We start from the raw sequence: 115,343 nt of genomic DNA, 5'->3' as shown, positions 1-115,343 counted from the left end.
CTCAATAATGATCCAGACACCTGTCGCGATAAGGAGGACAGCCTCAAGAAAAGCCGAGAGATTTTCAACCTTCCCATGCCCATAGTTATGATTCGCATCTGCCGGGCGAGAAGCGATACGTACCGCAAAAAGCGTCATCAGAGCCGCAACAAGATCCAGCCCAGAATGCGCGGCCTCGGCCAGAATACCCAGGCTACCCGTAAACGAGCCCACAACGAGCTTGAAGACGGTCAATCCAATGGCCGCCCCCACCGACGAAAGCGCAACGATTGTCTTCTCCCGGTGCATTAACTGCTGTGATGTCTGTTTCTGTTGCATGGTCCTCTTCTCTTAGCTGATCCCTGGCTCATCGTTACCAGCTCATAATGATCATTTCATTTCCGGGTTCGTAGGCTCATGGTCAAACGCCTGGGACATTGTAGACGAAAATGCGCGTGCTGTCTACAATGCTTTCTATAAAATTTAATTTTTAGTGCAATAAAGATTGGATTTTAAATATGCATGCCCCACAAACAGCAGAGAAGCGCTCCCCTATTTTACGACCTAGGGAAGCGCTTCTCCTGTTGTTCGCTACAATACTTCTTTTTTAGAAGGCTCCAATACCGTTAGGCGTACCCAGGCCTGTCGGGCCATCGTAGCCGGTCTTGGCTGTGCAGAGATAAGAACCACTGCAACTGCCATTACTGCCGCTTGTGACATCGAACAGGCTGCTAGTATGACTGTAAGGATAGGAACCATAAGTGATACTGCCAGTATTACCAGCCAGAGCGTAGACAGAAGCGATGATGGGAGAAGAGACACTGGTTCCACCATAGACGACCCACCCGCTGGACTGATAAGAATTGTAGACCGAGACGCCAGTGTTGGGATCAGCAACAGCCGAGACGTCGGCAACAGTTCGGCGTGAGCAGCCGGTATCGGTCTGCCAGGAAGGCTTGGTGATATAACGACTACAACCACTACCAGCACCACTCCAGGCAGTCTCAGTCCAACCGCGCGTGTTACTGGCTCGTCTGAGCGACGTTCCACCGACAGCGGTTACATAGCGTGAGGAGGCAGGGAAGGAGACACCATAGCCACTATCGCCAGAGCTAGCAGTGACGGCGATACCAGGATGATTGTAGTAGGTTGACTCATAAGATGTTTCAGCGCTCGACTCACCACCGCCATAGCTATTGCTAATAGCGACGGCACCCAGGCTAGCGGCCCTGTTGACAGCCGTACCCAGGTTCGCATAAGAGGCGCTGGTCGCCTCTACCAGGATGATTTTACAGTTAGGACAGATGGCGCTCACCATATCTAAATCAAGCGCGATCTCACCAGCCCAGCCAGCATCAGCAGCCGGATAGCTAGTACCACCATTCTGATTAACCTTCTTAAAGCAACCATTAGCGGTGGTGCATGGAGGTAGGCCAAACTGGCTGCGATAGACAGCCAGATCAGACTCGGCGTTGGGATCGTCATACGCGTCAACGATAGCAACGGTGCGACCGCTACCAGCGCTGGAGGATGGAAGCTTGTACGCATTCTGCAAATCAGCGGGATTGAGCCCACCTGGGGTAGCCGCGAAGGGGGTAATGCCGCTGGCGTTTGTGGTCGTAACCTGAATCGCCAGACAGCGTGCGCTTCCAGGCGACACCTGACCACAGACCTGACGGAACTGTTTCTGCGCGATCTGCGCATGAGCGGGGGTAGTGCTAAACGTAGCTGCTACAAATAAGCCTACAAAGGTGGCTACGCAGAGGAGTCCCAGGAATCGTTTCATGGGTTTTCCTTTCTCCATGCTCTGCTGCTTGGCCTGACCCACTAGCCAGCCTCATCATGAAAGCTGAGCGAGCCGAACCTGGGGGATAGCTTCCTGCACTTCCCCTCAGATGTGAACATCAGAGCATAATTACCTACTGAAAACCGGAGCACAATAGCGCAAGTCACAAGAGTGCGCAGGTTTTCGTTCAAGACCTTTGTGAAACCATAAACTCGGATATTTGTATCTGTCACAGTGTTTGTAGCGAACACATTGCGGATTTAGGCAGATACTCTAGCGACAAGTATACATGCTTTGAATTACTCCAGACTTACATAAAAATTTTTCCTTAAATACATTCTTTCACGTGATAAAACCCATAAAGACACAGCAATAGCGAGGAAGATAATTAGCGCTTTTAAGGGTATAAACCATCCACGTATATGGCAAACAAAGAAGAGGTAAAAAAGAAATATGAGGGTCACCTTAGAGAAGACTGAGAAGCATAATGCAGCAAGAATCTTACATAAGACTAAAATACTTTTTCGCGCTATAAAATGGCGTGCCTGTATAGGGCAGCGTTGGCAATAAAGGTATTTGCAAGCGCTTCCATTATACAAGACGACAGCTTTCAAGCTATCCAGAGGCTCCAGAAGGCTTCCCAAGGGGGCTAAAAGATGTACGATTGAGATCTATTTTAGCACAGCTTTGGCTGAATCACCGTTCCTGATTGACAGGACGTCTTTCCCTGTGTAGAATGAGGTGAAATGCAAAAATGCGCCGTGCGTCAGGATGCAAATCCTATCAGGTAATACCCTCTTCTCAAGAAGGCACGACGGCCCTCGTTCGAGGGTACAGCGCCACTAGCATGTCTAGCACCACCGTGCTCAGATTTTCAGAGAGGTAGTATGGTCTTATGCGAAACCAACGCCGCTGCTCGCGGCTAGCGCAAAGCGCTCAGGTTTTCGGATAAGGAGTAAGTCTAAAAGAAAAGATAGACGCCTGTTTCACAGGCTATGTCTGCCTGACCTGTGGAAAGAACCATCCTCGCGCGCTTCCCGCCGGGGGAGCGTCTCGTTTTGTAGCCACCGTTCAGCGATTACGGGAAGAGTTTGTGGAAGAGAAGTATCTATGGAACAGCCAGCGACATTAACCATTATTCGAACGGACACGCATTACCGCTTTCGTCTTGACCTTCCCGACGGTCAATCGCCCGCGGGACAGGAGATCAGCGTCGATCTCACAATGGAGACGCGTGAACGGTTGCGCCGTATGTTACAAGCTGTCGCCCAATCCACACAAACAGCTGGACTGGCCGAAGGCAAACGCTCGACCAGCACCCTTCATGACGTACAACAGGTACTTGGGCGCTTCCTCTTTGATTCGCTACTACCCGCTTCCCTGCAAAAGGCATTGCGGGAACTTGATATACCACTCATCCTCAAGACCAATACGCCGGAACTCCCCTGGGAATTAATGTTTGACTCAAGCCAGAAGCCAGGTTGCTATCTATGCCAGACATTGAGCATTGGGCGTACTTCACATACTTACCAGGAGCGCGATCCTTTCCAGCCCGGCACCTTCGTCGAGCGCCAGGCTCGCAAGCTGGGCAAACGCGAGAACCAGCCGCTCTCAATCCTCTTCCTGGTCAATCCAACTGGAGAATATAACGGGGCGGAGGAGGAAATCGCAACTCTCTGTACCAGCCTGCCCGAAACGGTCGGGCGTATCATTCTCTATCGTCAGCAAGCCAATCAGCTAGAGCTGCGGATGCGCAGCTCGGCGGAGAATCCACTCATCCTCCACTATGCTGGTCCTCTACCACTTATCAGCGGACATGAGCCAGTCCTGGCCCTGGCGGGCAATTCGCGTCTGGACGCCGATACAATTGAGCATATCTCGCTCTCGCTCTCCAAGCGTCCGCTCATCTTCCTGAGCTATTATGAGGAGGAGCGACAAACACGCGTTGGCTCGAACCTGCGCGAACAGCAAGAGCGCGATGAGCATACAGAGCGCCTGGCAAACCGCTTTTTGGCGGCAGGAGCCGGGGCGGTGATCGCCATGCGCTGGCCCACCAATCCAATGCGCGCACGCGAATTCATGGAACTCTTCTATCAGGATATCGCCGATGGTGTGACGCTTGGAGAGGCCTTACGACGTACACGTCAGAATCTCGCACAGCAGCATACCAATGATACTACGTGGGCTTCGTTCCTGCTCTACGGCGATCCAACCCAACGCCTGGTAACGAGTTCTCCAACCATCAAGGATCGTCCCTCGGAACCTCAATATGAGGCCTTAGATGATAGTCAAATTATGTCTCCCATCCTCCCCTCAACGAACACGCCTGATCGTCGCTTCTTGCGTGCAGTTCTAGAGCTGGCGCTGAGTGAGGCTCGACGTATGCATAAAGACTATCTAGGAACGCCTCACCTGTTTATCGCTTTAACCAAACTCGATGGCGGCTGCACACAGGATGCCTTACGTAACCTGAACTTCTCCCCCAAACAGGTACGAGATGTAATCCGACTCGCGCTAGGCTCTGGCAAGGCAAGCATTGATACCCCTATCCTGCCCACACGCCGCTGTAAAGAGATTCTGCAAACAGCCGAGCGCAACGCGATTACCGCAGGCTCATCGCTGGTAGACGAGCGCGCCATCGCCCAGGCCGTCTTAAGTGAGGGAGATGGAGTAACGCACGAGCTGCTAACGAAGCTGGGAATCAATCCCAATCAGCTTGTAGAGCTCATAGTGCAGAGCGATGCCCATGCCTTGATCGAACTGGTTCCTTCAGCGGGAACCAACCCCGAGGCCGTGCCCGAGGAGATTCCTGGTGTCATGGGACCAGAAGGCTTAAAGGGCGGTGGCTCCATTCTAGAACGCCTGGGACGCGATCTGACGCGTCAGGCATCCACAAGCCAGCTTACCCCACTCATCGGGCGCGATAAAGAGATTCGCCTCCTCATGCAGACCTTGATGCTCAAAGACCGTAATAACCCAATCCTGATTGGCGATTCAGGTGTTGGCAAGACAACTATCGTATATGGATTGGCACAACGAATTATCGAGGAGCGCGTGCCCGCAGACCTCAAGGGCAAGCGCCTGATTGAGCTCTCAGCAAGTTCTCTGGTCGCCGGAACCAAATACCGAGGTGAATTTGAGGAGCGCCTTCTCAAGGTACTCGAAGAGGCTGAGAATAGTGGCAATATTATCCTCTTCATTGACGAGATGCACATGCTCATTGGCACAGGACGCGCCGCCGATGGCAGCATCGACGCGGCAGGCATCTTGAAACCAGCTCTGGCTGGTGGGCGGCTACGCTGTATCGGAGCCACCACACCGCAAGAATATCGCATGATAGAGAAGGACGCCGCCATGGAGCGCCGCCTGCGCCCCATCCTGGTCGAAGAGCCCACACCAGAGGATGCGCTGACCATTTTGAAAGGTATGCGCTCGCTCTACGAGGAGCATCACCATACCTCAATCACCGATGAGGCACTTCAGGCAGCTGTTCACCTCTCGGTCCAATACCTGCCCAACTTGCGCCTTCCAGATAAAGCTTGTAGCGTACTTGACGAGGCCTGTTCACAGGCACGAATCTTCTGGATGGAGCAAGAACAATTGAAAGCGGAAGGTGACCCCGACGGGCTGGACATGCTGGATGAGGATATTGACGCCACACCGGCTGGGCCTATTATTACCGCGCCCATGATCGCTGAGGTCATCTCTTACCGCACAGGCATTCCAGTACAGGCGCCAGGGCGAGAGGAGCGCGACCGCCTGCTGAGCCTGGATAGTCGGCTCAAGGAGCGGGTTATCGGACAGAATGAGGCCGTCAATCGTGTCACCCAGGCAATCCAGGTCGCGAGAGCTGGCCTCAAACCACGTAATCGTCCGGCTGGTGTCTTCCTCTTCCTGGGTCCAACTGGAGTTGGCAAAACAGAACTAGCGCGAGCGCTGGCTGCCGAGGTCTTCGGATCACCTGATCACCTGATCCGCGTAGACATGTCAGAGTATATGGAGAAGCACGCGGTCTCACGCATGATCGGCGCACCTCCCGGTTATGTAGGCTATGATCAGGAAGGCCAACTCACGGGCAAGCTTCGCCGCCGCCCGCACTGCGTCGTTCTGCTTGACGAGGTTGAGAAGGCCCATCCCGAGGTCTTTGATCTTTTCCTGCAAGTCTTCGACGCGGGACGCCTGACCGACGCCCAGGGGCATACCGTTGACGCGCAACATGCCATCTGGATTATGACCTCTAATGTCGGCACAGATATGCTCGGACGTTCGATGCCTAGCGGCTTCCGCGTCCACTCGCGCGAGAATAATGAGCAGATGCAACGCGAACAGCTAATGGAACGCCTGCGACAGACCTTCCGCCCGGAATTCCTGAATCGTATCGACGACGTAGTGATTTTCCATCCGCTCGACCGTGAACAGGCTCGCGCCATCACACAGCTCCAGATGACGGAACTAGCCTCGCGTCTGCTTGAGCAAGGCTTGATCCTGCACACCGATGAGAGCGCCATTGACCTGCTCTGTCGCGAGGGCTTCAGTCAGACTCAGGGGGCGCGTCCACTACGCCGTGTGATTGAGAAGCTCCTCACAGTTCCGCTCAGTCTCCGCATTCTGCTGGCAAATATCCCACAGAACTGCGAAGTTCATGTTCGTGCCCTCGACGATAAGCTTGATATTGAGATGCGCGACCCGGCACTCCATGTTGAAGAACCTGACTCCAGCAAGCTTGAGGTGGACGCAGGCCTGACTTCCTAAGTTAGAAGGAACGCGCAAAGTTGATGGACATGGTCACGTTGGTGACCATGTCCATCAACTTTGCGTCTTATATTTGCCCTGCGGCAGCAACCATAATGAGGTGTTTCTTAGAATCACCCGAGAAATGCCAGCGTACTTCACCATTGGAGCGGTTGAGGACGACCCCATTCTGAGGGAGAATCAGGCTATCGCCATATGCGATGATCTGTGGCACACCCAGCGCCCCCTGCTCCGGTACGACAGACCAGGACTGTGTACCATTGCGAGGATCAATGGCGAGCAGGACTTGCCCATTGGTTTGAGACGAGTACAAACCATAGATCATACCATCAACACTCGCTAATGCCTTCTCAGAGAAATCACTGGTCGGACCGTTAGTGCACCATGCCTTGTGACCATCACTGGCAGCATAACCACAGAAGGCTTCACCATTAAAGAGCGCGACCACACCTTGCGCAACAACTAGATCACTCGGAGCGTAGGCTGGCGCGGTGACGGACCAGAGTTGCTTGCCAGTTGCGGCATTGAGAGCCATTAGCAACTTCTCGTTTTTGTGCATACCTTTAGGATTATCCTTCAGAGAGTGCGCCGCCTGCACATACAATACATTATTAGCAACAATAGTACTCAGAGACATACTCTTCACATCATATGTCCAGAACGTGTACCCATTTTTCCCATCCAGAGCTTTAATGCTATTATCGCCATCCTTCACATAAGCGATACCATTACTCTCAGTGAGCAGAGCTGGCAGGTCCGCATCGTAGTGCCAGAGCACTTTGCCCGTCTTCGCATCGAGCGTGTAAAGATTTCCAGCCGAGTAGCCACTGGCATATACACGACCCTGATCGACAATGAGTCGTGGCATATTATCGCCCAGAATGATGCGCTGATCTGCGGAACCAAGGGCAGCCTTCCAGAGGAGCTTACCATCCTTTGCCCGAAAGGCGATAACCTGCTTGTTACTGGCAATATAGACCACGTGGTCTTGCACGACCAGGCCAATCTTGCTATTCAAGTCAACGTCCTTGCCAAAGGTATAGCTCCAGAGTTGCTTACCTGTTCGCGCATCTTGCGCGGTCGCGGTCCCCTCACCAGCATTTTTATTTAAATTTTTCATATCTATGGTGACCACGATATCGCTCGTTTGAGCTATAGCGCCTGTACTTCCCGCAGTGGCATTATGGAACGAGGTGAAAATGAAGAGTGCGCCTGCGATCAGCGTCACGACGACGAGGGCAGCGGCGATACCCTGAAGCGCGATAAGCCAGCGCTTTCGCGGCTTGCGTATTGAGGGGCGGGGTTGCCTGCGTGGTCCCTCCTGGGGTGCATCAGGTAATAATAAAATGGTTTGTTCATCCTGAATCATTCCAGGTTCCTCTTGTTGATAACCCTCTTGATGTGTCTCTATAATCAGGCGTTCGAGGCGAGCATCGCTCTCCGCTTCGTGCAAAATAGCGATAATCGTGTCAAAATCTCCACGCTCAAGCGCTGTACTATAGCGATAGAGCGTCTCTTCATAGGCCAGGCGTTGCCGCCGGTCCACTTCATACTCACGCATGATGCCCCCTTTCTTGTTCAATCTGGCTACGTGCGTACCAGGCAGCACGCACACGATTGAGCGCGCGATACAAGCGCACACGCGCGTTACCGGGTGAAACATTGAGCGCCAAAGCCAGGTGATTAGTATCCAGGTCCTGTAAGAAGGCCAGGCGGAGTACACGTCGATCTTCAGGCGAAGCCAGAGCCAGCAGTTCAGCAACCTGTTCCCTCGCCTCAACTTCATCTTCGGGACCAGGCTGGGTTGTCTGGCTGAGGTGGTCAAAGAAATCGCTCTCGCTCCCCGACTCCGCAACGGAGAGCAGGCTACCAACAGAAAGCTCGCGCTGACTCTGCCGATATAAGGCAGTACGACGCCGCTTGATTATATTGGCAGCAATACCGAGAAACCAGGCACGTGGCTGGCGAACCGTCACGAAGACTTCGACATGAGCCAGGGCTTCTAACGTCACCTCGTTCAGCACATCTACCGTTACTTCGTGTAGAGCCGCACCACGCCCCAGACCAGCCCTCAACACATATGAGCGCACAATCCCCTGAAGTGCTTCCATATTTTCCTGCAAGAACACGCGTAGGGCCTGGGTATACTCATCCATTGATTGCCGCATAGGCAGATCCTTCACTTAGCCGCGTAGTAGGCTGTATCACAATACATAACTCCATATTCTGATCAATGTACATCTGTAAGTATTGGATAGTCACACGAAGAGAGGGTTTTGTTACAGTAGGAAAAAGAAGAATAGCGAAAGTGCTGAAGACGCTAGAATGGACCGCTCCGACACTTTCTCTGCTAATCAATCTATGCAAAAACAGGCTATTGCCACTTATAGGTATACGCGGCGACATCCATTTTCTTCTTCATGCCACTGAGGGCCATGTAGCGCACCTGACCGAAGATCTGACGCTCGCGCCAGGGGCGATCATGCCTGCCCCCAATAGCCCAGCTAATACCTGTATAGCCATTTGCATCGCGTCCATCAAGCTCATATTTATCGTTGAGGTACACAGCCGTCTCAAATGCCTCTTCTGGCGAGGGCATCCATTCAAGAATCTTTTTGGCCCAGTACATACGCATGTAGCCGTGCATACGACCACTCACAACCATCTCGCGCTGGCTGGCATTCCAGAGTTCATCATGGGTCCGCGCCTGTTCCAGTTCTTCTCGACTATACTCCCATTCACGTGGGTCCTGGGCGTGCTTTTGAAGCGTCTTGCGAGCCCAATCGGGACAGCCAGCCAGTGAGTCGTAATGCTCATTAAACCAGGCAAAGTTAACAGCCAGTTCGCGGCGCACAATCAGCTCTTCCAGATAAGCCGCGCGTCCACCATCCAGATCGATATGAGCACTACCAGCACCAGATGCGACATAGCACTCAACCTCCCAGACGACACGCTGAATGGAGATTTGTCCAAAGTGGAGATACGCCGAAAGCTGGCTGGTCCCATCAAGCTCGGGAATATTTCGCTTCTCACTATAGCCTGACAACCGCTCATGGATAAAGCGCTCAAGACGCTGCATCCCCTCACGCTGCCCACCGCGAAAGACCCTGGAGGGCTGTACAGTACGGTCAATTTTGAGGTGCGAGAGCAGATGTGTTGGTCGCGCAGCCTCGCCCGGATTGCATGGCGGCTGCGCCAGAGGATACTCAGACTCAGCATCGCTCATGGGTTGTAAGTAGCGGGGCAGCAAGCGCTGAATCTTCGGGCGGATGGTATAGGCCCCCCACTCCTCCTTTGTCATATGCCGATGCGGGATCATGACATCGGCATCAACGCAGGCAAAGGGAACTGACAGATCGCGCTTCACTATCTGCCGCCAGACACGAGGAAGGCGTAGTTCGCATTCATCGCCTATGACAGCCGCCACTTTGATCCCACACGCCAGCTTAATAACCTCAGCAGGCGGATCTCCCTGGCGAATTACCAGCGGCGTTCCACGTTCCCCAAGCACATGGGCAGTTTCTTCAAGCCCCTCCAACATGAATTGATAGTGGCGTAGATTCGCTTCGGGATACTCTGTCAGAACGAACAGCGTCAGCACCGGCATATGAAGTTGATTTCCAAGCGTGATAGCAGCATCTAACGCCAGATTATCTCTCCCACGCTGAGCTCGCTGCATCCAGTAAAGCACACACGCTCCATCCTCAGTACACTCGCCAGAGCGATAGACTTCGACGCGCTCATCCCGCCCTAGCACCGTTTCAATCTTGGTCATACAACAACTCATCCTCTCACTTCCAGCTCAACATAGTTGGCAATTTGGCTTGTGACAGAAGACGTTACGACATGCTCATTCCAGGTCATCGACCTCAAGAAGTCCTACACACACGGGCATACAAAAATAGTCAGGCGACTGCTAAGCAGTCGCCTGACCTCTGGTGAAGGGGGGATCACGCAATAGTAAAACCCTGTTCGTCAGCGTTGATGAATAATGTCTGGGGTGATGAGACACTGACCAATGATATATGGTCTGGAGCAGGGCAACAACAAACCATCCTCACGGCGGCCTCGACAATGTGTGGGGACTAAGTCGCAACTCAGTGCCTTACATTGGAGACACACTTCCGTCGATGACTCGCGGCATAACTCAACAGAGCAAGGCTGGCACCCCATCAATCAGTGTTCATCACTGCCTACAGTATACACCCGCCTTCTTCCCCAACCCTTTGCTTGCTGTTCAGCTTCTTGTATCTCACCGTATCCAGCGCTACAAGCCACGTCAAATATATTCTTCTGTAAAATTTACGTTGTCAGGTACACGCTCTTGTGGCTATTCTTCTCTATTATCTTATGTAAGATTCGCTGAAGGATACATCAATTTACATCCCTAACCTATTAGCAGTTGCGAACACGCTCAAGCCATTGGAGAGATGCACAGCATGCTTTTTCTAGAAGGGAAGCAGTAGGCTTCAGGCCGCGTTTGTGATATGATAGGGACAGAGGCAAGATACTAAATTAGAGACATATACCCAATAACCAGGTTTAGCATAGAGACGTCATCAGGAGGTCCCCGAATCATGAAAGCCGTTAGAACCCATGTAGGCCGCTGCGATACCTGCGGTGAGCCAGCCGCATTCGCGCAACTGCTCTCAGGCGGTCGCCGCTTCCTCTACTGCGAGGAGCACGCCCCTCTACTTGTCAAGCGACAAGCCCTGGCTACGGACAAAGGTAAAGAAGAAACAAAAAAGTAGCCTGTATGTGGCTATAGTGCAAACTATAGAAGCTGGCATATCCTCATTTGCAGGTGCCTGGTACAAGCAAGCTATCATCCAGCCATGGGTAACTGGATCGCGAACGTCGATCCTTCACCCTCGATCCCCCGGCTCTCAATCCAGATCTTTCCACCCATGGCTTCAATCAAGCGCTTCGAAATATAGAGCCCTAGACCTGAGCCGCGCACTGGACTATTCACATCGACTTCCAGGCGGAAGAAGCGCTGAAAGATACGCTCCTGATCCTCTGGCGCGATACCTTTCCCCTGATCCTTCACACGTATCGTCACCATTGAAGCTGGCTCCTGCTGTGCTGAAGCAATAATCGCAAGTGGAGTTTGTGGCTTCGAGTATTTTAGGGCGTTAGCGCATATATTCATAAGCACCTGGCGCAAGCGCATAGGATCAGCACGCACAGAGAGATCTTCTGCCACCTCAACCTGTAGAGTACGCCTTTCCTTGGTCAGATTGGGCTCAATCATCAACACCACATTCTCAATAGTCTCTTTGAGCGAAACAGGCTTAAGCAGGGCCGCACGCACAGCAACATCACGCTCTAGACGGCTCGCATCCATAACGTTGGAGAGAAGCATCGCCAGTTCGTCGCAACCCCGACGTGCCTTCTCCAGAAAGTCACGTCGCTCATCTGACGGCAGGATATCATCATACTGTGACAGTAGCTCAATATAGCCCTGAACAGCGGTAAGAGGGGTACGCAGTTCATGAGAAGCCGTTCCCATAAACTGATCCTTCATCTGATCCAGTTCTTGCAAACGACGATGCGCGGTTCGCAATTGTTCATATAAGCGCGCGTTGGTAAAGGCCACCGCTGCCTGTTCACCGAAGTCCTGAGCATGAGGAAGGTCAAAGACAGAGAAGGCGCGCCAATCGTGTCTCGCAGTCTGCTCACGCACAAAGATCAACAGAGCGATAGGATCACCTTCAGACATCATCGGTGTCAAAATAGCTGAGCGCCCTCCACATTGCCACAGGGTTTCACGCAATGTAGGACCATGCCGCACGTTCCACGTATTATCACCCTCTATCAAAGAGCCAATCATATGCGTGGTCTCACTGCTAGAGAGCGGCTTTGTACCATTGAGCGTGAGCAATCTCGGCTGAAGGTCATAGAATGCCTGACCATCTGGCTCATCCAGACTAATAGCAGGCCAATGGATATAGCTCTCACGCTGATCCATATCCCTTGACCAATGCGTCAGAGGCTGCAAGTTTTCATCTTGCTCGTCTGGTAAATACAAGATAGTGTAATCAGCCTTAAGCGCGTGCCCACCCTCTTCGCAAATCAACTGACTCAACTCGACAGGCTCAATGGTGGCAGCATTCAGGCGGGTCGCGATGTTGGCAATGGCATGGGAGAAGGCTTCGCGTTCTCGTGACTCCTCATACAAATGTGCGTGTTCAAGCAAGGCAGCCAATTGCTCGGCATATAGGCGAAGCAGTGAGATATCGCTTGCGTTTAGCCCTTCCTGAGTATGACGCGCCACGCCCAGAGCCCCAATCTTTCTGCCATGGTATATCAAAGGAAAGAAGCTGATAATCGATCCCTGTTGCCGCTGCCACCAGAAATCGAACTCCGCGATTTCGCCAATGTGGCGCTTGCTCCAATTCAGTGTTGTCTCCTGCCCAGACAGACAGATGGCAGTCAATTCATTCGCGCCCCAGAAACGCCAGCTCTCCGCTTCTGTGGTACTAGACGCCACATTTACCAGAAGTGGTTGAGAGGTGCCCGCCGCCTGTTCCAGCAGAAAGAGCGTCGCGACATCATAGCCAAGCGTCGAAATAAGGGTACGAGTCGCCTGCACCCGCAGATGCTCACATTCAAGAATGTCGGCAAGCTGGTTAAGAAGGACTCCTAACAGATGTGTTTCGTGCTCCTGTTGTGCATACGCCTGGACAAATCGCAGATTTCGACGTAAGGTCAGAATCGCATGCACCAGACATAGTATCACAAGTAACACCACCAGAATTGCGAGAACCACAAATGTATGATCCCCTAAGACCAGCTCACGATATGTGGCTAGAGCAACGAAAAAAATGCCACACATATAGAGCAGCATGGTTATCGCTATATACCAGCGCCGCATCCGCACGCTTTGCGTGATCTGTAATTGTGTTCTGGCGCTTTGACTTTGCATACTAAACCTGCTTCAGCAATTACGATAGTGGTGTTATCTTTGTAGCAACTTTAAGAGATCCAGCTACACGATATCATAACCCCTTACACAATCGGTAGCAATAGTTGTCTAGTCAGGGAGGACTTAGCGTACAGGTATCTTGTAAGGTCAGGAGGAGATAAGTGGAGTTGACTGGTGACAAACTCCGCTCATCCCCTCCTGACCTTGCGATATCCCAGGAAACAAAAGGTTCAATGCTGGCGCTCTCTCACGAGGTCAAGGTACCAGTAAGGTTGGCGCTTGCGTAGCATAGGTTTAGCGCGCACAACATTTCCAGGAATGGAATCAAGCACGTTATAGGCCAGTTCGCCAGTTAGAGAGCCTGCCATATCGCCAGGAGCATAATCCAGAGTGTGAGTCGTACGACGCCCAGTACGCTGTTCGCGCGTGTCAATGGTCATCATCATCAAGCCAGGATCATCCTCATCGGCAACCACTTCGACATTGCTGGTTGGCGAGAACACACCACTCATACCATTAGCACCAACCCCAGCCCACGTCTGACTCCAATTGGTCAGGGCAAGATAGACATCATGTTCGGCGGCACGCACACTCCAAATCAAGTGATGCAGGCGCTCCTCCTCATCCAGCAAGAAGCTATAGGGTCCCTTGGCGGTTGGCGGCACTGTCATGGAAACCGGATTAGGGAAATCCAGGAAGGCAGGTGCGCATACCAGGTCAGTGCCCAGGCCAGCCAGAACACGCAAGGTCTCAGGGAAGAGTACATCATAGCCGGTCGCCAGCCCAATACGTCCACTGGGTGTGTCAAACGTACTTAGGCCGAGGTTTCCGGGCGAGGCCCAGAGCCGATCCCGACGCGTCAAGTGCAGTTTGCGATAAGTCCCATAAATACCTTGAGGATCGAGCAACAGCACAGTGTTATAGTACTGCCCCTGGTCATGCTCCGCTACACCGATAACCATGCTCAATTGGAGTTCATTGGCAAGCGCTACCAGTTCGTCCGTCTCCGGACCGGGAATGCTAATGGCATGCGCCCGCATATGTTCCGCGAAGGACTGATCAGGATTCTGGCTTGTGGACTGAAGCAAGACAGGTCCAGGGAGCGCCAGTTCTGGCAATACCAGAACATCTGGACTTGCTGGAGCATTATCGCGAATAGACATACGCACAAGGTTTTGTATGATCTGAAGCGGCGTTGTGGATTGGGAGGAGCCAAAACTTTGCAGGCTGAGCTGTAGAAAACCCACGCAGGAGAGTTGACCAGGCGGCAACTCGCCAAGCTCATACAGGCTGTGATAACGCAAAGGTTCCCAGAGATATTGATTATTGGTCAAAGAAACATAGGCACGCGGTCGCCGATCCGCCAAGCGATCCCCTTGGTAATTGTGAGAACTCCCCCAGCGCTTCTCCCGACTACGGGTCACATCTACTTCACCGTATAATACCCCGGTTCCGCCCTCTAACGCGGTCTGAATCGATCCATCTGGATTCACTAGGCAGCTACCGCCATGAAAGCGTATTCCACGCTCGACCCCCTCGCGATTCGCCGCCAGCACATAGATGCCATTCTCCAATGCCCGTGCCATCCACCAGTTGATTGGACTATGCTCAAGTGTCCAATTCGTCGGACATAGCACGATGTCCGCTCCTTGCAGGGCCGCGAGACGAGCCGCCTCGAAATAGGCATTATCTTCCCCAATCAGACCACCCAGACGACCGAGTGGTGTCTCCCACACCTGAATACCCTGATCTCCATCGCGCGCCCAACGCGGTTCATAGAGAGAAGAGTGCAACTTGCGATAGGTACCTACCAAACCCTCAGGCCCAAGGAGTGCCAGGCTGTTGTAATAAGCCTGCGTCTCTGGGTCAACCTCTGGCAAGCCCAGGGCGATATAGCATTGATAACGAGTTGCCAGCACTTGAAAGTGCTGTGTGGTTGGTCCCGGTATAGTCTCGACATATGGAGCTATTTCCGCGCGCGATGCCCAACAATGCCCAGTGGTGCCCATTTCCGGCAATACGATAATGCGCGCACCATGCTGAGCAGCCTCTTCAACGAGAGCAAGCAAATCGGCAATGTTTCTTTCTTTCTCGCCAAGCGACGGCGCATACTGAATAGCCGCGACGCGGTAATTTGTGGGGGGAGCAAAGCGAGTGCTCATTGTAGACTCCAGACTCCTGCAGATTGGTTGATAAGACTGGGATAAGCTTCCTGGGCATTCCTCGACCGTGAAGTGGCAACCTTGCAGCACATATGTGTTGTATTATAGCACTTCATCTTCTTGGGAGAGTACCATTTTCCCCCTCCCTTGACCACATAATGAGATGCCCATTGCTTGCTAGTATACTCTACCATTGCAGGCAAAGCGAGATGTCGAATACCTTGAGCGGCCTCTTGAGAAAATCGAGAGACAAAATGCTACCCCTCATGCTCACGGAAGTGTTTTTGCATCATTGAGGCCACCTCTTGCTCATGTGTACCAGAGGACTCGTTCAGCGCTTGAATGACAAGTCTCTGATCGTTCTGTGAGCGATTCTGACTCAGCTTGTATTTACCTTCCAGGCGCGTTATTGGCAGCGCGAAGCCAACCACCCCCTTCGCCATACGCTGAATCATCTCATCGTTCGCCCGAAACTGCCAACCTTCCCCATCTTCTCGTTCAAGCATGCCTGTCAGAGCCGCCAGATGCTGAAACAGCTCATCTGGAGTTAGGCGGCGCGTACTTCCATAAGCATGCACAACCGCGTAATTCCAGGTGGGTACACTCTTCTCAGGCATCTCATACCAGGAAGCCGAAATATAAGTATGTGGCCCTTGGAAAATAGCTAGGACCTCCTGAGGATCATCAAAGACCTTCCATTGTTGATTCCCCAGGGCCACATGGCCGAACAGAGTCCCATACTCACCAGCCTGGGGATCATACGTCAGCGGGATATGGCTCGCAACCAGGTCGCCATTCTGGCGTGCAACCAGGATCGCAAATGGGTAGTTCTGCATAAATGATTGAAGCGTCGCAAGATCATCTTCACGGTTATGTTTAGGAACGTACATGAAGCCCCCTTTGCTATGCTCTTCGCTCGCACATAGTTGGCGAGGAGAGAAGACAATATATATATTGAAAAATTTATGGGCACTGCGCTGGGACTAATTGCTCGCGCATAGTTGGCGAAACCTTTAAGCTTGAGTATAACGCAAAAGCAGCCAGTATCCAAGGGAAGCGCAGCCCAATAGAAGAGCATAAAACACTTTACAAGCAGGGAGTGGTATGGTAACATAACTCGCAACTATCGATAGATAAACCCATAGATGCTTAAGCAAGATATGTCTTCGTCGCTCACGGCACACAGAGAGGATGCATCAGCGGCTGAAAGTGCTCCTATCCGCGCATCGAAGATACCCCTTGCCAGCCTGTACTGAGCCAGTAAAGTGCACGCCTTAACCGCGTTATCAGTTAGCCAGAGCGCGTTCAACATAACGCGGAATTTGGGTGGAACCACGGAGAGCGTTATATGGCCTTTTCGTCCCGGTGAGGATGAAGGGGCTTTTTTTATTGCTGTAATAACGTATTTAGAGCGATGACTTCTCAGCGCTAAAGCGCTTCGCTGGCGACCTCCCTGGCCTCCTGAGCACCGAGGACCTGAGCTACTTGTAGATAGCTGGCGAAGATCTGAACAGTCATTTGCTATAAAGGTTTGCGAGAGGTCAAAAGGAGGCTTAATCATGTCGCTGGAACAGGAGCTAGAGGCATCGGTCAACTATACGCCAATTCAGCGTATGCGGCACTCAGCCGCGCACGTCATGGCGGAGGCCATTCAGGAGATCTTTCCCGACGCGCGCTTTGCGATAGGCCCTGCTATCGAAGATGGCTTTTACTATGATTTCGACCTGCCACGCGCGCTCACTCCCGAGGATCTACCAGAGATTGAGCAGCGCATGCACAACATTATCCAGGGTGATCATCCCTTCCAATACGAGCAATGGTCGCGTGAGAAGGCGCTGGAGTACTTCCGCGCGCGAGGGCAGGAGTACAAGGTTGAGATCATCGAAGGTCTACCCGACGCAGAGGTTGGCATCTACCAGCAGAACACCTTCCTTGACCTTTGTCGAGGACCACATGTGCGGAAGACAGGCGAGATCGGACCCATCAAGCTCATGCGTGTAGCTGGCGCTTACTGGCGTGGTGACGAGCATCGCCCCATGCTCCAGCGCATCTATGGCACAGCCTGGTTCACACAGGAGGAGCTAGAACAATACCTCTGGCGTCTAGAGGAGGCGCAAAAGCGCGACCATCGCAAGTTAGGGCGCGAACTGAAACTTTTCGTGATGAGCGACGACGTAGGAGCGGGCATTCCGATGTTCCTTCCTAATGGTGAAACACTGCGCCATGAGATGGAGACCTATGTGCGGCAGGCTCAGGAGAAGTATGGCTACCAGCATGTCTGGACGTCGCACCTGGGCAGGGTACGCCTGTACAAGACGTCGCGCCACTGGTTCACATATCGCGAAAACATGTTTCCGCTTATGCGCGATGAGCAGGATATATCCGAGGATGATGCCTACCTCCTCAAGCCCATGAACTGCCCACACCATATTATGCTCTACAAATCACAGATGCATAGCTATCGCGAGCTTCCCATCCGCTATGCTGAGTTCGCCACACTTTATCGCTATGAGAAGGCGGGAACACTCTCAGGGTTGACACGAGTGCGCAGCCTGACCCAGGATGACGCACATGTCTTCATGCGCCCGGACCAGGTGCAACAGGAGTTCGATAGCGCCATCAATTTGACACAGGAGGTCTTTGAGACCTATGGCCTGACAGACTACTGGGTCCGCCTCTCGCTGCGCGATCCCGAGAAGAGTGAGGAATATATTGGCAACGATGAGGTATGGGACGTCGCCGAAACCTCTCTGCGTAGCGCCTGCGAAACGCGGGGTCTGCGCTACGAAGAAGGAATTGGCGAGGCGGCCTTCTACGGACCCAAGGTCGACTTTATGGTACGCGACGCCCTGGGGCGCGAGTGGCAGTGTTCCACAATTCAACTCGACTTTAATCAGCCCGAGAACTTTGAGTTGGAATATATTGGCGAGGATGGGCAGCCCCATCGCCCAGTCATCATCCACCGCGCCGTCACGGGATCGACAGAGCGCTTTATGGCGATGCTGATAGAACACTTCGCGGGGGCCTTCCCAGTCTGGCTCGCACCTGTACAGGCAACAATCATCCCCATTGCGGATCGCCACCATGAGTACGCACATCGCGTCCTGGCAAAGCTCAAGGCTGCTGGTCTACGTGCCGAGATCGATATGCGTGGCGACCGGATGAACGCCAAGATACGCGACGCACAGCTACAGAAGATCCCATACATGCTGATTGTTGGTGATAAAGAGGCGGATGCCGAGACAGTCTCTGTGCGCCTGCGCACAAAGGTCGATCTCAAAGCCATCCCATTAGATGACTTCAGTACTCGCGTGGCTCGGATCGCTCACAGCAAGAGCCATGAACTTTGGGATGAGGCAAGCACGAAATAGTTAGAGAGAGGCACAGGGCGCGCCAGTCACGCGCCCTGTGCCCTTTATCTATATTGATAGCATCTCGGCAGCACTTTAACCCATTAGCTAAGGTACTGGTATGCTGGTAGGGTTAGAAACTCCACGAACTGCTCATCGGTTACGATCCTGGTCAGAATCTCGGCGGCGGACGCGAAACGACGCGCCTCGTACGGTCGCTCTCCGAGGGACGCTTTAAGCTTCGCCAGCTCCTCTACTAGCCAGCGCTGGTACAGGTCAGTCGTGACCTTGCGCCCATCGTCAAGAACCCCTCGCGAATGATGTATCCACTGCCAGAGTTGAGCTCGCGAGATCTCGACGGTGGCTGCATCCTCCATCAAATTATTAATCGGCACGCAGCCGATACCCCTCAGCCAGGAATCCAGGTATTGCAGGCTCACACTGATATTGTTACGTACACCAGCTTCCGTAATCGTGCCATCTGGCACTCTGAGCAGGTCAGCAGACGTCACCTGCACATCCTCGCGTTTACGCTCAATCTGGTTTGAACCCTTCATCACCGCATCAAATTCCGCTAACGCGATAGGCACCAGGCCCGGATGCGCGACCCAGGTTCCATCATGCCCATCGGTCGCCTCGCGCCTCTTATCGACACGTACTCGTTCCAAAGCCTCCTCATTAGCCTGAGTATCATACTTGATGGGAATCTGGGCCGCCATACCACCAATAGCGGGCGCGTTGCGGCGATGGCAGGTCGCGATGGTCAAGAGAGCGTATGAGCGCATAAAATGCGTAGTCATGGTTACCTGGGCTCGGTCAGGGAAAATAAAGGCGGGAATGTTACGAAACTTCTTGATCGCACTAAAGATATAGTCCCAGCGTCCACAGTTAAGACCAGCGGAGTGTTCACGTAATTCGTAGAGAATCTCGTCCATTTCAAAGCTCGCCAGGATAGTCTCAATCAGCACAGTCGCCTTAATCGTTCCCTCTGGAATACCCAGCGTGCGCTGAGCCAGCACAAAGATATCGTTCCAGAGACGCGCCTCCAGATGGCTCTCCAGCTTTGGTAGATAGAAGTAAGGTCCAGTACCACGCACGCTCAATTCATTGGCGTTGTGGTAGAGATACAAAGCAAAATCAAATATCCCGCCGGGTACTGGTTTGCCATCTACCAGAACATGTTTCTCATCCAGGTGCCAGCCGCGTGGTCTTACCAGCAGCGTCGCAGTACACTCATTGAGGCGATATTCCTTTCCTTCAGGGCTGGTATAGGTAATGGTTCGCCGAATGGCATCCCGCATATTGATCTGCCCTTGGATGGTCGCCTCCCATGTTGGCGCATGCGCATCCTCAAAGTCAGCCATAAAGACTCGCGCCCCAGAGTTCAGGGCATTAATGACCATCTTACGCTCGACCGGACCGGTAATCTCTACACGCCTATCCTGTAGATCATTGGGAAGAGGTGCGATTGTCCAGGTACCAGAGCGAATGGCCTGCGTTTCCGGCAGAAAGTCCGGCAGTTTTCCTGCATCAAGCTCAGCCTGCCGCTCGACGCGCTGACAGAGGAGTGCTTGTCGGCGCTCCTCAAAGGCACGAGAGAGCAAGGCGACAAAGCTTAGCGCGTCTGGCGTAAGAATCTCGGCAAATGGCGGGGTTATGAGAGCACGCACCTCAATGCCCTCCGCGTACGTCATGTCGTTATTATGAACCATCATACACACTCCTTCCCCATATAGCATAGAGGTGGCACGGTTGAAGAGATATCCTTAAACCGGACCACACTCTACACTATAACCGCTATATGCGAGGATATATTTTTCACACTAACAGGTATGCGGATTATGACCTCTCCAAAAACCTGAGCGCTACAGCAATGACATCAACAGAAGGGCCTTAGTGGAACTGTGCCTCTTCTGTAGAGCCTGTCAGCGCGGTTGTAGATGACATACCACCCGCAATCACCTGGGCAACCTCATCGAAGTAGCCAGTCCCCACCTCGCGCTGGTGTCTGGTCGCGCTATAGCCGTAGCGCTCAAGCCCAAACTCTGCCTGCTGCAAACGTGAGTAGGCAGCCATACCCTCCTCGCGATAGCCCCGCGCCAGCTCAAACATACTATAGTTCAGCGCATGGAAGCCTGCCAGCGTAATAAACTGGAAGGCATAGCCAAGCGCACCCAGACGCTGCTGGAAGTTCGCAATCTGCTCCTCACTAAGATGTTTGCGCCAGTTAAACGAAGGAGAACAATTATAGGCAAGCAGCTTGCCAGGGTACCGCTCATGGATTGCGGCGGCAAAGCGCTCAGCCTCCGCCAGATCCGGAGACGAGGTCTCGCACCAGATCAAATCACAATAGGGAGCATACGACAGTCCGCGCGCTATAGCCGTCTCAATGCCACTCTTGAGGCGGAAGAAACCCTCGGGAGTACGCTCGCCCGTCAGGAAAGGCCGGTCCACCTCATCAATATCCGAGGTAATCAGTTTCGCAGCGTTGGCATCGGTACGCGCGATTAGAACGGTTGGCACGCCCATTACATCAGTGGCAAAACGGGCCGCGATCAGGTTTTTCAGCGCGGACTGGGTTGGTATGAGGACCTTACCACCCAGATGTCCGCATTTCTTCTCCGAAGAAAGCTGATCCTCAAAGTGGACGCCCGCCGCCCCCGCCTCTATCATGCTCTTCATCAGTTCAAAGACATTCAGCGGGCCACCAAAACCCGCCTCGGCATCGGCGACGATGGGCGCATACCAATAGACATCGCCCGTGCCTTCAGAATGCTGAACCTGGTCCGCGCGCTGCAATGCCTGATTGATACGCCGAACAACATGTGGCACGCTATTGGCGGGATAGAGACTCTGATCCGGGTACATTTGCCCGGACAGGTTGGCATCGGCTGCAACCTGCCAACCGCTGAGATATATGGCCTTCAGTCCCGCCTTCACTTGCTGGACAGCCTGATTACCAGTCAACGCGCCAAGCGCAGGCACAAAAGTCTCAGTATGTAAGAGTTGCCAGAGGCGCTCCGCGCCCCGCTGTGCGAGTGTGTGCTCAATATGCAGAGAGCCACGTAGCCGTAAGACATCCTCAGCAGTATAGGGCCGCGTGACACCTTTCCAGCGGGCATCCCCTTGCCAGTATGCTTGCAAATCATTTACGCTCTTATAGTTATCCTGATTACTCATCATGACCTGCGCATCTCCTTTCCAGATAACAGGAAGATCAGGAGGTGGCGTCGTTGTCACCTCCTCTGTCGTGAGAAAGACCTCATCGTCTTCCATTGTTCTCTAGCAGAGTACCATGTAAACTCGTCCATCGTCTACGGTTTGACTTCGCAGATTCTGAAGCTATCCATAAGTAAAAGGTTATATCTCCAGAGTGAGATTCTGGCGTATCCTGTTTAATTAGTGTCTCTAGCACACCTTTTAGATAAGGTCAGTCTTATAAAATCGGAGAGGGTCTGCGCGAGCCGATAGCCCACACAGACCCTCTCCTGGATTATATGTCACTATGCGCCGTGGCAGCGCTTGAACTTCTTGCCACTACCACAAGGGCAGGGATCATTGCGTCCAACCTTAGCGAAGGCCGAGCGGTTGATATTATTCCCTCCCCCGGCTGCCGCACGTGCTCCAGCTTTGGCTGTAGCGCCCTTGCGATGTCCATTGGCGCGTGCGTGCTCCTCGCCATTCTCGCTCTTGCTCTGTCCACTAGCCTCAGCGATAGCACCAGCGTTGGTTTTTACATTGCGTGGAGCCTTGCGTGGGGGCTCAGGACGATTCATCTCTAGCCGTACATCGTTGCGGATGAACTTGAGCAGCGCATCAACCGTATGATGCTGGATCGCGGCCTTCAATTCATCAAACATACGGTATGACTCGTTCTTAAACTCGACCAGAGGATCACGCTGACCCAGGCTACGCAGGCCGATACCAGCGCGCATCACATCCAGCGCGTCGATATGGTCCATCCAGAGTTGATCAACGACCTGGAGCAAGCGTGAACGCTCAAAATCGCGCAGGGGATCGAATTGAGGAATGCCCAGATCTCGGGCCTGCTGCCGGAAATCCTCACCACGCGACTCATAATGATCTAAAACGAGTCGCGTCAGGTCGCTCTTGAGATGTTCGCGACGCACCGCATTGATATTCTCTGGCAGAATATCTTCAGGTATATTCACCCAGACTTCCAGCGTCTTGAAGAGCGTCTCTAGCTCCTCTTCATCCGAGATAACATTAGTTGGTATACAGGCGTTGACGACACGCGCGACCTCGTCCTCAATCATCTTGGAGATGCGCTCACGCATATCTCCGTGCTCAAGAATCGCCCGTCGATCACTGTAGATCACCGCACGCTGCTGCGCGATGACATCGTCATACTCGACCACGTTCTTACGGATATCGAAGTTATAGCCCTCAACACGGCTCTGCGCGCTCTCGATGAAACGCGAGAAGAGCTTACTTTCAAGCGGCATATCTCCCATACCTGCGCGTTCCATCAGACCCGAAACACGATCAGCGGCGAAACGGCGCATCAGTTCGTCGTCTAGCGCCAGGAAGAAGCGCGAGGAACCAGGATCCCCCTGACGACCGGAACGACCACGAAGCTGATTGTCGATACGGCGCGACTCATGGCGCTCGGTACCAACAATATGCAAGCCGCCGAGTTCGCGTACATACTCGCCATCCTTCTCACACTCAAGCTCTTTCTGGCGGAAGAGATCCTGCTTCTCAGCCTCTGTCATATTGGCGACATAATCCGCGATGGCTTCATCCTTTTCCACTCGCTCATCCTCATTACGTGAAGGCATATCGCGAATGAAGTCAACCTGTTCGGCATGCTTACGCAGGATGGAATCATAGAAGTCCTCTGGACTACCACCGAGCTTGATATCGGTGCCACGACCAGCCATATTGGTCGCAATAGTCACAGCCCTACTACTTCCAGCCTGCGCGACAATATGGGCTTCATGCTCATGATGTTTAGCGTTCAATACCTGGTGCGGAATGCCTTGTTTGTTTAACATATCGGCGAGCATCTCGGAGATCTCAACCGAAGTCGTACCTACAAGCACAGGCTGCTCACGCTCATGGCACTCTTTGATCTCTTCAACCACCGCGTTAAACTTCGCTTCTTGCGTGCGGTAAATCAAGTCCGCCATGTCATCACGAACCATCGGCTTATTAGTGGGAATGACAATGACATCAAGCTTGTAAATCTTATGAAACTCTTCGGCCTCAGTGAGCGCAGTACCAGTCATGCCACTCAATTTCTCATAGAGACGGAAGTAGTTCTGGAAGGTAATGGTTGCCAGCGTATGATTCTCACGCTGCACCTTGACACCTTCCTTGGCCTCAATAGCCTGGTGCAAGCCCTCGCTATAACGGCGACCCACCATCTGACGGCCAGTGAACTCGTCAACGATAATGACCTCGCCATCCTTGACGATATAATCCTTGTCGCGCTTGAAAATGATCTCGGCCTTGAGCGCATTCTCCATATAGCGTGTCAGGTCGAGATTCTCTTCGTCATAAATGTTGGTAACACCTGCTAGCTTCTCAATCTTCTCGATACCCGCCTCGGTCAGCAAGACAGTGCGAGTCTTCTCCTCAACTGTATAGTCAGTCTCGACTTTCAGGCGCGGCGCCCAGCGTGCGAACTGAGCATACATCTCGGTTGATTCCTGACCCTGGCCCGAAATAATGAGCGGGGTACGCGCCTCGTCAATTAAAATGTTATCCACCTCGTCAACGATAGCGAAATAGAGTTCGCGCTGCATCACCTGATCGAGCGAAGCGACCATATTATCGCGCAGGTAGTCAAAGCCAAATTCGTTATTCGTGCCATAGGTGATATCAGCCTGATAAGCCGCTCGTCGCTCAGGAGTATGAGGCTCAATCGCGTTGATTACCATACCCACAGTTAGACCCAGGAACTTATAGATCTGGCCCATCCATTCAGAGTCGCGGCGTGCAAGGTAATCATTCACCGTCACTACGTGTACGCCTTTACCAGTCAGGGCGTTGAGGTAGACAGGGCTAGTCGCGACCAATGTCTTACCCTCGCCTGTGCGCATCTCAGCAATCTTGCCCTGGTGCAGCACAACACCACCAATCAATTGCACATCATAGTGGCGCATCTTAATTGTGCGCCAACCAGCCTCGCGCACCACGGCAAAGGCTTCGGGCAGCAAATCATCTAGCGTTTTCCCATTGCGATAACGCTTTGCCATATCCGCAGTTAGCTCATCCATTTGTTCGGCGCGGGTCGCGACTAATTCAGGCTGAACCTCTTTGAGAATATTGCCCAGGAGCAGTTCCAGGCGCTCATCCGCACCATCCTCTGCATCGGCAGCCTTGCGCTTGGACTCCTCGAAATGCGGCCAGTGGGTGGTAAAGGCGCGCTTGAGGTCCTCTTCATCAAGATCTTTGAGAGCTGGTTCCACATCCGTCAATAACTTTAGGGTTGCCTTCTGCGGATCTTTAGCCTCATCGGGCCACTCCTGGCGCTCTTCAGCATGATCCATAGCCGCGCTGACGCGCAAGGGATTCAAGGCTGCAGAGAGCTTTTCATACGCCTGTTCGAAGCATTCGGAGAGAGTATCCTGCAAGCGGATCTTCAAAAGGTGCTCACCATCACGTTTATGCTCAAGCTTTTGCTGATACTCAGTCACCGCCTGGCGAAGCTGCTCTTCTGAAAGTTTGTCCGCCAGAGGCTCAACTTTCTTCAGCGCTTCACGCAGGAGAGAGACCAATTCGTCCTCAAGCACCTTGCCACCTTTGAGATAGAGCGAGAGTTGAGAGCGAAACTCGACTGTCTTCGCGGCCAGCTCCTCATCACTCAACTTCTTCAACTCTGGTTCCAGTGCGTTCATTTTATCGATAAGGGGCTGGATGAGCTTCAAGTCTCTTTTGTTTGGGTCACCCAGAATTTTTCCAAGTAATTGCATGATCAAACGTTCTCCTACTGCTCGGCTGTGGTGCGAAAGCCAAAGGGCGTAGATACGGGATACCCGCTATGGATGGTGTCAGGTCTTATGCGAAAACCAACCCTCATACGAGGGCACGGCGCCGCTGTCGCGGCTAGTACGCACTCAGGTTTTCGTACAAGGAGTAATAACGAAACCATGAAAAATACACGCCCATTATATCATGGATGGTTTTGTGAGCATACAGATTCAAGACACAACTAGAGTATAATCAAGAGCTAAATCGAAGAGGGCGGAGAGGAGCGGGTCATAGTGCCAGTATGCAACCGTTCATACATCTCATACATCTATTAGAACACTCACACGCTGCCAAACATTCCCTGCGCTCTCAACAGCCTTCAGTTTCTACATGTACGTATAATCGAGCGCGAGGTTAGAATATCGGGTGTACTGGCGAGAATGGATAAACATGCAAGTCTTTATCACAAATGCAAGAAACCATACCCAGCGAGATGATGTTGCAGGCTATATCGATGTCCGCAACCTGTATGACGGTCTATACTACAAATAAGGTCAACATATATGACTAAGGGCAAAGGAGACCGTTGGTATGACAGCAGCGATTATGCTGAACGTCATCTTTAGCAATTTCTGGACCTGGGCCTTCTGGATTATCCTGGGAGGGCTAGCAGGGCTGGTAACAGAGTTGTTTATGTCTGATAATAGCATTGGGTGCGCGGGCAACCTCTTTGTGGGTATCCTGGGAGGCATTCTCGGTGGCGCAGTTACAGCGATCCTGGGCGTGTTACCAGAGACCCTCTTCTATACCTTCCTTCCCGCTCTAGGTAGCGCCTTTATGCTACTGTTTGTGGCTCAATTCTTCGCTCAAGCGCACGATGGCTCCATTTAGCAGATAAATAGCTCACATGGATATCGCGCCACTTAATGAATATCGTCTGTGCAAGCACACAAATTGAGAAGGGAGCAGGGGCAAGGCACTTGTGAATGCCTTACCCCTGCTCCCTTCTTCATCTGCAAAATCGGCGGGATACCTTTTATAACCCCCTCTTATAGCGCCATAGCTTTACGCTGGCGACGCTTGAGCAGGTAGGCAGAGCCAAGGAGCAGAGTTGTCGCGACGAAGGAACCACCGAAAATGAAGATCACATTGCCCCATAATGCCGCCGTTGTATCCACAGTTTTTGGAACGACAGGTTCAGTGGCATGCTGACAACTCACCGGCCAGTAGCGAATATGACCACCATGATAGCTCCAGTACACGCGTGGGATCTCATAGTCGATCTCATCGCCACTCTCTTCGTCGTCAGGCCAGTACGAAGGAGACTCCACATCGGGCGTAGTCGGAGTTCCCTCAATGCTTGGCATAGGAGAGGGTGCGCGTGATGTAATAGACGGCACATCTTCATTATTGTCGTTGTCAGCGGTCGCCTCATCTCCTGTATCGCCAGAAGGAGTATAAGAGTCATTTGACGCCACGATGCTTGGAGATGCTGGAGCCTCTGGAGCCTCCGGAGTCGCAGGAGCAGAAGGCCGCGAAGGCTTCTGCACAACAGGCGCATTGGGCGGGCTTACTGGCTTCGCGGTTGGTGTGGCCTGGACTGGCGGATACTGTTGATCGCTACCATACTGCTGATCGCCACCGTACTGTCCCGGTGTATAGGAAGAATCGCTTCTATTAGCGACCTGACCTGGCGTATATGTGGGAGTCTCAGTAACATTATTCTGACCTGGCGTGTACGGCGTTCCGCTTCCAGATTGCCCTGGCGGTGTACCACTTCCAGGCTGAGTAGTTGGTGTATACGTGGGAGTTGTTCCACCTGTGTTGCCCGTTGGGCTTGGCGTATATGAGGGGGTTGTTCCACCTGTGTTACCCGGCGTATATGGAGGGATTGTACTGCCTCCTTGCTGGCTTGGTGGAGTATAGGTTTGTGTTCCCTGGCTTGGAAGCGCAACAACCGGAGGTACATTCGCCTGACTGTTAGAGCCATTCTGCGCGGAAGAGTTCGACGAAGATGAATCGCATGGTATCTGTGCTATAGTGGACGGTTCATCCGTAGGAATCGCTGTGATTGTTGGCGTCACCTTAGCCTGATTGTTGGCCTCATTCGTCGCCTTCGCTCTCTGTTCTTTTGCTTTTTCAGCCTGTCTCTGATCCGCATTAGCAGAATGTCCTGGATCATGCCCTCCCTGCGTCGGCCAAAAGTTCATGCTCACAATAATGCAAAGCATTGACATACAGACACACATAAACAGAAATGTGAGCGCAAACTTTACCCCCCTGCGCCTATTCTTTTGATTCCATAAAGCTAACACTGTATCGATCATACGGTCTCGTTACTCCTCTTCCATCTCAACGGCCCCTGATAACGTTCCTATCGCACTCCTTCGTCAAAATCTGAGTGTATTGCACTCGTTGGACTCGCATAAAGCCTTATGATATATCTACTACAGCTCTTTGCGGTCTTTAAAAGATGCTTTCGCGCGTTTCTCTACCTGTGGGCGCACTATAGTCGCCAGCGTTTCGGCATCTGGAAGGCGGGCCAGATCTTGCTCAAGGGAAGACATAGTATGTTTAAATGCACTTGAAGCGCTCTCGCCCTGCTCTTCTTGCCTGCGTTGCCACTGCTCCAGAATTCGCTCAAGGTACATTGCACATTCCAGAGGATAGCGCACAGCAAAGACTTCTGGCCGGGGCCAATGCTCCGCTGTAAAAGCGATAGCATCATACAAACGCGAAACGTGCAGTAATTGGGCATATGCCAGCACGATCTGACTCTTACGTCCCAGATAGAGCAGACGCTCGCTGGTTAACACCAACCTCCCCTGATCACTGGGAACATAGCGCTTAGTTGATGCGAAGGGTCTCTCCTGACCACAGAGCATAGCGTCAGTTATATAGTGAGCCTCTTCGCCAGGTAAGAGCGATATGGGTAGCGTAATAACTGGCAATTGCTTGGCATCCAGACGTTGAAATGTCTGGGTAATATCAAAGCCATATGCGTGGCGCACACGCTCAAGCTGACGGCGCTTTTGACGACGCTCACGCTGTTCCTGATAGCGTGACATCCAGCGAGGCACCTCGCCTACCTCAGCGACGGCTTGCATATCCAATGGGGGTTCAATGCTGTTTGGGTCAACTTCATCATCAGGGGAAAGCCAACCACTTTGGGTCAATGGGGGGAAGAAGATATGTATGGTGGCGAAGCGATATGCCCACCAGCACAGCCAGACTCTGGCGAGACACGCGCGCGTATGCACCTGTTCAGATGCGCAACGATGTGCGCCGCCTCTTCTATGTCAGGCATACCACGCAGTTTGATCTTTCTCTCGGCAAAGTGTAATTCAACGCGTGCCGATGGCACGCCAAAGAGGCGATGATAATGCGGTCTAACATTGGTCAAGCGTGCCAGGTCATAGACTCGCCCATTCACATCTACATGGTCAGCATAAAGCCTCACCACGTGCCCTAATCCGTATAAGCTCTCAGCCAGTGGCTCTGATGACATCTCACTCCTCCTCTCCACATTTCAGGGGATGCTTATGCATCCCCTAGATATTCATTATACAGAACGAGAGGAGTGATGTAGTGTAACGATCTTCTATGCATATAAACTTGCCAATATGCATTACAGGCGCACAGAAAGCAATATAGTTTATTGCGTTTATTTTCGGCTCCACCTGCTTAACAGGAGCTTCCACAATATACCGCGTAGCGCGGGTTGTACTTGCTTAACATTATTCACCTGAGAAACCTGGCCATCTGGATGATGCGGACCCCAACGATCCCGCACGAATAGCTCAGTGAGATGCCAGAGTGGTTTGAAGCGAGAAGGAGCATGCTGGCCCAACATATGGCTATACTCAAAGGGGGTCTGCCAGGGTTTTGGTTCAAATCCTAGCTTGCTCGCCAGTAGACAGAGACGCCAGTACGCACCAGCGATAAAAGTACTAGTCGCGTAGAGGCCACGCCACCAGTAGGTCATCAGGGCAACACCAAACACCAGTATCGCGATCAAGAGCACAGTCAGCGATGTCCCCAGAAGCAGACCATCGCTCACCCCTTTGCCCCCCTGCCCTATACCGGGCTGATTATGATCGGTCGGGGGTGTCACCTGAGTATGCGAAACCTGTGTACTTTTCGGTGTAGGTGTGCTGGTTGGCTGAGTGGCGGTTGGTTCCGCAGTTGGAGTTGAGCCTGGTCGAGGCTTCCCAGATGCTGGAGTCGTAAAACCGGGCGTAGGATCGAAGTTGACCCAGCCAATATTCGGGAAGTATGCCTGCACCCAGCTATGTGCGTCCTGCCCGTCCACAATCCACTGCTTACGCTGCTCATCATAGTGCCCACTACTAAACCCATTGGTCATACGCGTTGGAATATGTAACATACGGGCCATGACGACCATCGCGCTAGCATAGTATGTGCAATAACCCCGCTTCTGACTCAAGAGCCAGTCGACAACATTGGTATCGTTGGGAATGGGCGCATTGTAGACGGAATAGGTAAACTGTCCCTGGTCACTCAGGTGCATTTCCAGGCGCTTAAGCGCCGTATATGCATCCGTGGCATCTCCGATCCACTGCAATGCCTGCTCTTTCACATGAGGAGAGAAGCCTTCTGCCACATCCGTATATGCACCTTGAATAATGGGGTAGTTCGAATCGGCTTCCCATACTCCATCATTGCCATTATCTCTTGGGAGCGGCACTGATTGAAGCAAGCCTATAGACTGGGTTGGCAGCAATGATCTAACGGTATACGTTTCGCCTTTCGTCAGCGCATGCTGCTGAAGCCAGGTATTGGCAGTTGCATCATAGGAAACATAAACAGGTACATCAAAGCGAATAGGTTGTGCTGGTGCAAAGATATATGATCGAGGTCCTCCGGGTGGCTGAAGGATCGTTACGTTGGTTTCAATTTGTTCGCCAGCATTCTCAGCTTGCGGGGTATCTGGACTTAAAGGGGCTTTCGCGTCAAAGTACTCCGCTCCAGCCTGATCGATTGAGGTCGTCCAGGTGCGCCCATCAAACATGTTGAACGTAAAGCCTTCCAGATATTGGGGCTGCTTATTGGAACTAGTATAGGTTAACACCTCACCCGAAGGCAAGGTAACTGATCCAGTAATGGTGAGCTTATTATCAAAGAAGTTCGCCGCAGAACCATTAAAGAGGCTAGCAGGGTTATTCCAGGAGAAGCGACCGCTTATAGCATTATTCCAGCCATTGTCCAGGTAATCCCAGAAGACACGTCCATTCTCTGTCTGTCTAGCAAAGGGCAGAAACCAGCTTACACAAAGCGTACAAAGCGTAAAGAGGCAGGTCACCTGCATACAGCGCCATGCCAGCGTTCGCCTCCAGGTCCGGTCGGTATGCAAGCCATCGCGCATCCATTGTGTAATCTGTGCCGCCAGATAGACACGCGCGACCAGCAATAGCAATGCTCCCACCATCAAGCAAACTAAATATGCCGAGTCGCTCTTTACATAGTTCAAGTTCACTAGCAAGATGGCGCAATAGATCAGTACAACCAGCCAGGGGAGGCGCGCACGGTAGACTAACCAGCAACCAAAGTAGCTAAGAAAGAAGTTGAGAAAGCTCAAGTAAAAGAAGAAGAGGGCTTCTGCCAGGGATTGCGGTAAGCTCGCCATCGATCCCGTCAACACGCTACGCAGGCCCGTTAGAAGTTCCAGGACAGGTATATGATAGACAACACTACTTGTCAGAAAAAGCGCCAGCCAGTATCCCACCACACAAGCCCCCACATGCAACACCCCCTGAAACACACCTCGAATCTTCGCGACCAGCAGACCAATCAACAAGCCAGGTATCGGACTTAAGAAGAGCCAATCGCTCTGTGGAACCCAATGTGCGTCCTTAATGGATGTCACAACGCAGTACATCGCTATCGCCATGAGGAATAGTGGAGACCAGCCCTCCAACGGAGATAGGGGCAAGGCAGGGCGCGATGGCTTCGTGGGCCGTTGTGATGGATAACCAGCAGCAGGAGTGCTTGGATAGGCGTATGATGGCATAGCCGCGTTACTGCGCGCCTGATGCGCCTGGATAGACGAAAAGTCAGCCTGCATTGACGATGAGCGTTTAGGATCTATGACGCCTGGCCGCATCAATCCTCCCTGCTTACTTCTTTCTCCAAATATAGAGATATAATAATATTTAAAGTATACAATTTTTATGACGTGGTTGAAGCTATTTTACTAGCATATCAGGACTAAATAGTTGCCCCTGGTATAAAATTTATCGCCAAGAACAGCTCATTTATTACACATAACGATACAAGTAGGACCAATTTCTCTATAGATATGTGAGTCTTATGCCTGATGTCGCTTGCCAAAGAAAGCAAGTAATAGACTAGGAGCGAGCAACAGGCAAAACGCGCCAAAGGCAAAGGAGGCGGAGAGGTTTATACTCGATTGCAGCCAGCCCGCGATAGTTGGTCCAACACTAAAGCCAATGCTCCAGGTCACTGAATAGAAGCCCGCCAGCGTCGCGCGTTGCTTATCCGACACCTGCTCCATTGCGAAGGCCGCATAAACTGGCTCGATTAGAGTACGCATAAAAGAGCGCGCATATTCACCCACAATAGCTAGCGACAATGTCGGTGAGAAACCTATCAAGAGCATCAAAGGTGCGCTTAAATACTGTACAGAAGTTACCAAACGTAACTTGCTCCAACGTTTCACAAAAAGTGGCGCGGTCAGCGAGAAGACCCCACCTGCCAGCCCTGAGAATGTAAAGATGAGCCCTAATGTTCCTGGTAACAATTGGAAGCGCAGCACAAAGTAAAGCTGGATTAACGCGACAACCGCGCCTTCTCCCATAGTAAACACCAAATCGGGAAGTAATAATTTCAGGTAAAGCCACACGGGCCAGCGTTCCTTCTCTTCCAACTTTACAAGTGCCTCTGCCCCTAGCGGAGCTATGCTCTCCTCTCCAATGCTTCGCGTGTGCCTGGTTTCTTTCAGGAGCCAGAGTGGCAGGCCAAAGACAAAGGTAAAGAGTGCGGCAACAAAGACGCCCCAACGCAACGGCATGGTAGAGCCTGCGGAAACATGCATGATGCTCGCCACATATTCGGGTATTGCACCACCCAGGAGATTCCCCAGTGCTCCAATACCGAGCAGAAGAAAACTATTCATCGCCAGCACACCCACACGCTGCCCCTCTTTGGTATTCTCCGTCAATAGTGGCAAGTTCGTTACCCAGTACGCAGTCGAGACAAGCCCCTGAATCAGATTAACGGCGAGCAGAAGGGGTGCGGATGTTACTAACCCGCATAGAGCCAGGAAAAGCGGCGAAAGGAAAGCGGTAAGTAGTAACACAGGTTTACGCCCAATACGGTCCGCAAGCATCCCTATGGGTATTGCGCCCAGAAAGGCTCCTATTGCAGGCATAGCGCTAAAAACACCGATATAGTCTGGTTGGTAACCCAGACTATGCACATAATAGTTGAGCGTCAAGGCAGCAATGCTCAACTGAAAGCCCTTACCAGTTGTAAAAAGTAGTAAGAGCCAGACATTGCGTGGCAAAGAGGTGAATAATTTGAGAGTAGAGCGTACGGACCATGAAGTTTTGGCTTTCGTACTCGATTCAGAAGTGTCAGATACCAAAGGCATTGGAAATTCGCTCCTGACTAGATGGGCACATGCACATACCTTAACATATGCCATTGCACCAGGGCAACCGTCAAAGGGACAGGAACCGAGCAATCATGTCAAACAGCACCAATTACATCGATACTCGTCACAGAATCCTTTTTTCCATCGTGAGATAAAGTAGCAGGCAGAGATGAAAATGCCGAGATCATTTATTGCTATTCATAATGCTACGGGAACGCGTGCGCCTCGATGATTTAGCCTCCTGGCGCGCTCTACGGCACCTGAGCAATGCACCTTTAATCGAAGGAGGTTACCTCTATGCTCACATTCACCACTGTAGTACTTGGTGCGACGCTCAACGCTGGTGGCCTTATCGGCTGGATTGTTGTGGGCCTTATCGCAGGCTTCCTTGCCAGCCTGGTGATGCGAGGTAGTGGCTTTGGCATCATTGGCGATGTAGTTGTAGGACTGGTAGGAGCTTTAATTGGTGGTTTTCTCTCCAATCTGCTTCTCCCAGGAGCGAATTTCGGGATTGTTGGTAGCATTGTTGTCGCCTTCATTGGCGCATGCATCCTGATCGCGATTCTTCACGCGGTTGGTCCTCGTCGAACACGCTCAACACTTTAACATTATGAAAGAGAAGGGAGTGGGTGCCGTTGTAGCGACGCCCACTCCCTTCTCTTTCACGCCCTCAGATTCTCTCCTCTCAATTGTTAACATAGAGCATATAAAGCGCCTTCACAGGCCCTCACAACCTATGGCGCTCCGCGACGTATATTATGGCAGAGTATCAAGCGACAAGGTATCGACCCAACAGTTACACGCTGAGAGGAGCGTTCTTGATTTATGATTGCGATTTATCCTGGCAACTTCTCTGCCATCCTCCAACCGGGTGACATCATCGCCTGGCTTCTTGTTGGACTTATCGCTGGTTATGTCGCCAGTCTCCTTGTGCGGGGGCGCGGCTTCGGCTGCCTTGGTGATATTGTAGTTGGCCTTATTGGTTCGTTCATTGGTGGAGCGCTCGCCAATTACTTGCAACTAGGTGGTACATATCACTTCTGCGGTACCATCGTCATTTCGATCATTGGTGCAGTCATCCTGCTCACCATCGTTAAATTACTCTTCGGAGGTCGTTAAGTACACTCCCCTTATACTAAGGAAAACAGCTCGCGGGTAAGGAATACCTACCCGCGAGCCTATTTCTAGCCGATAGAAGGTACGGCAACTCCGGGAGTGGCACTAGTTAATGGAGCCTGACCAGTGTGTCGCTGTTCCGCGCGCAGCAGACTTACGCCAAGCTCTGGCTGCACCTTCAGAACAGACCCCAGTGTCTCCTTCTGACCCTCCGGCGTCGTCAAAGCCCACATAACTTCAGCCGCCCGGTGACGTGCGGGCAGGTTATTGGCTTGGCCTTGCTCCAGCAACCGCGCAGCAACCGCGCTGACAATTGGTGTCGCAAAAGAGGTTCCTGACCAATAAGCCCAGGCGTTGTTATTGGGAGCGGGGTAGTCAGGGGTCGGCGGGTTCTTCCCCTCGGTTGCGGGATAGCTTGTCGAGCTATACAGGCCGATCAAGGCATCAACATCGTCGCGCGCAATATCCTTGCGCGTAGGCATCCCGCCACCATAGGTCGCGATTCCATAGCGTTGTGCTGGCAGTTTGGGATAATTGCTATAGCACGCCGCCTCAGCCTCACGATCCACAGCACCAACCGCGAGTACTTCAGGGAAGGCCGCAGGATAACGTGGACCGATACGCCCAGGCATATCAGGTGTATGAGAATCATTACCCGCCGCCCCTACAATCACAGCGCCACAAGCCTCGACACGTTGAATAGCCCGGTGCAGAGGCGCGCGTAACGTCGCGAGATCATAGGCCATGCTCAAGGCATCACTCTGACTATAGCCACCATTGGATGTGTGCCAGTAGGCATATAGATTCTCATCTGAGGGAGTCATAACAAGGCTTAAATTAATAACCACTGGCTTGTCATAAAGATCCCCTGGCTGCCCTGTACGTGGATCAATGCGCGACATGCGCCCATGAATCCACTCCAGGGTGTTGATAAGTGTATAGCAATCTCCGCCCCCAAAATCATTGAGCACACGTACATATTCAATATCTGCATCGGGGGCTAGTTCACGGATAATACCAGTCACGAAAAGACCATGATCAGGCATACCAAAACCATACATTTTGCCATCCAGGTCGCGTCCGGTGATCATCTGGTCGTGAGCACCTTCCTGCAAGATGGTCGAGAGAGGCTGGTAGCGAAACTTGACGAAGGGTGATTGTTCACGATTCATCTGCTCGGAGACGGTTTGCAGCAGCATATTATTGCCACCAGCACGATTCGCGGCTTCGGTGATGAAATTGGTAACAGCATCAGGATTATCGGGCAACAGGGGCATAGTGTCTAGCACAAAGACAGTAACGCCCTTACCACTTTTAGCGGCCAGCGGAGTCCCCTCCAGATCAGGAAGAGAGAGAGGCCAGCTTCCCGACGCGCTCGCATCGCTATCATTAGCGGGGAGCGGCAGAGGCGGCAAAGCCGGACCACCATGAATAATACAGCCCCAAATATTAGGCGCGGCGGCTCCCATCCAATTCGGCGCTGCTGCTACCAGGGGAATACCCAGATTTTGCTGAATATGCAGCAAGTTGCGATTGATCAGGTTAACGACCTGCCGCGAATACGACCGATCATAGCCAGCAGCCAGCATATCCTGCATCGGGTAAGACATCTCAATGTCCTCAACGGTAAAGAAGCCAACAACCGTCATACCATGCCCATCGGGAGCTTCAAAGAGGCAATGACAACTCGTATTGGTCAGCCAACTGGTTAGAGGAATCTCCGGCTGGTCATGCTCTTCCTGCTCACCTCCTGGCGCAATATCGGGAATGTAAGGCTTGAGGCGGAACCCACGCACAAAAAGGTATTGATTGAGGTCTTCGATGCCGAGCGCTCCAGGAAGATCCTTGACCTGTGGGTCATCCAGGTGAAAGGTAAGCGTTACATGGGTCTCCATCCATAAAACCTTCGCAGCACTCCACCAGGGCTTCCCCATACTCATTGATCCGTCAGACATACTTTACCTCCGTGCAACTCTATACATAGAAACAAACGCGGTAGAAAGCACAGCAAAGCAGGTATCATGCTTTATTGTGTCAAACATTGCGGGATGGATCAGTATAAACCATACCTTTTTCACATTTTTGCTACGATAATACAGGCAAAATAGCTTTTATCCCTTTTCATCCCTCTATCTATAGAGACGTAACTGGCCCCCATTTTTGGGAAAGCAAAAATAGCTATGATTTATTAAGATAGTGCATGGAGTTATGTCTCACGGATTGGGGACAGCGTCAATAGGCCCTCAATCATAGTTACAGGGAGGGCATCTATTGAACCAACGAGCCGGAAGGCGGCCCAGAAGTAAGGGTGGCGATATAGTGAATCTGCGTGTTGGAGCATAGCCTGTTGTGCGAGACGCAATGCCTGGATCTTGCTCTCGCCTTGTAAAAGGTATTGATAGAAGATACCCATTAATTGATTGGTCGCACTATCTTCTACAGGCCATATACTCATGACCAAAGAGCGCGCACCAGCGGCAATGAAAGCCCTACCCAACCCAAGCTGCTCATCTCCACCACCACTAAGCGCTAAGCCTGTCTCACAGCCACTAAGCGTAACCAGTTCACACCCCTGAAGAGGCAGAGAGAAGGCATCAATGGCGTTCAAATAGCCGTCTGCCAGAACAATAGAGGAGAAGTTGGGCGCGTCCAGGCGACTGTGACCATGGGTCGCGAGATGAACCAGAGAGCACCCCTGGGCTCTGGTACGCAAACGTTCAATAGTTGCCTCTTCTTCCAGATAGCAATGGCTATGAAGCAGATCAGCTATAGTGCGCGCCTCCTGGAGTGCCGAGGGAAGGCTGCTATGACCGGAACAGCCCATGACCAGCGCCTCACCACCAAGAGGCATTCGCTCCAGGTCAACACCTCGCGGATCTAGCAGCAAGCTACTGGCAGGTAGATAATTGACGCGCAACCTCTCAATGAGGAATTGCGCTCCGTCATACAAGGCATGAAAGGGCACCTGATGCAGGATGCCATACGGAACAACCGTTACATGCCCCTCCGCCTCTGGCAGGTATTCAGCAATAGGCGCTATAAGCAAGCGATAGAGCCTTTTGAGCAATCCACGTGTTTGCTGATGGGGGGATGCTGGGCATCGGGCCAACCTCCGGGCTGGAGATGGGCATGCAACAGCAGTAGCGTCTGCTCAAGCTGAGCGATCTGCCCTGCCTGCTCATAGACATAAAGCTTCTCTCGCGTGAGCGCAAATATAATCAGGGAATCCTGGTGGATATAGTATGCCAGCAACGTTTGATTGTTCGATAATGCGTCACGTAAAGGGGCCACCTCGACCTTCGAGATAGGGGAACGTTCACGCTGCGAGCGCTCTTTAGGTAACCTGGCAACCGAAACGTCGGTACGTAAGAGGTGTAACCATTCAAAGAGCTCGGTAATCTTCGCCTCACAAAGCTTCAATTCAGCTTCAATTTGCTCGCGCTCAATCGGCTCCACCAGTTCCGCCTCTGGAGTGGAGAGCAGGGCGCTATAGCTATGATACTTCCCTTGCCAGAGCGTAAGCTCATACTCACGTTGTAACACTGAAGCACCCTTAGCCCGTCGTGCCTCCTCGAAGATTTTGGCTTGCTTACCGTCCTTCTGTTGCTCCCCATCCGAGGTACGTAAATACTGGCGAAGGGCGATGGAACGGGCGCGTTCCAGATAATGAAAGGCTAGTTCGGCATGACCCTGCTGTAGTTGTAGAGAAATCATGTCCTCATAGACCTCCCAGGCCGTACGCAAAAAGGTTGGCGAGAGGTCATAGACCAGATCATTTAAGACATGCTCGATATGCCCAATGGCACTATGTAGATATCTGATAGCTCTCTGCTTATCGCCTCGCGCCTGAGCCATACGTCCAAGCAGATGACGGCTGCGATATGCAATATCCTGAAGGTTATGCTGTTGGGCCATAACAATCAGAGGACGGCAGAGTTCTTCAGCGAGTTGCAAGCGTTGCTCCTGCTCCTCTCCAAGTCGCACCAGACCGATAAGAGCCTCCACCATCACAATACGCGCGCGCAAAGAGAGCGCCACAAGCCCCTGGTCTTCACAATAGTTCCTGATCTCCTGCGCCAGCGCATATCCACTCTCAAATAAGCCCTGCTTAATCAGGATCTCGGCCCGCCGCAGACGCGTCGTAGCAGTGAGATACGTAAAGGTATCACTCGCGAGCACATCTTCGGCTTCAGCCAGCACCTCCAGCGCCTCATTCAACTGCCCGGTGGACATCAAGATCATGGCATACTCGCGCAATGGTTCGACCTTATCGGCAGAGGCAGCTTCACCCGCGCTCTTCACCGTCTCGACCGCCTGTGCCGCAAGTTGACAGGCATCATTGACTCGATTTAACTTGCTGAAACAAAGGGCCATCTGCTGAAGCATTTCCGAGAGCATGAGTGGATGCTCAAAATTGTGCTGCCTGTACATATCGCGCGCATTATAGTAATGCCTGAGCGCCGAACCATAGTAGCCCTGAACATATTGATTGCTTGCCAGATTAAGCTCGCATTTCAGGACAGACCTCATATCACCCAGAGTCTCAAAACTGCGTTGCGCCTGCACCAAACGACGCGAAGACTCCTCAAAGCGACCAAGCAGTGCCAGGTTAGTCGCTTTGTTATTCTCAGCGATAGCAATAGAGTGCCGAATGAGGTTTGGGTCAGAATCTTTTAAGAGAGGATAGGTCTGGAGAACACGATCATAGAGTTCCAGCGCCTGCTGATAGCGACCTGCATATTTACAAATAACAGCAGTATTGATATCAAGCGCGCAAGACCAGTAGTAGGCTTCCAAACGTAGAAAGACTTCGCGGGCCCGGTCCGCCTCTTTTAAGGCTGCTTCTACATCTCCTAACCAGGCGCACGCGATGATCCAGACGATTCGACTTCGAGCCCAGTTGAGTTCATCCCCCAACGTTCGTAGCGTTTCGCCCCCCTCGTCTAAACACTTTAACGCGGCCTGATAGTAACCTCGGTTCACCAGGTTGCTTCCCCGCGAAAGCATACCAAGTGCGTACGAAGCAGGATGTTCTACATGTAGACCATAGAAGATTAGGAGATCAGCCAATTTGAGCGCTATAGAGGGCTGTGTATGGAGAAACTTTAGAGATTCCTCACGAAGCCATGGGCCTATAATTGCCGGATCGCCAAACTCGGCCTTATGTTCCCGTAGATAACGCTTCCCCTCTTCTAGATCCTGTTCCTGCAAATAATGCAGAAGCGACGCCGCGTTCGTTGGTTGCTGGATGACCCTTCTCCTTAATTCGAAAACCTGAGCACGCACTCACAACACCTGTCACGCAGGTTTTCGTATAAGACCTTAGTTCCGTTCGATTTTGAGCCCTTCAATAACCACTTCACTCTGAGGTAATTGCACAACCAGAGTGTAACTCCCAACAGGTACAGGCTTAAAAACAACATTCCCTAGATCATCTATATATGTCGATATAATCGGCTTTTGTCGCTCGCCCTGTGCAGGGATAGCCATCTTTTCGTCAGAATCGTCTTGCTGTTGCGCGCTGAATACGGGATAAAGTTGAGCCTCGATACCTTCTAATTCCTCTATACTCTCGTCAGGATTCACACAGGAAAAGAGCCCCAGCATCATCATATCACCATTGCTGGATCGCGAGAGGTGTAGCGATATATTCAACTCACCCGCGCGATACTGGCGAGGCCAAGGCGTATGCGGCACCTCTCCGCGTGTGACCAATTGTGGTTGCCAGGGAACCAAAGAGGCGATAATACGGCCTACGACCTTGTGCAACGAACCAGAGTGTTGTGCATCCCCAACGGGGAAAGGCTCAAAATCGCGTAGGGTCTGGCGAATCTCCCTCACCTCACCACTGCAAAGTGGGCATACATCCAGATGCTGGGTCACCGAGATGACTTCATCAGGTGAGAGGTAGCGCGCACAGTAAAGATTTAAGGTTGTGGCATCAGGACATTGGCTACGATATAAGTGCGCGAGAAGAAAAGCGTTTGTACGCTTATAACTCTCCAAGCGCTGCTGACATTCGGAGCATGTACGGAGATGATGCCCGGCCTCTGGACGTAAAGGTGTATTGTCCAACGCCAGGCGGAGCAACTCATCATCTCCAAGAGCCATAATATGCGAACAATCCTGCATCTTTAAGACCGCGCCACTTCCCGATTGTCGTAACATTGGGAGAAGCGCGTCTCCTTTCTTGCTTATAAATGGGTACATCCCCATAGTAGCAGAAGAGCATAAGGTAATGATACTTGGCTCTTACTGCCTGCCCTCTTAGTTTTCTCATTTGAATTGTAAACGATGCACAAAGCATTTTTCGTCCCCTACGTTTTCACTCCAATCTTGCGCTTTCCGCACATAGTGTAGCATAGGCTAAAGAGCACCGTCGGCCCCTTCAGAAAATAGAAAACTGAAAGGTCCGGGCGCTCCCTGGAGGTTTACTATTATGCAATGGCATACGAGTCTTCAGGCCCATGTCCAATACGACTTCCAAGAAGTCCCTTTCCAGGAAGTTGCCCCACACCAGGGGGCAAGAAATATGTCTACCACTAACTGAACTCACTAGCTAAAGCTCATGCGCCAGCGAATCTTGTCAGCATTGCGTAGAATACGCTCCATAATATTACGCTTTAAACGATAGATTTCATCCTCACTGCTAAACTCGCCTGGGCAATAGCGTACAATCTCACGTGGCTTGAGATTACAGTGAAAATGTAAGTATGCCACCCGACGTTCTTTTTCACCAGGAAGGATAGTCTGGATCACATCCCAGAGCTCGTTTTCGTGATAGCGATCCTCCACAAACGGCTCTTCATGCCCTCCCTGCGCATAATCAGGCAACGCTTCAACGCTGGAGCGCGAGAATGCCCGGAGCGTGTCCATGATCGCGCAGTTGAGACACAAATGTAAATAGCTGAGCGCACCACCCAGCGTTGAGAAGTATAATTTCTGGTCGCTGACCGCCTGCCAGAAACGCCGGAACGTATCATCTACATAGTTCTGCTCGTTTTCATGGCGTAATGCCGCTTCGCGATTAGGGTGACGACCAATCCAGAGCCGGATGCTTTCACTAAATAGACGCTGCAACATAGACCAGGCATGCTCATTCCGCTCCGCTATCGCACGCCTAAGGATCTCCAGGCAATACTGGTCGTTACTCGGCTCTTTACGCCGATACTTAGCCATCTCCTGAGTGCAGGACGCCACAAGCTCTGCCAGGGTCATTTCTCCAGGTGGTCTCTCCATCTGTATCCCCATCACTCTTTCCTACTTCCTCTTCAGCCTCTGCTGAAGTCGCTTTTGCTCACTCACAGCTTAATATATATGTTAGCAGACGTAAATTGCACAAATGTCTCAAAATCTCTAAGCGAATGTGTTTTTTCCTAGAAAATCGTTTGTTCTTAACTTTTAAAATTTTACCATTTATTATAAGCATTTTTACTGCGTGAGAGTCACAACACGAACATCCTTAGATTAGAGAATTGCTATGCAAAAGTCAAGGCATGTTGAGTTGCTTATTACTCTCAACCTATTAACTGTTCCCTATTCACCCGAGCAAATCCCACTAGCCTTAAGACAGCATTCAAGAGGCTCCATGCCTCAATGACCTCTTTCTTGTCACAGGGTGTAAAAACAGGTATACTGTACTTATAAGATTACCCATAAAGCTTATAATGTACAATGGTTTAGTTAACCGCTTGAGAGTGACCAGTCGCACAAAACGGCTGCAAATGACACATGAACAAATGTATTATGCTCGCCATCGATACTGATCTCTCTCCGACGACCCAACACGCCTTGATCTCCATTGGCGCGTTCCTGGAGCAGGTCGCCCCCTCTATTCGTGTGCTTCTCGTCAATGTCATTCCCATTACTCAAGTTGTGCCCGCTCAGCCTGGAATGTACATTGGTCAGATACTCCCCGGCGCAGCAACCGTAGCACAACGCGAACATGCTGAGGCAACCCTCTACAAGGCCCGTCTTATACTTGCACAGCAAGGTATACCCATGAGCAAAAGCGAGGGCATCGTTCGCGAGGGGCTACCCGCCGATGAGATTACTCGTACCGCGCGAGAATTCCAGGCCAGTTTCATTGTAGTTGGCCGCCATAACGACACCTTCAAGCAGAAGATCCGTCGCTTGCTGATTGGCAGCACATCACAACGTGTAATGCAGCTATCGACCTGTCCAGTCTATGTCGCAATGCTCCCTCCCCCGCCAAAGCCAGCGACCTGGTCAATTGGTATAAAACAGCCATCAAAGAGTATCTGGATGAACATCCCTCTTCATTAAGTGTCTTTACACCTGAGCAGGCCGCACAGCGCTTCGCTCCACCAAGCAAAAGCAGTATAGGCCGCAAAGAGACAGGAGCCGCTACGCGTGCTCTTGAAGAGCTAGCCGACAATGGCCTGCTCTGCCGCCATCAGGTGAAGGGTGAGCTACGCTACGTTAACGATTAACCCTTCACCTCTCTGTATTTTCTCTACCTCATTCTCACTACAATAATTGTTCAAGTGCCTCCACTGTTGTGACGGGGGCCTGGCATACAAAGTTCTGGCAGACATACGCCGTCGCTTGATTCCCTTTCATGGTTCTTTCAGCCAATAAAGGTACAATTCGCGTCGCCTCTTCGTCGTCGGGAAAACCACAGGCAAGTACACTATTGGGCAAGTAACGCGCATTGACCACATGCAGGAGCGCCCTCGTATCCGCTGCGTCTGTAGCTCCTGCCAAAGCAATCTCATTAGCAGTCGAGAGCGAGAAGTCGAGCGCGCTTAGTGCCTGGCCGAAGAACTGCGGATGCTGTACCATAACGTCAGCGATTGACTGCACATAGGACTCCGCCCGTTCACGATACGCATCGTCGCTACTCAAGGCAGTCAGGCGCAGGAGTACATCAGCAGCCACGCTATTGCCTGCTGGCGTAGCGTTATCCATAATATCCTTTGGTCTGCTAACCAGTTCTTCGTGGTCGCTGCCAGTATCGAAGAAGCCTCCCTGCTCCTGATCAGAGAAGAGCAGGAGCGCCTGATCCATCAGCGCGCGCGCTTCTGCGAACCAATGTGGGTCAAAGCTTGCCTGATAGAGCGCAAGCAGGCCATCAGCAAGGAAGGCATAATCCTCCAGATAGCCCTTAAGGCGTGCTCGCCCGTCCTTATAGGTGCGCAGCAGGCGTCCATCCTGGCGCATCGTGCTTAGCAGAAAGTTGGCGTTGTTGATGGCAAGCTGTAGATAGTCGCTTCTTTCCAGGTGGCGCGCAGCCTCCGCAAAACTGCGTAGCATCAAGCCATTCCAGGAGGTCAGAATCTTCTCGTCTCGCCCTGGCTTGATTCGCAGCTCACGCGCGGCAAAGAGTTGCTTCCTCCCTTGCGCAAGAATCTGCCGCACCTCGTCAACATTCAGGGTAAGTTCCGACGCCAGTTGCTGAAGATCGACATTAATGTGCAGGATGTTTTTGCCCTCAAAGTTTCCCCGCGCGGTTACGTCGTAGTAGCGCATGAAGATGGCGGCATCGGGTGCTGAAAGTAGCTTCTCAATTTCGGCTGGTTGCCAGAGGAAGAACTTTCCCTCCACACCCTCGCTATCCGCATCCTGCGTTGAGTAGAAGCCTCCTTCAGGCGAGGTCATCTCGCGCGCGACATAGTCCAGCGTCTCCTCGACGATACGTCGATACTCTGCCTTACCTGTAACCAGATACGCGGATAGGTAACAACGGCTTAACAAGGCATTATCATAGAGCATCTTCTCAAAGTGGGGGACTAACCATTCAGCATCGACCGAATAGCGGTGAAAGCCTCCACCAAGCTGATCGTAAATGCCGCCATGAGCCATATGCATAAGCGAACGTTCTACAATCTCTAACTCAATCAGATTCCCTGGTAGCTGGCCCATCTCCAGCTCGTCCTTGCTACGATGCTGATGCATACGGAGCAGAAACTCCAAAGCCATTGAATGCGGAAACTTAGGAGCTCCACCAAAGCCTCCGTGCTGCGCGTCGAAATCACTGGCGAGCGCCTGACTGGCGACCGCGAGCATAGATAACTCCGGCTTCCCTCGCGGGACATCGCTCCGCGAGCGCAAGGGTACGTTACCACGCTGACGTAAGAATTGAGCCAGTTCCTCAGCCTGTTCTTCTACCTTCTCACGCTCCTCAGCATAAAGCTGGGCCAGACTCAGCAGCACCCTCCGAAAGCCAGGCATAACATACTGCCCATGGCGGCGGTCATCAGGGGGAAAGTAAGTTCCGCCATAGAAGGGGCGACCATCAGGCATCAGAACGACTGTCATGGGCCATCCCCCCTGTTGCGTCATGGCCTGCACAGCTTGCATATAAATGTTATCAATGTCGGGCCGTTCTTCACGGTCGACCTTGATCGAGACAAAGTGCTGATTCATCAACGAGGCAATCTCTGGGTTCTCAAAGGATTCATGCTCCATGACATGACACCAGTGGCAGGCTGAATAACCCACGCTTAGTAGAATTGGCTTATCCTCCTGACGCGCCTTCTGGAGTGCTTCGTCACCCCAGGGATACCAGTCTACTGGATTATGCGCGTGTTGCAAGAGATATGGACTGGTCTCATGAATCAGGCGGTTGGTGTATGTATGTTCACCCTGACGGGCTTGCTCTTCAGGCATATGATATATCCTCTCCGCGTATCATAAACGCGCCTCTAGTAACATTTTGACTCTGGTATATAATCTTTCTCCCTGGTCATTGTACGACATCGGGAAGCCTCCTCGCCGTCCAACTATTAATAGGAAATCATACTTCAAGGCCAGTGGATTTTTCGCCAGACTGCATCTTCATTGCTGACTACTCAAGGCGGCAAAGGGAGGCTGATCCCGGAGGAGAATCACATAGCACTAAAAAAATCTTTTCTCGCTTGACGGCTCTTCTCTTTATCCTTTATAGTGAAGCAGCCAGCAGCTTGACACAATGACCCTATCTGGTCATAGAGTCAGCACGCAGAGGAGTAAAGCAACGCCTTGACGAATATCCATGACACATCAGGCAGCCTTCCAAGAAGAACCAGCAAACGAGAGGAACGCGCGCAGCGTATCCTCGATGCTGCATGCAAGCTTATGTTACGCTATGGATATACGAAAACTACCGTTGACGATATTGCACGCGAGGCTCAGGTCGCAAAGGGAACCATATACCTCCATTGGAAGACACGCGAAGAGCTCTTCATGACGCTCGCCATTCGCGAAGGACTAGAAGCAACGCTGGAGATGCTACAACTCATTGGGGATGATCAGTGTGGCGCACAACTCAGTCGGATGGTACGACATGGACTCACGGTCGTACTACGCCGTCCGCTTGCTCGCGCACTCTATCTGAACGATGCTGCTATGCTTGGCGAACTGCTTCGCCTACTTCCAGAGCACTCTAATGGCCTCCTGCAAGCCAAAAATACCGTCTGGCAACAGATGATCATGACTCTACGAGAGAAAAATCTGTTACGCACTGATACTAGCCCTGAACAACAACTACATATTTGCAGCTCAATTATCATAGGCTTCATTACCTGCAATAGTTATCTCCCAACAGAGATGCATAGGCCCCTTGAAGAGACGCTGGACTCGTTAGAATTAACTATTCAGCGCACTCTGGAACCCGAACAGCCCCCCAATCCTTTGATGCTAGCCGAAGTAAGGCAGACCATTCAACAACTGCATACGAGCTACCTACAGACAGCTCAGGCCTGGTTCCGTCAGGAAATCCAATGAGATTTGACTTCCCTCTCCATTCCAGGATCACTCATAATTGACGCACCATTTCCACAATCGTTCACAATGCATATGGATGAAGAGAGAAGCATCTTCAGGATAGAGTGCGACCTTAATATAGCCAGAAGGGCTTTTGTGTCGTACAATAAAACGAGGTGCAGGCGAAAGAACATTTTAAGCCATGCGACTTGCATCTCCCGCTAATCGGATAGCACTGAACTCTTCTAAAAGATTTATTGGCAGATGACAACACAAAAACCTTTCAGCGATACCATCATCGAGGCCACCACCTATCTCCGACATGCTGATCCCGTGCTGGCCCAAGCCATAGAGCGCGTTGGTCCCTGCACACTTATGCCAGACCCCAATATCTTCGAGGCTCTGGTCGACGCCATTATCTCACAACAAATCTCAATTCCCGCAGCTGACACCATCATGGGTCGCTTGCGTCGCCTTGTACCAGAGAATCGTATCGAACCTCATACCTTGCTTCCGCTCACACATGACGACCTGCGTGGAGTGGGACTCTCAAACGCCAAAGCGCACTATATCCAAAGCCTCCTGGAGCATATTACCAGCGGACAGCTTCATCTCGAAACACTCGATGCTTATGACGATGAGGAGATTATCCAGCAGCTATGCGCAGTCAAGGGCATTGGCAGGTGGAGTGCTGAGATGATTCTTGTGTTCTGCCTTGGGCGTCCCGATGTGCTACCTGTCGATGATCTTGGCTTTCAAGAAGCTGTTCGCCAGGTTTACGGCTTATCAGAACGACCCAAGCCGCGAGACTTACGCATGCGGGGCGAGTGTTGGCGTCCCTATCGCACATTCGCGACCTGGTACCTCTGGGCCTGGAAAGAGCGCCTGAATGGCAAGCATCGACCACGCACCAGAATAGTATCGCTTTAATCATGCAAAATTCATTGGAAACCTGGGCGGACGAACGGCTATCCCCTAAAGAGAGTATGCCTGGCGACGCCCTTGTTCTCATAAAACAAAAAGGCTTGTAGTATGCATACATCCGATACCCCCGAGAACTACTACGCCATACTAGGCGTGCCCATAGATGCAGATAATGATACTCTCAAGCGAGCGTATCGCCAGCTAGCGCGCCGCTATCATCCCGATCTAGCAGGCCCAGAGGGCGCGCTACAAATGAAGCGCATCAATCGCGCTTACTCTGTTCTTAATGATGCCGAGCAGCGCCACAAGTACGATACCATCATCGGTGGAGTGGTTGATTTACGGGGCACAACACGCCCTCGCGTGCGTCCACGGCGCTTTGAGCAACCAGTCGAGGAGGAATTCGAGGGGTTGAGTATCTTCAGTACGAAGGGTCCCTTCCGTACTGGTGTCTCTCTGCGTAGCAACGTTGGCGTCATATCCGCGCTCAATGGTCGTCAGACCAACACGCACGAATTACTCATCGTTGGTGGCTCCTTCGATGGAAAAGGCACGCTCTGGCAGATCGCCCACAATACTGTCAAAGGGCAGCCAATCTCGTTTGAGATTGACCCAGAAGCAACGGTAGAATCTCTGAGAGAACTCCGTCTCTCAGAAGCGGGTTCGCTCCTGGCAGGCTGGGGGCGTCTCTCGCTTCACGTCTGGGATACCCACTCAGGGCAACGGCTCTGGAGTTACCCCCTGGAACAGCGCGCGGTCTCCGCACCATATTCTATCGATATGGCCCTAAGCGTAGAAGCGGATGGCACGCGCCAGGCGCACATGGCTTTACCACTGTTGCCTACGGATATTAAAGCACCGCGCGCCTGGGGAGTACGCGGCACTGATATCCAGAGACAGAATTTAGGCAAAGGTCCGGAACTCAGCGCGCCGCCACTGCCATGCCTGGAGGAGAATATTGAGCAGCGAAGCTTCTGGGCCATTCGTCTACGTGCTCTCTCCTATGATGCACGTCGCCTGCTCACCCTTTCTTGTGCCCAGGTCGCAGGCAACTCACATCAGGTTGTCATCGCTCGTCGCTGGGACCTGACCACCCAAAACCGCTCAAAAGTACTAAGGCCACAAATTATCGATTCACTGGAAGTTGGCAACTGTGAAGAATGCGCGCCCCCCTACATTGCCAGCTTTGACGCACGCCTCGCCATCTTCACCTATCAGGGAAATAAACTCCGCATCTGCGATATAGCAAGTGGTACCTATAGTGAATTGCCAACAGGGGCTATGGGCAGTAGTGCGCGGCTCGCTATATCGCCCGATTGTCAGCTTCTGGCGGTCGCTCGCGAGGACAGCGAGATCAGCGAGGGAGTCATCGACATCTGGTCACTTGCAACTGGACAACTTGTGCAGAAGCTCTACCATCCCTGGCAGATTAGCGCCCTTAATTTTACTGACCACTACCTGCTCGTTGCCCTGACAGATGGAACTATCCACATATGGAATCAGTAGTTACTGTTGCTTTTGGACCAGCGATACGTTTTATAAAAGAGGTTGGACAAAATGTGACACCCATTGTGTAGGAGAAAAGAGGCCCTATAGTATGCAGCTTTCCGTAGTTGTACCCGTTTATAATGAGGAGAAAACAATATCGACAATGCTTACCAAACTGGCTGAGGTAGCAATCGATATGGAAGTAATTGTTGTTGATGATGCTTCAACTGATCGCACCTGGGATATTCTTCAGGAATTACGCCAGCAATCCCCTTTCGACACATTTCGCTATGTACGCCATGAGCACAACCAGGGCAAAGGCGTTGGTCTTCGTACCGGCTTTGGCCTTGTCACAGGTGAGATGGTAACGATTCAGGATGCGGATATGGAATATGACCCACAGGACCTCCCTGCTCTGTTACGCAAGTGGGAAGAGGGGAAAGCACAGGGGCTCACACATATCGCAGTCTATGGCTATCGAGATCTCTCACAGCAGAAGTTCACCACGCGCTGGGGAAATCGCTTCCTGACAGGCGTGACAAATCTCCTCTTTGGTAGCCATATCCATGATATGGAAACATGCTATAAGATGTTTCCAGGCTCCATTGCCAAAGCCTTACCAATGGAGGGGCGACGCTTCGAGATCGAGCCAGAGATCACCTCGTGCCTCCTACAGGCAGGATATACCATTCTCGAAGTACCGATTAGCTACTTCCCACGCCAGGATAAGAAGTTAGCACCCTGGAAAGATGGTTGGCCTGCTCTGGCAATGTTGTTGAATCGCCGCTTTGGCAAGCCATTCCAGGAGCCCAGCCCGGTCGTGCAGGAAGAATCAGTCACAGTCTAGGAACATTGTATCTCTCATATTATTTGTACACTCATGCGAGCACAATACATAACTAATTTCATGTTCTGCTCGCCCCAAGCCATCTTACCAGGGGCTTCTCAGCGTCGGAGGTGCTTCCCAGGATAGGGATGTAACATAGCATATAAGTCGACCAATCTGCTATGCTACATCCTTGTCCTCTACCACCACCATTGACGGTGAGAGGTCACAAACCAATACAACTTCATAGAGAGCAAAAGGACTTATCATGAAATGTACGCATTGCGCAGCCGAAGTGGCGGAGCGGACGGAGAGATGTGGTGTGTGTGGCGCGCAAGCCTCAGAGACGCACTCTACTTCAAGCCCTTTCTCATACCTCCCAGCGGGAACACCTGCCTGGCCGCTTACAATTCCCGCATATTCAACAGGGGCCAGCATAGCCGCATCCCATGCGGTCATCTCACCAACATCTATTCCAGCGAGCAAGACGCAACAAAACTGGCTGCTTCTTTCGCTCATACTGCTGCTTATACCTATAGTGGGGGCGAGCGCAACCTACGGTGCGCTGCGCTGGCGGAGCACCGCCAATCTATCTCCCCCTACGCTTCATCCAAGGGCTACGGCAAATAGCCAAGCAACACCAATCACCACCAGCCATAGCCCAGTGCTGACCACACCAACATCCTTTCAGACCGCAAGTGATACTACTATCAATATGGCCTTGCAATATCCCGCCAACTGGAAGGAAAGTACTCCAGATAAAAGCGATACTCAGTCTTCACTCACGATCTCCTCACCTGACCTTGGCATCCAATTTGCGGTACTCCGCTTCAGCGAAAGTGCCTCACCTGCCATTGGAAGTCCCAATGATCTCAATGAGCGGATCTTGAGCGAGCTAAACATTAACCAGAACGTGTTACAGATCCAACCTACTCAGACTATTAGCGCACAGCCTCAAATCGCGGGGCAGATATGGCAACAGAAAGAGGGGCTGGTCATTATGAGCAATGGGAGCAAGGTCCATGTCAACGCAATCACCGTGCGTTATAACAACGCCTACTACAATATCCAGATCTACACGCCCGAAGATATCTACCAGCAAGCCTTGAAGACCTACCTGCAACCAATGTTAGACTCGCTCCATTTCCTCTCATAAAGAGTTACAACACAAAAGAGAAGGGGCTCCGCCAAATGACGGAACCCCTTCTCCTATCTCAGGACCATGCTTCGCGTATGCTCAGCGTACTAGATCCTAGTACTCAGGCATCGCGGGAGCGGCAGCCTTCTCCTTCTCAGGAAGGTCAGTGATGAGGGCCTCGGTGGTCAGGATCATCGCCGCAATGCTGGTCGCGTTCTGCAGAGCAGTACGCGTTACCTTGGCAGGATCGATGATACCAGCCTCAACAAGATCGACATAGGAGTCATTCAGCACATTGTAGCCGATATGCTGGCTGTTCTTCTCTTTCTGAGCACGGCGGACACCCTCGACGACCACTGAACCATCCTTACCACCATTGGCGGCGAGCTGGCGCAGGGGCTCTTCCAGAGCGCGGCGCAGGATAGACGCACCAGTGGCAGCATCACCCTCAAGCTTCAGATTATCCAGAGCAGCAACGGCATTGACCAGAGCAACACCGCCACCAGGGACGATACCCTCTTCCACACCGGCGCGGGTCGCGGAGAGCGCGTCCTCCACGCGGGTCTGGCGGTACTTCAGCTCGACCTCGGTGCCAGCACCAACCTTAATAACCGCGACACCACCAGAGAGCTTCGCCAGACGCTCCTGGAGCTTTTCGCGGTCGTAATCGCTGGTGGTCTCACCAATCTGAGCCTTGATCTGACCGATGCGGGCTTGGATCTCAGCAGGCTCACCGCGACCCTCGATGATCGTGGTGTTGTCCTTGGAGGAAGTAACCATGCGAGCTGAACCCAGATCGTCCAGGGTGGCGCTATCGAGGCGGCGACCCACCTCTTCACTGATCACCTGACCACCAGTCAGCACAGCGATGTCTTGCAGCATCTCTTTGCGGCGGTCACCGAAACCAGGAGCCTTGACAGCCAGCACGTTGATAATGCCGCGCAGCTTGTTGACGATTAGAGTCGCCAGGGCCTCGCCGTCAACATCCTCAGCAATGATCACGATCTCGCGGCGACCCTGCTGCACAATCTGCTCGATCAGGGGAAGGATATCCTGAACCGCGCTGATTTTCTTGTCGGTGATGAGGATATAGGGATTCTCGATGTTAGCTTCCATCTTCTCGGTATTGGTCGCGAAGTAGTGTGAGAGATAGCCTTTATCGAACTGCATGCCTTCAACGAACTCGGTCTCAAAGTTGATGCCGCGTGACTCCTCAACGGTAATCACGCCATCTTTACCAACCTTGTCCATAACGTCGGCAATTAGCTCACCAATCTGCTCGTCCGCCGCCGAAATAGAGGCAATCTGAGCAATCTCTTTCTTGCCCTCAACAGGGATCGCGAGCTTGCGCAGGTACTCGACAATCGCCTCGGTACCCTTATCGATACCATACTTGAGCTGCATGGGGTTCGCGCCAGCGGCAAGGTTCTTCAAGCCCTCGGTCACAACGGCCTGAGCCAGAACGGTCGCGGTCGTGGTGCCATCACCAGCAACATCGTTTGTCTTAGTTGCGGCCTCTTTGAGCAACTGAGCACCCATGTTCTCCCATGGATCTTCCAGCTCAATCTCTTTGGCAACGGTGACGCCATCATGGGTGACCGAAGGAGCACCAAACTTCTTGTCTAGAGCAACGTTGCGACCCTTAGGGCCAAGGGTGGTCTTCACGGCGCTCGCCAGCGTATCAATGCCCCGCTTCAGAGCACGACGCGCCTCATCGTTAAATACAACCTGTTTTGCCATAGCTCTAATCCGTATCCTTTTCTATCTCAACCAATTTGCAGTCCAACACACTAGCCAATGATGGCGAGCACATCGCTCTCTTTCAGCACCAGGTACTCATCGCCATCCAGCTTGAACTCAGTACCGCCGTACTTGGCGAACAGAACGCGGTCGCCTTCTTTGATCTCGGTACCAGCGCGCTCCCCATTGTCGAGCAGGCGACCATTACCAACAGCGATGACGGTCCCTTCCTGGGGCTTCTCTTTGGCGGTGTCAGGAATAACGAGGCCGCTCTTGGTTACTTCTTCTTTTGCCGCAGGCTTTACGACCACGCGGTCACCAACAGGACGAATCTTAGCCACTTCTTTGTCTCCTTATTCTTATTCGAAAACCTGAGCGCGTCAGCACTAGCTGTGACAGCAGCGTTGGTTTTCATATCAACCCTTAAACAGAGGTCTATGAAGCCAGCACTTCTAGCCGTCTTCAACCTTCCGACCAGGATACCTGACTGAGTGATACTGTGAATAATCGCAGCTACACGGTCCACCAGCAACGCAACCAACACAACAAAAAGTTTTGCCGTCTACAACCACTGGAGGCCAGAGAATCTCAATGTCGCAATTTGCGCAGTACGCGACCACCGGATTCTGAGGTGTTGGCGTGCTCTTCTCGCCTAGAAGCTGTTCGCGCTCTGCTGACATGATCCTCTTCTTTCAGCATAACTACTCTCAACGAATTCTCTGCAAGCGAGTATGCCATACCTATTGTTAGAAGCGCATAGGAAAACTATTAGAGAAACGTTAGAATTCGTCACACTCCACCCAGCGAATATGGGTTTACACATTCTTCTTCTCAGGCAGTAGGGTAGTAACAGAGGAACGAAGTGGAATATGATACAATGTCAGGGCGCAAGCGCGCAGGGGATAATCCTCTATCTTAATTGTCGGTATGTTAACGCGGCCTCGCGGTACATGCCGGAGCAAGGGCAAATACAATGACGTATATCGCGACTATTCAAGCACAAAAGCAGACGTTTCGGGTCGAGGCGGGCGAGGGTGAGGAGTGCCAGTCAGTGCAATTGGACGAACAGACCTTCCCCATCGATTGGCGACGCATCGCGTCACTCACTGGGGACGCCAGCGTGCAGAGCGGTGCTGGCGGTCACTTTAGCCTGCTTATTGACGGCCATTCTTATGATATCTATGCGCGCAGAATAACAAAAGTAGACCAGAAGGATAGCGAGACCTATGAGATCTTTATTAAGGGTCAGCGCTTCGAGGTCAAAGTCGAGGACGAGCGCACACGCCTGCTCTCAGGATTGGTAAAGGGCGCAGCCAATAGTGGTATAGCCTCGGTGAACGCTCCCATGCCAGGGCTGGTGGTAAGCGTTTCCGTTGAACAGGGCGCGAGCGTACAGGCAGGAGAGACAGTGGTGATCCTTGAGGCTATGAAGATGGAGAACGATCTGACAGCTCCCATAACAGGCACTATACAGGAGATCCGCGTCCAGAAGGGCCAGGCCGTTGACCAGAACGAGGTCCTGGTTGTCATCGCAGGCGAACAGGAAGACTAACAATCGCAGAGAATACAAAGGAAGTGACCAGCAGGGGTGTCGCATCCTTAGCGATACCTCTGCTGGTCACTTCCAGTGGTGGGCAAAGTGGTGGGTTCAATTGTAAATGGAAAAAGTATTCTCTATAAATCCAGTTGCACGGTCTATTTGTACTCCCGGTTAACTGTCCTGAGACAGTATACATAGCATATCGCATAATACCAAGAAAAATGCCTATCAAATAGGTATTAATTAACCACCAGATAGCTATCAGTATGTCATACAAAACATTCGCCAACGCAGCCTGAACGATGGCTAACATCGCCGCCGCATAGCTTCTTCTTCAAGCGGAGCTTATGTCGCTCCATACCTGAGCGCACCAGGCATCATAGAGAAGGCGAATGGCTGACTTTTGCCAGAGCAGCCTGGTTTTAGGGCTGACATCTTATGGCTCCCTCTTGTATATCTGAGAACGAAAGACACAAAAGAGAGTGTAGAAGCTAACATTGAAAGAGCTCTGCACTATTTCTGCTAGTCCCGGAATAAATACAACGCGGTATGGTATAATGCCAAGTGGTATGCAATAAGGAGGTCTGCTATGGAGCAGCACGTGAGTCGAAGCGCGGAGGAGTGGCACGAAACAACTCGGCGCAAGGCACAAGCAAAGTCAACGGAGCGCAAGTCAAGCTTCGAGACCAGTTCAGACATACCTGTACATCCCCTCTATACTGAAGAAGACACGCAAGCACTCAACCTACAAGAACGGATAGGTTTCCCCGGCGAATTCCCCTACGCCCGTGGTATTCATCCTGGTATGTATCGCTCACGGCTCTGGACGATGCGCCAATACGCTGGATTTGGGACCGCTGAGGAATCAAACCAGCGCTATCGCTACCTCCTCTCGCAGGGCACCACCGGACTCTCGGTCGCCTTCGACCTTCCAACACAGATTGGCTACGACGCAGATCATTCCCTCTCCGAAGGTGAAGTTGGCAAGGTGGGGGTATCGATCTCCAGCCTGGAAGATATGGAGACGCTCCTCTCTGGTCTGCCATTAGAGAAAATCAGCACTTCGATGACAATCAACGCGACAGCCAGTATCCTGCTCGCGCTCTATATCGCGGTCGCGAAGAAACAGGGGGTCGACCCACGCAAAATCTCGGGTACTATTCAGAATGATGTGCTCAAAGAGTATATCGCGCGTGGAACCTATATCTATCCCCCCGACACTCGATGCGTATCATCACAGATATTTTTCAGTATTGTACTGAGAACGTTCCACGCTGGAACACCATCAGCATCAGTGGCTACCATATTCGAGAGGCCGGCTCGACGGCGGCTCAAGAAATCGCTTTTACCCTCTCTAATGCGATTAGCTATGTACAGGCCGCGCTGGACGCTGGTTTGAATGTTGACACCTTCGCGGGTCAGCTCTCGTTCTTCTTTAACTGTCATAACAACTTCTTTGAAGAGATCGCCAAATTCCGCGCGGCGCGGCGCATGTGGGCGCATATTATGCGCGAGCGCTTTCATGCTCTGGACCCACGTTCGCAAATGCTACGCTTCCACACTCAGACAGCAGGCTCGACGCTTACTGCTCAACAACCAGATAACAACGTGGTTCGTACAGCCTACCAGGCAATGGCTGCGGCACTCGGCGGTACACAATCCTTGCATACCAATTCAAAGGACGAAGCCCTTTCCTTGCCGACCCAGGAATCGGCGCTCCTCGCCCTACGTACCCAACAAATCCTGGCCTTTGAGACTGGCGTGACAGACACAGTTGATCCTCTGGCTGGATCATACTATGTCGAGTCTTTGACAGCTCAACTCGAAGAAAAAGCCTGGGACTATATCCATAAGATTGATGAATTAGGCGGCAGTGTGCGCGCCATCGAGCGAGGCTATATGCAGGCTGAGATCGAGCAAGCTGCTTATGATTATCAACTTGCCCTGGAGAAGGAAGAGACAATTGTGGTTGGCGTTAATCGCTTTACCCGGCAAGAGGAGACGCAAGCCGAACTTCTGCGCGTTGACCCTGAGATTGGGCGCCGCCAGGCAGCCAGGCTACAGGCACTACGCCTGCGACGCGATAACGAACTGGTGCAACAATGCTTGCAGGCACTTGAGCAGGGTGCGAAGGGAAGTGAGAATGTTATGCCACTCATTATCGCGGCGGTTGAGTCCTATGCTACACTAGGAGAGATCAGCAATTCGCTGCGCCACGTCTTCGGGGAGCAGCGCGAGTTTCGCAGTTTCGAGTAGCTTCGTAGTAAGACTATTGGAGACATCCAGGTTTTTACATGAACATCCATAACACAATTCAAAATATCAATCATGCGGAAGAGCAGCACCCGGAGGTTCTCGACGGGATTGATGCGGTCTCTTCCGCTTCCCATACCCAGCTCGTTGAAGATACGCAACGAGAACACGCCTATGCCCCCATCGGGGTATATGACTCGGGAGCTGGTGGGCTAACGATTCTCTCGGACTTGCGAGAGCTGTTACCACACGAAGACTTTGTGTACTTTGCCGATACCCGTCACTGCCCCTATGGCATGCGCAGTAAGCAGGATCTTACAGAGCTAGCGATACAAGCCAGCCGCTTCCTACTGGAATGCGGAGTCAAGTTGATCGTTGTAGCCTGTAACACCGCTTCTCAGGCTGCACTCGACGCATTGCGTGCTACCTTCCCAGAGGTACCCTTTGTAGGCGTGGTGCCAGCGGTCAAGCCTGCGGCTCGCCTGACACGCAAGAGGCGCATCGGAGTCGCCGCGACGAATAGCTCGGCTCAGGCTGAGTATTTACAACAACTCATCACAGACTTCGCCGAGGGAGTCGAAGTATATGCCCAGGGGTGTCCAGAGTTGGTCACACTTGTTGAGAGGGGAGAACTTACAGGACCGGAGGTTGAGGAGGTCCTGCGCAGCTCGCTTGCTCCACTCCTCCAGCACGATATTGATGTACTTGTCCTTGGCTGTACCCACTTCCCAGCCTTGAAATCCGCGATTCAACACGTAACTGGTCCCGATGTGCAAATCATCGATAGCGGTGCTGCTATTGCCCGTCGTACTCGCACCATTCTCGAACGAGATGGAATCCTCCATCCCACTAATCAAGAATGGGCCGAGCAGGGAACTCTACAAGTATGGTGTAGTGGAGATGCAGCGATATTCTCGACTACAGCCAACCAGGTGCTCGGTTATCCCGTCACCGCCTATCCAGCAACCTGATTTTGAAAGGCAGGAGCATGTCTAATACTCTTACCCCTGGCATTAACCCTACATCGTTACCACCAAAGACGCTACGCATTCGCATAGCACGCTATATATCAACTATTCTCTCGCCCATCACGGTCTCTATCCCAACAGCACTGCTGGTCGCTCTCTATCGCGCGCAAAACCAGCTCCAGGCCATTGGCTATACACTGCTTACGCTGCTTTTTGTGACCGTTGGTCCTATGCTATACATCCTGATCGGTGTCAAGCTTGGTAAATTTACCGATATGGATGTTAGCCAGCGCTCGCAGCGGTTCGGCCCCTTTATCGTCAGTCTCCTCTCTATTCTAGCGGTCTTTGTTCTGCTCGCATTTCTTCAGGGTCCACATACACTTCGAGCCGCACTCTTACTGACATTCTTCCTTGGTCTACTGATGATGCTGGTCACACTCTGGGGACACTGGAAAATCAGCATACACGCCTCATCACTGGCAGGAGCCGTCACGCTACTGACCGCACTCTATGGGCAGATCGTACTGCCGGCTTATACGTTGGTTGTGCTAGTTTGCTGGTCGCGCGTAGTGTTGCGTCGTCATACCCTGGGGCAGGTCATTGCTGGCTCACTTGTCACAATCCTGCTCTCCGCACTAACCCTGGCCCTATACGGTATTTAAGGCCAATATCTAGCGAGGACAAGCTTGAAAAACCAATAAAACAGGCATATTTGCGTCACCATATACGGAAAAGGTAGAATAGAGAAGGTTACCACTATTGATCATAGCCTCTCGAAAACCTGAGCATGAGTGGCGCTGGTTTTCGTCAGACCTTAGGCTACAGGGCCACAATGATGTGACCCCACGCAGAGGAGAAGTTGCATGAGTGAAAAGATTCCGGTTATTGTGGGCGCGGCAAGGACGCCAACTGGTAAGTTTCTTGGTCACCTTTCAGGCTTCAGCGCTCCCCACCTGGGAGCAATCGCGATAAAAGAGGCCGTCAAAAGAGCGGGCATCGATCCACACAGCCTCGACGAAGTTATTATGGGCAATGTTGTGAGTGCAGGCGAAGGGCAAGCGCCAGCTCGGCAAGCCATGTTAAAAGCCGGGCTCCCAGATGATCTGCCTGCCTTTACTGTTAATAAGGTGTGCGGCTCTGGACTCAAAGCAGTAATGCTGGCAGCGCAGGCCATACGAGCTGGAGATGAAACGGCCTTTGTAGCTGGCGGTATGGAGAGTATGAGCAACGCCCCATATCTACTCCCAAAGGCACGTACTGGCTACCGCATGGGAGATGGCAGGCTACTCGACGCGGTTGTACATGATGGCCTCTGGTGCGCCTTCGAGAATATCCACATGGGGAATGAGGCCGAAATCATCGCCGAAAAATTCAACGTCACACGCGATGAGCAAGATGCGCTGGCGCTACGTAGCCACCAGCGAGCAGCAGCAGCCACAGCAGAAGGACGTTTTAAAGATGAGATCGTTCCTGTTGAGGTACAACAGAAGAAAGAAACGATCCTTATTGATACCGACGAACCCATTCGCAGCGATACATCCCTAGAAGCATTAGGACGCCTGGCAACAGTTTTCCAGCCCGAAAACGGCACGGTAACTGCGGGAAACGCACCTGGGCTGAGTGATGGTGCTTCGGCGACAGTAGTTGTGGATCAGAGCTTCGCGCAGGCGCAGGGTCTTCCTATCCTGGCTCGCATCACAGGTTATGCCTCGGCAGCGATCACACCACGCTATATCTTCGCCGCCCCCACACGAGCGGTCCGGCGTCTATTGGAGCGTACCGGCATGCAATTGAGCGATTTTGACCTTATTGAGGTCAATGAAGCTTTCGCCGCGCAGGCGCTCGCCAATGGAAAAGAACTAGATTGGGATTGGGAGAAAGTGAATGTCAATGGCGGGGCCATCGCCCTTGGACATCCCATCGGCTCTAGTGGCTCACGCGTCCTCATCACTTTAATCCATGAGTTACGCCGACGCGGCGGTGGGCGAGGGCTGGCAACACTTTGCCTGGGCGGTGGCGGCGCAGTCGCGCTCTCAGTTGAGGTATAAGAGATTCAGACAAAAAGCCTTCATGCCGAGGCTTTTTGTCTGTTAGCAACAGTGCCGCATCAGTGAATTTGTATCCTTCCACCTCTGATTTGCGTGTTAGAGCCATTAGTCTTGTGAAGCGCAGATAAGTAGCTTACGGAAGGGATTATTATTCTAATGCAGCAAACATTTACCACGCAGCCAGGAAGGAGTTCCACGCTCAAGATGGCGGGACCCTATATTCTGGCATTTGGCGTGCTACAGATCTTGTTTGTCGTTGTTAGCGCGTTCGTTCCGGGTCCCCCCTGCTGTGGGGTATCCTCAACCTCGTTTTGTCAATCGCACTCTTCGCTTACGCAGGCTATCAAGTAGCCCGCGTGACTGGTAAGGCCGCGACCGGAACGATGGTTGGCTTCTGGACTGGCCTCTTCGGTGGCCTGATAGGCTTTGTTGCCTCGCTGATCCAGATCATCCTCTCGCCTAATGTGGTGCGTCAGGCCACGCAGATAATGATGCAACAGAATAGCACAACACAGAACCTCAGTCAGGGAACCGCTCAGGCTATTGTCTTCTGGACCATGGTATTCTTGATGGTTCTGGGCTGGGCCTTCGCGATTGGCCTGGGCAGCGCCTCGGGAGCCCTTGGCGGCGTATCTGGTCGAGGCAAAGTTCACCCTGTTAACGAGACGCCAACCTACGGAAGTACGCCCCCTGTCGAGACCACAAGCCCACCCATTGAAGAAACAAGCCACACCGAGAGCGTTCGCCCCGCCGGGGAGGCATCAACGCCTCCTGAGGCTCGCCCAACTGAGCCGGAAGTACGCCCGGTTAACGAGCCACCAAAGAACGAGCCTCAAGTGTAGGCAAACCGATAAGATGGAGGGTACACAGTGTGTTGCCGTGTACCCTTCTCCCTTTTTATGACGCGCGGCGCTGGCGAATGACAACCAGTAACACAGCTGTCAGGCTTCCAAGCACAAGCGCGAAAACAGTCCAACCATAGACAGTGCTATAAGATGAGTGCGTAATTCCCAGCCCAAAGAGCGGAAAGAGCACAATCATCGCCAGACTGAAAAGCCCCGTCTGAAATGAGAGCACAGTAGCGCGCTGAACCTCAGGACTACGCTGATTGACATAGGTGCTAATAGCTGGATAGAGAACAGCTATTGCGGCCTGAAAAAGCACAAGATAGCCAAACAGGCTCAGGTATATCTGAGGCAGCATCATTAAAAGCAGACCAACAACCTGAGCAAGCACCCCTAATGCGATAAGCCAGCGCTCCGGTACACGACGGATAAGAATTGGGGACAGAGCCGTGTAAAGGAACTGCGTCAGGCCACCTAGAGCTAAAATCAGGCCAATGGCGCTGAGCGTGAACCCCTGATCATGAAGCTGCAATTGCACAAAGAAGTAGATCGTGGTACCACAACTCTCCGTCAGACCGGAGATCAGGATTAAACCCAATAGCGCTGGCGAGCGCCAGACTGCCCGCCAACCTTCTCCCACATGCGCCAGGGCATTGACACGCTTTTCGGATTTCTGGGCTTCTATCCCTTCGGGCAGTAGACAGAGCGGGATGATAGAGAGCAGCGAGATGAGCGCACTACCAATAAAGGGAAGAGTCTGCATAATATCACCCAGGTAGCCGCCAAGCGTTGAGCCAAGCATCTCACTCACCAGGCTTATCATCAGTGTCCAGCTCATGAACTTGCTATATAGGCGAGCATGATTATCCGAATTGGCATAGCCAGTGATAGTCCAGAGCAGAGCATCATTTGCACCACCAAGGAACGCATAAGCGATGCCAGAGAGAGTAAAACTCAAGAGCATCATGGGCACCGAAGGGGTCAGAAAGAGCAGACTATCAACCGCCCCCAGCAGACAATACAAGATCAGGCTTTTGCGTCGTCCAAGCATATCAGCAAAGATGCCAGTTGGTACCTCAGCTACAAACTTTGCAATATGGAATGTCATCTCAAAGAGACCGAGCACAAAGGGGCTGTATCCACGCGAGGCCAGATAGATCATCCAGATGGCACTTGTCAGGAGCACGCGGGAGGTAGCAGTATAACCAAAGTAGGCCGCAAGCCAGCGTTTCCAGGGGCGGGCGATGTCTCCTGAGGCGGGCTGATTAGTCATAGATGGTTCAAGTAATGAGTCGTTCATAGTCGTCGGGTACTCCCTCGAATTGAATAGGCAAACTAAACAGAAGAGTAAGGTTTGAGAGAGAACCTGGCGGACAGGCCATGCGAGGAAAAGATGGCCGAATCACTTGCGGAACGCACACGCAATGAGCGATGGAACAAGGGAAAGAAACATAGCAAGGAGCAAGGCAAGGGAGCAATATAACGCCTCACAGGATAGAGCTATCCTACGGAGTTAGTAGCTCGGCACTAAAGCTTTCTACAAAAACCAGACCACTTACATAGCTAGCAAGCACAAGTTTTTGAGATGCCTACTTCTCGCCGCATAAGCGCTGCGCCAGGCTTATGCGGCCACCACATGGCCGAGACGGGGTGGATTGAGGTAATGATGTGCCATTCTTTCGGCGCTGGCGCGCGTCACGAAGTGGCGTATCTGTATAGTATTCATACTGTTGAGAATACCATGCAAAAAGGAGTCAGGTCAAGCCTTTCTTCACAGAAACGCTCAAAGCCTTTTAGGCGCTAGACAAGATGCTCTGTAGCCAGGCCTCCCAGCACATATAGAGACAGTCCCTACAGGAAAGTAGAAATCCTGGCAACATGCTGGTATGGTACAATAAAGGAGATGTGGACAGAAGAGCGTAGATCATTTACGCGCACATCCGCCTTTTTCGTGCCTGTACTCATAGAGGAGAGCTTGCAAAGATGCTTGAGCAGAAATCAAACGAGTTGGAATCGCCAGTAATACAGCAGGGAACGCTTTTTGATAAAGAAGAGCTAGAACGCCTCCAGACTCAGCGGACAGTCTGGGAGGAGACGATGGTCAAGAAGTCGCTGGAGCGCATTCCTGAACGCGAGAACTTGATCACGACGTCGGGTGTGCCCATTCAACGCTTGTATATGCCCTCCGACGTACAGGGAACCGATTATCAACGCGACATCAGTTACCCCGGAGTCTACCCCTACACACGCGGCGTACAGCCAACTATGTACCGCGCCAAGCCGTGGACAATGCGCATGTTCGCGGGCTTCGGTACCGCCGAGGACACCAATAAGCGCTTCAAGTATCTTTTGCAACAAGGGCAAACTGGCCTCTCTGTTGCCTTCGACATGGCAACGCTGTATGGCTATGACACTGACCATCCATCAGCGGCAGGTGAGTTTGGCAAGTGCGGCGTCGCGGTCTCCTCGCTGGCGGATATGGAGATTCTCTTTGATGGCCTGCCACTAGACCAGATTACCACTTCTATGACTATTAATAGCCCTGCCTCCGCAATCTGGGCCATGTATATTGCCAACGCGGAGAAGCGAGGCTTCCCAATGGCAAAACTAGGTGGAACGCTTCAGAACGATATACTCAAAGAATATAGCGCTCAAAAGGAATTTCTCTTCCCACCTGAACCATCGTTACGCCTAGTCGTAGATACCATTGAATTCGGCACACGCTACATGCCACGCTGGAATACTATCAGTATCAGTGGCTATCATATCCGCGAGGCGGGCGCTACAGCGATACAGGAGCTTGCCTTTACGCTCGCCGATGGGCTGGCATACGTTGATGCTGCTCTGCAACGCGGCTTGAACATTGACGATTTCGCACCCCGGCTCTCCTTCTTCTTCGATGTGCATAACGATTTCTTTGAGGAGATTGCCAAATTCCGCGCTGGTCGCCGCCTGTGGGCCCGCCTGATGAAGGAGCGCTACGGAGCGAAGGACCCGCGTTCGATGATGCTACGCTGCCATGCCCAGACGGCAGGCGTCTCATTAACAGCCCAGCAACCCGAGAATAACATCATGCGCACCACCATCCAGGCCCTGGCTGCTGTGCTGGGTGGCACAAACTCACTGCATACAAATTCACTGGATGAAGCGCTGGCCCTACCAACCGAGAACGCGGTCCTGCTCGCGCTACGCACTCAACAGATTATTGCCTCTGAGAGCGGAGTTACCAATACGGTTGATCCTCTGGGTGGCTCATACTTCATCGAAGAGCTAACGGATCGGACCGAGCGCGAAGCGCTGGCATACATCGAACGGATAGATGCTCTAGGTGGTGTGCTCCCCTGCATCCAGAATGGTTTCTTCCAGCGCGAGATTGCCGAGTCCGCCTATCGCTATCAACAAGAAATTGATCAGCACAAGCGCACGATAGTTGGCGTCAACGATTATGTCATCAAAGAAGATATCAAGGTGCCAACACTCTACGTAGACTACGAGGGAGAGAAGGCTCATGTGACCCGTCTTCAGCGTGTGCGCCGTGAACGCAACAACGCCGCAACAACCCGCGCACTGGAGCAGTTGAAGCGGGTAGCGGAGGGAACAGAAAATACCATGCCTGCCATCCTGGAGGCCGTAAAATCATACGCAACCCTGGGCGAGATCATGGACGTTTTCCGTAGTGTCTTTGGCGACTATATGGAACCTGCTGTCTTCTAACCTCTCTAATAGAGAGCATCCTAGCGAGATAAGGCAGATTGCCTGAGGCGCAAGACTTTGTACCTGATCGGCCCAGAGTGGTACAATGTCTTGCGCCCTTTCTATGCGCGCGAGTGAAACTGAGTACACCAGAACGGAAAGAGGGTACATGGGAGCAGCTAGCGGTGCTGGCGGTCGAGCTCTCGCGTTATATCTCAACTAAACTTTTGATATCTAGGCTTTTGACAACACATAGAAAGCTGTTTTCATGCAGAGAATGCAAGGGATCATCAAAAGGCAAGGCTTGACTGAAGAAGAATTGGAAGATATCGCGCAATTAGCGCGGCTCTGTCAGCGACACGATAGCACCCAGGTACGCATCGACATTGAAGAATTGCGCCGACATGGTGGATTGGTCTGTCAATGCCTACTCTACTATGATGATGGTGTCCTGATTGGATGCCTGACATTATTCGGGTTGGGGTTGGGAAAGCGCGAGATCACTGGGATGGTCCATCCAGACTATCGCCGACGCGGCATCTTCCGTCACCTCAGTCAGGTTGCCCAGGCCGAATGTGACAACCAGCATATAGAAGAAGTGCTTCTGATCACCGAAGAGGTCTCGAAAAGTGGAAAAGCTTTCGTGGCTTCAACTGGTGCCACCTTCCAATTCGCCGAGCATGAAATGGTCTTACGCCAACTGCAAACTGGAAATGCCTTTGATGAGCGCCTGCTGGTTGAGCCCGCCCGCGATGGAGATATCGAGCGCTACCTCCAGGTACTCGCTGAAAGTTTTGGTACTTCCATCGAGGCGAGGCGACCAATGGTGACGTTGTTCTGGCACAATCCGAAGTTTCGCTTCTACCTGGCAACTCTCGGCGAAGGAGAGGTTAGCTGTCGAGAGCCTGTAGGTTGCCTGCGAATGGAGATCAACGAGGCATTGCAGCGAGTTGGCATCTATAGTGTCGGCATCGTTCCAGCCTACCAGGGGCGCGGCTATGGGCGTCAAATGCTGGAGGAAGCAATACGCTCCATTCCAGAGCGCGACAAGAAGACAATCACCCTGGATGTAGAGACAGACAATCAGCCCGCCTTCCGTCTCTATAGCTCCTGTGGCTTTCAAATCAAGCATACATATGCTTACTATCGTCTAAACGGAACGCTAGCAGCTAGCCCATAAGCGCGGCACTACCGTAGAGAGCGGGCCTACCACTACACAATATGAATTACGAGGCAGGGATTTATAGTTATGCGCTGGTTAGAATTAACCGTCAAGTCTCATCCCGACGCGGTAGAGTCGGTAAGCGAGCTTTTGAGCCGATACACCACTGAAGGTGTGGTCATGGAGGATCCTATTGAACTGGTCGAAGAGGGGCAAGCATACAGAATTCGCCCAGGTGAACCAGTGCTAATCCACGCGTACACACCGATGGATGGCACTGAAGAAGAGGTTTGCCTGCGGGTACGTGAGGGTCTCTGGCACTTTCGTAGCATCGGCGCGCACTATGTCAGTGATTTACAAACACGCGCGGTCGCGGAGGAAGACTGGGCCAATGCCTGGAAAGAGTACTACCATGTAACTCTGATTGGTGAGCGTCTAGTCATTCGTCCATCGTGGCGTGAGTACACTCCCAAAGATGATGAAGTGGTGCTAACACTCGATCCAGGAATGGCCTTCGGCACAGGTCTCCATCCTACGACGCGCATGTGCCTGGAACAGATTGAGAAACGTGTTCGCCCAGGCATGCGAATTCTTGATGTCGGGACAGGCTCTGGAATCCTGGCAATAGCGGCAGGCAAGCTAGGCGCGGAGTCGATCTATGCCATTGATAATAGTAGCGTGGCAACGGAGAGCGCACGCGAAAATGCCGCTATGAACGATCTGGGGGAGCGCATACAGGTGGAACTGGGTGAACTGAGCATGGAAGAGGCAAAACGCCGAGAGGGCCAGTACGATCTGGTCATCGCAAACATCTTTGCGGAAGTCATTGGCTCTATCGCCCCCCAACTGGCAACAACCGTCGCGCCTGGTGGCTTGCTTGTCGTCAGTGGCATCATCAAGACACGCCGCCCTGTCGCGGAAGGACCTCTGCTAGCAGCAGGTCTGGAGCTGGTTGATGAATCTATTACATTGCAGGATGAGGAATCCCTAGCAACGAAAGATGAAGCACTTACATCTCCCTGGCTAGCACTCGTCTATCGTAAGCGTCCATAATCCTCTTACGCGAAACCCAACGCTACTGTCATGGCTAGCGCGAACGCCTGGTCCGAAACATTGAGTGCGCTACGCCCCATATGGAGACCAACGCTAGCCGACGTTCAAGAGCCGTTGGGTTTCGGTCCCAATGATAATGCGCTCTAGGGATCGAAAGGCATTAGCACGAATAATGAGGTTATATGCACCGTTTCTTTGTAGAAGGCCAGGTCGAACCTGGGCTGCTCAAACAGCAAGGCACAAGTATCTCACTACCAGATAATCTGGCACATCAGGTACGCGATGTCTTACGTCTGGCCCTGAATGAGCGCCTGGTGCTGCTAGATAATAGTGGCGAGGAAACCCACTGCGCTGTGCGCAAGAGCACACGCAGCGAAGTCATTGTGGAAATCTTAGAGCGTCTACGCGGCGTGAGCGAGTCGCCAGTCGAGATAACACTTTGCCAGGGCTTGCTCAAATCCGCACGCTTTGAATGGATTCTGGAGAAGGGTACCGAACTAGGAGTAACCACCTTCGCGCCAACAACCTGCCAGCGCTCTATGGCAGGACTCTCCGAGGCGGGTAACGCCAAGCAGAAACGCTGGCAACGCATCATTCAGGAAGCGGCTGAACAGTGTGGTCGCTCACGCATCCCCACATTACAACCTATTCGCCCACTTATGCACATGCTCGCTGATATTCCAGATGGCACCCTCGCTCTGATGCCCTGGGAAGAGGAGCGTAAGCAAACGTTGCGCACCACGCTTCGAGAGGCAATGACGAACTATGACGAAGCTCCAACTCACCACTTCAGAATTATGCTCTTCATCGGCCCCGAGGGTGGGTTAACGCAGGAAGAAATCATGATGGCACGGCGACAGGGAGCTACAATTGTCACGCTTGGCGAGCGCATCCTGCGCGCTGAGACCGCCGCCATCGCCTCAATTGCCAATATTATGTACGAGGTCGAAACCACACTCAAGGGAAAATCACTGAGCACCTCCTTGCATTGACCGGGATAAGAGCTTCGTGCTAAGATAGCTCAATACGTCTATCAATAACATCTAGCGATTCTTCTGCTAGTTTTTGCGAGCAAGTCAGTATGGAGCATGTAGTACCCGGCGCGCTTCGACGCCTGCGGGCCACCGATATCATCAGTATGGCGGGGTTGGCGGCGGCAACACGTGGGCAGGAGCATGCTCGCCTGGGTGCAGTCCAGACCCCCAGGCGTCACCTAGCACGCTTGAGCGGCCTCGTCAATCTCTCCACGCCCGTTGAGAACGAAGCAACCGAAGAGGAGAGCGAAGCACTTCCATCCATGCCAGACGACCATGGCTGCTACCAGATTACTGTCGAGCTACAGGGAGCCATGCGTTGGGAAAGCACCTGTACCTGCGGCGCCCCCGCGCTTCCGCTCTGTGAACATGGCGCGGCTCTCCTCTATGAATGGCTGGCTCATCCCGGAGCCTTCGTGACGCCCGACACAACACGGCAAGTTCCCTCGCGTGAAGAGCCTGCGGAGCAAGTGACTCTTTCTCCTAACGTGCGAAACACTACACATACCACCGCGCCTTCGAGCGAACCTATCCGCGCTGGCAATCCATCACGGGCCAATGTCATGCTTCAGACACAAGTCAGTGTAGGAAGCTTACAGGAGATTCTAGAGCAATTAAGCATCAGCGAATTACGCATTGTGGCACGCTCCCACGATATAGTCACAAACACTTTGAGTAAACCTCAGATTATAGAAGCCCTGCTTACATCCATCGCACGCCCTGAAGTAATACGGAAAAGCGCGGCAACGCTGGAAAAACAGCAGAGGCAATTGCTCGCGGCCCTATGCCTTACTGGCTCAACGATGACCGATGAAGAGCTTAGGGGGCTCTTTGAGCGCTTCGCGCTAGGACAGCCTGCGCACTATCAACGTATGCTAAGCGAGCTACAGGCTCGAGCCCTGCTCTTCCGCACTAGCCTAAACAGCACTTCGATCTCACGCACCATCCAGAACGGCGGGATGGTTGAGATTGGCTGGTTCGTGCCAGCCGAGGTTCGCAGCGCGCTCCGCGTGACAGTTCCCATTACACCCTACGAGCCTCCCCAGGAAGATCAGGCCGAATCCCCACGCATGCGCAGCATGGAGCCTGGACGCTTACTCTCTGAATTGCTGCTAGTTGCACGCTCACTGGATAACATGTCATTAGAGGGAGAGGGAGACTGGCTAGAGATTTCAGACGTGCTACAGGCAGAACTCTTTGGGGTGCCCGGCGCTTCTGTGTCAGATGGAGCATTCACAATTGGGGGGACAAGTGATGCTCCATCTGAGGAACTGATAGAACGTCTACAACAACATTTACCCCGCCAAAAAACCTTTCTACGTTTCGCACTGCGCCTGCTGCGTCTGGCGAAACTCCTATACCGCGATTCCACCGGAAAGCATATACGCATCCAGGCTCAAGTACCAAGCTATTTCCTGGATGATGGCTGTATTGAAAGGGCGCGCGAACTATTCGCACTCTGGCTCAAGCACTCCTCGCTTGACGAGCTACTCAGCCTGCGCGAGGTTGGCTCGCGCCTGCGCTGCCGAGCTACCTCACTCCAGCAGCCAATCTTACGACCCGGCGAGCTAGAAGGGGAGAACGAAGAGGCACGACGTACACTCCTGGCGCTACTAGCCCAGACCTCGCAGGGCCAATGGATCAATTTTGCCGCCTTCGCGCGCTTCGTCTATCGCCTCAATCCCCTCTTTCTTCAGGGGCGCCAGCGCTATTTCTCCTCACCGCACTGGTGGTTTGAACAGCGCGAGGGGCGACCGCTCAAGCCATTACATGCTGGCGACTGGCAGCATGTAGAGTATCACTATTTGGCGCAATGCATCCAGGGACCACTCTACTGGTGGGGTATCTGTGATATCATCACTGCACCTGACGGGAAATTGCTTGCGTTCCGCTTAACCCCACAGGCTAACTGGCTCCTCAAAGGAGACGCACCTTCCGCCGAAATAGAGCAGATTCGCCAGCGTCGGCTTGCGCATGTGCTGAAAGTCTCAGACTCGCAAGAGCTATTGGTTCCTGTACATCCCTCGGTCTGGCCCATTATTGAAACCCTGGAACGCTTTGCCGAGTCACAGGGAACAAGGCGCAATTCGCTTTGTTATCGTCTAACACCACGCGCGCTGAGCCAGGCCTTACGCCAGGGACATCGCGTCGAAGAACTTGTCACCCTCCTGCATCAGATCGCGCGACGCGAACCCAATCTGGCTGAGACCCTTAAAGAGGTTAGCACACGCATCGAGCGTATGCACGCGAGCTATGGGCGTACACGCTTCTATACCCACATACCTCTACTTGAGGTCGCCGACAATATGGTCTTGCGCGAAATCGAAGCCACCACCACCCTCAAAGAGCAGATCGTACGCGCCCTCAACCCCACCACATTTGTGCTGTCTTCAGAGGGAGTAGCACCACTTATTGATGATTTGAAGCGACGGGGCAACACTCCCCTCGTACATGAGGGGAACGCCGATGAAACAGAGTGATCTCGACCTGTTACGCACAATTCCTATCTACCATCTGCATACTATTGCCAGGATGAGACAGGTTACCTTAACCGGGGCCACACCTGGCATCAATACTAATGCTGATGCCTCCGAGTCAGCGGAACTAGACGAAATCGCACGCCAGCTTTTTGAGCCAGAGACACTTCACACACTCTTGCAGAACTTATCTGAGCATGAGCAGGCGATCATACAGGAATTACTCAACTGCGGCGGGAGAGCAAATAGCCGCGACTTGGCGCTCTATTTTAATAGCGCCGGACTAGTACCCAGTCGAGAGCAGGGGGATGAAATAGAACTCCATTTGGGCGAAGAAAGCAGAAGAGGTATCATCCATTATCCCCCAGCGCATCCACATGGTCTCTTTGAGCAAGCACTACGCGCACTGCTGACACAAGGCTTGCTCTTCTGGAACAAACCAGGAAATCTGGGAGAGCGAGATTATGCCAGTGGCACATATGATGGTATTGTCGTTGTTCCCCCAGGTGTACACGCCGCTGGAGAAATGCTCTGGCAAACGAACAACAACCCGGACGCTTCACAGCTAGAGAACGAAAATGAAGCAACCAGCTATGAAATAAGCGAGCAGGCTCGTCGCTTACAACGCCGCCTTTATCGCTATTGGTCAGCAGTCAGTGAGGCGCGAGATGGCCTGACTATACTCAATAATGGCTTCCTGTCACGCTCATCATGGCGCCTCATTATGGCGCGAATCGCCGAGGGGGTAGCTGAACATGGGCGACCAGAGAATGAGATCCCCAGTCTGCTTTTCCTGCGTTTGCTAGCACAAAAGCTTGGCATCCTGCACGCACATGATGGAGTGCTCCAAACAGGAGATGCTGATGCTTATTTCGCTCTTCCTCTGAGCGAGCGCGTCAAACGCTGTTATAATCTAGCGCTTGATGGGACGTTCTGGAACGAGATTGCCCATCTACCAGATATCAATGTGCGTCCAGGGCCTGGACCCATGACAAAGGCACAGCCTGAAATTGTACGCTCGCGACATGCGGTCGCGGAACTGGTGGCGCGCGAAAAGCCGGGCATATGGCACAGCCTGTCAGGCACTATCGCTCGTACACGCCTCTACGAGCCATATTTGCTCTTCCCACGCCAGCAGGCAGGTTCGCACATTGACCGCTACTCTAGCGAATGTAATATCTATGGTTGGGACTTTCGCCTCCAACGAGGCTGGCTCACGCATCGCGAAGGCTGGTACATGGTCGAAGGCGGTTTTGTTCGCACTGTGATCACCGGGCTCCTGAACTGGCTTGGCGTCGTCGAACTGGATATCAACCTGGACAGTGAAGATCCTCCTACATCCTTTCGCCTCACCCCATGCGGTCTCGCCCTTCTTAAAGAATACCCTCTACGGGAAGAAGAGCAACAGGGACGGCTGATCGTACAGCCAAACTTTGAGTTGGTGGCTCTAGAACCAGTCTCAGAAGCACTACTCGTAGCGCTGGACCGCTTCGCCGAGCGCGTCAAACTGGAATATATCGCGCAGTATCGCCTGACACGCGCCAGCGTAACCCAGGCGATCCAGCGAGGACTCTTCGTCGATGCGATCCTACGCACACTCGAACAGGCAACTCACAATGAACTACCACAAAATGTCCGCTATACATTGCTGGAATGGGAACGGCAAGCACGACGCATTGAGATCCATCGCGACACGACACTATTAGAAGTTGAAGAGCCTGGCATACTCGACGCCTTACTAGCAGACGAGCGAGGGCGGAATCTGTTTGGTCAACGCCTCTCGCCAACATTGGTAATAGTCGCCGCAGATCGCTTGCCAGAGGCGCAAGAGTTACTCTGGGAAAAGGACTACTTACCCGCTTTGAGTACCACCTCAACGTCACAAACTGAAGCGGAACCACAGTGGCGCTTACGTGAAGATGGCTTGCTTCAGCCACTCTATGGCGTGCTCAATTTCTACAGTGTCAGATTGGCCGAGCGCTTCTGCGAGCGCGACCAAGATACCGGATGGCTACGCTTGAGCGAGGCTTCCTTGAAACAGGCACGCGAACAGGGTTTAGCGCTCGAAGAAATCCTACGCCTATTGGAAAGCCATTGCATAGAGGGCATTCCCGGGTCCCTGCTCGCACGCCTCAAAATCTGGGGCGGAGGCTACGAAGGGCAACCCACAATTCGCGTTGAGCACGCGCCACTGCTGGCATTTTCAGAACCCATGCTACGCGATCTTGCCCAGGATACAGAGATTCAGGCCCTGCTAGGACCGGCAATCGCGGCAGAGCAACGCCTGGTGCATGTCGAAGAGAAGCATCTAGAACACCTGCTTCAACTCCTTCGCGAGCGTGGCTTTGAGATAGAATAGGACCAACCTCAACACGCGCAAGACGACGCTTACATCGGACTTCTCTGATCCAATAAAAAGACAGCCTCTCCCTGTTGACAAACCCATACGGGTATGTTATCTTATACGAGCAGTCGGGGAGTACTTGAAAGAGTAACGAAAGTCACGAAACAAATGCTTTCCAGGGACATGCGGGAGTGGCTCAGTGGTAGAGCGTCACCTTGCCAAGGTGAATGTCGCGGGTTCGAATCCCGTCTCCCGCTCTATTATTAAGGCGACGTAGCCAAGTGGTAAGGCACGGCTCTGCAAAAGCTGCACCAGCGGTTCGAGTCCGCTCGTCGCCTCCTGTTGAGACGTGATTTATTAGTCACGTCTTTTTCTTTTTCGCGGACTCCACAGCTATGCGAGAACAACGCACCTATTCCACTGACGCAATAATACTCAAGCATTCCGACCTTGGAGAGGCCGATCGTATCCTCACACTCCTGACCCCCTACCGAGGTAAATACCACGCTGTTGCCAAGGGGGCACGCCGCCCGGTTAGCCGCAAAGCGGGACATCTTGAGCTACTCTGCCATAGTCGGCTCCACCTTGCTCAAGGTCGCAACCTCGATATCATCACCCAGGCTCAAACCCATGAAGCCTTCCTGTCGCTGCGCCAGGGCAACGATACCTGGTATAGTACATGCGCCATCTATCTCGCCGAACTGGTGGACCGCTTTATCGAGGACGATACTCAGCATGAGGATGTTTATAATCTGCTCCTGAAAGCACTGCGCGAGCTAGATTCTGACGCGCACGAAGTACACAAGCAAGAAGCATCTGGCACCCCCCAACCAGGGCGCGACCGTAGCCTCTTGCTTCTACGCTACTTTGAAATCTATCTATTAGCATATGCTGGATATGAGCCCCTTCTCCGCACCTGCGCGCATTGTGACACGGAACTGGAGCCAGTCATCAACGGCTTCACTCCAACCCTGGGCGGCGCGCTGTGCCCCAATTGTTCGCACCTGTGGGCGCAGAAGATTTCCCCAAATGCCCTCAAGGTTTTGCGCCTCCTACAACGAACCGAGTGGGAGCATGTGCCACGCCTCCACCTCGATGCAAAAATCCACGCCGAAGCCGCCTCGGCTATGCATAGTTTGGTACGCTACCACCTTGAACGCGAGATCAAATCCTGGAGTTTCCTGGAAGCCCTCATCTCTCAGATGCCTACCAACCACTAACACCTAACCCAACGGTGGTCATCATGTACCAGAATAAGCAGGTCGCAGTCGCGTCACATCACCCTATCCAAAGGCCAAGTTGCTGCCAAACAGAGATATTGGGTACCGCTTTTTGGTCCACAAATAGCTATGCAATAGCTCTCACTTTATGTTATGTTGGAAGTGTGTTTCACTAACTATCCCTTGGGATTCGCTATTTATCTATCGAGAGTGTTGTATTTCGTTTATCGGCTCTAGGAGGTGACGCATGAGCGACGTAGCTCAACCAGCGAATGTCGACCATCATGCCCCGCGCAAACCGCTTACAAAGGGGGCTCGTTCCGTCTTCTGGATCATGTTTAGCATCAGCCTGCTCAACTATCTCGACCGCTACGTATTTAATGGCTCCGTAAACATTATCTCCCAAGAACTCAACTTCGATTTAAGCCAGACTGGCTTGGTCTCATCCGCGTTCCTGATTGTATACACGCTCTGCGCCATGCCTGTTGGCTACTGGGCGGATAAGGTGAAGCGCAAAAACGTCGTGGCCCTCTGCGTCGCCGTCTGGAGCATTGCCACTGCACTGACAGCGCTCGCCACGAACTTCACAACGCTCTTCCTGGCGCGTATGCTACTAGGGGTTGGCGAAGCCGGCTACTTCCCAGCCGGAACGGCCCTCCTGAGTGACTATTATAGCCGCTCCCAACGCTCACGTACTATGAGTAGCTGGAGCACTGCGCAACTCTTTGGCATCCTGATCGGACTGGGAATTGGTGGAGTCGTCGCGGGTCTCTTCTTTGGCGGTTGGAGGCTAGCCTTCGTCTTCACTGGTATCCCTGGACTAGCCCTGGCGTATCTCGTCTGGCGCGTGCGTGAGCCACGCCGCAACGAGGCCGATGAAGAGGAAATGGCCCTACAAGCCGGCCGTAGCGAGATCTTGCCAGAACCGCCGCAACCCTCTCCAGCCCTCACAGAACCAACGACAGAGAAGGCGCAAGATTGGCGCACCTCCCTTCTCCAGGGCACTCAAGATCTCTGGAAGTGCTGTTCCGTTCTGATGCGCATTCGTACGCTGGTAGTGTTGATTATCATGCAGATATTTGCCTTTTTCGTGCTTGGCGTCAACACCAATTTTCTCTCAATCTATCTGCAGCAGAAGGATACATTCCACTTCTCCTCTGGCCTAGCAGGCATCTATTCTGGTGGTATCATCGTCATCGCGGGTATTGGGGGAACACTGATAGGAGGCTATGCATCGGATATACTCAATCGCCGTCATGCGGGGGCCCGCGTCCTTGTCTGCGGCATTGGCTTTCTCCTCTGCATCCCTGCTTACTTCTTCGCCATCCTGGCCGATAGTGTCCCACTATTCACGGTCTTCTTCATCATCACCGCCTTTCTGCTCACCATCTATACTGGTCCAAGCACAGCTGCAATGCAAGATGTGGTCCCCGCGCGTTTACGCTCTACGGCCCTGGCTCTCTCACTCCTCATCGGGCATCTACTAGGTGACGCCTTCGCACCTACGCTTGTAGGTATACTCGCAACCAACTTCGACCCCACCGGCGGACAGCATTACCGTCAGAGCATGGCAGGCCATGAACTGGGAGCCGCGCTCCTCTATACCTGCATACCCGCATTGATCCTGGCGGGTCTGGTTGGCGTGCTGGGAGCGAAATGGATGGGTAGGGATATTCAGGCCGCACTAGACACAGACGAGCAAGACCGCCTGGCAACAGCTCAAGCGTAAATTGTGAAGCGAATTGCGTTAAAAAATAATTACTTGCTTGCTTTTAACGCAATTCGCTTCATCTCCATGACAAGTCCCTGCCTAATTGCCTATGAGTAGACAAGGGTCGCCTTTTCTCGGTATGATGGTAAAGTAGCTAAAGGAGTCACCCTACCATTATTCGCTATGTGTGGGAGGGATAGAGAGACAGCAGTGTGCTGGCATACAAGCTGGGAAAAGGAAGCAAATCAATGATCCACTTTTATGAGCTGGCACAGCTCGATGCTTCACAGCGTGCGCGCCTCCTTCGACGCGCCGAAGTAAAAATTGATGAATTGATCGAGTATGTGCGACCTATTGTCAACACAATCCGCGACCGGGGAGATGCGGCCCTGGTAGAATTTATGGAGCGCTTCGACCATGTACAGGTGTCACCCGAACGCCTGCGCGTGAGTCGCGAAGAGATCGAGCAGGCGCATGAGCGGCTAGATAAAGAGGTATACGCCGCCATCGAACATGCTGTCCGCAATGTACGAACCTTCCACCAGCATCAAATGCCACACGAGCAATGGTTTACCGAAGTAGCACCAGGAGTCATGGCTGGCGAAAAGATTACGCCCATCAGTAGTGTAGGGCTCTATGTGCCACGCGGCAAAGGAGCCTTCCCCTCAGTCATGTACATGCTGGCAACACCAGCCAGTATCGCGGGTGTCCCGCGCATCGTTGTCTGCACGCCACCAGGACCCGACGGCGAGGTTGATCCAGCATCCCTGGTTGCGGCGGACCTCTGTGGCGTGCATGAGATCTACCGTGTTGGTGGCGCACAGGCCATCGCCGCGCTCGCGTATGGCACCGAGAGCATAGCCCGTGTCCACAAAATTACTGGCCCTGGCAGCCCGTATGTCTCGGCAGCCAAGCGCCTGCTCTACGGCACAGTAGATGTTGGCCTGCCCGCAGGTTCAAGTGAAGCCATCATTCTCGCCGACGAGAGCGCGGACCCAGAACTGATCGCACGCGACCTGCTGATCGAGGCGGAGCATGGTCCCGACTCCTCAAGCCTGCTGGTCACCACCAGCCGCGAGCTAGCCAACATGGTCCAGGAGTTGCTCCCTCACAAGATCGCCACATTACCAGAGCCAAGGCGAACCTTCTGCTATACAGGCCTGGAGAGTGAAAAGGGCACAGGCGGCATTGTCCTGGCATCAAACATACAAGAGGCCATCGACTTCGTGAACGAGTATGCCCCCGAGCATATGGAAGTACAGGTGCGAGAACCGTTCGCAATCCTGCCTTCGCTACGCAACGCGGGTGAGATTCTTCTAGGAGCCTATGCGCCTATCAGCCTGGGCAACTACAGCCTGGGAACAAATGCAGTGCTGCCAACAGGTGGTTTCGCCCATACCTTCTCCTGCACCTCAGTTTTCGACTTCCTGAAACGCACAGGAATCGCCTACGTGACGGAGGAAGGCTACGCGGGACTGAGCGAGACAACACGTCGCCTGGCGGAGTTCGAGGGCTTCCCCTCGCACGCCCAATCCGTTACCAATCGGCCTGCCCGCACCTCACATAAATAAAGCCCTGAGATGAGGGCACTATGACACGCAATCCTTGCCAGATTGGGTATGTTCGCACGACCCAATCTGGCGAGCAAAAGCAATACCGCTTGAAAAATGTGAAATCCGCTACTGCTCACGAATGCTAAGATGTGTTATAATGCCCCCAATTGAGACTAAAATAAATGTAGCGTCACGTGCCCTACCTCACAGAGGGATCTAGAAGTTATTCTGTAAGAAGTCTAGAGAAACATGTAGTCATAGAGCGGTAACAGGTTATATGAATAATAGCTACCCATCAGATCAAAATCCCTTATCGTCAGTCAGCAATGCCCAATCGTCGCAGCCGGACTCGTCGCCATCGACCGAAGGGGGAGTGATAGGATCGCGCCGTCGCCTACCGGCAGGGACAGAGCTATCAGAGCGCCGTTACCGGATCGAGCGTCTGGTGGCATCCGGCGGTATGGGCGCAGTTTACCGCGCGATTGACACGCGCTTTAATCGCCCATGCGCCGTCAAGGAAATGCTTGATGAATTCCAGGACGAGAAAGACCGGACTCAGGCAGTCGAGTGGTTCTCGCGCGAGGCGACACTCCTGCTTGACCTGAACCACTCCTGCATCCCACGTGTGCGAGACTTCTTTGTAGAGTCTGGTCGCCACTATCTGGTCATGGACTTCATTGATGGCCGCACACTCTCGGAAGTACTAGATAAAGAAGGGCATGTTGTTGGCAATAACGGCGCGCGTGGCGTCACAGAGGCGCGAGCTCGCAACTGGGCTCAGCAGCTATGTAGCGTGCTAAACTATCTGCATATGCAATCACCACCCGTCATCTTCCGCGATCTTAAGCCCTCAAATGTCATGATTACGGGACGTGATGAGATTAAATTGATCGACTTCGGTATTGCTCGCAGTTTCCAGTCTCAGCGTCAATCGACGATCATCATGACACTTGGCTACGCGCCCCCGGAGCAGTTGCATGGTTCCCCAGAGCCACGTAGCGATATCTACTCGCTTGGCGCAACCTTGTATCGTGTCCTGACGGCCCATGATGCCGCGAACAACAAGCCATCCATATTCTCATTCCCACCATTGCGCCAATTACGCCCAGATATTACCCCTGCCTTTGAGGGAATTATCATGCGCTCCCTGGCATATGGACCAGATCAGCGCTGGCAGACCTGTCGAGCGATGGAAGACGCGATTCGCGCGCTCTCACCAGTCACCACCACCCCTCCCATGCGTCACGAACCCCCTTCCGGTGGTCCCAGCACAGGTGGGAACCAGAGCAGCTTAGCGGGTTCAAGCGTCAACCAGGGACCCCACTCTGGTCCAAGTGTCTCGCTCCCAGGTCAGGCTGGACTCGCGACACCGACTTCAGGCACAACTGGCCCGGCTGGCTCATATATTACCGCCGCGCTTGGACACCTGACGGCAGGCCGCATCGAGCCAGCCTATACAGCCGTCACTCAGGCATGTGCACTGGAAGATAATAATGCCCTGGTCCACAAGATCTTTGGGCAAGTGTTCGCTCGTCGCAGACCACCACAAATCGACTTCGCGCTCCAGGCATATAACCGTTCCCTGGGCCTCAATCCTAATGATGCTGAAACACACAAATTGATAGGTGATATCTGGCTCTACCTACGCCCACAACCTGCGCAAGCCATCTCCCCCTATCGGAAGTCCATCGAACTCAATGGGCAGGACCCTGAAACTCATTTCCGTCTAGGACAGTGCTACGAGAAGACTGGGCAATTAGAGCCGGCACTACGTGAATACGATGAAGCCTTCAAGCTCGCTCAGACAAGAAGGGAATCACCACAAATGGTAGCCTTCTTCGCACGAGCACTTGGAAATCTGGCAATGCACTTACGCCGCTATGAATTGGCTGAAGCCGCCTTAGTCCAGGTCCTGGTCTCTAATCCAGCCGATCACAACATACGTTTCCTGCTGGCCCAGGCATACGAAAATGAGAACAAGCTCAACGATGCCTGGCGCGAGTGCAGCTACGTTATGGGCCCATTAGGAACAAGTCCGGCAGTACAGCAGATGTACCAACGGTTACGCATGCGTTTAGGGAGATAAAAGGCCAATCTCCCTAAAGCTCTGCATTTTTGGCGTGAAGGGACAATGTCAATGTGTAGGCACAGGTTTCTCTCTCAAGGACATGGACGTATGCAGCGAGCAGCCCTACGAGGCTTGCTCGCTCTTGTGGTCTCGCTGCAACTGCTACTATTGTCTTCAATGGGAGCAGTTGCAGCCTCTAGGTCCAGCACAGCGCAGCAGGACCCAACCCAGCAGGTCGCCCGCGCAGGAGCCGCTATCGTACGTTTACTGGCAACATACGATATCGCCGAGGTTGGTACCCTCTCAACACCTTCTCATTCGCACCCCTCTGCCCCGCTGATTCCACAAGACACTCGCGAAGCACTTCCATATCAATGCAATGGCCTGGGTGTCATTATTGCTAGCTGGTCCAGAGACAAGGCAGGGAAAAGCTTTCCAGGCCTGGAAACAGAAACTCAAAATACCTGGGTTCTCACAGATAGCAATGTAGTCAGCAAGAATGGTCCAGGCTGTCAGCCTGCAAACGCCAACGCACGTTTGATCTCACTAAGTATTAGTTTTAGCACTATGTTCAATAGTAGCATTCCACCTCAGGAGGTATATAACAAATCTGATCCCCAGGCCAATGTCGCGCTCAATGCCTTCTGCCTGGACGCGACGGGCACCTGCACCGACAATAGCGCGGTCTTATTTTCCTTTAACTTTCCCAAAATCTTTCCCTATCTCGATCTGGCGCAGGTGGACCCTTCACAAACAACCATGGTTGGTCTGACCCAGAACGCGAACTCCACAGAAGTCCCCTCTACCAGTGACGCAAAAAATACAACACCCATAACGCAATATAACACGCCAAACGTGCTTTCAACCAATGCGTCACCTGAGCCCGGTACCCCGCTGGTCAACGCCAGTGGAGAACTAGTGACAATTCATACGACCACCGGTACACTCACAAGACAGGATCTCTCTGAGGGCCTTCAGCATGTTCCGCTCATCAGCGGAAAAAAGTTCCTAGATATCAATAAGAATACGCCAAACGATGTACATCTAAACTGGCTACAAGGTCTGGCTCTTTACTACCGACAGCCACCTGACTATAAACAGGCCGAAAGCTCATTCAAATTGGCGGTGAAAAATAATCAAGATTTTGATGGTGCTCACCAATTCGAGCGCAAGGCGAACGAGGCACAAAAATTGAAAGACAACGCTACCCCTACGCCAACAATTGGCTCTAATATTATGGATGGCTTCTCTATTCCCATTCTGCCACTGGTCATTGCCACACTGGTCATATTAATCATCCTACTCGTCCTGGTGAGCATTATCTTTGGGCGGAAACGCGCACAACGCAGGCGCACACATAAAATGCTTGAAGAAGCCGAGCAGAACGCAGCTATCGATGCCTCGCGCATCGCGCAGGAAGAGGCACGCAACGCACTACCACCTTCCCGCTTGGAGGAGTTGCCAACAATACCAGCATGGCACCCCGCCAACCAGGCAGCATCCGCTAGTTCTCACGCTCCAACAGAACCACAAGTAGCAAGCCATGAGGAGGCAAATGGAGCACTACCACCAGCCCTCATGGAAGAATTACCGACTATTCCCATACGCCAATCCAGTAATCAAGCTCCGCCTACAATAAGTACCAGTGTGCCAGCTCCAACAGCACCTCAGGCGAACGTGGCGCCTTCACAACCGCAGGCAGTAGCTTTAAGCTGCCCCAATTGCAACCATCCTGTTGCGAAAGGCGATAACTTCTGCTCGCATTGTCGTTGCCCCCTTTCACCTTCTGTCTCAGGGTTGCACCTACGCATCCCCTCCCAGTATCTCCAATCAGCGGCCCCTGCGGGCATGGCTCCTGCAAGCTCTCTGGCCGATGTTCCAACTGTGGAGATAAAGAAGAAGCAAGGCGAAAGCTCACAACCTGCCAGTGACACTTTTACAGAGAAGACAACGCCCCGCCCAAAGACTCACACATATATGCGCTATCTCGTTGGAACTCACACCGATCCAGGTATCAAGCGCAAATATAAACCTAATGAGGATAGTTTCTTCGCATCCCAGGGCACCTGTATGGTGCAGGGCGAGAAACTCCCATTCGGCCTCTTCGTGGTTGCGGACGGCATGGGGGGACACGCCGCTGGACGTGACGCGAGCCGCCTCGCGATTCAAACTATCGTCAACTTTATGCTCCCGACCCTGCAAGCAAGCAACGATCTTCCCCGCGAAGGTCTGGTTCGGCTGCTAGTAGATGGTGTACAGAGCGCGAATCAGGCTGTCCATCAACAGAATGTAGACAAGCACGCCGATATGGGCACAACAATGACAGCCGCACTTATCGTTAACGACATGGCCTACGTTAGTAATGTTGGTGATAGTCGCACCTATCTCTATCGCGAGAGCGAGGGAAAACTACGCAAAGTGACGAATGATCACTCGGTTGTCGCCAGCCTGGTTGAGGCAGGTATTATCCAACCTGATGATATCTACACTCACCCTAAACGCAACCAAATCTATCGCAGCCTGGGCGAAAAGGCTGCCATCGAAATAGATGCTTTCGAGGAACAGACACAAGAAGGAGATCGCTTCATGCTCTGCTCGGATGGTCTCTGGGACATGGTGCGCGATCCCCAAATCGAAAGCATTGTCAAGCGCATGGATAAGGATACACAAAGCGTCGCGGATGCACTCATCCAGGCAGCACTCAAGGGAGGCGGCGAGGATAACGTCAGTGTGATTGTTGCTGGTGTCAGTGTGGCACATAAAGACGCTACCCTCCCCGAATTCCAGGTTCTAGCTAAGCCTGATACAGTGCAACTACCCCAGCTCACCTGAAATTGTCGGCCCTTACTCGCTGTGCTATAATCAATGCAGCATCCTTGCCTCTGTCGGTTTCGGCAGAGGCTTGTATTGGGAGGAACGCTTGTGTCTCTTGGGTACTTATACGCGGGTATTTTGTTAGCGGCGGGCTTTGTCTTTGCTATTCTTGCAACCGTCGTTTCTAACTTACTCTCACCCCATAAAAAAACAAAAGAAAAAGCCCAGACCTATGAATCTGGTGAAGCACCTATCGGTTCAGCCTGGGTACAATATCCGCTTGGCTTCTACATTTTTGCCCTGCTTTTTGTCGCTTTTGACGTGGATATTGTCTTCCTCATTTCGTGGGCAGTCATTTTTAAGCATTTAGGTATCTTCGGTTTTGTCGAAATACTCTTCTTTATCTTAGTGCTCGCGCTTGGCCTGGTGTATGCCTGGCGTAAGGGAGTAACGCGATGGATCTAGTACCACGTTCTTTAAATATTCCCAGCGCGACAACTGGCTACCGTGACCAGAACGCGGCGCTGGCTCGCGACCTGGAGCCTCTGGCACAGATCACACATAAGCCCGTCAACACAACGACGCAAAAGGGTGATTATCTGGGCCTGGTCATTGAGAAAGAGAACCTGGTTGCCGTCTGCCGCTTCTTACGCGATCAGCTAGGATTTGATCTGCTCTCATGCATCTCAGGAGTCGACATGGTCGATCACCTGGAGACCATTTATCACCTTCGCTCCATTACACGTGCACAGTTGTTGCAACTCAAGGTGCGTCTGAATCGTGACACGCCAGAGGTCGATAGTGTGGTTTCTGTCTGGCCAACAGCTAATTGGCTTGAGCGCGAGACCTACGATATGTATGGCATTCGCTTCTCGGGGCACCCCGACCTACGCCGTATGCTGCTCGACGATGAATTTGAAGGCTACCCTCTGCTGAAGGACTTCAAGCAAACACCGTTGACCGCCAAACCGCGTGCGACAACCCAGGTAGACCCGAATATGGCTGTTTCGGGACAGTTCCAACAGCAGAATCTGGAAAAGGTGGTCCAGAAGAAGCTGGGTCAAGGTCAGCAGGAGCGCCTGCATCCAGGAACACCAACCTTTGGACACGCGTTCCAGGATTACCAGGAAGCGGGTGAAACTCAGGCAGATTCGGAATAAATTCTTCCGAAAAACTTGAGTGTGTGAGCGCTCGCCACGGCAGGACGCAGCCTTTCATATGAGGGCGCTGCGACGGGCAGCAACCCTGGTTCGGATAATACCTGAGAGAAGCCGCCCGCAAACATAGCATTTAAGGTGCGCGCTAGAACAAGGGTAAAGGCTATGCCAAAAGCCAGAACACATCAGACAACAATGGCACGCAGGAATACTGGTCGCCAGGCACAAAAACGTACAAGCAAAGCTAACCGCAATGCACAGGTATATGCATACCAGAAAGAGGGTGGGAGGAACGGGGAGGGTGCCACAACAACACCAGAAGCGACACAGAATAGGACGCGTATCAACGCCTCCGCGCACTCGGCAAGGAACAGCAATCCACAGGGTTTGATGATGCCTGTGCTTGTAGCTCTCGTCTGTTTTGGTATGGCTGTAGCATTGGCATTTTTCTCCACGGACCCCAATCGCTACCTGTTCAGTGGCCTTGCGATCCTAATGGGATGCATGTGGTCCTATATGGCCTGGGCTCGATTACGACGCCTACGAAGGTAAATTATTACAGATAGTAGTAGGGACTGGACACTACTTATCACCTATAGAAAACCTGAGCGCGCTCAGGTTGATACGAAAACTAATGTCACTCGCGTGGCGAGCGTAGACCCCCATTCGGGAGCACGGCGCGCTCAGGTTTTCGGACAAAGAGCTCGCGCTAGCCGCAACAGCGGCAAAGGTTTTCGCATAAGACCTGAATGAGGAAACCTCATGGCTACAAACCAAGAGATGAATACATCGACCATGGATACGAGCGAGGGTATTAAGTCCCAGGAAATGCTATTGAACCTGGGTCCGCAACACCCAAGCACGCACGGCGTCTTGCGCCTGGTCATGACCCTTGAAGGCGAAACAGTCATCGATTGCACGCCAATTATCGGCTATCTGCACCGGGGCATCGAGAAAATTCTCGAAAACCGCACCATCATGGCTGGTATCCGCTATATGGATAACACAGACTACCTGTCACCCATGATCAATGAGACGGCCTATGTAGGCGCGGTCGAGCAATTGATGAACCTTGAGGTGCCACGGCGCGCGCAATATATTCGCCTGATCACCAATGAGCTACAACGCATAGCCAGTCACTTGATCGCGATTGGCACCTATGGAATGGACCTGGGCGCGACTACACCGATCATCTGGACCTTCCGTGACCGCGAGAGCATTCTCTCACTGTTCGAAGCCCTAGGTGGCAGCCGCTTCAACGTCAACTATATGCGCGTTGGCGGAGTCCTGCATGATCTACCCAAGGGCTGGCTTCAGGAGTGTGAGGCATTCCTAGATCGGTTCGAGAAGAACTATGCGGAGCTTGATGCTCTGCTTACTGGCAACGAGATTGTGATGGCACGCACACAGGGCGTTGGCTATATCGATCCCCAGCAAGCCGTGGCTTATGGTCTGACTGGCCCCATGCTGCGCGCGAGCGGCATCAACTGGGACCTACGCGTGAATCGTCCCTACATGGCCTATCGCGAGATCGCGGTCAACCCACAGGTACGCCAGGAAGGCGACTGCTTCGCTCGCTACTTTGTACGCTTGAGCGAAATTAAAGAGAGCGTTCGCCTGGTGCGCGAAGCAATCGATAAGCTCCCCGGTGGTGCGATTAGCGTGCGCACACCGATTGCCCTGCGTCCACCACGCGGTGAGACCTACTTCGCGGTCGAGAGCAGTAAGGGTGAACTGGGTGTCTACCTGATTAGCGACGGCAGTGAGTACCCGTGGCGCGCCAAGCTGCGTGGGCCCTCGTTCGTCAACCTTCAAATTGTACCTGAGCTTTTGCGCGGTCATAAAATGAGCGATACAATCGCCATCCTGGGCAGCACAGATATCGTCCTGGGTGAGGTTGATCGCTAAATCTCCGAGCCATTCAATGTAAAGAATGGACCCGGAGCTATCAACTTCCGACGGTCAAGCAAACACAGCGAACTGACGAACGTATTCGCAATGTGTCTACCTCGTAGAAATGCGGTGGTGTTCGTCAGGTCGCGTTGGAGTCATCGATAATGTATACAGTCATTCTCGCGGATGGAGACTTGTGGGGGCAATTGCTCAGGGGCATTCTCTCCTGGGAGACCTTACAGTTTGTGGTCGCCTTCCTCTCCATATTTGGTTTCGTGCTCACAAGCGCGACACTACTGGTCCTTATTGAACGCAAGGTGATCGCCTGGGCGCAGGACCGCTTTGGTCCTTACCATACAGGCCCCTGGGGCCTACTTCAGAGCGTTGCTGACGTTGCGAAGCTCTTGCTCAAAGAAGACGTGCATACTGCCGAGAGCGATAAGTTGCTCTTCTGGATGGCACCTTCTGTCTTCCTCGCACCTATGATCGCAACTTTCGCGGTTATCCCGATCTCACCATACCTGAGCCTGCCCGGAACCGCCCTGGCAACTGGTATTATTTACTATGTCGCCATGAGCTCAATTGACGTGGTGGGTGTGGTTATGGCTGGTTGGAGCTCAAACAACAAATACGCCCTGATGGGTGGCCTGCGCGGTGCCGCTCAGATGATCTCATATGAGCTCCCCCTGGTACTTTCCCTGCTAGGCGTCGTCATTCTGACAAGCGTGCTGGCTGGCACACATGGCTATCCTGGCGTGCCAGGCATTGGTACCATCTCCCTACGCGAAGTACAGGATTTCCAGAGCGTCTGGGCGAAAACTGGTAACCCTGTACTAGACTTCATCTTTGAAGGCTTCACGCCCTGGGCCTGGTTTATTCTAGTGCAGCCACTCATGCTCATCATCTACTATACCTGCGGTCTCGCTGAAACCAACCGCCCACCCTTCGACCTGCCCGAAGCAGAGTCAGAGTTGGTCGCTGGTCATATGACCGAGTATAGCGGTATGCGCTGGGCCATGTTCTTCCTGGGTGAGTATGGCAATATGACGGTCGTCTCGGCCATTACTGCCTATATGTTCATGGGAGGCTACTCCGGTCCTGGTGTTGCCTACCTGACAGGATTAAACAACATCTGGTGGGGACTAGCTGGCAACATTCTGGCCCTGACCTACTTCGTGCTCAAAGTCTACCTGCTCTGCTTCGTCTTCATCTGGGTCCGCGCGACGTTGCCGCGCCTGCGTTCCGACCAGTTGATGCAATTTGCCTGGCTGATCCTGATCCCGGTGACACTGACCAACATAATCGTCACTGCTGGTCTGTACCTGATCTTCCAGAATCTGCCACCTCTGGTCTACCTGATTGTACTGGGAGCTATCAACTGGCTTTCAGTATGGGGCTTTATTAAACTGGTGGGTCGCGTGACGACCTCGACAACCCGCCGCGCTCAGGCTCCCGCGATTCGCGCTCAGCGGCGCGCGACCGCTCTGCCTGGTCTGAAACTGCGTGATGGAGTTCCTGCGCCCGCACCACAGCTTCCCGCTGGCGCTGGTAGCCAGAAATAATAATACTGAACCAGTAAAAAGCAGGCTCCCATAGATTGGATCTCGGGAGCCTGCTTTTTACTGGTTCGCTTACCAACTCTGGCCTGGCATACCTTGGCCTTGCTGCCAGGATTGAGCCTCTTGCCATTGATTTTGCTGCCCTGGCATGCCCATCTGTTGCCCCTCCTGCCACTGATTTTGCTGACCGGGCATATCCATTTGTTGTTCTCCCTGCCACTGCCCGGGCATACCCATCTGTTGTCCTTCCTGCCACTGCCCGGGCATACCCATCTGTTGTTCTCCCTGCCACTGATTCGACTGATCCTGGAAGCCCACTTGCGCCTCTTGCCAGGACGCCGGTGCTGGCAATGCTTGTTGACCTGGCATACCCATCTGTTGGCCTTCCTGCCAGGATGCGGGAGCTGGTAGTGCCTGCCATGATGGCTGCATGGACAGCGGCTGTTCCCCAATTTGGGCCTGCATAGACATCTGCGCACGAATCTCTTGAATAGGGAGTTGTTCTTGTATCCCTTGCCAGCGTTTCGACATCTTCCGCCAGCCAAATACTCCTACTAGCAAAACGATCAGATACACAACATTGACGGCCCCTATACTCTCGATAAACATGATGGTAATCTTATCTCGAAAGATAACGCCAACCGCAATATCCAAAATGACGAGCGCCGCCGCAAAGTTCGGCACCTCGCGCTGCATCTTCTCCAGTTCCGCCTCAAGATCTAGCAAATAGAGGTCTTTCGTACGCTTGAGACGCTTGGACCAACGTACCAGCGCGATAAGCGCTACTATAAGAAATAGCAGGCAGATAACACCTATGATCGCTAGATTGAGAATACTTGCAAACATGCTCGTAGCTCCTTCATCGCCCTGATTTCCTGGCCTTCCTTTCCCTCAACCCTCTCCCCTCTCCACGCATTTCAATTCTTCGATAATTTATAGCTTGAGAGGCAGAGAGAAATCAGGTACGCAACCAGCTTCGATACAAATAACACCTATTGCTCTCCTCATTCTCACACTATTTGAACGCAATAACGCTGATGGTCATGTTATAGATGACTGTTTTCCTATCGGCATCTAAGACATTGGTCCCATCGCACACTCCCTGCACACTTCCATACGCTAGCCTTTAGCAGCGCTTAAGCCTTGAGAAGTTGTATCATAGAGGGTATATATTTCAAGAAAGAAGGTTTCACTATGTCTAGTTATTGCGAGGTCGCGCGCGATAATAATTTCCATCAGGTCTATCACGATAGTGAATATGGTTTTCCTCTTACAACTGACGCGGCCCTCTTTGAGCGGCTCGCGCTTGAGATTAATCAGGCGGGACTCTCATGGCTAACTATTTTGAAGAAGAAAGAGCACTTTCATCGGGCTTTCGATGGCTTTGATCTTGATCGCGTCTCCGCCTATGGTACTCGGGAAGAAGAGCGCCTGCTCAACGACGCTGGCATCATTCGCAACAAGCTTAAGGTGCGCGCCGTGATCGAGAACGCACGCCGCCTCGTTGTGATACGTGAGCAACATGGCTCCTTCGTGGCATGGCTCGATGCCCATCACCCCCTCGACCGCGAACAGTGGCGCAAGCTTTTCAAGAAGACCTTTGTTTTTACTGGCGGCGAGATTGTCAATGAATTTCTGATGAGCACAGGTTACCTCTCGGGCGCACACAATGAATCCTGCCCCATTTACCACCAGATTAGCACCCTCAATCCTCCCTGGATGCGCGCACTTCCTACCCAGAAACCCTCTATGACTCCCAAGTGAGCATCTATTTCATTCCTCTTCTATTAAAGAAGTTCGGTTTGTGATATTCCTCATAGTGTTAGAAGCGAGAAGTCGTTATGCTCTAGTAAAATACTACAATACCACAAGGATGTTGTCTCGCGCGTACGCGCTTATCGCTGGAAAGGGCCAAAATACGATGTTCACTCCCAACGGCGAATTCCATATTGAAATACTCGTTGATGGTAAGCCACTTCCGCACTACTACCATCGCGACGAGGTGTTTATCGAAGGCACACAGGGGCGCTCATTTACGCTCAAAATTGGCAAGAAGGATTATCAACGGCGGGCCCTGGCAGTGATTAGTATTGATGGGCTCTCGATCAACGATGGCAAACCTGCTCACTCACACAGCCGTGGCTATGTGCTTGGCAAGGATATGTGGGAATATACCATTCCTGGCTGGCGGCTTGATAACGAGCAAGTTGCTGCTTTCTACTTCGCAGATCTGCCTCAATCCTATGCCTCTCAGATGGGGAAGCCACAGAACATTGGCGTGATCGGCGTAAAATTCTGGTATGAAGAAGCCCTGGAAGCCCTGAACGACTTAGAGTATGTTGAGTATGAACGCACGCCATCCTATCCACCATATACACCTCCCCCAGCACCAGGAGGTGCTCCCTCTATGCCTGATACCCTTGGTGGCGTCCCTCCTATGGCACCGAGTGCCCCATCTGCGCCCAGCAGCGCGCCCTACGCTGCCCCGAAACGGCGCATGGCTCCCCCCAGCGCTCCTGCTCCTCGCTCGCCAGGACTGGGTACTGGCTTCGGGAAGCGCATGGAACACCGTGTAACAAATGTCGATTTCACGCGCGATGAGTCGACATTACAGACACTCGTTCTGCGTTATGACAACGCGGAGAATCTAGAGGCACGTGGCATTATCCTCGAATCACGCCGCGCGCAAGACGATAAACTGCTCCAAGCCAATCCCTTCCCCGCCGATGACACAGGCTGTACTCCTCCTCCTGGCTGGGACGGGCGCTAAGCGACTCGAATGCGCAATACCACTTTGTAAGTCTACTAACAAGCCTATGCCTTGACATGAGGAATGGCGTTGGGCTCTCCAGGCTCGGGAAGCGCCACACGCTCGGTTGCGTCATAGGCTCCATGCTGCTTGAGAAGAGCGCGAGCCACATCGTCATTTTCATCACTTTTGACAGTGACGATGGTGCGCCCGTGCTCTAGCTCTCCTTGATAATAATGCGCGTCATCTTCCGGAACTCTCAATCCCACCAGCATCCCAACAAAGCCGCCCGCCATCGCACCCAGGGCTGCCCCTCCCAGCGCAGCAAAGATAATACCTCCAGCGACTACCGAACCGATACCAGGAATCACAGAGATCGCAGCGGCGGTCAGGAGGCTCACCAGCACGCCCCCACCAACTGCACCAGCCGCCGTCCCTATGGCGGACCCCATACTGGTCGATTTCGTCTCGTCTTCAGCATTGATATGACGATAGAGATAACCAATCTGCTGATCGTTATAACCCGCACGCCGCAGGTCTTCCACTGCGCTCTCAGCCTTCTCTCGCCTCTCGAAAACACCAATCACAACTGGACGTGCAACAGAAGCCATTCAATGACACCTCACTTTCAAACATGTTATTATGTACACGTATTGATAAGCACCTGCGATGCGCCCCCTATGATTACAAACAATATGGCACACAATTATACACATTTCTCATTTTCCACGATTTATATCTTCACATGTGACATTAAGGTAAACTTGCCTCTTTAATATTCATAATTACAAAATATTTAACAGGCTATATAATTGGATTACACGCTTAAATAATATCGAAATATGCTCCTACAGCCATTGACAGAAGAGCCTGATTAGGAATACTATGTTCGGGATAGCATCACATCATCGTCGCTGCTATACATTACCTCGTAAAACGTGCCCACATTACGGCACCCTGTAAAAGGAACACTTACCATGTCTAATATGCATGAAACGCATAATCACTCACACGACCAGCATGACTCCACGGAAAATGAACTGGAACACTTACTCCTGCATGGAGTTGATTTCCAGGATGAGATACAAAAGGCCGAAGAGATCGCGCCCGTATCTGGTGAGGGGGATGAGGATGATGAGGACAGGGAGGTATATCCAGATCATGACGTTCAGGGTGCGCTAGGACTCTTCGCTGAGGCAGCACAGGATATGACCACAGCTTCACTTGAATTAAGCCTGGGTCGCCATTTCGCCTGCGCCGATTACTGCAATCAAGTGGCGGAGAAAGCCGCGCAAGCCGTAAGCTTGCTGCACATAGGCCGCCGCTCTCCATATAACCATGACCTGCGCGCTCTTGGTGCCCAGGTTGGTGCTCCGGTCTCTATTCAAGAGGAGATGGAGCGGTTAACTCCTTTCCATCCCGAGGCATTCTATGCCGAAACTCCACCTGAGGAGGCCGATGAAGTAATCAATGCTGATCAGGCGAGCAGCTACATCCGGAGTGCTCGCACTGTCCTACGCTGGGCACGTAACATTGTTCTGACAACGTAGTCGCAATTTCAGAGCGACGGGGCTTTGGTGCAACACGTGACCTCTCGCCCTCGCCAGAGAGTCGTAAGGGAGCGCTCGCGCCTGGCCCACAAGCACAAGTGGAGGACACATCTTCATGACGCAACAGATCACACACACCGAGTTGGAAGAGGCTGTCAAAAAGTCTCCGCGTAAATGGGTCTATCTCTTTAGTGAGGGCAATGCCTCTATGCGTGCTCTCCTGGGTGGTAAAGGGGCGGGCGTGGCCGAGATGACCAATGCTGGTCTGCCTGTGCCTCCCGGTTTTACAATTACAACCGAAGCCTGCAACACCTACTATGAGGTGAACAAGCAGTTCCCCTCAGGACTCTGGGAGCAGACCCTGGCCGCGCTCAAGATTGTTGAGCAACAGACTGGGAAGAACTTCGGTAGTAAAGAGAATCCGCTTCTGGTTTCGGTCCGTTCAGGAGCAAAATTCTCAATGCCGGGCATGATGGATACCGTACTCAACCTGGGTATCAATGACGAGACTGTCCAGGGACTCATCGCTCTCACAAACGATGAGCGCTTCGCCTACGACGCTTACCGCCGCTTTATCCAGATGTTCAGCAAAATCGTACTCAATACTAATCCCCAGGACTTCGAGAACCTCCTTGAAGCCTATCGAGAGCGAACCGGGGCCAGCATCGACGCTGAGATCCCCGCCTACGCCCTCAAGCAACTCGTCGTTGAGTTCAAACAAATCGCAGAGCGCCAGTCGGGGCAGCCTTTCCCCACTGATGTTTATGAGCAGTTACGTAAGGCCATTGAAGCCGTTTTCTCCTCCTGGAACAATAAGCGCGCTATTGATTACCGCAACTTCAACAAGATTCCTCATAACCTTGGTACCGCCGTCAACGTCCAAAGTATGGTCTTCGGCAATATTGGTAATGATAGTGGCACTGGTGTTGCCTTTACCCGTAACCCATCGACCGGCGAGCGCGAAATCTACGGTGAGTATTTGCTCAACGCGCAAGGCGAGGATGTCGTTGCAGGTATCCGCACCCCCTCGAAGATCAGCCGCTTGCAGGAGGATTTACCAGAGGTTTTCCGCGAATTTCAGGAGATCGCCAAGCGCCTGGAGCAACATTACCGCGATATGCAGGACCTTGAGTTCACCGTCGAACATGGTCGCCTCTATATGCTTCAGACGCGCTCGGCTAAGCGCAATGCTAACGCAGCCATTAAAGTAGCCGTAGATATGGTACGCGAGGGCCTGATAACTCCGGTAGAAGCTCTCCATCGTGTTGAGCCAGCTCATGTTTATCAGTTGCTCCTACCTCGCTTCGACGACCTGGAGAAACATCGGGCAGCAACCCGGGGTAGGCTCCTTGCCAAAGGTCTGAATGCCTCGCCGGGAGCAGCCTATGGCAAGGCGATCTTCGATGCTGACCGCGCGGAGGAGCTGGGTAAAGCTGGAACGGCAGTCGTGCTCGTACGCCCCGAGACCAGTCCAGATGATGTCCATGGTATGCTGGTCGCCAAGGGTATTCTGACTGCACGCGGTGGAGCAACCAGCCACGCGGCTGTCGTGGCTCGTGGCCTTGGACTTCCTTGCGTCGCTGGCTGCGAAGGGATTCGCGTGAGCGATAGCGAGCGCCTCTTTCGCGTTAACGGCTCCGATATCGTGATCCGCGAGGGCGACGATATCTCAATTGATGGTGCGACCGGCGAGGTCTTCCAGGGGCGCATTCAGACCGTCGACCCTGACTTTGCCAAAGAAGAGGACCTGCAAACCCTGCTCTCCTGGGCGGACCAGACGCGCAAGCTTGGTGTCTGGGCCAACGCCGACTATCCACGCGACGCGCAGCGCGCGGTGGCCTTTGGAGCGGAGGGTATCGGCCTCTGCCGCACTGAGCATATGTTTATGGAGCAGGAGCGCTTGCCCATCGTACAGCGCATGATCCTCGCACGCAGCGACAAAGAGCGACAGGCCGCTCTCGATCAACTGCTACCCTTCCAGCGCGCCGACTTCAAGGGCATCTTCTCAGCAATGGTCAACCCCAACACGGGTGAAGGTTATCCTGTTGTCATCCGCCTGATTGACCCACCGCTGCATGAGTTCCTGCCCTCCTACGAGGAATTACTGGTCGAAGTGACACGCCTGGAAACGCAAGGCGGACATGAGGAAGAACTACAGAAGAAGCGAGCTCTGCTTGAAGCCGTCGGCTCCATGCGCGAGATGAATCCAATGCTTGGCCTGCGTGGGTGCCGCCTGGGTCTGCTCTTCCCCGAGATCAATGTCATGCAGACGCGCGCCATTCTAGAGGCTGCTGCAGAATTAGCCCGTGAGGGAAAGAAACTTCAGCCGAAGATTATGATTCCTTTGGTTGGGCATGTCAACGAGCTGCGTGAGGTGCGTCGCCAGCTTGAGGGAGTCGCCAGTGAGATCGCGCGCGAGTCGGGAGGCGCTATTGCCTACAAGTTCGGCACGATGATTGAGATTCCACGCGCCGCGCTCACTGCCGATCAGATCGCCCCCGTCGCAGACTTCTTCAGCTTCGGCACCAACGACCTGACCCAGACAACCTTCGGCTATAGCCGTGACGATGCCGAGGGCAAATTCCTGCTCAAGTATGTCGAGGGCCTTGATGTGCCTGGACAACATGAGAAGGTCAAAATCCTGCCTACCAATCCTTTCCAAACCCTGGATCGCGAGGGTGTAGGTCAGCTTGTCGCAATGGCTGTCGCCAAGGGACGCCATGCCAATACCGGTATTGAGTTGGGAATCTGCGGCGAGCATGGTGGCGATCCCGAGAGCATCGCCTTCTGCCATGAGGTCGGCCTCGACTACGTCAGTTGCTCACCGTTCCGTGTACCGGTCGCGCGCCTCGCCGCCGCTCAGGCCGCGCTCAGTCAATCGGAGAAAGACAAATAGACTCAGCCCCTACTTATGGCATGCGCTTCATTCTTTTGCGCATTGCCATAAGTAGCCAAAGGGATTATCCCCTGACAAGGACAATCCCTTTGGCAATCTGATATTTAATTGTGTATACTAGCTATCTTTTCCGACTCCTAAGATAACTTCCGCCACCCATGAACAGACCCACCACCATCATCAATAATCCCCACCAGAGATTGATATTGATTCCATCACTACGAGCATAGTCCGCCGTACCAAACAGACCATAGAGAAAGAGCACCAACCCCATCACGCCTATGGTCGCACCTATCGTTAAGGCGATGGACATCTGATGTGACTCGCCCGAGCTCTCCATATCGTGCACATCCTCTTGACTCATAACCAATACTCCCTTCGAACTAGAAGAATATGACGTTCAGCACAACGAAGATCACCAGAGCAGCACCAGCCAGCACCATCGGCTTCTTATACCACACCGTCTCCACAACTTCACTCTTGGGTGTCAAACTGTAGACCAATCCCTTAAGCTCCGCATCAGGCTTGGGGCTGGTAAAAAGCGAGACAATGATCGTTATCACAAAACAGGTTCCCCACGCAATCAACGCACGCCACATACTTGACCCCTCGGAGCTACCCAGCGAGAAGAGGTGCATATATTGTTCCATTATCCACATAGCAATCGAGACAGTCGTCCCAACCACCAGACCAATGAAGCCACCCCAACCCGTTGTACGCTTCCAGAACATACCCAACAAGAAGGTCGCCAGCAAAGGAGCATTAAAGATCGAGAATAGTGCCTGTACATAGTCCATAATACTGCTAAAGTTGGCGGCAAGGTAGGCAGTCGCAACACTCAGCAGGATACCTACAACAGTTACAATACGCCCCATCCACAGATAATGGCTATCAGGTGCATCTTTTTTGATATATGAGCGATAGATGTCGTAGGTCCACACAGTATTGAATGCCGTAACATTGCCAGCCATACCAGACATAAATGAGGCAAGGAGTGCGGTCAAACCCAAACCTAGCAAACCACTGGGGAAGAAATGCACCATTGCATAGGGGATCGCCATATTATATGAATTCTGGAAACCACCACCCTGCCCAAGATGTGGCATCACAGAAAAAATGACGAGGCCCGGCACAATCGCGATAAAGGGGAAGAATAACTTGGGGAAAGCCGCGATGAGTGGGGTACGCTCCGCCGCCGCCTCATCCTCCGCAGCCAACGCGCGCTGCACTACCAGGAAGTCGGTACACCAGTAGCCAAAGCTCAAAACAAAGCCCAGGCCCAACGCAATCCCAATGAAATTAACCCCAAAGGGGTTATCATTCCCAGCAGTCCCCTGCCACAGGTGGAAAAAGGTAGGATTATTCACCTTAGCTTGCAGGCCCGACCAGCCTCCTACATTATGCAGGCCAATCAAGGTCAGCGGCAAGAGTCCAAGCACGATCAGGAAGAACTGAAGGGTCTCATTATAAATTGATGAGGACAACCCGCCAAGCAGAATATAGCCCATGATGAAGGCCGCCGCCAGCCAGATACATAGATTGAGATCCCAGCCCAGCAGCACATTGAAGACCAGTGCTGCCGCATACATGTTTATACCACTGGTTAGGACGGTTAAAACTCCGAATGATATGGCATTAAAGCCACGGGTGGCTTCATTGAAGCGTAGCTTCAGAAAACCAGGGACCGAGTGGGTCTTGCTGCCATAGTAAAAGGGCATCATAAAGATAGCCACAAACAGCATCGCGGGGATGGCACCAATCCAGTAGAAATGGGCTTGCATAAAGCCATATTGCGCGGCATTCGCGCCCATACCCAGAATCTCTAGAGCTCCCAGATTAGCCCCCACAAAGGCCAGACCCGTTACCCAGCTTGGGAGAGAACGCCCCGAGAGAAAGAAATCCTCTGAAGAGCGCATGCGCCTCCTTAGCGCAAACCCAATTCCTAATGTCACACAGAAGTAGATAGCGATGATCAGGTAATCAACCCAGCCAATATTCGCCGTTACATCCACTTGCATCGATGCAATGGCAAGCATATGTATGCCTCCTTATCTTCTATGATGCGCCCCTCGATGAGGCTAGAGAGTCTCAACAAAAAGTCGCCACAACGCTCTTAAAAAATCAACATATTATTGAATATAATGACACATAATGAAATATAGCGAAATTAATCTCTGCTGAAAACGTGGGCAACCTATGAAAAACACGTTTCACAGGTCTCAAAGGTATACAAGTTCAAGCATTAGCGACTACAGTTCAAGTCCCAGTCTTTTACGCAAAAAGTGTATGCAACCCTTCAAACATGTAACCGATGCCTATTATCGGACGTGGCTCATGACAGACGTATATTCGTAAAGGAGTTACTAGCATATGAATCTCTCAGGCAAGGTTGCGCTCGTCACGGGCGCGGGTTCTGGATCGATGGCGCGTCCTCCCTCCTTCGCGGCTAAGCAGAACAAGGCAAAGGGGAGACCAGTAAATATACCTCCCCTTTAAGGCCTTACGCCTCCATCGTGAGCAATACCTTCAAATTGCCACGCTGCACGGCAAACTGGAAGGCCGCAACCGCTTCGTCTAGTGTATAACGAGCGCTAATCAATGAGGACACATCTATGCGCTTCTGTCGCAAGGCACGTAAAGCTGGCTCAAAGGGGCCACAACGTGAACCTTGTACGCGTATCTCATTGACGACGATGGTTGAGAAATCCAGAGTTCCCGGCTCCGCGACGGTACTTTTGAGCATAATGGTGCCACGAGGTCGCACCAGGCGCAACGCCATTTCTAGCCCTCGCGCCGATCCGGTACACTCCACTACATAGGCACTGCGCTCGCCTTGCTGAACCAGTTGCTCTGCATCTTCCAGAGCCAGCGTTTTGACCCCACTTCCGGCAACGAGTGCCAGCTTCTCCGTATGCTTACCTACCATCAAGACCTCGCAGCCACTCAGCACAAGCACTCGCGCCGCCAGTTGCCCCATCTTGCCATCACCGAGCACAAGCACACGTTCTGAAGGTAGTATGTGCATCTGCTCTAGCATCTCAAAATTCGCAGCTAGCGGCTCAACAAAGACAGCCTCGTCGTCGCTGACCTCATCGGGGACAAGATGCAGGTTCGCAAGAGGGAGCGTCGCATACTCGGCGAAAATGCCATCGTGACCAATAATACCCAGTGCCGTGCGCCTGGGACAATGCGAATACACCTCATGGCGGCAATATGCACACTCAATCTGACGGCATGGTATATTTATCTCGCCCACGACTCGCTTTCCCAACATAGTAGCATGTTCTTTTCTGTCAACCGCACCGCCTATCTCTTCCACAATCCCCACAAATTCATGGCCCAATACGCCATGAAAGCCCTTATAGCCGCGCGTAATCTCCAGATCCGTATTACAAATTCCCGCCTGTACCACACGTATAAGCGCCTCACCATCGCCCGGAATTGGCATAGGATAGGCACGCTCAATCTCTAACCCTTGTTCGCTAAATACTAATGCCCGCATTGTCTATACTCTCCTTCACGCAAAACAGGATTATATAATCCAGCGTAAAACATTGAAACCCGAATAGCAACTTTGATATCATTGAGCGGATAGTCTTGCGTCAACCAATATAAGTGCTACTATAGAGCAGACAACAAACGCTGAAAGCGTCCAACATCTAAGGATTTTCTTTCCATGAACAACTATGATCTTATCGCACCATTTTATGATATAGAGCACGCCGGGTTTGATGAAGACCTGGATATGTACCGCAACTTCGCCGAACTCTGTGGTGGCAAGATTCTGGAGTTAGCTAGTGGCAGCGGACGCGTCCTATTGCCTCTGGCGGAAGACGGTTACGAGGTAACCGGCGTTGACACTTCGGAGCGCATGCTCGCAATCGCACGCGAATCACTAAACGATGCCGGGCTGAGCACGCGCTGTACGCTAGCCCAACAAAACCTCTGCGAGCTTCATCTGGAGCAGAAATATCGCATGGCCTTTATCGCACTCGGCTCCTTCGCCCATATTACTGCTCGCGCTCAACAGAAGCAGGCCCTCGCCGCTATACGCGCACATCTCTCACCCGGTGGCATGTTCATTCTAGACATCAGCAACAGTGACTTACGCTATATGGAAGCTATGAGCGGACAGATGCTACATCAGGGTACCTGGCAGTATGACGATGCAACCTGGCTTACCCACTTTGTAAGTCCCGCCTCTACGCCTGACCGCCACTTGCTGGAACTCACCCACTTCTACGATCAGCATACCCAGGGGGGGCCAATCCAGCGGACCGTCACAACAACTCATCACTATCTCTTTGAGCGTGGTGAAATCGAGTTGCTCTTAGAGCAGGCAGGTTTCCTTGTCAAAGACGTTTATGGAGACTATGATCTCGCGCCTTATCATCTGGAGAGCCCACGCATGATCTGCGTCACTGAAGCTCATTAGAGAAGCAGCAGTAAACCAGAAACGCGGAAAGCTAGGAAACACATGGTTAAGATAAAGGGGAAAATTAGAGTATGCAAGACTTGCACCGCTGGAATCTGAGCGCGACAGAGGCCATTGCACTTCAGCGCGAACTCGCGCAACGTATCATTCTTGAAGACCATATCGGGGAAGTACGCTCTGTCGCAGGCGTTGACATGGCAATCCATGAGGAGCATGATATGGCCCAGGCAGCCATTGTGCTCCTCTCCTATCCAGAGTTAGAGATTATCGAGCGCCATATCTACGAAGAGCCGATACCCATGCCCTATGTGCCCGGACTCCTCTCATTTCGTGAAGCACCAAGTGTGATCGGAGCCTTCAAGCGACTTCGCCAGAAGCCAGACCTGATCATGGTAGATGGACAGGGTATCGCGCACCCCAGACGCATCGGCATTGCCTCTCACCTCGGGCTCTGGCTCGGCATACCTACTATTGGCTGTGCTAAATCCCTCCTCGTTGGTCACTATGACCAGGATGCCCTTGGTGAAGAGGCAGGTTCCTGGGTTCCACTCATCTATAAGCAGGAGACCATCGGCGCGGTTGTGCGTACGCGCACACACGTTAAGCCAATGTTCATCTCACCCGGTCATCTTATCAGTCTAGAAACAAGTATTCGCTATGTCCTGGCCTGTAGCAAGGGCTATCGTCTTCCCGAGACAACGCGTCAGGCAGATAAGCTCTCAAAGGACAAGACCTGGATCGAGCCCGAAACACCAGGAGATACCGAACAACCGACACTCTGGTCCTGATCTAAAGCGTATCCTGGCGCGCACCCTCATAAATCGGCAAAGTGAAGTAGAACGACGATCCTTTCTCTAGGGCCGTATCAAAGCTGATGGTGCCGCCATGTTGCTCCACAATCAAGCGAGCAATCGCCAGACCAAGGCCATATCCCCCCATCTTCGACTGCTGACTATGATTCGACTGATAGAAGCGCTCAAAGATGTGGGGGCGATCCTCTAATGGAATGCCATAACCTGTATCCGTCACAGTAATCATCTGGAAATGCGCGTCATGCTCACGCGCGGTAACCGTCACGGAGCCGCCGGGGGGAGTATATTTGATAGCGTTGGCGATGAGATTGTTCAGTACCTGCTTGATCCGTTGCGGATCAATATAGAGCAATGGTGTCTCCTGGGGAATAGCTAGCACTAACGCCACGCCTGCTTTAAGCGCTTGAGGCTGTAAATTGCGTGTTACCAACCGTACCAGTTCATAAAGTTGGACACCCTGCTGCCGCGTTTCAAACTGCCCCAGGTCTGAGCGTGTCATAAATAGGATATCCTCAACAATAGAGATAAGCTGCTGTACCCCCTCCTGAGTGTACCCCAGGTAGAGCCGCTGCTCTTCCGTTAGCTCGCCCATATGCCCCTGTAAGAGCAGTTCAATGAAACCATGCACAGAGTTCAACGGTGTACGCAACTCGTGCGAAACCATAGAGACAAAATTAGCGCGTACCTGGCTGGCAACCTTTAAGGCTGAGAGATCCCTCACGGTAAAGACCGCACCTCGACCGTCACTAGCATCAACTGGGGTCACGCTAGCCGAAACCTCACAAAAGGACTCGCGTTGGCTCCCAACCACCAATTCTTCATTTGGCAATGGCCCATGTTGCTGCAACGCCCGCGTCAAGGGACAACTAGAGGTGCCGCATAACTCCATGCGGTTCAGATTCTTGCAGCGCAATACCTCGCGGCACTTCCACCCCATCTCCTCATCTCTCGGCAATTTGAGCATCGTCCGGGCAGCCGGATTGCTCTCTCGTACCAGAAATTGTTCATCCAGAACCATAATCGCATCCGAGCTATGCTCTATGAGCGCATTCAGTACCTCATCACGCTCGATGCGCGACACAACCTTAATGCCCGAGCGGCCCAGCTCCGTAGAAGTACTTGTGTCCTCGCGAGCAGACTCGCGTCCAGGTTCCTTCTGCTGATCCTGTTTTTGCATACGCTTCCGCACCCTGACCCCCTACATTCCAACAAGCTTTCGCGACATTACATGTCTATTTACCGACAAACTTGTAGCCAATTCCACGTATCGAATGAATATAGAGCGGCTTATCTGGATCATCCTCCAGTTTCACACGCAAACGACGAATATAGACGTCCACAATATTGCTATTGTTCTCGTTATCATTCCATACCTCCGCCAGTAGTTGGTCGCGGTTCACGACCTGACCTGCGCTGTTCATTAAAACACGCAAGACATGCATCTCGGTCGGCGTCAGTGTAACTGACGGTTTACCAGTTACAGCAACCTTGAGCTCGGCGGGAAATAGCTCAATCTGTCCGCCACGAATGCTCTGATTGCCTGTCTTCCCACTCTTCTTGATCCGCCTCATGACCGCCTGTACGCGAGCGACGAGTTCCTGATGGTTATATGGCTTACAGATGTAATCATCTGCGCCAATGTTAAAGCCCTGTAGCTTGGCTTCGATAGTATCCTGAGCAGTCATAAAAATAAGCGGGATTTCGTAACCTTCAGCCTTCAATTTGGCGGAAAACTCGAAACCATTGATATAGGGCATCGTTACATCGAGGATCAGGAGATCAGGCTCCCGCTTCTGGATCATCTGTAGAGCGCCACGTGGGTTATCTGCGGTCTCTACCTCATAGCCTTCTTTACTTAAGACAAACTGTACCAGTGTATTCGCAAAGCGGTCGTCATCTACGACGAGAATGTACACAGTCGTTCCCTCTCCTGCTTATCTCAGACTGCAATGGACGATGCTCTCCGCTGTGAGCGTATCTAAAGTCCATGCAACAACTCTTTTAGTTGCGGTCTCTCTGCTGTGGGCGCAAAAGTGCTTCGCCATGATGATATGTGTGTGCCCCGTATGATTCAATATCTATTCATCAGCTTCATACAAGTTCAAAGAAGCAGCATCGCGCACGCAAAGCGAGCGTGCTCTGATACTGCTCTTCATTCCTACAATCAACGGTATTCACTATGCCCGTGTATCGTACACACAGAAGCAGCTTACTGTCAAGATGTAAGCTTTGTTGCCCGTACTTTCTGTATATACACCATCAAAATGGCTATATCCGCTGGCGTTACACCCTCAACACGCGACGCCTGCCCGACTGTTCGCGGCAAAGTCTTAATCAATTTCTGCCGCGCTTCGGTACGTAAGTGCTGCACATCACGATAGTCCAGGCCCTCTGGTATACGCGCCTCCTCCAGGCGTGAAGTGCGCCGCACCTGTTGCTCCTGCTTGCGCACATAGTTCTCATACTTAACCTGAAGTTCAACCTCTTCCGCCGTGTCTTCTGGCAGTTCAGCCAATTCCAGGGCTAGCCGTCCGCCAGATGCATCTTCTTCTCCATCTAGTCGCACCTGTTCCTGAGCCATACGCTGGGAAAGGCTGGCGATCTGGTGATAGCGAACCTGGGGACGACGCAGCAACTCTTTGGCTGTCATCTTCTGCCCTAACAGACCCACACCAAGGGACTGAGCATGCTGCTCTGTGATGCGCGACGAGGTAAAACTAACACTATCAAGCACCTCTAACGTACTCTGGATAGCCTCCCGCTTGCGTACCACTTGCTCATAGCGCGTTGAATTAATCAATCCCAGGCGATAGGCATGGTCACTCAGGCGTAGATCCGCGCTGTCGGGACGCAATAGTAACCGATGTTCTGCACGCGATGTATGCAGGCGATATGGCTCGCTCATGGGGCGCGTCACCAGATCATCAACCAGTACGCCGATATACGCCTCATGTCGTCCCAGTACAAAACCATCCTCACCCCGCGCGTAAAGAGCGGCATTAATGCCAGCCATGATACCCTGGGCCGCAGCCTCCTCATAGCCTGATGTACCATTGATCTGGCCCGCTAGAAACAGGCCAGCCGCAGGCTTGGTCTCCAAGGTAGGCAATAACTGCGTCGGCAAGACATAGTCATACTCGACAGCATAGCCGACACGCATAATCTCTGCCTTCTCCAGTGCCGGGATACTACGAAGCATCTCCAACTGCACATCTTCTGGCAAACTGGTATTCATCCCCTGCACATACACCTCGCCCGTGCGCCAGCCCTCCGGCTCTAGAAAGATCTGATGTGAGACCTTATCGGCGAAACGCACGATCTTATCTTCAATAGAAGGGCAGTAGCGCGGCCCAACCCCCTCGATGACCCCAGTGTATAGTGGTGAGCGATGCAGATTCTCACGGATAATCTCATGAGTACGCTCTGTAGTACGTACCAGATAACATGGCAACTGTGGACGCCAACCGTGCAAATCCTCATCCAACACAGGATATACTGGATTAGGTCGTCCACCGGGTATTTGTACATCCTCGCGCGCACTCACATCTTGCGAGAAGTAGAGCGGAACACGGCTCCCCGGCTGACGCTCAGCCTTGGTAAAGTCAATCGTGCGTGCATCAATACGTGGTGGCGTGCCCGTCTTAAAACGCTGCACTTCGAGCCCCAGCATACGCAGAGAGTCAGAGATACCTAACGCTGGTCCCTCACCCGCACGTCCACCAGGCTGTGTCTTCTCACCCACCACCAGGCGACCATTGATAAATGTCCCCGTCGTCAGCACGACCGAGCGCGCATGATATGTCCAGCCATTGTTTGCCACCACCCCACGGAGCACATAGCGCCCATCTTCACGCCGCTCGCTCAGAAAGCGCTGAATTGTAGCCTGTTTCAGCTCTAGATTCGGCTGCTCCTCCAGCACATATTTCATCGCCAGACGGTATGCCTGCTTATCACATTGCGCACGCAAAGCCTGCACAGCCGGCCCTTTACTCGTATTCAGTAGCCGCATTTGAATAAAGGTGCGGTCAGTATTCCGGCCAATCTCACCCCCCAGGGCATCGATCTCCTTAATGAGATGCCCCTTGGCAGGCCCCCCCATAGAGGGATTACAAGGCATAAGTGCCACACTATCCAGGTTCATTGTCAGTAACAAGGTCTTGCGACCCATGCGCGCACTCGCTAGTGCTGCCTCACAGCCTGCATGTCCCGCCCCAACCACGATCACATCGTAGTATCCCCGTACCATCTGCTCTGGCGTCAGAGGCGTACTCTCTCCACCTGTAGTCATCTTGTATACACCTGATTGTTTCTTTTATATGAACGCTCTTTCATATCCTACACGCCACGTATTATGCCCCAGCCACCCAACAGCGTCAATATTTAGCATGCCAGTCAGCTTTTTTCGCCTCTCCCTCACTGATAAATGTATTGCAGGATTCTAGTCTACTCATAAACAGCAGAAAAACGATTGACGAAAGCAGCCAGACGTGCTATTATCGTGGCAGAATACGGGGCGATGGCGAAATGGTAGACGCAGGGGACTTAAAATCCCCAGGCTGAGAGGCCGTGAGGGTTCGAGTCCCTCTCGCCCTACCCTCTCAAGAAAACCCGCTTCTCAAGCGGCATCAGCAAAAGCACATCTTACAACAAAAGAGCCAGACGGCTCTCTTTTTTTGTCATTTTTTGGTGTGCTCTCGCCTAGCCTCAGCACTGCGATAATCCTCAGATAGATATCAGTCACCTTCACAGTACTATGCCCCCTTTCGCACGCCAATTTGAATAGTTCGCCGCGTTCCAGGTAAAACCGTGCGAAAGTATGCCTAAACATATGAGCAGACACACGTACATTCTCAATATCACAGGCGGCTTTGATACCATCAAGACTTGACCGTACGCCCTCATATCTCAATGGTTTCCCTCGACGACCTAGAAACATGGTCATCTCTTCAGTTTGGGCAGGCCTGCGATGCTTGTGTACGTACTTCCAGAGAAGCTTACCTACTTCGGGATGCAAACCAAAATCTCTCTCTCCTTCTGACCTTTTCCAAAGACCTTTACGTAGCGGTCATACACATCTGTTACCTAGCAGAATTGCGCGCAGCTAGGAGCTATACAGCACATCATCCTATTGATTCAAAGTCAATGTCTAAATGGAAAGATGCGTTTGAAATTGCAAAAGAATTATTTATCAGAGCACCTTTAGATAAAATTTTGCTCGACAGTGATAGGCAAATCAGGCAATACATGAGAAGGCAGCACATCATCAGCAATAAAAAGGCCTTGAGAGCGATAGACACCACTATCTAGAAACAACACTTCTACGATATGAGCATCAGGGGTTACAATCCAATACATAGGGACGCTAGTGCGTCTTGCTTCTCACACCGATCATGACCCGCTGTACTCGGTGAGACAACCTCAATCACCAAATCAGGAGCACCAAGAATACGCGAATCGGCGACTTGATCCAGATGCTCAGAGAAGCACAAACCCATCAGGCTGGACGATATATCCATACCCAAATTCGACATCGAGAGGAGCCATAAACACCTCTCCTAACTCTGATGCTTCAAGCTTCTCTCTTTATTTTGACCTAGATATCTAAGTATGCAGCGTTTTTGGGGCTTTCGCTATATGAAGAGGTAAGATCTCAAAGTAGCTTGGAGGAGACAGAACAAGGATGACATCACAACGCTCCGTAGCCCTGGATCGCACCCACCTGGCATATCTCTATCAACAGTTTGCCCCAAAGATCCTGGACTATGTGTATAAGCATGTATCATCTTTCCAGGATGCAGAAGATATCTTAATTGATGTCTTTGTGGCAGCGCTTAAAAGCTCATCATTTACATCATTGGCAGAAAAAGAGCAACTGGCATGGTTGTGGCGCGTAGCGCGTAACAAGATTGTGGATTTCTATCGACGGGCGCAACGCGCGCCTCGTTTGCCGCTGGGAAACATCGATGAGCAACTTGTTAAGGATACCTTCCCGACCCCTGAGCAGATCAGTATCCAGCAGGAAGAAGGAGATAACCTTGCCCTGCTGATCGAACGTTTCTCACCGCTTCAACAACAGGTGCTGTATCTCCGGTTTAGCGAGAATTTACGATGCGCTCAGATTGCTGCTAGAGTTGGAAAGCGTGAAGGGAGTATCCGTTCTCTCCTCTCTCGTGCTCTTAATCCCCTGCGCCGCCACTATCATGAGCAAGAAAAAGGAGGTACATATTTTGGACCCACGCAATGACCCATTTCAGCCGAAACATATCGATGAACACATTGAGTGGCTGGCTCAACAGGGACAAGAAGAAACGTCAGATGGTCACCAGAGCGCTCGGCTGGTCCAGCGATTGCAACACTACTATGAGGAAAAAAAACAACAGGATACGCTTGAACGAGCATGGGAGCATATCGCTCGTAAGTATGATGAATCTTTGCTTTCGTCCTCAGAGGGCGAGAGTATTTCGCATGAACAGAAGAAGAATGAAAGGATTGAATTGCAGATTATGCAGCAAAATATAGTAAAAGTTACACCTATGAGGAACATCTTTCGAGGATGGGGAGCTCTCATCGCTGCCGCTGTACTTGTTGTGCTAGTAGCGAGCACTGCCGTTATTATGAGTCGCGCCACGCAGTTAAAGGGAGGCCCAGGAGCCGGAGGACAACCGTCTATATGTGTTTCTACGCCGACGACATCAACATCTACTACCTGTGCCACGCCAACAGCCCCGACAAGTACACCACAACCAGCGCTCACACCCACAACACCAGCGCTTACACCGACAGCCCCAGAGGTTACGCCACCACCGATACTCACGCCAACGGCTCCAGGGGTTACGCCGCCACCGGTACTTACGCCGACAGCTCCGGTAGTTACACCTACGCACCGTTAAACAAGAAATGTTTTGAGAGCAGGCATTACTGCTTGCTCTCATCAGAAAACGGGTGCTGTGGTTGAATGTGTCCCTGTAGCATCTTATTTCTTACTTCTAGAAGCGTGTGGGGACTACTACATCAATTAACTCCTTAAAAGCCCCAATGTACGACACACTTTGGGCTTACTACATCAATTGTGGCTTATAACCAATTGCAATCATTGCTACTGATGGACTGGTCAGGAGCGGGCCGAGAGTGGAAGAGGGAATTGTTAAGTGGGTGTTAATCCTCTGGAATTGGGGGAATTTCTTCGACATTTGATATCCCATCTCACAGAACGTTTTCTCTATTAAAGTGCTAAAAATATATGTCGGATGCGCCGCCTGTGCAATAGGTGTTCGCAATTCTGGAAAATTATGCTTACTCTCCTCACACTCATAGGATTTGAGATGAAAGCAATTTCATATAAAAGCATGTCAAGTTACATCATGGTAAGGCTTCCCTCTTGCCACTGCACTCCAGTCATGCTACACTGCAACAGAAAATTACAACTTTTTTAGGTATCGCTCGTAGTTTTCAAAAAGACGACATTATTTTTACAGATTTACAAATTTATGTATGTTCGTGTTAATAACAGAGCAAGTAGTGGACGGTGACCAATGTTCGATTCGACAGTGAACGCATCTCAGATGCTGGGAAATATCGGTTCAATCGCGGTACCTAAAACAAAGCTAGGTCAAAAGACCAAAACAGGTACACTCGATGTAGTAGATACTCAGCGAACCTCCTCTTACGGCAGCGGAGCCTGGACAAGCGCCGAAGTCGAAACGTTAAATGATATGGCTATCGTTGAGCTTGTTTTACGAGGCAATCAAAACGTTTTCGCAGCACTCGTTGAACGCTATAAGGACGCTGTCCAAAATCTGGCTTATCGTATGCTTGGTAATACCACCGAAGCAGAAGATGTAACGCAGGAAACTTTTGTACGCGCCTACACTCAACTGGCGACGTATAAACCAGCGCATAAATTTAGCACCTGGCTACTTTCTATCGCCTCACACCTCGCTATCGATCAACTGCGGCGGCGGCGCTTTCTAGCTCTCCCTCTAGAAGATGTTCCTTTTCTGGAGTGGATTGTTGATGCGGGCATCAGTCCCGAACAATCGGCTCTACGCGGGGAACAGCATGATGAGATTCAGCAGTATCTTCAACTGTTACCCAGTAAGTATCGCGCCGTTATCGTCTTACGTTACTGGTATGACTTTTCCTATGAAGAGATTTCCCAGGCCTTAAACCTGACGCCTGCTCTGGTCAAAGCACGCCTCCATCGAGCGCGTGAGTTACTCGGTCGCCACATCAAGAAACAGACGACGGGCGAGGAGGTTGCTAACGATGCTCTGCTGCGACGCTAGAGAGTGGCTGGATGCTCAGCGTAATGGCAAGCTTGAACCAGCCAGAATACGCGAACTCAAGAAACACCTCGCAATCTGCGAAGGTTGCCGCGCTTTTGAGCACAGCCTGGAAGAGACCTACTCAGCCAGACAGACGCAGCAATCAGGCATAGTAACCAGTGTCTCTACCGACCAGATCATGCAGGCTATTCATCAGCGTGCTCGTGTGAGTCAGCAGCTCGAGGATATACGCCAGCAGCAGCAAACACGTATTCTGCGTATTCGTCCGGTTGGCACGGTTCTGGCTGCATTCACTTTTTTTGCTCTCAGCTGCATTCCATTATTCTTATTCGCTATTCTGCTTGTCCAGAGCGATTATGCTGTCCAGGCGTTACCTACCTTTAGTGGCGTCATTGACATCCTGGTAGTCCTGGCTCAACTCCTACAGGATGGTCTGATCTTTACCACGCATAACGGCTGGCTACTCATCGCCGTCTCGTTGGCAGTCGTCGTCATGATGGGGATGTGGATTCACTTAATGCGCCCACCGCGTGAGGCATAGTTCTGACATGGTGAGCGGTCGCCGCGTACAATCATGGTAAGAGAATACGAGTTTCCTGTATGTTCCGAGTCATGCGTAAAGTTGTAGCCAACAACGCTCTCATGCGCGTCTTATCGGTCCCTGGGCTCATCATAGTCCTTCTGATAAGCATCGTTCTTCCAACAAATTGGCTGGGGCAGCCATCCATCACCCTGGCGGCCGAATCAGGCACACGCACAGCTCCCAACCCCGCTTGCACTGGGGCTTATCATAAAGCTTTCTTTGGTTCTACAGTGGTCGTTAATAGTGGGGAGGTGATTTGCAGCAACATAACATCTTTTGGAGGAAAAATCGTCATTCAAGGGATTGTACGAGGAGATGTCACCTCCTTTGGAGGCGATCTTCTTGTCGATGGATACGTTGATGGGCAGGTTACAACCTACGGCGCTGATGTGACTATGCAGAATGACGCACGCGTCAATGGGGATGTTCGACTGTGTGGTGGAAACTGGATTTCAGGTTCGCAATCACAGCTTCACGGTTCCATCCTTGAATGTACCAAAGGCGTCGGCCTCTTCGTCGTGAGTGATATTGGTCCAGAATTACGCTTCTGGCTCCTCTTGACATGGCTGGCTTTAGGTGTATTACTCACTATATTGCTACCGGAACATGTCATGCTGGTGCGTACGACCGTGAGCACGAAAACACGCCGTAGTCTGATCCTGGGCATCCTGAGTGTGCTCCTCGCACCGGCTGTCTTCGCGGTCTTGATCGCTCTGATTGTGTCGATTCCTTTAGCTATTCTTATCTTTATAGGGCTTCTTGCCGCCTGGGCTCTAGGCACAGTAGCAATTGGCTGGCTCCTTGGGACATACATCCTGAGTAAGTTCTCGCCAGGCCAGCGCTATAACACACATTTGGTACAGGTCGTAGTGGGTTTGACGGTCTTGATCCTGCTGGGATCACTCCCCTACATCGGTTGGCTAATCACACTTGGCACAGGTCTTCTGGGTCTGGGAGCGGTCCTACTCAGTCGCTTTGGGACTCGCCTCTATAGCCAGCCGAAACAACCACTATCCCTTTGAGATCGTTCATCTCTCAGGCCATAATAACGGCACAGTCTGGATATACGGACATCTAGAGAGATAACACGCGAAAGAGGACTTGACCCGCACACTGGCCTTGAGCAGCTTGAATATGTTACAGTATACCAGTATACCTGCTCAGCCATGAGTCCACTTATTTTGCGAGACTCTTTTTCTGGGGGCTATGTAGTCAACGTTTGAGCATTATCAGAAATTACGCTGGAAGGATGGGACGGACATCATACGACCACGTTGTCGTCAGGTGACCGCCGAGGTGAACATGAGTATTGATGTTGAACTGACAGACCTTGCCTACGGAGGCGACGCCGTAGGCCGCTATGAAGGGCGTGTCCTCTTTGTCCCTGGAGGTATTCCGGGCGAACGAGTACGAGTCGAGATTGTTGAGGAACGAAGAGGGCATGCGCGTGCGCAATTGCTTGAAATACTCCGCCCAGCGCCCGAGCGCGTCGAGCCAGCCTATCCACTCATGACCGATAGCGGTTGCCAGTGGCAGCATATCGCTTACCCGGCTCAACTTACCTGGAAGGCTCATATCGTACGCCAACTCCTGGTGCGCATAGGCAAGCAACCCGATGCTCTTGTACACCCTACCATCGGGATGCCCTCTACACTCCCTCCCTGGCACTATCGCAATATCATTCTCTTCACAGTTGGGCCTCGCGGTGAAATCGGCCAGAGATTTACCGATAGCCACGATGTTCAGGATCTTCCCTCCTGCCCACTACTCCACCCGGCACTCGACCATATCTATCAACTTGTGCGCGCGAAGATTATTGACTATTTTGGGGACGCTCGCGGCGAGATGATTCAGGACTTTACCATTCGTGGCGCTATCGGCGCGGTCAGCAGTGCCAACCCTGGCCCAATTAATAATATCAAGGCAGTACCAACTCTGCTGACGATTCACGCACGTCCCGGCTCAATGATCGAGGACCCACAGCAGTTCGCACAGGAGCTAATGTCAATCTCACCTGCGATGGTTGGTGTCATTATCGAGCGGGTTGGTGGACGCTATGGACGAGTCTTTGTGGGCCAGGAATTCCTCACCGATGTCATACTTGGTCGCCGCTTCCGTGTCTCCGCCGATTCGTTCTTTCAAGTGAACCTGACACAGACCGCTGTCCTGGTTGAACGAGCGATGGCGATGCTAGAGCCTCAACGCTCTGAAGTGGTACTCGACGGATATAGTGGTGTTGGTCTCTTCTCGACGTTCCTTGCCTCGCGAGCAGCGCGTGTCCTCGCTGTCGAATCACAGCCCAGCGCGGTTATGGACGCACGAGCCAGCTCTACACTCAATAATCAGAATAATATTAATGTGCTTGAGGGTACGTTAGAGCGTGTGCTCAATCAGCTGCATTATCGCAGAGAGAGGATTGACCTGGCCCTGGTCGATCCCCCACGCACAGGTTGCCATCCCAAGGCCCTTCAGGCTCTTCAGACCATGGCTCCGCGCGCGATCTGCTATGTTTCCTGCGATCCAAGCACGCTCGCACGCGATATCGCGACCCTCTGCAATGGCGGACGCTATCGTCTGGTTTCCGCTCAGCCCGTCGATATGTTTCCCCAGACCTATCATATCGAATGTGTGGCCTTGCTTGCCCGCGTGGGTGTACGCTAACTTCTCACAAAAAACATCCCGGCATATATTGCAATATATGCCGGGATGTTTTTTGCGCTAGTACTGGATCTGGTTTATAACAGGCGCAGGCTGGTTGGTACTGAGTACAACCTCTATCATGCTTCCTGGTTCCATTAAAGTTCCTGGCGGTGGACTCTGGTGGAGCACACAACCTGGCGGGATCTCAGGTGAAGCCGCAGACTCACCCCAAACACTTACCTCTAGCCCACATTCATGCGCGTACTCCATGGCAATGAGAAGATCTTTGAAGCGCAGATCAGGTGCGCCTCGACTCCTGGTTGTATCCTCCAGGCGCTTGAAGAGCGTGCCAAACCAGACCTCCATGCTCTTCTTCTCCGCGTTTTCCTTCTTGACCTTATCCGTCTTTTCTTTAAAGCCTCGAATGGCTGAGATCTCATCCTGAAGCACAAAGGGATGGTCAACCGACTGCAAAATGATGTCAGGATTCTCACCTGGCGTCTGGACATAGACATTGCCAATGTCCAAAAAGCGCTCCAGCACGTTGGGCACCATCACTTTGATGTCTCGAATATTTTTGTATTCCGTCTCAATACGTTGCTCAAAGAAGAACACGAAATGCCTGTTTATATCTATGATACGTTTGTTGGTCAGGATGTACACATCATCCACGTAGTTCATGTAGATGAGGCCCATGGTGATCAGCAGACCCAATACAATTAGCCCCATGAAGAGGAGCCAGTATCCCAGAAAAGGGCCTGTTACCAGGTTAAATGAGGGCATTAAAAGCGTCACAGGCACAACAACCATCAGAGCCGCTGTTGGGGCACTTTCGTTGCGCCAGAGAACATAGCGCGAACGCTGCACATACTTGACAGTGTATTCGCCCGAAGTATAACGCACATCGGTTGGAATACGTAAGATGCCACCAAAAGTACGGCGTGGACCATGGAAGCGCTCGTTCTCTCCTTTTAAAGGAGGCAGGTCGGCATCAGCATTCTGTAGCTGTGGTACAGGCTTGCCCTGGGCCAATTCTTTGAGCGCCTGGGCAATATCTGGGTCTTCAGGAAGAGGCACGGGTGCTTCCGGCTTCTTCTTCGCTTTTACCTCGTCTGTTATGCCCTGAATAGCGTCGCGGACCTTCTTAGGATTAGGGACTTCGCGAAGGACCAAGTCGCCACCTGTCAGGTAAAGGTGAATCGTGCCAAAGCCTAAAAGGAGGCCAAGCATCGAATCCATCCCTAAGCCAACCTGCTCCACGCTATCCAAAGGCGTCTGCTGCCGTGTGGGCTGTAGCAGCCCGCGTGCATTTATGATGCGCTTATTGGTGATGATATACGTCTCATACCACCATGAGACGAGGTAACGATAGGCAAACCAGACCGCGACTCCCAACAAAAACAGGAACAATATCGCGATAATGGACCCCCACAGCGCCACATTACCGGGTAATACGGTCACCCCCCAGAGGGCTAGTATCAATAACAGGAAGGCGCCAAAGACCGGCAAAGCCGGGCGCATCAGAAACCACCAGTGGCGCCGTACGACCAGGCGCACCTCTTCACCAGGTTGTTGGCCCGCGAAGCTCCACTTGCTATTACGATTGCGCCTGAGATTGCGAATGCCAAAGCGCTTGCGTCCCGATTCCCAGATGTTATCCTTTGAAGCGCTAGTGGCCTTCTGTGTGTTTTTTTCAGCCATGCTTTACCTCGCCGCTCTCACCTGGCGATATTTAGCAGCTACAACCCTCACGATAAGTCGTCGTGTCTCCATATGTGGCTTGGAGGCCAAAGCACCTATTTTTTGCCTCCGCCCGCCTTCTTGGCTCGCGACGCGATTAAGGCCACTATCACGGCCACAATAGCAATCAAGAACAGAACCGGCACAAAATTACCCGGATCAGGAGCCTGCACCGCAACCGTGAAAAGCGACTGGCCGGTCGCCGTCTTGGGAATTAGGCTACTCAAGTAAGCCAGGATGAAGGCCCCGGCTACAATTCCCGGAATAACGCCCAGAAAACGCTCATGCGGCGTGCCCGGCTTGGGAAAGGCTTTATTCCCAATGTAATAGCCTAATCCGACGATAGCCGCAAACAAAACAATGGCCCCCCATGGGCCAAGAAAAAAATTTGTCGTCTGGGCAGGGGTTTGAGCGCCCCCCGATGAGGACGATCCTGTCACCAGGAAACCAAACACCTGTGGCAGACGTCCGAGGAAGTCCATAAACGTCTTACCGCTATCAGGTCTGATGAGAAAGACACCCAGTAAGACAAACACCAGCGAGACTAACTCCCTCTTCCATCCGCGCTGAAACCCGATCACAATGAACACCAGAATGGCTACATAGAAGCATTGAGTTTCTGTAAATGGCAAAGACATAATGTCCGTCACTCCCCTATGTCGTCAGTGTCGCACAGCACTACTCCGCCTTTTGTGACAACGAGTGGTACAACTCTCCCGCAATTTCCTTTCTTGCATTAAATCATACCACAGGATACCTCTAAAGCATAGGGCAGAGCATGCCAAATTTTGGCGCAATTTCCGTTATATCTCCAACCTGTAAGAATACCATTACGAAAGGGCAAAAATTCGTCACTATGCCCCAAATGTGCTATACTATAAACGTAGGCAGGATCAAATTTTCTAAGCCCCCTCCTAATATCTTTTGCGAAAACCAACTCTCATCTGAGAGCTCGGCAAGCGGCACTATAAGCGTGACAAATGCGCATTCCTAATGCGAAGAACTGAGCACGTCGTGCCCCGTGTAGGGTCAGTGCTGGTCAATACAGCAACGCTGTTTTTGTAAAAACCTGCATGCGTCAGGTTTTCGCAAAATCGTAATAAGCTGAACACAACGGCATACAGTCGTTATACACAAACGCTTCATTCCGATATCGCCATCTGGCTATGTCTTGATTTCTTTGATACGGCTGGCAAATAGATCTCATTACCTCTTAACGCGTTAGCGGCTGGAGGTGGTGTGTCAGCGCTATCATGTTTTGGATGAGGTTTTCATGGAACTAGGCAATATCAAAACAGTCAATATCGTCGAGCAGATGACGGGAGCCTATCTCGACTATTCTATGAGCGTGATCGTGAGCCGTGCGCTCCCCGATGTACGCGACGGATTGAAACCCGTGCATCGACGTATTCTCTACGCGATGGAGCAGATGGGCCTGCAATCCAATAAGGCGTACCGCAAATGCGCTGGTACCGTTGGTGAGGTGCTGAAAAGCTATCATCCACACGGCGATGCGTCCGTCTATGATTCACTGGTGCGCATGGCTCAACCCTGGTCGATGCGCTATCCTCTTATCCTGGGCCAGGGCAACTTTGGCTCACAGGATGATGATCCACCAGCCGCGATGCGCTATACCGAATCAAAGATGGCAACTATTACCGATGAATTGCTGCGCGATATCGATAAAGATACCGTCGATTTCGTTCCTAACTACGATAACCATACCACTGAACCCTCCGTTCTACCCGCCCGCTTGCCCAACCTGCTCCTTAATGGCACAACAGGTATCGCGGTTGGTATGGCGACGAATATCCCTCCTCACAATCTCAATGAGGTCTGTGACGCGATTGTCTTCCTCATCGATAACCCTGAAGCCACCACCGAGGATCTGTCCCGTATTGTACGTGGACCAGACTTCCCTACGGGCGGCATCATCCAGGGACGCGAGGGCATTCGTAATACCTATGCTAACGGTCGTGGACGCATTATCATTCGCGCTCGTACTCATATTGAGGAGAATGAACGCGGTCGCGCCAGCATTATCACGACTGAGCTTCCCTATCAGGTCAACAAGGCTGATCTGGTCAAGAAGATCGCTGAACTGGCACGCGATAAGAAACTCGACGGCATCTCAGAGGTTCGCGATGAGTCTGATCGCGATGGCATGCGCATGGTGGTCGAACTCAAACGTGATGCCAATCCGCGCAGCATCCTGAACTCGCTCTTCAAGTATACAGCCATGCAGAGTTCCTTCAATACGAACATGCTGGCTCTTGTCGATTCCCAGCCGCAAACGCTGACGCTGAAGAAGTTCCTCTACCACTATATCATCCACCAGGAACAGATTATCACCCGTCGCACACAATTTGAGCTGAACAAGGCAGAGGCCCGTAAACACATCTTGGAAGGCCTCAAGATTGCGCTCGATAATCTAGATGCGGTAATCAATACCATTCGCGGCTCACGACGTGACACAGCCGGGCTCGTAGAAGAGCTTCAGCAGGCCTTTGGCTTTTCAGCGGAACAGGCAAGAGCCGTACTGGATATGCGCCTCGCTAGCCTGGCAGCGTTGCAGCGCCAGAAGATCGAGGATGAGCTCAAAGACGTCCTTCAACATATTGATTACTATCACATGCTGCTCAGCGATATTAATGAGATCCGTAAGATCATCAAAAACGACCTGCGAGAACTTCAAGAGAAGTATGGCGATGCTCGCCGCTCTGAGATTGAGGCTGCCGAGATCGGAAGCTTTAAGGATGAGGACCTCATACCGAACGAAGAGGTTGTGGTCACTCTCACAGAGAAGGGCTATATCAAACGCCTTCCCTCTGCGACCTATCGCGCCCAGCGTCGAGGCGGACGCGGAGTCACGGGCATGGGAACACGCGAGGATGATATAGTACGCCACTTACTCGTCCCTCACACACATGATAGCTTGCTCTTCTTTACAGATCGTGGACGTGTCTTCCAGCTCCGCGTCTATGAACTACCCGATACCAGTCGGACAGCACGCGGTGAGCATCTTATCAATCTCATCGCTATTGAGCAGCGCGAGCGCGTGACCGCTATCGTGTATGTGCCTAAAGGTCAACCCCATGAATATCTCGTGGTCGCGACCAAAAAAGGCGAAGTCAAAAAGACTACTATGAGTGAGTTCGAGGTAGTTCGCCGTAGCGGCTTGATCGCGATGAATCTGGAAGAAGATGATGAGCTGATTGGCGCGAAGTTGGTACAGGCCAATGACGATGTCTTGCTCATCACCTCCCAGGGACAGGCGATTCGCTTCGGCGTTGACCAGCTCCGCTCTGCTTCTCGTACAAGTGGTGGTGTGCGCGGCATTCGCCTGGCGGATAACGATACCGTGGTTTCGCTCAATACGGTCTTCCCTGATGGCGAGTTGCTAGTCGTGACAGAACACGGTTATGGCAAACGAACTCCCATTAGCGAATATCCTTCCCATAATCGTGGTGGTAGCGGTGTCCTCACCTCTAGAGTGACTGAGAAGACTGGTAATGTCGCTGCGGCACGCCTTGTTACTGAGCAAGATAATGATATTATGCTCATTTCAGCCAGCGGTGTTGTAATCCGTACAGACTTGAGCCTTGTGCGTCAAGCGGGACGCGCCACCCAGGGCGTGACCCTGATGAATCTCGCCGAGGATGATACTGTCGTATCAGTCGCCGTTGCCAATGGCAAGCAGACCAGGGATGATGAGTCCGAAGTTGCTGTCGAAGGCATCACTGATGATGAGGGGTCCGAAGTTGCTGTCGAAGGCATCACTGATGATGAGG

At 52.3% G+C, this 115,343-nt stretch carries 84 protein-coding genes, 3 tRNA genes and 1 pseudogene (2 of these 88 only partly in view); 51 read left to right on the top strand and 37 right to left on the bottom strand.

What is annotated here, in order from left to right; translation table 11 throughout:
• On the bottom strand, positions 1 to 318 hold the start of the coding sequence (locus tag K3T82_RS14560; protein ID WP_220194166.1) for a cation diffusion facilitator family transporter. The gene continues 1,173 nt to the left of window position 1, outside the view; only the first 318 of its 1,491 coding nucleotides appear in the window; its start codon is at positions 316 to 318; its stop codon lies off the left edge, out of view.
• A gap of 268 nt (positions 319 to 586) precedes the next feature.
• Positions 587 to 1,765 (bottom strand): S53 family peptidase, encoded by a 1,179-nt coding sequence (locus K3T82_RS14555; protein WP_220194165.1) that lies wholly within the window; start codon positions 1,763 to 1,765, stop codon positions 587 to 589.
• A 1,110-nt stretch (positions 1,766 to 2,875) separates the two neighbouring features.
• Between K3T82_RS14555 and K3T82_RS14550 the strand changes: the two genes are divergently transcribed.
• Positions 2,876 to 6,517, top strand: coding sequence for an AAA family ATPase (locus tag K3T82_RS14550; protein ID WP_220194164.1), 3,642 nt, complete (start codon positions 2,876 to 2,878; stop codon positions 6,515 to 6,517).
• A gap of 67 nt (positions 6,518 to 6,584) precedes the next feature.
• Here K3T82_RS14550 and K3T82_RS14545 read toward each other — a convergent pair whose 3' ends face one another.
• The 3 genes from K3T82_RS14545 to K3T82_RS14535 all read right to left on the bottom strand — a co-directional run bounded on the left by K3T82_RS14545 (position 6,585) and on the right by K3T82_RS14535 (position 10,292).
• Complete coding sequence (locus tag K3T82_RS14545; protein ID WP_220194163.1) at positions 6,585 to 8,078, bottom strand: outer membrane protein assembly factor BamB family protein; 1,494 nt, start codon at positions 8,076 to 8,078, stop codon at positions 6,585 to 6,587.
• A complete protein-coding gene (locus tag K3T82_RS14540) occupies positions 8,071 to 8,685 on the bottom strand; it encodes an RNA polymerase sigma factor (RefSeq protein ID WP_220194162.1) in 615 nt (204 codons plus the stop codon). The genes K3T82_RS14545 and K3T82_RS14540 overlap by 8 nt, the downstream gene beginning before the upstream one ends.
• A gap of 206 nt (positions 8,686 to 8,891) precedes the next feature.
• Positions 8,892 to 10,292, bottom strand: a complete 1,401-nt coding sequence (locus tag K3T82_RS14535) for a deoxyribodipyrimidine photo-lyase (RefSeq protein ID WP_220194161.1) — start codon at positions 10,290 to 10,292, stop codon at positions 8,892 to 8,894.
• An 802-nt stretch (positions 10,293 to 11,094) separates the two neighbouring features.
• On the opposite strand from K3T82_RS14535, the gene K3T82_RS14530 reads away from it, so the two are divergent.
• Complete coding sequence (locus K3T82_RS14530) at positions 11,095 to 11,268, top strand: hypothetical protein (protein WP_220194160.1); 174 nt, start codon at positions 11,095 to 11,097, stop codon at positions 11,266 to 11,268.
• Positions 11,269 to 11,342: 74 nt separating this feature from the next.
• Here the strand turns inward: K3T82_RS14530 and K3T82_RS14525 are convergent, their stop codons facing one another.
• The 3 genes from K3T82_RS14525 to K3T82_RS14515 all read right to left on the bottom strand — a co-directional run bounded on the left by K3T82_RS14525 (position 11,343) and on the right by K3T82_RS14515 (position 16,497).
• Positions 11,343 to 13,445, bottom strand: coding sequence for a GAF domain-containing sensor histidine kinase (locus K3T82_RS14525; protein WP_220194159.1), 2,103 nt, complete (start codon positions 13,443 to 13,445; stop codon positions 11,343 to 11,345).
• A gap of 230 nt (positions 13,446 to 13,675) precedes the next feature.
• Positions 13,676 to 15,607 carry a nitrilase-related carbon-nitrogen hydrolase gene (locus tag K3T82_RS14520; RefSeq protein WP_220194158.1) on the bottom strand — a complete coding sequence of 644 codons (1,932 nt, stop codon included), beginning with the start codon at positions 15,605 to 15,607 and terminating at the stop codon, positions 13,676 to 13,678.
• Positions 15,608 to 15,864: 257 nt separating this feature from the next.
• On the bottom strand, positions 15,865 to 16,497 hold the full coding sequence (locus K3T82_RS14515; RefSeq protein WP_220194157.1) for an FMN-binding negative transcriptional regulator: 633 nt from the start codon (positions 16,495 to 16,497) through the stop codon (positions 15,865 to 15,867).
• Positions 16,498 to 17,166: 669 nt separating this feature from the next.
• On the opposite strand from K3T82_RS14515, the gene thrS reads away from it, so the two are divergent.
• A complete protein-coding gene (thrS, locus tag K3T82_RS14510) occupies positions 17,167 to 18,978 on the top strand; it encodes a threonine--tRNA ligase (protein ID WP_220194156.1) in 1,812 nt (603 codons plus the stop codon).
• An 83-nt stretch (positions 18,979 to 19,061) separates the two neighbouring features.
• Here thrS and aceB read toward each other — a convergent pair whose 3' ends face one another.
• From aceB to secA, 3 genes are all read right to left on the bottom strand, one after another.
• Positions 19,062 to 20,672, bottom strand: a complete 1,611-nt coding sequence (gene aceB / locus K3T82_RS14505; protein WP_236031154.1) for a malate synthase A — start codon at positions 20,670 to 20,672, stop codon at positions 19,062 to 19,064.
• 178 nt (positions 20,673 to 20,850) lie between these two features.
• Positions 20,851 to 22,140 carry an isocitrate lyase gene (aceA, locus tag K3T82_RS14500; protein WP_220195116.1) on the bottom strand — a complete coding sequence of 430 codons (1,290 nt, stop codon included), beginning with the start codon at positions 22,138 to 22,140 and terminating at the stop codon, positions 20,851 to 20,853.
• A 320-nt stretch (positions 22,141 to 22,460) separates the two neighbouring features.
• Complete coding sequence (gene secA / locus K3T82_RS14495) at positions 22,461 to 25,898, bottom strand: preprotein translocase subunit SecA (RefSeq protein ID WP_220194154.1); 3,438 nt, start codon at positions 25,896 to 25,898, stop codon at positions 22,461 to 22,463.
• A 589-nt stretch (positions 25,899 to 26,487) separates the two neighbouring features.
• Here secA and K3T82_RS14490 point away from each other — a divergent pair.
• On the top strand, positions 26,488 to 26,787 hold the full coding sequence (locus tag K3T82_RS14490; protein WP_220194153.1) for a hypothetical protein: 300 nt from the start codon (positions 26,488 to 26,490) through the stop codon (positions 26,785 to 26,787).
• A gap of 158 nt (positions 26,788 to 26,945) precedes the next feature.
• On the opposite strand, the gene K3T82_RS14485 is transcribed toward K3T82_RS14490, so the two are convergent.
• From K3T82_RS14485 to K3T82_RS14465, 5 genes are all read right to left on the bottom strand, one after another.
• Positions 26,946 to 28,133, bottom strand: coding sequence for a hypothetical protein (locus K3T82_RS14485; protein ID WP_220194152.1), 1,188 nt, complete (start codon positions 28,131 to 28,133; stop codon positions 26,946 to 26,948).
• Between the two features lie 210 nt (positions 28,134 to 28,343).
• On the bottom strand, positions 28,344 to 29,003 hold the full coding sequence (locus K3T82_RS14480) for a hypothetical protein (protein ID WP_220194151.1): 660 nt from the start codon (positions 29,001 to 29,003) through the stop codon (positions 28,344 to 28,346).
• Positions 29,004 to 29,068: 65 nt separating this feature from the next.
• Entirely contained in the window at positions 29,069 to 29,404 is a 336-nt protein-coding gene (locus tag K3T82_RS14475; protein WP_220194150.1) for a hypothetical protein, read from the bottom strand.
• 156 nt (positions 29,405 to 29,560) lie between these two features.
• Positions 29,561 to 32,020, bottom strand: a complete 2,460-nt coding sequence (locus K3T82_RS14470; RefSeq protein WP_220194149.1) for a transglutaminase TgpA family protein — start codon at positions 32,018 to 32,020, stop codon at positions 29,561 to 29,563.
• Between the two features lie 204 nt (positions 32,021 to 32,224).
• The gene (locus K3T82_RS14465) at positions 32,225 to 33,529 is read right to left on the bottom strand and encodes an MFS transporter (RefSeq protein WP_220194148.1); all 1,305 of its coding nucleotides are present in this window, start codon (positions 33,527 to 33,529) and stop codon (positions 32,225 to 32,227) included.
• Between the two features lie 300 nt (positions 33,530 to 33,829).
• Between K3T82_RS14465 and K3T82_RS14460 the strand changes: the two genes are divergently transcribed.
• Both K3T82_RS14460 and K3T82_RS14455 read left to right on the top strand, forming a co-directional pair.
• Entirely contained in the window at positions 33,830 to 34,138 is a 309-nt protein-coding gene (locus K3T82_RS14460; RefSeq protein ID WP_220194147.1) for a GlsB/YeaQ/YmgE family stress response membrane protein, read from the top strand.
• A 219-nt stretch (positions 34,139 to 34,357) separates the two neighbouring features.
• Positions 34,358 to 34,651, top strand: coding sequence for a GlsB/YeaQ/YmgE family stress response membrane protein (locus tag K3T82_RS14455; RefSeq protein ID WP_220194146.1), 294 nt, complete (start codon positions 34,358 to 34,360; stop codon positions 34,649 to 34,651).
• 65 nt (positions 34,652 to 34,716) lie between these two features.
• On the opposite strand, the gene K3T82_RS14450 is transcribed toward K3T82_RS14455, so the two are convergent.
• The 5 genes from K3T82_RS14450 to K3T82_RS14430 all read right to left on the bottom strand — a co-directional run bounded on the left by K3T82_RS14450 (position 34,717) and on the right by K3T82_RS14430 (position 41,887).
• Complete coding sequence (locus K3T82_RS14450) at positions 34,717 to 36,603, bottom strand: S8 family peptidase (RefSeq protein WP_220194145.1); 1,887 nt, start codon at positions 36,601 to 36,603, stop codon at positions 34,717 to 34,719.
• Between the two features lie 251 nt (positions 36,604 to 36,854).
• Complete coding sequence (locus K3T82_RS14445; protein WP_220194144.1) at positions 36,855 to 37,694, bottom strand: CHAT domain-containing protein; 840 nt, start codon at positions 37,692 to 37,694, stop codon at positions 36,855 to 36,857.
• Complete coding sequence (locus tag K3T82_RS14440) at positions 37,685 to 39,934, bottom strand: tetratricopeptide repeat protein (protein WP_220194143.1); 2,250 nt, start codon at positions 39,932 to 39,934, stop codon at positions 37,685 to 37,687. Before K3T82_RS14440 ends, K3T82_RS14445 begins: the two co-directional genes overlap by 10 nt.
• A 36-nt stretch (positions 39,935 to 39,970) precedes the next feature.
• Positions 39,971 to 40,816: an anti-sigma factor gene (locus K3T82_RS14435; protein ID WP_220194142.1), complete on the bottom strand. Its 846-nt coding sequence runs from the start codon at positions 40,814 to 40,816 to the stop codon at positions 39,971 to 39,973.
• Positions 40,817 to 41,203: 387 nt separating this feature from the next.
• Positions 41,204 to 41,887, bottom strand: coding sequence for a hypothetical protein (locus K3T82_RS14430; protein WP_220194141.1), 684 nt, complete (start codon positions 41,885 to 41,887; stop codon positions 41,204 to 41,206).
• A gap of 492 nt (positions 41,888 to 42,379) precedes the next feature.
• Between K3T82_RS14430 and K3T82_RS14425 the strand changes: the two genes are divergently transcribed.
• Positions 42,380 to 42,934 carry a universal stress protein gene (locus K3T82_RS14425; protein WP_220194140.1) on the top strand — a complete coding sequence of 185 codons (555 nt, stop codon included), beginning with the start codon at positions 42,380 to 42,382 and terminating at the stop codon, positions 42,932 to 42,934.
• Positions 42,935 to 43,138: 204 nt separating this feature from the next.
• Here K3T82_RS14425 and K3T82_RS14420 read toward each other — a convergent pair whose 3' ends face one another.
• Entirely contained in the window at positions 43,139 to 45,280 is a 2,142-nt protein-coding gene (locus tag K3T82_RS14420) for a thioredoxin domain-containing protein (protein WP_220194139.1), read from the bottom strand.
• A 351-nt stretch (positions 45,281 to 45,631) separates the two neighbouring features.
• Between K3T82_RS14420 and K3T82_RS14415 the strand changes: the two genes are divergently transcribed.
• The 5 genes from K3T82_RS14415 (at position 45,632) to K3T82_RS14395 (ending at position 50,748) form a co-directional block, all read left to right on the top strand.
• Positions 45,632 to 46,375, top strand: a complete 744-nt coding sequence (locus K3T82_RS14415) for a TetR/AcrR family transcriptional regulator (protein ID WP_220194138.1) — start codon at positions 45,632 to 45,634, stop codon at positions 46,373 to 46,375.
• A 243-nt stretch (positions 46,376 to 46,618) separates the two neighbouring features.
• Positions 46,619 to 47,284 carry a DNA-3-methyladenine glycosylase family protein gene (locus K3T82_RS14410; RefSeq protein ID WP_220194137.1) on the top strand — a complete coding sequence of 222 codons (666 nt, stop codon included), beginning with the start codon at positions 46,619 to 46,621 and terminating at the stop codon, positions 47,282 to 47,284.
• Between the two features lie 102 nt (positions 47,285 to 47,386).
• Complete coding sequence (locus tag K3T82_RS14405) at positions 47,387 to 48,784, top strand: DnaJ domain-containing protein (protein WP_220194136.1); 1,398 nt, start codon at positions 47,387 to 47,389, stop codon at positions 48,782 to 48,784.
• A gap of 91 nt (positions 48,785 to 48,875) precedes the next feature.
• Positions 48,876 to 49,613, top strand: coding sequence for a glycosyltransferase family 2 protein (locus K3T82_RS14400; RefSeq protein ID WP_220194135.1), 738 nt, complete (start codon positions 48,876 to 48,878; stop codon positions 49,611 to 49,613).
• A 247-nt stretch (positions 49,614 to 49,860) separates the two neighbouring features.
• The gene (locus tag K3T82_RS14395) at positions 49,861 to 50,748 is read left to right on the top strand and encodes a hypothetical protein (RefSeq protein WP_220194134.1); all 888 of its coding nucleotides are present in this window, start codon (positions 49,861 to 49,863) and stop codon (positions 50,746 to 50,748) included.
• A 96-nt stretch (positions 50,749 to 50,844) separates the two neighbouring features.
• Here K3T82_RS14395 and groL read toward each other — a convergent pair whose 3' ends face one another.
• The 3 genes from groL to K3T82_RS14380 all read right to left on the bottom strand — a co-directional run bounded on the left by groL (position 50,845) and on the right by K3T82_RS14380 (position 53,150).
• Positions 50,845 to 52,470: a chaperonin GroEL gene (groL, locus tag K3T82_RS14390; RefSeq protein ID WP_220194133.1), complete on the bottom strand. Its 1,626-nt coding sequence runs from the start codon at positions 52,468 to 52,470 to the stop codon at positions 50,845 to 50,847.
• A gap of 50 nt (positions 52,471 to 52,520) precedes the next feature.
• Positions 52,521 to 52,811, bottom strand: a complete 291-nt coding sequence (groES, locus tag K3T82_RS14385; protein ID WP_220194132.1) for a co-chaperone GroES — start codon at positions 52,809 to 52,811, stop codon at positions 52,521 to 52,523.
• A gap of 111 nt (positions 52,812 to 52,922) precedes the next feature.
• Positions 52,923 to 53,150, bottom strand: coding sequence for a hypothetical protein (locus K3T82_RS14380; RefSeq protein WP_220194131.1), 228 nt, complete (start codon positions 53,148 to 53,150; stop codon positions 52,923 to 52,925).
• 293 nt (positions 53,151 to 53,443) lie between these two features.
• Between K3T82_RS14380 and K3T82_RS14375 the strand changes: the two genes are divergently transcribed.
• From K3T82_RS14375 to K3T82_RS14350, 6 genes and pseudogenes are all read left to right on the top strand, one after another.
• Positions 53,444 to 54,022: a biotin/lipoyl-containing protein gene (locus tag K3T82_RS14375; RefSeq protein ID WP_220194130.1), complete on the top strand. Its 579-nt coding sequence runs from the start codon at positions 53,444 to 53,446 to the stop codon at positions 54,020 to 54,022.
• A gap of 577 nt (positions 54,023 to 54,599) precedes the next feature.
• Positions 54,600 to 56,266: pseudogene (locus K3T82_RS49915) on the top strand (acyl-CoA mutase large subunit family protein).
• Positions 56,267 to 56,304: 38 nt separating this feature from the next.
• Positions 56,305 to 57,234, top strand: coding sequence for a glutamate racemase (gene murI / locus K3T82_RS14365; protein ID WP_220194129.1), 930 nt, complete (start codon positions 56,305 to 56,307; stop codon positions 57,232 to 57,234).
• 17 nt (positions 57,235 to 57,251) lie between these two features.
• Positions 57,252 to 57,893 (top strand): phosphatase PAP2 family protein, encoded by a 642-nt coding sequence (locus K3T82_RS14360; RefSeq protein WP_220194128.1) that lies wholly within the window; start codon positions 57,252 to 57,254, stop codon positions 57,891 to 57,893.
• A gap of 201 nt (positions 57,894 to 58,094) precedes the next feature.
• Positions 58,095 to 59,279: an acetyl-CoA C-acetyltransferase gene (locus K3T82_RS14355; RefSeq protein WP_220194127.1), complete on the top strand. Its 1,185-nt coding sequence runs from the start codon at positions 58,095 to 58,097 to the stop codon at positions 59,277 to 59,279.
• A gap of 311 nt (positions 59,280 to 59,590) precedes the next feature.
• Entirely contained in the window at positions 59,591 to 60,121 is a 531-nt protein-coding gene (locus tag K3T82_RS14350) for a hypothetical protein (protein WP_220194126.1), read from the top strand.
• Between the two features lie 55 nt (positions 60,122 to 60,176).
• Here K3T82_RS14350 and K3T82_RS14345 read toward each other — a convergent pair whose 3' ends face one another.
• Entirely contained in the window at positions 60,177 to 61,424 is a 1,248-nt protein-coding gene (locus K3T82_RS14345) for an MFS transporter (RefSeq protein WP_220194125.1), read from the bottom strand.
• Positions 61,425 to 62,107: 683 nt separating this feature from the next.
• Between K3T82_RS14345 and K3T82_RS14340 the strand changes: the two genes are divergently transcribed.
• The 18 genes from K3T82_RS14340 (at position 62,108) to K3T82_RS14255 (ending at position 85,865) form a co-directional block, all read left to right on the top strand.
• The gene (locus K3T82_RS14340; protein WP_220194124.1) at positions 62,108 to 63,838 is read left to right on the top strand and encodes an acyl-CoA mutase large subunit family protein; all 1,731 of its coding nucleotides are present in this window, start codon (positions 62,108 to 62,110) and stop codon (positions 63,836 to 63,838) included.
• A gap of 247 nt (positions 63,839 to 64,085) precedes the next feature.
• Positions 64,086 to 64,997, top strand: a complete 912-nt coding sequence (locus tag K3T82_RS14335; RefSeq protein ID WP_220194123.1) for a GNAT family N-acetyltransferase — start codon at positions 64,086 to 64,088, stop codon at positions 64,995 to 64,997.
• Positions 64,998 to 65,066: 69 nt separating this feature from the next.
• Positions 65,067 to 66,032: a 50S ribosomal protein L11 methyltransferase gene (gene prmA / locus K3T82_RS14330; RefSeq protein ID WP_220194122.1), complete on the top strand. Its 966-nt coding sequence runs from the start codon at positions 65,067 to 65,069 to the stop codon at positions 66,030 to 66,032.
• A 182-nt stretch (positions 66,033 to 66,214) separates the two neighbouring features.
• Positions 66,215 to 67,024: a 16S rRNA (uracil(1498)-N(3))-methyltransferase gene (locus tag K3T82_RS14325; RefSeq protein ID WP_220194121.1), complete on the top strand. Its 810-nt coding sequence runs from the start codon at positions 66,215 to 66,217 to the stop codon at positions 67,022 to 67,024.
• Positions 67,025 to 67,113: 89 nt separating this feature from the next.
• The gene (locus K3T82_RS14320) at positions 67,114 to 69,546 is read left to right on the top strand and encodes an SWIM zinc finger family protein (RefSeq protein WP_220194120.1); all 2,433 of its coding nucleotides are present in this window, start codon (positions 67,114 to 67,116) and stop codon (positions 69,544 to 69,546) included.
• Positions 69,533 to 71,902 carry a helicase-associated domain-containing protein gene (locus tag K3T82_RS14315; RefSeq protein WP_220194119.1) on the top strand — a complete coding sequence of 790 codons (2,370 nt, stop codon included), beginning with the start codon at positions 69,533 to 69,535 and terminating at the stop codon, positions 71,900 to 71,902. The genes K3T82_RS14320 and K3T82_RS14315 overlap by 14 nt, the downstream gene beginning before the upstream one ends.
• Positions 71,903 to 72,072: 170 nt before the next feature.
• Positions 72,073 to 72,144: transfer RNA gene (locus K3T82_RS14310), tRNA-Gly, on the top strand.
• Between the two features lie 10 nt (positions 72,145 to 72,154).
• Positions 72,155 to 72,225, top strand: a tRNA-Cys gene (locus K3T82_RS14305).
• A 57-nt stretch (positions 72,226 to 72,282) separates the two neighbouring features.
• Positions 72,283 to 73,107, top strand: a complete 825-nt coding sequence (recO, locus tag K3T82_RS14300) for a DNA repair protein RecO (protein ID WP_220194118.1) — start codon at positions 72,283 to 72,285, stop codon at positions 73,105 to 73,107.
• Positions 73,108 to 73,354: 247 nt separating this feature from the next.
• Positions 73,355 to 74,836 carry a spinster family MFS transporter gene (locus tag K3T82_RS14295; protein ID WP_220194117.1) on the top strand — a complete coding sequence of 494 codons (1,482 nt, stop codon included), beginning with the start codon at positions 73,355 to 73,357 and terminating at the stop codon, positions 74,834 to 74,836.
• 230 nt (positions 74,837 to 75,066) lie between these two features.
• The gene (gene hisD / locus K3T82_RS14290) at positions 75,067 to 76,389 is read left to right on the top strand and encodes a histidinol dehydrogenase (RefSeq protein ID WP_220194116.1); all 1,323 of its coding nucleotides are present in this window, start codon (positions 75,067 to 75,069) and stop codon (positions 76,387 to 76,389) included.
• 259 nt (positions 76,390 to 76,648) lie between these two features.
• Positions 76,649 to 78,457 (top strand): protein kinase domain-containing protein, encoded by a 1,809-nt coding sequence (locus K3T82_RS14285; protein ID WP_220194115.1) that lies wholly within the window; start codon positions 76,649 to 76,651, stop codon positions 78,455 to 78,457.
• A 90-nt stretch (positions 78,458 to 78,547) separates the two neighbouring features.
• Positions 78,548 to 81,271, top strand: coding sequence for a PP2C family protein-serine/threonine phosphatase (locus tag K3T82_RS14280; RefSeq protein WP_220194114.1), 2,724 nt, complete (start codon positions 78,548 to 78,550; stop codon positions 81,269 to 81,271).
• Between the two features lie 90 nt (positions 81,272 to 81,361).
• Complete coding sequence (locus tag K3T82_RS14275) at positions 81,362 to 81,718, top strand: NADH-quinone oxidoreductase subunit A (RefSeq protein WP_220194113.1); 357 nt, start codon at positions 81,362 to 81,364, stop codon at positions 81,716 to 81,718.
• On the top strand, positions 81,709 to 82,413 hold the full coding sequence (locus K3T82_RS14270) for an NADH-quinone oxidoreductase subunit C (RefSeq protein WP_220194112.1): 705 nt from the start codon (positions 81,709 to 81,711) through the stop codon (positions 82,411 to 82,413). Before K3T82_RS14275 ends, K3T82_RS14270 begins: the two co-directional genes overlap by 10 nt.
• A 162-nt stretch (positions 82,414 to 82,575) precedes the next feature.
• Positions 82,576 to 82,962, top strand: coding sequence for a hypothetical protein (locus K3T82_RS14265; RefSeq protein ID WP_220194111.1), 387 nt, complete (start codon positions 82,576 to 82,578; stop codon positions 82,960 to 82,962).
• 210 nt (positions 82,963 to 83,172) lie between these two features.
• A complete protein-coding gene (locus K3T82_RS14260) occupies positions 83,173 to 84,318 on the top strand; it encodes an NADH-quinone oxidoreductase subunit D (protein WP_220194110.1) in 1,146 nt (381 codons plus the stop codon).
• A gap of 149 nt (positions 84,319 to 84,467) precedes the next feature.
• The gene (locus tag K3T82_RS14255; protein ID WP_220194109.1) at positions 84,468 to 85,865 is read left to right on the top strand and encodes a complex I subunit 1/NuoH family protein; all 1,398 of its coding nucleotides are present in this window, start codon (positions 84,468 to 84,470) and stop codon (positions 85,863 to 85,865) included.
• A gap of 69 nt (positions 85,866 to 85,934) precedes the next feature.
• On the opposite strand, the gene K3T82_RS14250 is transcribed toward K3T82_RS14255, so the two are convergent.
• Positions 85,935 to 86,708 carry a hypothetical protein gene (locus K3T82_RS14250; RefSeq protein ID WP_220194108.1) on the bottom strand — a complete coding sequence of 258 codons (774 nt, stop codon included), beginning with the start codon at positions 86,706 to 86,708 and terminating at the stop codon, positions 85,935 to 85,937.
• Between the two features lie 348 nt (positions 86,709 to 87,056).
• Between K3T82_RS14250 and K3T82_RS14245 the strand changes: the two genes are divergently transcribed.
• Complete coding sequence (locus K3T82_RS14245) at positions 87,057 to 87,626, top strand: DNA-3-methyladenine glycosylase I (protein WP_220194107.1); 570 nt, start codon at positions 87,057 to 87,059, stop codon at positions 87,624 to 87,626.
• A 157-nt stretch (positions 87,627 to 87,783) separates the two neighbouring features.
• Positions 87,784 to 88,632, top strand: a complete 849-nt coding sequence (locus K3T82_RS14240) for a hypothetical protein (protein ID WP_220194106.1) — start codon at positions 87,784 to 87,786, stop codon at positions 88,630 to 88,632.
• A 44-nt stretch (positions 88,633 to 88,676) separates the two neighbouring features.
• Here K3T82_RS14240 and K3T82_RS14235 read toward each other — a convergent pair whose 3' ends face one another.
• Entirely contained in the window at positions 88,677 to 89,222 is a 546-nt protein-coding gene (locus K3T82_RS14235; RefSeq protein WP_220194105.1) for a general stress protein, read from the bottom strand.
• Between the two features lie 366 nt (positions 89,223 to 89,588).
• Between K3T82_RS14235 and K3T82_RS14230 the strand changes: the two genes are divergently transcribed.
• Positions 89,589 to 90,161 carry a HEPN domain-containing protein gene (locus tag K3T82_RS14230; RefSeq protein ID WP_220194104.1) on the top strand — a complete coding sequence of 191 codons (573 nt, stop codon included), beginning with the start codon at positions 89,589 to 89,591 and terminating at the stop codon, positions 90,159 to 90,161.
• A gap of 115 nt (positions 90,162 to 90,276) precedes the next feature.
• The gene (gene ppdK, locus K3T82_RS14225) at positions 90,277 to 93,057 is read left to right on the top strand and encodes a pyruvate, phosphate dikinase (RefSeq protein ID WP_220194103.1); all 2,781 of its coding nucleotides are present in this window, start codon (positions 90,277 to 90,279) and stop codon (positions 93,055 to 93,057) included.
• Between the two features lie 121 nt (positions 93,058 to 93,178).
• Here the strand turns inward: ppdK and K3T82_RS14220 are convergent, their stop codons facing one another.
• Both K3T82_RS14220 and K3T82_RS14215 read right to left on the bottom strand, forming a co-directional pair.
• Complete coding sequence (locus K3T82_RS14220; protein WP_220194102.1) at positions 93,179 to 93,421, bottom strand: hypothetical protein; 243 nt, start codon at positions 93,419 to 93,421, stop codon at positions 93,179 to 93,181.
• A gap of 19 nt (positions 93,422 to 93,440) precedes the next feature.
• Complete coding sequence (locus K3T82_RS14215) at positions 93,441 to 95,093, bottom strand: sodium:solute symporter family protein (RefSeq protein WP_220194101.1); 1,653 nt, start codon at positions 95,091 to 95,093, stop codon at positions 93,441 to 93,443.
• Positions 95,094 to 95,427: 334 nt separating this feature from the next.
• Between K3T82_RS14215 and K3T82_RS49090 the strand changes: the two genes are divergently transcribed.
• Positions 95,428 to 95,553, top strand: coding sequence for a hypothetical protein (locus K3T82_RS49090; protein WP_268886632.1), 126 nt, complete (start codon positions 95,428 to 95,430; stop codon positions 95,551 to 95,553).
• Between the two features lie 4 nt (positions 95,554 to 95,557).
• Here K3T82_RS49090 and K3T82_RS14210 read toward each other — a convergent pair whose 3' ends face one another.
• Positions 95,558 to 96,559 (bottom strand): MDR/zinc-dependent alcohol dehydrogenase-like family protein, encoded by a 1,002-nt coding sequence (locus tag K3T82_RS14210; RefSeq protein WP_220194100.1) that lies wholly within the window; start codon positions 96,557 to 96,559, stop codon positions 95,558 to 95,560.
• Positions 96,560 to 96,733: 174 nt separating this feature from the next.
• Here K3T82_RS14210 and K3T82_RS14205 point away from each other — a divergent pair, with 174 nt between their 5' ends.
• Positions 96,734 to 97,492: a class I SAM-dependent methyltransferase gene (locus K3T82_RS14205; protein WP_220194099.1), complete on the top strand. Its 759-nt coding sequence runs from the start codon at positions 96,734 to 96,736 to the stop codon at positions 97,490 to 97,492.
• 71 nt (positions 97,493 to 97,563) lie between these two features.
• Positions 97,564 to 98,280 (top strand): deoxyribonuclease V, encoded by a 717-nt coding sequence (gene nfi, locus K3T82_RS14200; protein ID WP_220194098.1) that lies wholly within the window; start codon positions 97,564 to 97,566, stop codon positions 98,278 to 98,280.
• Between the two features lies 1 nt (position 98,281).
• On the opposite strand, the gene K3T82_RS14195 is transcribed toward nfi, so the two are convergent.
• The 3 genes from K3T82_RS14195 to mnmG form a co-directional block, all read right to left on the bottom strand.
• Entirely contained in the window at positions 98,282 to 99,481 is a 1,200-nt protein-coding gene (locus K3T82_RS14195; protein WP_220194097.1) for a sensor histidine kinase, read from the bottom strand.
• A 55-nt stretch (positions 99,482 to 99,536) separates the two neighbouring features.
• The gene (locus tag K3T82_RS14190; RefSeq protein ID WP_220194096.1) at positions 99,537 to 100,220 is read right to left on the bottom strand and encodes a response regulator transcription factor; all 684 of its coding nucleotides are present in this window, start codon (positions 100,218 to 100,220) and stop codon (positions 99,537 to 99,539) included.
• A gap of 299 nt (positions 100,221 to 100,519) precedes the next feature.
• Positions 100,520 to 102,592, bottom strand: a complete 2,073-nt coding sequence (mnmG, locus tag K3T82_RS14185; protein ID WP_236031148.1) for a tRNA uridine-5-carboxymethylaminomethyl(34) synthesis enzyme MnmG — start codon at positions 102,590 to 102,592, stop codon at positions 100,520 to 100,522.
• 222 nt (positions 102,593 to 102,814) lie between these two features.
• On the opposite strand from mnmG, the gene K3T82_RS14180 reads away from it, so the two are divergent.
• Positions 102,815 to 102,897, top strand: a tRNA-Leu gene (locus tag K3T82_RS14180).
• Positions 102,898 to 102,919: 22 nt separating this feature from the next.
• Here K3T82_RS14180 and K3T82_RS49910 read toward each other — a convergent pair.
• Positions 102,920 to 103,318 (bottom strand): site-specific integrase, encoded by a 399-nt coding sequence (locus tag K3T82_RS49910; protein ID WP_220194095.1) that lies wholly within the window; start codon positions 103,316 to 103,318, stop codon positions 102,920 to 102,922.
• 666 nt (positions 103,319 to 103,984) lie between these two features.
• On the opposite strand from K3T82_RS49910, the gene K3T82_RS14165 reads away from it, so the two are divergent.
• From K3T82_RS14165 to rlmD, 6 genes are all read left to right on the top strand, one after another.
• Positions 103,985 to 104,548 carry an RNA polymerase sigma factor gene (locus K3T82_RS14165; protein ID WP_220194094.1) on the top strand — a complete coding sequence of 188 codons (564 nt, stop codon included), beginning with the start codon at positions 103,985 to 103,987 and terminating at the stop codon, positions 104,546 to 104,548.
• Positions 104,532 to 105,194, top strand: a complete 663-nt coding sequence (locus tag K3T82_RS14160; protein WP_220194093.1) for a hypothetical protein — start codon at positions 104,532 to 104,534, stop codon at positions 105,192 to 105,194. Before K3T82_RS14165 ends, K3T82_RS14160 begins: the two co-directional genes overlap by 17 nt.
• A 642-nt stretch (positions 105,195 to 105,836) precedes the next feature.
• A complete protein-coding gene (locus tag K3T82_RS14155; protein ID WP_220194092.1) occupies positions 105,837 to 106,589 on the top strand; it encodes a sigma-70 family RNA polymerase sigma factor in 753 nt (250 codons plus the stop codon).
• Positions 106,570 to 107,130 (top strand): zf-HC2 domain-containing protein, encoded by a 561-nt coding sequence (locus K3T82_RS14150; RefSeq protein ID WP_220194091.1) that lies wholly within the window; start codon positions 106,570 to 106,572, stop codon positions 107,128 to 107,130. The genes K3T82_RS14155 and K3T82_RS14150 overlap by 20 nt, the downstream gene beginning before the upstream one ends.
• Before the next feature lie 59 nt (positions 107,131 to 107,189).
• Complete coding sequence (locus K3T82_RS14145; RefSeq protein WP_220194090.1) at positions 107,190 to 108,194, top strand: bactofilin family protein; 1,005 nt, start codon at positions 107,190 to 107,192, stop codon at positions 108,192 to 108,194.
• 280 nt (positions 108,195 to 108,474) lie between these two features.
• On the top strand, positions 108,475 to 109,833 hold the full coding sequence (gene rlmD, locus K3T82_RS14140) for a 23S rRNA (uracil(1939)-C(5))-methyltransferase RlmD (protein ID WP_220194089.1): 1,359 nt from the start codon (positions 108,475 to 108,477) through the stop codon (positions 109,831 to 109,833).
• A 57-nt stretch (positions 109,834 to 109,890) separates the two neighbouring features.
• On the opposite strand, the gene K3T82_RS14135 is transcribed toward rlmD, so the two are convergent.
• Complete coding sequence (locus tag K3T82_RS14135) at positions 109,891 to 111,513, bottom strand: PH domain-containing protein (protein WP_220194088.1); 1,623 nt, start codon at positions 111,511 to 111,513, stop codon at positions 109,891 to 109,893.
• A gap of 95 nt (positions 111,514 to 111,608) precedes the next feature.
• Complete coding sequence (locus K3T82_RS14130; RefSeq protein ID WP_220194087.1) at positions 111,609 to 112,088, bottom strand: hypothetical protein; 480 nt, start codon at positions 112,086 to 112,088, stop codon at positions 111,609 to 111,611.
• A 737-nt stretch (positions 112,089 to 112,825) separates the two neighbouring features.
• Between K3T82_RS14130 and gyrA the strand changes: the two genes are divergently transcribed.
• Positions 112,826 to 115,343: the 5' portion of a DNA gyrase subunit A gene (gyrA, locus tag K3T82_RS14125; protein WP_220194086.1), read on the top strand. It continues 83 nt past the right edge of the window; 2,518 of the gene's 2,601 nt are visible here — the first part of the coding sequence; it begins with the start codon at positions 112,826 to 112,828; its stop codon lies beyond the right edge, outside the window.

Origin of the sequence: Ktedonospora formicarum, assembly GCF_016587355.1 — a bacterium.
GTDB lineage: Bacteria > Chloroflexota > Ktedonobacteria > Ktedonobacterales > Ktedonobacteraceae > Ktedonobacter > Ktedonobacter formicarum.
Note: the sequence above shows the minus strand (reverse complement) of the source record. Positions and strands in the feature narration are given on the sequence as shown.

Excerpts from the sequence above, each read along its gene's own strand:
- K3T82_RS14530 (WP_220194160.1), top strand. The coding sequence starts at position 11,095 with ATGAAAGCCGTTAGAACCCATGTAGGCCGCTGCGATACCTGCGGTGAG.
- K3T82_RS49090 (WP_268886632.1), top strand. The coding sequence starts at position 95,428 with ATGAATCTCTCAGGCAAGGTTGCGCTCGTCACGGGCGCGGGTTCTGGA.
- K3T82_RS14340 (WP_220194124.1), top strand. The coding sequence starts at position 62,108 with ATGCTTGAGCAGAAATCAAACGAGTTGGAATCGCCAGTAATACAGCAG.
- K3T82_RS14430 (WP_220194141.1), bottom strand. The coding sequence starts at position 41,887 with ATGGAGAGACCACCTGGAGAAATGACCCTGGCAGAGCTTGTGGCGTCC.
- K3T82_RS14460 (WP_220194147.1), top strand. The coding sequence starts at position 33,830 with ATGCTCACATTCACCACTGTAGTACTTGGTGCGACGCTCAACGCTGGT.
- K3T82_RS14535 (WP_220194161.1), bottom strand. The coding sequence starts at position 10,292 with ATGACCAAGATTGAAACGGTGCTAGGGCGGGATGAGCGCGTCGAAGTC.
- K3T82_RS14400 (WP_220194135.1), top strand. The coding sequence starts at position 48,876 with ATGCAGCTTTCCGTAGTTGTACCCGTTTATAATGAGGAGAAAACAATA.
- K3T82_RS14345 (WP_220194125.1), bottom strand. The coding sequence starts at position 61,424 with ATGAACGACTCATTACTTGAACCATCTATGACTAATCAGCCCGCCTCA.
- K3T82_RS14470 (WP_220194149.1), bottom strand. The coding sequence starts at position 32,020 with ATGCGGCCAGGCGTCATAGATCCTAAACGCTCATCGTCAATGCAGGCT.
- mnmG (WP_236031148.1), bottom strand. The coding sequence starts at position 102,592 with ATGACTACAGGTGGAGAGAGTACGCCTCTGACGCCAGAGCAGATGGTA.
- K3T82_RS14540 (WP_220194162.1), bottom strand. The coding sequence starts at position 8,685 with ATGCGGCAATCAATGGATGAGTATACCCAGGCCCTACGCGTGTTCTTG.
- K3T82_RS14165 (WP_220194094.1), top strand. The coding sequence starts at position 103,985 with ATGACATCACAACGCTCCGTAGCCCTGGATCGCACCCACCTGGCATAT.
- aceA (WP_220195116.1), bottom strand. The coding sequence starts at position 22,140 with ATGATGAGTAATCAGGATAACTATAAGAGCGTAAATGATTTGCAAGCA.
- K3T82_RS14485 (WP_220194152.1), bottom strand. The coding sequence starts at position 28,133 with ATGTCAATGCTTTGCATTATTGTGAGCATGAACTTTTGGCCGACGCAG.
- K3T82_RS14280 (WP_220194114.1), top strand. The coding sequence starts at position 78,548 with ATGCAGCGAGCAGCCCTACGAGGCTTGCTCGCTCTTGTGGTCTCGCTG.
- thrS (WP_220194156.1), top strand. The coding sequence starts at position 17,167 with ATGTCGCTGGAACAGGAGCTAGAGGCATCGGTCAACTATACGCCAATT.
- nfi (WP_220194098.1), top strand. The coding sequence starts at position 97,564 with ATGCAAGACTTGCACCGCTGGAATCTGAGCGCGACAGAGGCCATTGCA.
- K3T82_RS14435 (WP_220194142.1), bottom strand. The coding sequence starts at position 40,816 with ATGTTACGACAATCGGGAAGTGGCGCGGTCTTAAAGATGCAGGATTGT.
- K3T82_RS14325 (WP_220194121.1), top strand. The coding sequence starts at position 66,215 with ATGCACCGTTTCTTTGTAGAAGGCCAGGTCGAACCTGGGCTGCTCAAA.
- K3T82_RS14465 (WP_220194148.1), bottom strand. The coding sequence starts at position 33,529 with ATGCCTTTGGTATCTGACACTTCTGAATCGAGTACGAAAGCCAAAACT.
- K3T82_RS14315 (WP_220194119.1), top strand. The coding sequence starts at position 69,533 with ATGAAACAGAGTGATCTCGACCTGTTACGCACAATTCCTATCTACCAT.
- K3T82_RS14475 (WP_220194150.1), bottom strand. The coding sequence starts at position 29,404 with ATGTCATCAGAGCCACTGGCTGAGAGCTTATACGGATTAGGGCACGTG.
- K3T82_RS14420 (WP_220194139.1), bottom strand. The coding sequence starts at position 45,280 with ATGCCTGAAGAGCAAGCCCGTCAGGGTGAACATACATACACCAACCGC.
- hisD (WP_220194116.1), top strand. The coding sequence starts at position 75,067 with ATGATCCACTTTTATGAGCTGGCACAGCTCGATGCTTCACAGCGTGCG.
- K3T82_RS14195 (WP_220194097.1), bottom strand. The coding sequence starts at position 99,481 with ATGCAAAAACAGGATCAGCAGAAGGAACCTGGACGCGAGTCTGCTCGC.
- murI (WP_220194129.1), top strand. The coding sequence starts at position 56,305 with ATGAACATCCATAACACAATTCAAAATATCAATCATGCGGAAGAGCAG.
- K3T82_RS14555 (WP_220194165.1), bottom strand. The coding sequence starts at position 1,765 with ATGAAACGATTCCTGGGACTCCTCTGCGTAGCCACCTTTGTAGGCTTA.
- K3T82_RS14245 (WP_220194107.1), top strand. The coding sequence starts at position 87,057 with ATGTCTAGTTATTGCGAGGTCGCGCGCGATAATAATTTCCATCAGGTC.
- K3T82_RS14285 (WP_220194115.1), top strand. The coding sequence starts at position 76,649 with ATGAATAATAGCTACCCATCAGATCAAAATCCCTTATCGTCAGTCAGC.
- K3T82_RS14205 (WP_220194099.1), top strand. The coding sequence starts at position 96,734 with ATGAACAACTATGATCTTATCGCACCATTTTATGATATAGAGCACGCC.
- K3T82_RS14250 (WP_220194108.1), bottom strand. The coding sequence starts at position 86,708 with ATGTTTGCAAGTATTCTCAATCTAGCGATCATAGGTGTTATCTGCCTG.
- K3T82_RS14525 (WP_220194159.1), bottom strand. The coding sequence starts at position 13,445 with ATGCAAAGTCAAAGCGCCAGAACACAATTACAGATCACGCAAAGCGTG.
- K3T82_RS14240 (WP_220194106.1), top strand. The coding sequence starts at position 87,784 with ATGTTCACTCCCAACGGCGAATTCCATATTGAAATACTCGTTGATGGT.
- K3T82_RS14235 (WP_220194105.1), bottom strand. The coding sequence starts at position 89,222 with ATGGCTTCTGTTGCACGTCCAGTTGTGATTGGTGTTTTCGAGAGGCGA.
- K3T82_RS14215 (WP_220194101.1), bottom strand. The coding sequence starts at position 95,093 with ATGCTTGCCATTGCATCGATGCAAGTGGATGTAACGGCGAATATTGGC.
- K3T82_RS14145 (WP_220194090.1), top strand. The coding sequence starts at position 107,190 with ATGTTCCGAGTCATGCGTAAAGTTGTAGCCAACAACGCTCTCATGCGC.
- K3T82_RS14425 (WP_220194140.1), top strand. The coding sequence starts at position 42,380 with ATGAACAAATGTATTATGCTCGCCATCGATACTGATCTCTCTCCGACG.
- K3T82_RS14450 (WP_220194145.1), bottom strand. The coding sequence starts at position 36,603 with ATGTCTGACGGATCAATGAGTATGGGGAAGCCCTGGTGGAGTGCTGCG.
- K3T82_RS14550 (WP_220194164.1), top strand. The coding sequence starts at position 2,876 with ATGGAACAGCCAGCGACATTAACCATTATTCGAACGGACACGCATTAC.
- K3T82_RS14210 (WP_220194100.1), bottom strand. The coding sequence starts at position 96,559 with ATGCGGGCATTAGTATTTAGCGAACAAGGGTTAGAGATTGAGCGTGCC.
- aceB (WP_236031154.1), bottom strand. The coding sequence starts at position 20,672 with ATGATGGTTCATAATAACGACATGACGTACGCGGAGGGCATTGAGGTG.
- K3T82_RS14410 (WP_220194137.1), top strand. The coding sequence starts at position 46,619 with ATGACAACACAAAAACCTTTCAGCGATACCATCATCGAGGCCACCACC.
- K3T82_RS14230 (WP_220194104.1), top strand. The coding sequence starts at position 89,589 with ATGTCTAATATGCATGAAACGCATAATCACTCACACGACCAGCATGAC.
- K3T82_RS14515 (WP_220194157.1), bottom strand. The coding sequence starts at position 16,497 with ATGTACGTTCCTAAACATAACCGTGAAGATGATCTTGCGACGCTTCAA.
- K3T82_RS14260 (WP_220194110.1), top strand. The coding sequence starts at position 83,173 with ATGGCTACAAACCAAGAGATGAATACATCGACCATGGATACGAGCGAG.
- K3T82_RS14360 (WP_220194128.1), top strand. The coding sequence starts at position 57,252 with ATGTCTAATACTCTTACCCCTGGCATTAACCCTACATCGTTACCACCA.
- K3T82_RS14520 (WP_220194158.1), bottom strand. The coding sequence starts at position 15,607 with ATGAGCACTCGCTTTGCTCCCCCCACAAATTACCGCGTCGCGGCTATT.
- K3T82_RS14480 (WP_220194151.1), bottom strand. The coding sequence starts at position 29,003 with ATGCAAGCCGTCGCTGAGGTAGGCGAGGTGCCTCGCTGGATGTCACGC.
- K3T82_RS14220 (WP_220194102.1), bottom strand. The coding sequence starts at position 93,421 with ATGAGTCAAGAGGATGTGCACGATATGGAGAGCTCGGGCGAGTCACAT.
- K3T82_RS14295 (WP_220194117.1), top strand. The coding sequence starts at position 73,355 with ATGAGCGACGTAGCTCAACCAGCGAATGTCGACCATCATGCCCCGCGC.
- K3T82_RS14150 (WP_220194091.1), top strand. The coding sequence starts at position 106,570 with ATGCTCTGCTGCGACGCTAGAGAGTGGCTGGATGCTCAGCGTAATGGC.
- K3T82_RS14135 (WP_220194088.1), bottom strand. The coding sequence starts at position 111,513 with ATGGCTGAAAAAAACACACAGAAGGCCACTAGCGCTTCAAAGGATAAC.
- K3T82_RS14265 (WP_220194111.1), top strand. The coding sequence starts at position 82,576 with ATGCCAAAAGCCAGAACACATCAGACAACAATGGCACGCAGGAATACT.
- secA (WP_220194154.1), bottom strand. The coding sequence starts at position 25,898 with ATGCAATTACTTGGAAAAATTCTGGGTGACCCAAACAAAAGAGACTTG.
- K3T82_RS14455 (WP_220194146.1), top strand. The coding sequence starts at position 34,358 with ATGATTGCGATTTATCCTGGCAACTTCTCTGCCATCCTCCAACCGGGT.
- K3T82_RS14545 (WP_220194163.1), bottom strand. The coding sequence starts at position 8,078 with ATGCGTGAGTATGAAGTGGACCGGCGGCAACGCCTGGCCTATGAAGAG.
- K3T82_RS14255 (WP_220194109.1), top strand. The coding sequence starts at position 84,468 with ATGTATACAGTCATTCTCGCGGATGGAGACTTGTGGGGGCAATTGCTC.
- K3T82_RS14395 (WP_220194134.1), top strand. The coding sequence starts at position 49,861 with ATGAAATGTACGCATTGCGCAGCCGAAGTGGCGGAGCGGACGGAGAGA.
- K3T82_RS14490 (WP_220194153.1), top strand. The coding sequence starts at position 26,488 with ATGACAGCAGCGATTATGCTGAACGTCATCTTTAGCAATTTCTGGACC.
- K3T82_RS14375 (WP_220194130.1), top strand. The coding sequence starts at position 53,444 with ATGACGTATATCGCGACTATTCAAGCACAAAAGCAGACGTTTCGGGTC.
- K3T82_RS14380 (WP_220194131.1), bottom strand. The coding sequence starts at position 53,150 with ATGTCAGCAGAGCGCGAACAGCTTCTAGGCGAGAAGAGCACGCCAACA.
- rlmD (WP_220194089.1), top strand. The coding sequence starts at position 108,475 with ATGAGTATTGATGTTGAACTGACAGACCTTGCCTACGGAGGCGACGCC.
- K3T82_RS14405 (WP_220194136.1), top strand. The coding sequence starts at position 47,387 with ATGCATACATCCGATACCCCCGAGAACTACTACGCCATACTAGGCGTG.
- K3T82_RS14270 (WP_220194112.1), top strand. The coding sequence starts at position 81,709 with ATGGATCTAGTACCACGTTCTTTAAATATTCCCAGCGCGACAACTGGC.
- K3T82_RS14155 (WP_220194092.1), top strand. The coding sequence starts at position 105,837 with ATGTTCGATTCGACAGTGAACGCATCTCAGATGCTGGGAAATATCGGT.
- prmA (WP_220194122.1), top strand. The coding sequence starts at position 65,067 with ATGCGCTGGTTAGAATTAACCGTCAAGTCTCATCCCGACGCGGTAGAG.
- K3T82_RS14335 (WP_220194123.1), top strand. The coding sequence starts at position 64,086 with ATGCAGAGAATGCAAGGGATCATCAAAAGGCAAGGCTTGACTGAAGAA.
- K3T82_RS14320 (WP_220194120.1), top strand. The coding sequence starts at position 67,114 with ATGGAGCATGTAGTACCCGGCGCGCTTCGACGCCTGCGGGCCACCGAT.
- K3T82_RS14355 (WP_220194127.1), top strand. The coding sequence starts at position 58,095 with ATGAGTGAAAAGATTCCGGTTATTGTGGGCGCGGCAAGGACGCCAACT.
- groL (WP_220194133.1), bottom strand. The coding sequence starts at position 52,470 with ATGGCAAAACAGGTTGTATTTAACGATGAGGCGCGTCGTGCTCTGAAG.
- ppdK (WP_220194103.1), top strand. The coding sequence starts at position 90,277 with ATGACGCAACAGATCACACACACCGAGTTGGAAGAGGCTGTCAAAAAG.
- recO (WP_220194118.1), top strand. The coding sequence starts at position 72,283 with ATGCGAGAACAACGCACCTATTCCACTGACGCAATAATACTCAAGCAT.